Genomic DNA, 115343 nt, shown 5'->3' on the forward strand with positions numbered 1-115343 from the left:
CGCGCTGAAAGGTTTCGAATAAATAGTGCTCCCGGGAACGCTTTAAGTACATGCTGACTGGAGCGCCTACCCGGTCGGACAGCACGGCCTCCTTAATCGCGGCATAACGCGGATCGAACCGCAGCAGATGTCCTGGAAAGAGCAGCCTGCCGCTGGCGACGGCCGCTTCCTGCATCGCCTTGGCCTCGTCCGGGCGAGTCGTTACCGGTTTCTCCACGAGGACATGCTTGCCGGATTGCAAAGCTTTCAAAGTCGGCTCCAGGTGGTGGCTTTCAAAGGTCACCACGCTGATCAAATCGATATCGTCTCGCTGGACCAACTCGTCCGCACTTGAGATCAAGTTCGCGACGCCGTATTCCTTACCCGCTCGTTCCAGCCTTTCCGGCGAGCTGTCGCATATGGCTACTACTTCCGCCGTTCCAAGCGAACTGAAGGCTTCCAAATGACACATTCCCCATCGACCCAAGCCGAGAATGCCCACTCTCACTCTATTCATTCCGATCTCCCACTCCCTATCTATAAATTCGGAGGCACGTCCAGCCGTTCGAAGCAAGCTTGCGCCTTGGCAATATGCTGCCAGGCCTCGGTAAGCAGAAAAGGTCCGTGTCCGGGAAACAATCCGTCGATACGGAGTCCGTGGAGCTTGTCCACGGTGTCTGCATATTCGGATATGACGCAATCCCAGACGTTCTGAATGACAACTTTTCCTCCGGCGAATACCGAATCGCCGCCGAACAACAGCTTCCTCCCCTTCCTCTCGATCAGGAAGGAAATATGCCCGCGCGCGTGTCCCGGCGTATCGATTATCTTCAGCGAGAGATTGCCGATAACGATCTCGTCGTTTTCCCGCAGCCCTCTCGCTACCGGACAAGGCGGAAACTCGTAATCCGCGGGATACACGCCCGCTCTTACCGCCGCGGTAATGCTAACCTTGTCACGGTCCCCCGTTTCGATCCAAGGCAAAATTTCCTGCGAGGTCATGACCTGCAGCCCGTAGGTCCGGTGAAAATAAGCGGCCCCTGCCGCATGGTCGCCATGCCCGTGGGTAAGCAGCAAATATCGGATTTGCCCCGGCGATATCCCGATGCGTTCGATATTCGCCGCAATCCGCTCGGGCTCTATCCCTCCGCCGGCATCGATCAAAGCGAATTGCCCGTCTCCGCCGTCCAGCAGGTAGACGTTGCAATCCATCGGATCGCTCAGTTGAAAGCCGTACTTGCCGCTGCCGACCATATAGATGCCATCATCGATTCTGATCATGACGGGATGTAGGCGATGCATTCGATTTCCACGCGCATGCCGGGAGGAAACTTGACGATTTCAACCGTACTTCTGGCGGGCGGCTCAACGGTAAAATATTCAGCGTACGCCTCGTTGTATGCCGCAAAATCGTTCAGCTCGTCAATAAAAGAAGTGACTTTGACGACATGTTCAAGAGAGGTGCCCGCAGCCTGTAAAATTTGTTCCATATATTCGAGTACGACATGCGTTTGCCGGACAATATCTCCGGGGAACAGCACCTCTCCCGTCACAAGATCGAACGGGCACGTTCCCGCCACGTATACCATGTCGCTCAGCTTTACGGCCTGAGAATAAGAACCGCCTGGCTTCGGCGCTTTATCGGTACGGATGATTTCCTTCTTCATATCGGTCTCTCTCCTCTTAGTCGAGCTGATAATTGCAAGCCAAGCGATAATAGAACTCGGCCGCCTGAACGACCTCGGCGACCGGAACCCATTCTTCCGCGGAATGCGCCTGATCGATCGAACCCGGTCCGTACACGATGGACGGGACCCCTTGCCAAGCCTGCAGCTTGCTTGCATTGCTGCCGTAAGACACGCCGCGCAGCGACGGATTCAAACCGAGCGATCCGGCGACGCGTTGCGCCGCCTGGACAACGGCTGCGTCATGCGGCGTATTGAGCGCAGGATCCAGGAGCAGCGGTTCGACGGAAAGGTTAGCTTCGGGGAGCGATTCCCGCAATTGCCGCTCGAACCCGGCGAGAACTTGTTCGGGCGTCTCGCCGGGAACGATGCGCCGATCGATCCGGATCTCGCAAGCTTCCGGAACGATATTGATCTGGCTGCCTCCGTTAATTGTACTTACGACGATCGTCGGGCTTCCGCAAAGTTCGCTGCCAATTCGCGCCAAACCCGGTTCTACCGTATCTTTCACGTAGCGAACGACATCCATCATCGAATAGATTGCGTTGTCTCCTTTGTACGGAACCGAGCTGTGAGCGGCTAAGCCCCTTGTCCGGACGGAAAACCGGGCGCAGCCTTTATGCTCCGCCACGATGCCAAGCTCGGTCGGCTCGCCGACTACTGCTCCCGTTAGAGGGATCTGGAGTGACATAAAAGCCGTTAGCCCCTGAAAGGCATACTCTTCATCGACCGAAGCGCAGAAGACAAGATCGGCGTTCAGAAGCTCCGGATGGGAAGCGCACCGCTCCATCATATGAATCATGCCGGCCAACGCGCCTTTTGTGTCGCAGGCTCCCCTACCGTATAGCCTTCCGTCGCGGTAAGTCGGCACAAGCGCGTTCTCCATGCTTCCGATCGATACGGTATCCATATGCGCCTCGAACAGCAAAGCGGAATCCGGCTTGCCAACCCGCAATTCGGCGATAATATTGTCGCGACCATCGGTTACGGGTTGCCGAGTAACCCGCAGCCCCGCTTGGCGCATGCGCGCTTCGACGTAATCGGCAACGCCGCCCTCTCCCCGGGCGTCCTCGCCGTAATGCGGATTGACGCTTTGTATGCGTACCAAATCGTCCAATATCCGGACCGCGGGATGCTCCGCCTCTTGCGCCGCGCCTTCCCTAACCAGTAACCCCATCTTCCTCACTCCCACGACTCTGCTGCTTACTGTTTTACGAAATAGAGCTTATCTACGTAAACCGCGTACACGTTTGCCGGATTATCCGCAGGCCAGATATAGGCGTATTGATTATTCGTCTGAGAAGGAACGAACGATCCGATCTTGATCGTATGCCATAACATATTTTCCATGGCGGAAGCCTGCACGGTCGTCGTTCCGAACGGATACGAATTCGTAGTCGCATCGTATACTCCGTACGAGAACGCATTTCCAGAAGGAATAGAAAACGCGGGCTTCCCATTGGCATCGAAATACAAATCGTCGGCATATTTGATTTTCACGACCGCATACAGATCGTAAGTCGCGCCGGGAACAAGGAGGCTCTTATCCCAGGACCATTGAACGTCCCAGCCGTTCGCAGCTCCTACAAGCTTAATCGCCGTTTTTCCGTCCGAAGCCGATACGTCCGCGTTATTTTTTGTAGCTCCTCCAAACATGTTCAAATCGCTATCCTGCCCGACGTAGACAGACTGGGTCGTATCCTTCGTCAATTTGAGGATTTTCCCGTCCCCCGCCGCAAAAGCCAGACTGCTGATTTCATAGCGATCCGGATAGGTCGTATAGCTGATTGAGGCGTTGGTAAGCGAATCCCTGATTTCCGTAATATCCATGCCGAGCTTCGCCCGATCGATCTTAATCGTGACATTGGCGCTGCTTAAGCAATTATGATTCACGACGACCAAATATTTGTCCCCTGTGGCAAGATTCACGTGCGTCGTCACGTCCGCGTTCGGATGAGCCGAGCTCGTCGTATTGCCGCCCCCGATCGTTGTCGCGACGTTCGCGATTTTGGTCATGGACAGAATCGTCGGTTCCAAAGCTTTTATTTCATTAAACAAGGTTTGAACGGTGCCGAACTTAGGCCCTCTATTATAATTTTCATCCACCATGCCTTCCCATAAGCTTTCCGTCTGATAGATAAAGTAAAGGAATCCTTTGGAGCCGTGCCCGATGTTGAGATAGGTCATGGCCCTTGTTTCGGCGGGGATCGGGTCTCTTAAGCCTGTGGGTTCATGCCCGTAATTTTGCACGACGGTCCACCATGGAGCGCGATTTTGAATATCCTTCTTGGTCAGCATGTGAAGGAAATCCAAATAAGGTTTGTAATCGATATTCGCATAATAGGGATGATTCATGTAATGGGTAAAATCCCCGATCGGGTAACCGATTGCCGCGCCGTAAGGATCGGTCAATAGCGTCTGCGTCTGTTGAATCCCGTAATGGAATTCCGTATATTCCGGAGTAACGTAATCTATTAACGCTTGATGATAAGGATCGATCGATTCCGTCATTCTTTTGGCGTTTCTCAAAAAATGAGCATGATCGATATCCAGGTTCATCGGTTCGTCCTTTAGAACATAGGCATACAGGGCCGGATGATCTTTAATCGGAGCGATTCTAGCGTTGATCTGATTGTATAACGCAATTTCGTCATTCTCCAGCGTTGGATTGCTGAACGTGGCATAGGCCATCGGGAAAGCCATGACCTGAATATCGTAAGCGGCTGCCCGATCCAGAGTGTCCGTATATAGCGCGGTAGATCCGTTCCAGTTGGCGATGCTGACCATGTTCATATTCGCGTCCTTCAGATCCTGGAAGCTATTATTTAAGTAAGAGATTCTAGTGGTGGATTGGAACGGAATTTCTCCTCCCTCAAACCATGTTCCTCTTGCTACGAGAGGGGCCGGCGCAATCGGATCGTTTAAGGCGACACCGGTTATAACCTGAATATTTTTCTTATACAACTGCCCGCTCGGATTGCTGATTACTACGGTATACATCCCGTTTGGTACGATCGCGTTAGCGTTATTTTTTCCGTCCCACGAAATTTTCGCCGTGCCGCTTTGACTAACGTTGTTAACCAGTGTTTTAACCGGACTGCCGCTGCTATCGACGATTTTGGCGCTTATCGTTTGAGCCCCGGATAGCGAATACGTAATTCCGGCGGAATCGTTAAGATCGTCCTGATTGCCCGGCGAAATCTTATACGGCTTCACTTTAATTAGTTGTTCTGGATTGTCGTTGATTTGCGATTCGACTATCGATACCTGATCGACTTTGATCGAAGGAAATTGGGCGGCGTTGTCTACTTGATAAAAGCTGACATGATAAACATGAGTCGGATCGAGCGCTAAAGGCGCGGCGTTGATTTTGATTCCGATATAGAACTTAAACTTGTCTTGCGTCTCCAAGCTGGACGTACTGTAAACTTTGGGCGGCACAGGGTAGGTTCCCGTCGTCGAATCGTACACGACAACTCCGAAAATATCGCCCGCTGAAGAATTCCAGTCCGCTCGATCGATCTGCACAATCGCATGGATATCATAGGTCTCGTCGGCCCTTAGCTTCGTGCCGTCGATAGGCGCTTGAATATTCCAGTTGCTGCCCGGTCCATTGTACAGAACGGCCGCACTGTTATCGGAAGCGAGAGGGCTCGAAGTGAGAACCGAGCTGTTATGCAGAATAAAGCTGCTGTCTTCGATAACGATAGATTCGTGCGGTCTCAGAATGATTTCATCGACGTAGATTTCCGACACTTGACTCGCGTTATCGGTTCCCGCCACGAAAAATACAAGCTGGTTCACGCTTAAATTCGGCACGAACGTTCCTACCCGGTATTCCTTCCAAGTCATATCCTGCGTTTGGCTGGAAGGCACGGTTTTTAGCGGTAGGATATAATCCCCGTACGTGTTGTCCCAGACCCCGAACGCTAATGCGTTGCCCGTTGGATTTGCCGCAATGTGATCAACCTTGATGCGCATAAAGACATCGTAAGATCTTCCCGGCTGCAGGTCGCTGAAATCCGAACGAATATGAGAAATGTTCCAATCCTCGCTCGTATTCGACATTTTACCGGCAAAGCCATTGCGCGCGGTTGTATCGGTCACGGTTATGCCGTCATTGTAATATTGAAATTGATCCTCTTGGATGACGAAGTCCGTGCCGGATGCCGAGGTTTTATGGATGCCGATCATAATAGACAAGACTAGACAAATCGTTGCAAGGAGAGACGCTTTTTTGACTTTGTTCATGTTCATAGCCCCTTTGACATGAAGTAGGTATCAAGCCTCAGACAAGCCATTCATCAGACGGTCAACGTCGGCACTATCGTTAAAAGAATGAATGGAAGCGCGGAATCGGCCGTCGCCTCCCCACAGATAGATTCCTAGCTTTTGGAGATATTCGGATACCTCTTCCCCCCGGTCGGAAGCGACGCAAACGTTACCCGCCCGTCGCTGCCGTTCGCGTGGCGTAATAATCGTGAAGCCCTGCGCGTCCAGCTTTCCGATTAATTCGTCGCCTAGCTGCAAAATATGGTTTTCGATTCTGGCGATGCCGGTATCCAACAGCAACCGGGTTGAGTAATTGAGCGCATAGATCGTCGGGTAGCTGGGATATCCCGTCTCGAATCGCTTGGCGTCGTGATGGAATTCGTAGCTGCTATGACGAATCGGGCTGAACATATCGATTACGCTCCGCCATCCCACCGAGCGCGGCATGAAATCAGCCACTCTGGCCGGGTTGACGCCTAGAATGCCTAGACCGTGAATGCCGAGCAACCATTTATAGGAGCTGCACACCAGAAAATCGGTTTCGTTCATATCGACGGGGACCGCGCCCAGCGATTGCGTAGCGTCGAGCAGGAGCAGCGTATCCGTCTGTTTTAATTGCTTGTATAATTCCCGATAATCGAGCCTGGCTCCAGATAAATAACTGACATGGCTTGCGATGACGAGTCGGGTCCGATGATCGACCTTCTCCATAATATCTTCCGGCGTAACCTGCCAATTCGTATGCTCCACGAACCTTACTTCCACGCCTTTATCCCGCAGGACAAGCCAGGGCAGGACGCCTGCCGGAAATTCCAAGCGGTTGACGACGACGTTGTCGCCGGGGAGAAAGGAAATCGAGCCTGCGATCATCGAGATGATCTCCGAAGAGTTCGATAATAATCCGATATTTTCAGCCTTTCCCCCGAGCAGAAGCGCAATGTTCGATTTGCACGACGCCTCGATAGCCGCATTGTTTGCGCGACCTCCAGGGCCTACGCTGCGACGGTTCATATAGTCGGTAATCGCTTCCAAGCTCCCTCTAAGTGCCGGCGTTTCCGCACCGCTATAAAACCATGCGCAATCTTCTATGCCAATAAATAATTTCTTTGTCAGTAAGGCTTCCACAGTCTCTCACTCCTCGTATATCTTGGCTTATTTGAATTCGATCCATCTGCCTCCGGCATCGGCGGAGCTTTTCTCGGCTTCCACCAGACGAATCGACTCCGCGACGTCGTGGCCGAGCGAGACAGACGGCTTAACTCCGTTCCTTAAGCAATCGGCCAAGTAGACGATTTCTCTATAAAAGCCCGTATCGGGAGACAATTCCGGCGTTAAGGACGGACCGTCCTTCGGATACACGGTTACCGTGCCGCCCGCAAATACGACCGCCGCTTCGTCGAAACCGACGCGGAAGGACATCTCGAAGCCAAGGCTTGGCGGCAGCGACCAGTCGGCTTCGGCGGATACGACTTTGCGGTCCGGGTAACGATATTGCGCGGACAGGATATCGTAGCCGCTGCCTGGGAACACATTGCGTCCAATGGCGGTGACGGCTTCGGGGTTTCCGAACAACCACCGGATCATGTCGGCATCATGGACGTGGAAATCCACTAGCGCGCCTCCGCTTCGCGTTTCGTCGAGCAGCCAGTTTTGATTCGACCAGATCGGAGCGCTGCTGGCCCTGTAGAAACGGGCGGACCTGACCGCTCCCCATGTATTTCGGTCCACGCATTCTTTTAAGTATTCATAGGCCGGCCAGAAACGAAGACATTGCCCGATCATCAAATATTTGCCGCTTTTCCTGGAAGCCGCGAGCATTTCCTCGCATCGTTTCGAATCCAGCGCCATCGGTTTCTCGCAAAGTACGTTAAACCCCTTCTCCAGCACCTGGATCGCTACCGAGTCATGCAAAAACGTAGGAAGCGCGATATCGATATAATCAAAAGCTTCCGATGCCAGCATGTCGTTCAGATCCGTATATAAGTTGTATTTGCTAAAGTCGTAGTCGGCGTTGCCTACCCCGATGTTCCCCTCCGTAAACTCCCCTTCGAACTTCTTCGGATCCGTGTCGCAAATGGCCGTTACGCGAATCGGATAATTTTCCTGCTCAAGACGCAAATATTGATCCAGATGAGCTCTCCCGATAAAGCCTATGCCGATGAGTCCTACCTTCAACATTTCCTCGTCCCCTTTAGTCATTGTTCCGAATCTTCCGCAGCAGCCCAGCGGTTCAGATCGGCAATCGTTTGACGAATGTCCTTCTCCTGCTGCTCCCCGTGAATTTCCCGTTCAATGATCCAATCGCCCGTAAATCCCCGATCAAGCAGCTTACGTACGAGCTCTGGAAACTGTACTCTGCCAAGCCCCGGACGAACCTCCTCGCCGAGACTGTCGCCGCTTATCGGATACATCCCGTCCTTCACGTGGATGTTGCGTACGTAGTCTCCCACCGTATCCAGCGCATCGATCGGGTTTCCCTTGCCGTACATAATCAAGTTAGCCGGGTCAAAGTTAAGACCAATATTCCCCGTTCCGACGCGTTCAATCGTTCTTAATAAGACAACCGGCGTCTCTTGCCCCGTCTCGAGCCAAAATTCCAGCCCGCGATCCGCGCAATATTGAGCGACTTCGCGAATGGCGTCGACGACCGGCGAATATTCAGGGTCCGTCATATTTTCCGGTATGAAGCCGCAGTGCGTAATGATGGCAGGAGTCCCGATCCGGGCGGCAAAATCGGCCCATCTCTTAAGCGCGGCGACCCGTTCCGCTCTGAAGGCTTCAGGCACAATGCCCAAAGTCAGCGGTCCCTCAACAAAATTCCATACTTGCGGTCCCGGCACGCCCGCCCAGAATGCGGCAATGCGCACGCCGGCTTTCGCGGCAGCGGCTGCAACGGTGTCCGCAACATCGTCCGTAGCTTGACTCACGTCCCAGCTTACCAGTTGACAAACCTTCAAGCCGTACCGAACGACCGGCTCGAAGCAATCGCCGCCGTTCTCAAGCGGATTAATGATGCCGATTTTTGTTTCAAGCTCTTTCACTCTATCAACCTCCCAATAGATGGTACGCCGCAAGCTTACGCGCCTTGTCATTCCTTCACGCTGCCAAGGACGATGCCTTTCATGAAATACTTCTGCAAGAATGGATAGACGAGCAGAATAGGAAGCCCGCCAAGAAATATTTGAGCGGCCTTGACGGAACGGTTCGAGATCGATTTCAGCATTTGGAGCTCCTCCGCCGTCGTCGCCTTGAAGTCGTTATTGATAATAAGCGTCTGCAAGTAGCTTTGCAGCGGATAATTTTCCGGGCGGTTCATATAGAGCAGTCCGTCGAACCAAGCGTTCCAATGGCCCACCATGGAGAACAAAAGCAGCGTTGCGATCGCAGGCAGAGATAACGGCAGGATGATGCTGAACAAGGTGCGCAGATGATTGGCGCCGTCGATAAATGCAGCTTCCTCGAGTTCCTTCGGAAGTCCTCTATAGAAGTTAAGCAATAATACGACGCTGAACACCGGAACCGCGGACGGAATTAGGAGCGCCCAAATCGTGTCCAGCATTCCCATATCTTTAATGACCATATAGGTTGGGATTAATCCGCCGCCGAACAGAATTGTAATTAGAAAATACCAGGCATACGCTGTCCGCAAACGAAATCTAGTAACTTCCATGGACAACGGATAGGCCGTAATGACGATTAGCAGCATTTGAATGAGACTTCCTAGCACAACCCTCTGAACGGAAACGCCAACCGATCGTAGAAACTCCTCTTTTTGCAAGACGAATTCATAGGATTTGAGATTGAAACCGACCGGCCACAGCGATACCAGTCCTGCCGATGCCGCCGAATTGGAGCTGAACGATACGGCTAACACATGAATCAATGGGAACATGCATAGCAGCGCCAGCACAATCATGAACGAATAGTCGAAGCCAAGAAACAGCTTGCGGCCGAATGATGCCTTTACCAAGAGCTCGCCCCCTTCCGGCTAGAATATTCGATAATTGGCCAGCCTGTAAGCTAAGAAATACGCAATGGAGATTAAGACCAGCGATACGACCGACTTCATCAATCCGACGGCGGTGGCTGGACCGTACTGAGCGCTCAACATCCCCATTCTATAGACCATCGTGTCGATAATATCTCCGCTTTCGTATACTTGCGGACTATATAAGACGAAAATTTGCTCGAAGCCGGCATTCAACACTTGCCCAAGACTTAACGTAACCAGCAGAATAATGACCGGCCTCATCCCTGGAAGCGTAATATGCCAGGTTTGCCGCCATCTCCCGGCGCCGTCCACGACGGCCGCTTCATAGAGGGCTGGTGAAATGCCCGTCAGAGCCGCTAAGTAGACGATGGTACTAAAGCCGAATTCCTTCCATTCGTTGGAGACGACAATCGTAAACGGAAACCAGGCGTTGTCGCCAAGGAAAAAGATCGGCTTCCCGCCCAGGGCGGTCAACGCTTGATTCACGATTCCCGATGAAGGCGATAAAATATCGATCATAATGCCGCCTAATATTGTCCAGGAAAGAAAATGAGGCAAATAAATCAGCGTCTGAACGCCTCGTTTAATGAAGGCCGAGCGCATCTCGTTAAGCAAAAGAGCAATCGCGATCGGCGTAGCCTGACCGACGACAATCTTCATGCAAGCAATAAACAGGGTGTTCCATAACACGGTGTACGTATCCGGCAGAGAAAATACGTAGCTAAAGTTGTCGAAGCCCACCCACTTGGAACCCAGTATTCCTTTGGTCGGAATATAGCGCTCGAAAGCCATGACAATGCCGGCCATCGGGATGTAATTATAGATGAACACGATTGCGGTCGCCGGCAGCAGCAAGAGGTGAAGCGGCAGTTCAAGTTTCCACGATTTTCTGAACAAGGCGATCCCCCGTTTCCCGTCCCTTATGAAATGCCAGAAGAGAAAGACGATCTCCTCTGGCATTTCATCATTCTATTGATTAGCCGTATACCATTCGTTGATCGCTTCCGTAATCTCGTCTCCGCCCTGCTTCTTCCAATCGGTCACGAACTTATCGAAGGAGTCGATCGGTTGGTTGCCGGTAATGATCTTCGTGAAAGCATCCAGTTCCAGTTTGGTTAGATTGGTGCCTCGATCGACCATGATTTGAAGCGGAGCCGTGATGAATTCGTTCTGAACGTAAAGATTGTTGTTGATATAGTAGTCCGCTACGCCCATGGAGCCGCCTTCGCCGTAAATCAAATTCTGGCCCCAGAACTGATTGTCGCCCGCTTTGTATTTTTCGATCATGCCCAGAATATCTCTCACCCCGGGAGGTACCGTCGACTGATCGGTCTTGCCCGCTAACACCTCGTTGACAAGCAGATAGAAGTCGCGGTTCCTGGTCGGCATATACATTTTGGCCGGAGACTCCATCCAAATCGTATCGTTGTCCGCTCCGCTTACGAACTGCTTGTGAGCCTCGTCGCTGTTATTGAAATAGAATTTCGCCAGCCATTGCTCCAGGATTCTCAGCAACGCTTCCGGGTTCTTCGCGCCTTTCTTCACAACCCAGAAACCGTGGAAGACATCAAGCTCCGTCTGGAATTTGCCCGGTTGATCGTCATAGGCCGGCAGCGGGAACATCTTCCATTCCACGTTCGGGTCATTGTCTTTGCTTCCTTGCAGGGGATACGCTCCGGCCGTACCGGCAGAGTAGAACATGCCGACTTTGTTAGCGGTTACATCCTCGAACAGCTTCGTCGGATCTTTAACCACGAATTCTCTATCCAGAATTCCCTTCTCGTACATCTCGTTCAGCTTCATCAGAGCCTCTTTCATAGCCGGCAGCGTGCTGCTGTAAACCAATTTCCCGTCCGCGTCTTTCGTCCAGATCGATTTATAAGCATGCATCGTATTCATGAATGGAGCCGTCATCGCCAGATCCTTATCCAGTCCCAGTCCGATGGTGTCCTTCTTGTTGTTCCCGTCGGGATCTTGGTTGGCGAAGGCGTCGGCGAGCGTCATGAAGTCTTCGAACGTCTTGGGCTCGGGCAGTCCAAGCTTCTTCACCCAGTCCATGCGTACCCATAAGCCGTTAACGCTTTCACGAAGAACTCCGGTAAACGGAATTCCCATCAATTTCCCGTCGATCGTGGCGGCTTTTCTTGGGTAATCGCCTGCGGCATCCTGTACTTTGCGAACCAATTCGGGCGCATAGTTGGCGTATATGTCGGTCAAATCCTCGATCATATCGGCGTCGTACAACTGTCTGAGCTGCGTAGGGCTGGCGACGAAGAAATCCGGGATATCGCCGGAGGCGATCATCAAATCCGTTTTTTGCAGATATTGCGCGTACGGAACTTCCCAGAGATTGTTGGCAATGATACCGTATTCATCCTTCAACATTCGCGTCCAGACGTTATTGTTAACGTCGTCGCCCTTATCGTATTTCAACGTTGCGAACTGATAGCTGACATAGCTCATTTCGACCGGAGGGTCGAACTTGGCCGGCAAGCCTGACGGGGCGGTTTCGCTTGCGCTGCTGCTTGCCGTTTCGCTAGCCTGATTCGTGCCTGTAGGAGACGCTTTGCCCGTTTCATTGGACGGAGAGTTGTTGTTACTGCAAGCCGCTAGCAAGACAGATCCGATAAGACCCAATAAAAGCGCTGTCAAAATACTCCGTTTCATGCTTCATCCTCCTCATAGTAAACGCCTTTGATTTTCTTTCTTGGATAAGCCCCTTCAATCCATCTTCATTTTGTTAACAGTTTCCCGAAATACAGACCCATCCCCTGTCTATTAAATTTGAAATATAATAAATTATATATAATATTTAATGTATTTGTCAAACGGTTATTTCGACTCTTTGTCTGCCTAAAAGCAATTTAATGTAAAATGTATTTTATATTTGATTATGTATGAGTTGATCCCCTATTATTCGAATGGAAGGTCCGCAGCGGTATGCCTTAAGGCGCTACCGCTACGTTCTGGTGTCTCTTGCTACCCATGCTTCTGTATGAATCCGTCTCCATCGTTCATGCAAGTCGCATTTCCCCCATTTAGCTTATCCATTGAACCCGGCTTATTCGTTCTCTTCCGGCCACAGCTTCGATATGTCGGTACGGTCTGCTGAACCGTTATCCTGCAAAGCTTTAATGCATTCCTTGAAGGAACGGTGAATATGCCTTCTCATGACCCTCTCCGATTCGTCCGGATTCCCCTTCCGAAGCGCGTCGATCAGTTCTTTGTGCTCGTCGAATTCCTTCTGTTTCGTCGATTTCATCCCGATGATTCTATTGACAAGCTCGATCTGGAACGAAATGGAGTCGTAAATCTGCATCAATCTGGAGTGGCGGGAAAACTGGATAATGCTATGGTGCAGATACAGCGACTCTTTCAATAAGGAATCTACTTCGGGATTGTGCAGCTTTGATTCCATCTCCGCATACAGATCAACCAGAAGTTGAATCTGTTCCTTGGAGGCGTGCAAAGTCGTCAGCCTCATCGCCAAGCCTTCCAATGAGGCGCGAAGCGAGTAGATTTCAAAAATATCTCTCTCTTCAATCTCTTTCACGATCGGCCCTCTGTTCGGAACAATGTTGATGATCCCTTCTCCGGACAGCATCCGCACGGCTTCGCGCACCGGCGTTTGGCTAATCCCGAGCTCCTTGGCCACCTTGGTCTCTACGATTCTGTCTCCCGGATTAAGTTCGCCGTTAAGGATCTGTTGCTTAATCAGCGTAACTAAATCCTGACTCATGCTTTTCTTTTCCATAAAGGATTGTTTGGTTATGTTATTCATTCTCGCGCCCTGCTCTCTGAATATAATATAAATTTTACATTATATATTATATCACAACTTCTCGTCTCTACTCATCTGTCAATTTGAATTCGGTCGACGTTGGCCGTCCTATCTTTACATTCCCTTCATAATAGCTGTGCTATCGTTGTTGATGCATTCACACTATTAGGAATGAGAGGAAGTGGCGTTGTGAAAGTTTTGAAAAGATGGAGTTTTACCGTACTTGCCGTTTGTCTTGCCGTCTCTTTGTTCGCAGTCTCTGCCAGCGCAAGCAATGGAAACGGTGACAGCCAAAAGAAGAAGGAAAATGCGGCAAGAACCTTCTTCAATGTTAAGGATTACGGGGCGAAAGGAGACGGAACGATCAACGACAGAGCTGCGGTTCAAGCTGCAATTACGGCTGCGGAAGAAAAAGGCGGAACCGTATACCTCCCCGGCGGCAACTACCTTCTGCGAGGCAGCGGAACCGAGCTTCTTCTAATTAAGCGTCCCATTCATATTTTAGGAGACGGTTTCCTCAGCCGCCTAGTCGTTGCTTCCAACGTTCCGAATACGACGGACGTCATCCGAATTTCGCCCGAGCTTAGCATCGGTTGGCAGTTCGGCATCGACTCCATCAACATTATTCCGCAGGAAGGCAGCAAGCCGGCCAGACACGCGCTGAACATCGACATTTCCACTTATCCGCAATTTTTGGCAAAGCTGCTTGTACAGAATTGCTACTTCTGGCAATTGGGCGGCAACAGTGTGAAGCTGACGAATCCCAAGGGAGACCCCAGCTTATTTACTTCCTCCTTCGAGAATAACGTCTTCTACGGAGGGTTATCGCTGCTTAACGCCGGCGATTCCATTAACATCCTCGGCAATACGATTACCGGAGACAATATCGGCGTAGAGTTGAGTCAGGTTGTCGGAGCCGCGAAAGTCGTCATCGCTTTTAACAATATTACGTCTGCCGGCGGGGCGATCAGAGTCACCGAAGGCAATCAGGTCAAAATTCTGTACAACCAGATCGAACAAAACGTTCCGCACACGAGCGCGCACCAAGCCGCGATTTCTTTGGACGGCGAGATCAACCCCGTCGTGTTCAGCCAAATCGTTGGCAACAACGTTAACGGTTGGGGATATGCGGGACATGTAGATCATGCCATCAAAATCGGCAATGCCGCATATACGAAAATCAGCGGCAATACTTTGGCTACCGGTACTTTAGGAGTAATCAAAGTAGAATCGGAGGCTACGCTCACGGAAATCGGTTATGACAATTCCTTCTTAAGCAATACCGGCATCGTTCCCCGCGCGAATGCGATCGACGACAGCGGCATCATAACGCTAGGCGTCGAGAAGTCGGCGGCGCTCACGAATGGCTGGGTCGATTATGATCCATCGGCATTCGGTAAAGCTTCCTTCAGCCGCGACATGAACGGCAAAGTCAGCTTGGACGGCTTGATTAAGGACGGCAGCTTAACGGCGGGAACCGCTATCCTTACACTGCCTGAAGGCTTCCGCCCCGCAAAAGCCAAAAAATTCACGGTCAGCACGATCGAAAACGGCGTTGCGATCATAGGCGAGGTTCAAGTACTCGCTACTGGTCAAGTGCTGTTCATGAGAGGCGGCAACGATTATTTATCGCTGAACGGAATCAGTTTCCTGGCCGAATAAAAATAAAAAGGGATGTCCCCGAAGTCATTAACGATGACTGGGGACATCCCTTGTTTTTACGTTGTTCCGAGCTGTTCCGCCAAACCGATGAGAATTCCTTCTTTTCCACGAATATAGCAGAGCCGATACGAGTTCTCGTACTGAACCACCTCGCCAACGAGCTGAGCGCCATGCTTTAGAAGTCTGGATACCATTTCGTCAATGTCTTCAACGGCGAACATGACGCGTAAATAACCGAGGGCATTTACAGGAGCAGTTCGGTGATCCGATACCGTGGGCGGAGTGATAAATCGCGAAAGTTCAAGTCGGCTGTGGCCATCGGGGGTCACCATCATAGCAATCTCAACACACTGTGAACCGAGCCCGGTTACGCGACCGGCCCATTCCCCTTCGACAGTAGCTCGCCCTTCGAGCTTTAAGCCAATCTCCTCGAAGAAAGAGATTGCGTCATCAAGGGATTCTACAACGATGCCAACATTGTCCATTCTTAGCAGTTTGTTTTTTGCCATAGTTTTATCTCCTTATATGTACCAGCTTATTATCTAATTATCTTCTTAAGTTTATTCGATCAATAGTTTCTAACTCCTTCCAAACGATTACTGCGATCGCTCCTAATGAACGGCGCTTTCGCCTACCCGGTCTTTCGAGAGACCCATTTTATAGCCGCTTCCTCTCACGGTCAGCACAATTTCCGGTTCTCGCGGATTGGTTTCCAACTTTCGGCGAATGTTCTTAATATGAACGTCTATCGACCGTGTATCGACTTCAATCCTGTAACCGAGAATGTTGCGCATTAACTCAGATCGAGTCAATGTTCGGTGGGTACTCTCGCATATCGTCTTTAGGAGAGTATACTCCGTATTGGTGAGCATCACCTGCCGCCCATCGAATTGTACATCCTGATTGCGATAATCGATAACCAATCTTCCACGACCGTAACTGACTGAATGCGACACTTGATTGGTATATACCCAAGATCGCCTAAAAACCACATGCGCCTTTGCAACAAACTCTTCAGGATCAATTGGAGATACGACATAATCGTCCGCCCCATGATACAACGCATCGATTGGATTCCAGTCCGATTTCAGCGGAACTACGACAATAATTGGAACATGAGAGCGCTCTCTTATTTTTCGACACAAATACTCTGCACATACGGATTGCGTTCCCAGCTCGAGAATGGCAAGGTTTGGCGGGTCGTCTCCTAACACGCGCATAAACGATTGCCCCTCGCCCACGACTAGGGTACGCCAGCCATCCTTGCGTAAATAGGGTTCTACCAAAGAGCTCCGCAACTCATCTTCTTTAATGATCAACACCGTCTTTGTCCGTTTCACAGCATCGAATCCTTTGCTCGAAAATAGGGAAAAGCGATGAAGTCGACGGCTAGTCTCTGGAAAAGCTGCGAATCCCGAAATTCTTACTAAATAAAGTCTAATCCTATCGATAAGGCGATAGAGTTAGACTTAGCTTGTGAAAACGATTCAAGGCTTTAATACGATTTTACCGCTCGTGACCTCCCCGGCAACTAAATGGGCAAAAGCTTGGAACCCTTCCGCAAGCGGACGAATCTCCGTCCATCCCGTCTCCGTTATTTTGCCGGCGATCAATAAATCGACCGCATCCTGAAAATCCTGACGCGAGTAGCAGAAGGACCCTAATATTTCGATTTCCTGACGAATCGTATAATTGATCGGCAACAACGTTTCATCGATTCCAAGCCCGATATTCATCAACGTTCCGCCCGCATTCAGCAGCTTCACGGCAGCCTCTCTCGTAGGCTGAAAGCCCGCTGCGTCAATGACTGCGTCGACCCCTTTGGACCCAAAAGTCTCTCTCGTCCGCTCCTCCAACCGATCCTCGCGTGCATGCGCCGTATGCGTCAAGCCAATGCTCTTGCACATTTTTAGTCTTTCCGGGTTTGTATCGACGATCATAACCTTCGCGGCGCCGAGCAACTTAGCCGTCATCGCGCAGAGCAGTCCTATTCCGCCGGCACCGAAAACGACAACGTTGGCGAAAGGATGACGCTCCATCGCTCGCCGCGTCGCGCGAAGCGAACACGCAAGCGGCTCTGCAAGCGCGGCTCTGACGGAATTCAGCCCATCGGGAACCTCAACGAGCGCTTCTAAAGGCGCGACGGCCCAATCCGCGAAAGCGCCCGGTTGATGGATGCCGATAATCTTTCTTTGCTCGCATAATTGGGTCAAGCCCTTTTTGCAACGATCGCACTGTCCGCAGAAGAGCAGCGGGTTTACCACGATTTTTTTGTTCACCCACGATTCGTTCTTTACGTCCCCAACCTCTTCCACGATTCCGCAAAATTCATGACCCATGATCAACGGCGGCTTGCGCAGGCTGTTATGGCCTAAATAACCTTCGATTTCAGATCCGCATATGCCGACCGCTTCGATTCGGATAAGAGCCTCGTTGCCCTGAGGGGCAGGGCGATCCCTTTCTTCCCAGTCCATTTGTTCCGCCGCATTCCATACTAACGCTTTCATCGCACGCCTCCAAAAGACTTCTTTTTATCATCTTCAATAAAATAATTCATTAAATTTATTATATTATATATAATAATGAAGGGTCAATCGCTTTTTAGAGCATGCGAAAAAGGGGTTGCCCCTAAGCAGGATCATACAAAATGAACGATCAAGAAAAAAAAGAGTGCAGGCCTCTCCTGAAGATTGCCTCATACGGTTCGGAAATCATCTCGGGTTTTCCCGTCCGGATTTCGGATCGTATTGCAGCCTTAGGAGAGACATGCACAGCCACTGTCTCTATTGAACATTCTTTTGTACGACTCTTTTGCTATGCGGCAACTCCCTTTTTGATTGAACCTTGCTTTATTCGAAAACCGACTTTAACGTATCGAGCGAAGCCGCAACGATGAGATCCAACGCTTCCGGCACGAATTTGGACCAGTTGGCCGTCGTCGTCTCGTAACCGTCCCGAAGGAACGCTTCCTTCGGGGCGATATATCCATTGCCTAAGATGATCGATTTATAAAGTAAGGTGTATACATCTCCCGTAGACCTAATCATGACCCACAACGTTTCTAATTTATTGGATATTAAACTTTAACGACGAATCTATTTGCACACATGAGCTTACGCAGGGAAGTTAGTCGGAAATTCGTACAACGCAGCTCGAACCAGGCTTAAACGGCGGACGTTTGTTGGAAAAACCGCACAAAGCAACTCAGCTCAGACTCAAACGACGAACGTTTGTAGGGAAAATCGTATAAATCAACCATGATCGGGGATTGTACGCCACTAAAGCGTCTTCGATAATTATACGAATAACTTATAGGAATTATCTGGAAATTTCGCGGGTCAAGCGTAGCCCGTAGACTGCCTCATACGCTCCTGAAATCACATGGTAACGGGTTTACCCATTCGGATTTCAGGAGCGTACAGCATTGGAGAGAGATATATACACCTTGCACCTTGTTCATCGATTATCTTTCAGAGCAACTCGCAGTTCCTTAGAGACAGCTCTTTCGTTTATTACGCAAGCTGATATTGAGCTTGATGCAGCCGGCTGTAAATACCGCCGGACGCGAGCAGCTCTTGATGGCTGCCCTGCTCCGCAATGCCGTTCTCGTCGACAACGATGATCCGGTCCGCGTTCTTGATCGTCGCCAGTCTGTGGGCGATGACCAGCGTCGTCCGGCCGACTGCCAGCTCGGACAGCGATTGCTGGATTGCCGCCTCGGTCTCGGTGTCGAGCGCCGATGTGGCCTCATCCAGGATGAGAATAGGCGGGTTCTTCAGGAACATGCGGGCGATCGCCATTCTCTGCTTCTGACCGCCCGAAAGCTTAACGCCGCGCTCTCCGATGATCGTTTTCATGCCTTCGGGAAGCTGCTTGATCATATCCTCGAGCGAGGCCCTTCTGGCGGCCTCCCAAATCTGCTCGTCGGTCGCCTTCAAGTCGCCGTAGGCGATATTCTCGCGGATCGATCCGGAAAACAAGAAAACGTCTTGCTGTACGATCCCGATATTGCGGCGCAACGATTTCAACGTTAGGTTGCGAATGTCCATGCCATCGACCGTAATGCGCCCGCCGGAAACCTCGTAAAATCTCGGCAGCAGGCTGCAAATCGTCGTCTTTCCTGCGCCGGAAGGCCCGACAAAAGCAATCGTCTCTCCCGCCCTGATCGACAGATCCACTCCCTTAAGTACGTCGCGGCCTTCCTCGTAGCCGAACGACACGTTCTCGAAGCGGATGTCTCCGCGCAGCGTATCGACCGCGACGGCGTCCTTGGCGTCCACAATGTCCGGCTCGGTGTCGATCACTTCCGCATAGCGCTTAAACCCGGCTATCCCTTTCGGATAGCTCTCGATAACGGCGTTGATCTTCTCGATCGGACGGAAGAAAATGTTCGACAGCAGCAAGAATGCCATGAATTCTCCAAGCTCGATTCTGCCGTCGATGTAAAACCATGCCCCGCACACCATCACGAATATCGTAATCAAGCGCATCAGCATGTAAGAAACCGAGAAGCTCTTTGCCATCGTCTTGTAGGCAAGCAGCTTCGTCTCGCGGAAGTTCTGGTTGTCAACCGCAAACAGCTTCTTCTCGTGCTCTTCGTTGGCGAACGATTGCACGACGCGAATGCCGCCCACGTTCTCTTCAATGCGGGCGTTAAAGCTGCCGACGTTGCCGAACAGCCGCTGATAGGTATTCGTCATGCGGCCCCCGAAAATGATGATCAGCCAAGCCATGATCGGAATGATGATAAAGGTGATCAACGCCAGCTCCACATTGATGTATGCCATCAGCGTGAACGAGCCTGCCAACGTCATGATGGCAATAAAAATGTCTTCCGGACCGTGGTGGGCGATTTCCCCGATGTCGTTCAAATCGTTGGTTACCCGACCGACGAGATGGCCGGTTTTATGATTGTCGAAAAACCGGAACGACAGCTTCTGAATATGATCGAACATCTTCCGCCGCATGTCGGTCTCGATGTTGATGCCCAGCATATGGCCCCAGTAGGTGACGACGTAGTTCAATACGGTGTTAAGAACGTAAATCCCGAGCAGGCCGATGCTGGCCAGCACGATCATCTTCCAGTTGCCGCTTGGCAGCAGATCGTCAATAAATTGGCTAACCGCGAGCGGGAAGCCAAGCTCCAGCAGACCCGCGATCACCGCGCAAGTGAAATCGAGAATGAATAAGCCTTTATAAGGGCGGTAATACGAGAAAAACCTGCGAAGCATCGTTAATCGTTCCCCTCTCCTCCGTCAACCGGTCCTTGCGGCCCCGGCTCCTCTCCGATCTCCTGAAGATCGAACAGATGGACGTACTCATCGATGATCTGGTCCAGCGCCTTCAGCTCCCCGGACAGCGTTGGCCGAATCGCCTCGAATTCCGGCTGGACAAGCTGCTTGGCAAGCCTCGCGCGTTTCACCTGCAATTGCTCCAGAAACATAAGGACGCGGCCTCTTCTGAACGTCTGTGCGCCCCTCGGATCGCGGCCGCCTTCGCGACCTCCATGATGCTCTCGCGAACCGCGCTGAGCCTGAGGATCTCCCCTGCGGCCATGACCGTGCCCATGTCCGTGACCGCGTCCTTCCACGTCTAAATGTCCCATTCTCATGTTAGCTCCTCCTTTGTATACAATCGTATACGTATCTTCATGTATACAAATGTATACAAAGAAGGAGCCGTTGTCAACGATTTTAAAGGGCACGCCTCCCCCAAAGATGATGCCCTCGGGAGATGCATGCCCTTCCCCGCCATTCCGTCAGGGATTACTGCCCAAACTTTCCTTTTCTGACTTTGTTCACATTGTACATGTTGACTGTGGTGCTGACGACATAGTCAGGAGGGGTTTGACCTTTGCTGTCGCGATGCCCCTGAATATGCTCAGGACTCTTCTCCCAGTTTTTCCAAGCTTCCTCGGATTCCCAGCGGATGATGACGACAACCTCTTCCGTTTCCTTGCTTCGCTTGTTCGTCATCACTGTAATATCGATCAGGCCTTCGCGCTCGTCGAGAATGCCTTCCCGGCTGAATCTCTCGACGACCTTGTCGACATTGCCCTTCTGCACGACGATCGTTCTCGTCTGGATAAGCATGGACAGTCCTCCTCTGATTTAAGTTACTGTACCGCTTGAGCGGCTTCTTTAACCATTTCCAGCTCGGTGTTCAAGCCGCCGCCGGACAGGTACCAGAAGTTGGCGTTGAGATACACGATTTTGCCGTTTTTGTAGGCGTTCGTTTTCTTTACGAGATCGTTCTCGATGACTTCTTTGGCCGGAACTGTGCCTTCGCCGCTGACCACCGCGTCGCGATCGATGACGAACAGAACGTCCGGATTTTTCTCCGCAATGTACTCGTTGGAAATGCTGTTGCCGTGATTATCGATTTTGATGTTCTCGTCTACGGCGGCAAAGCCGTATACGTCATGGATGCTGCCGAAGCGCGAGCCTGGTCCGTAAGCGCTGATTTTGCCGCCTGTCGTCAGAACGATCAGCGCTTTACCTGCGCCGGACGCTTTGCCGTTCAATTCGGCAACAGCCGCATTGTACTCTTCAAGAGCGGCGTTCACTTCCGCATCTTTGCCGAAAATTTGTCCGATAATCTTGGCGTTGTTAGAGAAAGATTCCGTATACTTGCTATAATCGATCGACATTTGGATCGTCGGCGCGATTTTGTTCAGCTCTTCGTACGCCGGAGCCGTTCTGCCGCTAATGAAAATAACGTCGGGCTTAAGCTTGTTCAGCTTCTCGTAGTCCGGCTCGAACAGCGTGCCTGCGTCTTCGTATTTGGCATCGCCGTATTGGGACAGATTGCCCGGGATCGACGCTTTAGGCAGCGCCAGCACTTCGACGCCCAACTTGCTAAGCGTGTCGAGCGTACCGAAGTCGAACACGACGACCTTCTCCGGATTCGTCTTGACGGTAGCCGTGCCGAGAGCGTGCGTAATCGTGACTTCGGCTGGGGCAACGGACTCGGATGGGCTGACGGATTCCGACGGAGCCGCGGACGCGCTTGGCGATGCGGACGGGCTGGCCGAAGGACTTGCGGCGCCTTCGTTATTGTTTTTGGAGCCGCAGGCAGCGAGAATCGCGATCGCCATTACGGACATCAGAATGAGGGATAATGCCTTTTTCACAGTAGACCACTCCTAGTTATTTTTTTATATAGTCATTTGACTTCGCTCACGCGAATCAACATAACTCAAGAGAAATAGACGCATACTTTTTTCCCGTCCACGACGTGGATCGGAATGTGCATATCGTATATGTCCCGCAGCACCGCCGTATCGATCATTTCGTCCGTCGGTCCCTCCCGCACGATTTCCCCTTCCCTCATCGCGACGATAAAGTCGGAATAAGCCGAGGCGAAATTGATGTCGTGAAGCACGAGCACGATCGTCTTGCCGAGCTCGTCCGTCAAGCGGCGCAGCACCTTCATAATCTGGACCGAATGCTTCATATCCAGATTGTTAAGCGGCTCGTCGAGCAAAATATACTCGGTATCCTGCGCAAGGACCATCGCGATGAACGCTCGCTGCTTCTGGCCTCCGCTGAGCTGATCCAAGTACTTGTTCTGGAGCGCTTCGAGCTCCATGTAGCGAATCGAGGCTTCGACATGCTTGCGATCGTCGGCATTCAGCCTGCCTTTGCTATAAGGAAAACGTCCGAATTGCACCAGATCGAGCACGGTCAGCCTGACGTTGATCGAATTCGCCTGCTTCAGGATCGATATTTTTTTGGCAAGCTCCGCGCTGTCCGTCTTGCCGACGTCCAGCCCGTCGATCAGCACCTGCCCCGCGTCGGGCGCAAACAACCGGCTGATGACGGAGAGCAGCGTACTTTTACCCGCGCCATTCGGCCCGATGAAGGACGTAATTTTGCCTTTGGCAATCGCTGTCGTAACGCCGTGTATGCCGTGTTTGTCTCCGTAACGTTTCGTAATGCCTCTTGCTTCAATCACGATGACTTGCTCTCCTTCAACAACAAGTATAGGAAGTAGATTCCGCCGATGAAGTTCAGAATGACGCTAAGCGTCGTAGAGAAGGTGAACACCCTCTCGACGATCAGTTGGCCGCCCACTAATGCGACGATGCTGATCAATACGGTGCCCGCGATCACCACTTTATGGCGGAAAGTGCTCAGCAGCCGATACGCGACGTTCGAGACGAGCAGTCCGAGGAAGGTAACCGGACCGACTAGCGCCGTTGAGACCGCTACGAGCAGCGCTACCGCGATAAGCAGACGCTTCGTAATGCGCCCGTGAGGCACGCCGAGATTAACCGCATGCTCCTTGCCCAGAGCCATGACGTCCAAATACTTGAAGTCTCTGTAGAAATACAACAGCACAAGCAGCACGAGAACGATCGATAGGATCAGCACATCGGTATTCATGTTGTTGAAGCTGGCGAACATTTTATCCTGGACGATCAGGAAGTCGTTCGGGTCGAGCAGCATCTGCATAAAGCTGGAGATGCTCGAGAAGAACGTTCCGCAAATAATGCCGACGAGCAGCAGGAAGTAGAGATGATTCCCTTCCCGGTTAAAGAGAAATTTGTAGAGTATTCCTGCGAACAGGACCATCAAGCCTACCGCCAGCACGAACTGCACGTTTTTCGCCATCGACGTAAGCGTTGCTGAGCCGAACAGGAACACGATCGCCGTCTGCAGCAGCACGTACATGGAGTCGAGACCGATCAGCGTCGGCGTTAATATTTTGTTGTTCGTCAGCGTCTGAAAAACGACGGTCGAGACCGAGATCGCCGTTCCGGTCAACAGAATCGCCAGAATCTTCTTGGACCGACGAGGCAGTATGTAATCCCAGTTGCCGCTGCCGTCGATCGTCATGAACACGGCGATCAGCGCCAGCGCCAAAGCTCCCAGCGCAATCAGCTTCCAAGAGTCACGCATAGCTCTTCCTCCTTAACAGCAGGTAGAGGAAGATGCCGCTGCCGATCACGCCGACCATCAGTCCGATCGAGATTTCGTACGGATAGATGATGATGCGGCCGAGAATGTCGCAGGCCAGTACGAATACGGCTCCCAGCAATGCGGTATGCGGAAGGCTGCTTCGCAAATTGTCGCCCTTGTACAAGGAAACGATGTTCGGGATGATCAGCCCGAGAAAGGGCAGCGAGCCGACCGTCAGCAGAATGACCGCAGCTACTAGCGCGACAATGCCAAGACCGAGATTGACGACCTGCCGATATTTCAAGCCGAGATTGACTGCAAACTCCTCACCCATGCCGGCGATCGTAAACCGATTGGCATACAGATAAGCGAGCGCGATAAGCGGCAGGCTGACGTACAGCATCTCGTATTTCCCCTTCAAGATGGAAGAGAAGTCTCCGAACAGCCAGCTGTTCACGCTTTGCAGCAGATTGTACTTCAACGCAAGGAACGTCGTGATCGATCCGACGATCCCTCCGAACATCAAGCCTACGAGCGCGATCAGAATCGGATCGCGGAACTGAATGCGGTTCAGAATCCGCATAAACAGCATCGTGCCTCCAAGCGCGAACACGAATGCGACCGCGATCTTGAACAGCGGCGAAGCCGCGGGAAACAACAGAATGGCGACAAGCACGCCCAGGCTTGCGGAATCCGTCGTTCCCGCCGTCGTCGGCGAGACAAATTTATTCCGCGCCAGCTGCTGCATGATCAGACCGATCACACTCATCCCTACCCCGGCGATCAGAATGCTGATCAGTCGCGGAATTCGGCTGATCCACATAATTTCCCACTGATAATCCGTCATGCGGAACAAGTCCAGCGGGCTCAAATTGGATACGCCGACAAACAAGGAGGTGAAGGAAAATACGATAAGCGCGACCCACAAATAACCGATTTTCATTGCGACTCTCTCTTCGTGATAATGATTCTCATTTGCATAACACCTTTATCATTTTACATAAAAAAAGAGAAACCGGAATGGACATTTCGATTTCTCTCATGGACATTTCTATTTTGCGCTCTCGGAAGCAAACAAATAATCGACGATCTGGTCGACAAGCCGTTCATGCATTTCCGCGTTGTAGACGAACGGCTCGCCGAGCCGAATGAACAAGCAGCGCCTCTCCCCTCCGGCAGAGCCGGACGCATCCTTCCATTGCCGCTCAAGCGAAGCGCAGTACGCGTCACTCGCCGCAAACTCGATCAGAAACAGTACATGATCGGCACCCAGCCCGATTACGTCCGCAATAGCCGACTGGTCGAGGAATCCGATCTCGTCCGCCGCAGGCGGCGACTGGAAATGGAGCTCGTCGTAGAGCAGATCGGTGAATTTTCGCCTCAGTTTGCCATAAACGCGGAAATTTCCTTCCCGTACGCCGACGATTAGAAACGGCGTCTTCTGCAGCCGCTCCTCGACATGCTGTCTGGCGTTGTCGGTTTTGCGATCGAAGTCGGCCAACCAGCGCTGCGCCACGCTCTCTAATTCGAGCAGCTGCGAGAAGTCCGCCAAGCGCTTCTTCCATGAATGCTCGTGCCAAGCATATACGGTCAACGGCGCGATTAGGCGCAGTTCGGCAATCAAATCGTCCGGCAGCGGCCCCGTTAACATCCGATCGGGCTTAGCCTCGCGGATTTCGCGCAAATAACCGTCCCTGTTTTCCTTATCCAAATCCCAGTCTCTCGGCAGCGCGACGCATGGGACAATGCCGAGCACGGCCAGGTCGCCGCGGAAAATCGGACTAAGAGCGGCGACCGATACTTGCGCCCGCGACGCGTAGTCTGTCGGCGTCAGCCCCATCTGCTTCTTGAACAGCCTGCTGAAATAATATTCGTCCGGATAGCCGACCGAATGAGCCGCTTCCGTCACGCTTACATTCGGATCGGACAGAAGGCGCAACGATGCGTTCAGCCTTCTCGTGATCAAATACTTGAGCGGGCTTAATCCCGTCATCTTGCGAAACATTTTGTAAAAGCGGCTGGAGCCGACGCCCGAATTTCTCGCCAACTCCTCCATATCCAACGCCGCGTCGTAGTTGTCTCTGATTCTTTGTCTCGTTTGCTCCAAATAATCGTTTAGCGCGGATTCTTCGCCCGCCGGGCTGCGGCGAGCATTCGCATAGGCGGAGGCAAGAGCATACAGTCGCGCTTGAGCCAAGTAGTAGTCTGGCAAATCAAGCTCTTCCGCAGACGCCGCGGCGAATTCGGATACCCAGTTCTTCATCTGCGGGAAGCGAAAGCTCACAATGCCGGCCGAGGTCCTTTTACCGGATGACTCCCTTTGCCGTACGAGTCCGCTGAAGGCCACCAGCAGCAAAGTCGCGCGCCCGGAAGCATTCGACGCAATCGCAACTGGGCGGCCTGCGGGCAGATGGAACAGCTCCCCGGCCGGAATACGAATTGCGCGACTATGAAGGTCGTCCAACGAAGCCTGAAGATCGGAATAGAGACAGACGCCGAACCGATCGCAAGCATGAGCCGGCAGAAGGAGCTGTTCCCCTCCCGCAAGCGGAAGCTCGGCGGAGCCCTGGTATTGAAGCGGCGCGAAGCCTACCCTGTGCATGTCTGAATCTCCCCTGTACATCGGATTATGCCTTATTGTAGCCGACCGCTCTCTCCTTGAGCAATACGACGCACTGGATCGCTACGGAAACGAGAACAAGCCCGGCGGGAATGTAGAAGATGTCCGCAGAAATTCCGGGAACGACTAGCGGCAGCATGTAGCCGACAAGCGCTGCCGTCTGGGTGATAAACACGTACAGACTGGCTCCGAAGCCCGCCCGGTGAATAAACATTCTCTGCACATACCCCATCGCCACTCCGAGCAGAACGGAGACGAAGAAGGAGTAAATCGGCTGCATCGTAAAATAAACGGCCAGCGAGTCCGTCTGCGCGTAGACGATATAGGTTACGAAGGCGCCTGCGGCGGCATACAGAATCAACCGTTTGCTGCCGTACTTCGCCGCCCAGTAACCGGCCACCGTCATGAACAGCAGCTCGAATACCGCCTGAGCACTCCATAAATAAGATGCGTAACGGGGGTCTCCGAACTTCCCGCTGACGACAAGCGGCAAGTACAGTCCGCGAATCGCATCGGCGCATGACAGCAAGAGCAGCGCAATGAGCATCGCTAGAGAATAAGGCTCTCCTCCCGCCGTTCGTTTCGTTCCAGGCTCCGTCTCCACCTCCCGATACAGCAGCAGAAGCGCGAACAGCGCGGCATAGCCGAGCAGATTGCCCCATAGCACGCCTCGAAAGGACGCGAACAAATAGACATTCGCGCCGACGAGCAGACCGGTGAAAAAGCCGACGCTGAACGTCGCCCTTAGCCATAGCTGCGAGATCTCAACGATATTCGGAGCCCAGCGCGTGTAATGGTTGCGGGCCATCGCGAACATTTGCCCCATGATCATGCCCGAAGGCGCGCTGGCTAGCGCCATGCCGAGCAGCGCCGGTACAAAGCTGTCCGCGCGCATGTAGAGCAGCAGGCCGCTCGCGCATAAGGCCGCAGCGGTCATCGGAATCGCCTTGCGCCTTCTCAGCCGATCGCTGAACAAGCCTACCGCGACCGTAAGCAGCATATTCAGCAGCAGCGAGCTGCTGAACACCCAAGTAATCTGCAGCTTGGTCAGTCCTATGCCGTCCTTCATATATACGGCATTCATCGGCGCGAGCACGCCGACGCCGATGCCGTACAGAAACATGGCCGCAACAAGCGCCCATGCCCAACGGATTCTAATAAATTGCCTAAAATCGGATGCAATGCTCATTTTCTTGCGCGCTCCCCGCCCAAAATAAAAACGCTCTAACTTTTGCTCAACAAGAAACAGCCTTAAACAGCAAACAGCTTTTCCGGCTTAAGCTATAACCGGCAACCGAATTTCCACGCATGTTCCGATTCCCGGCTTGCTGCTGAAGCTCATCTTGCCTTTGTGATTCGCGATTATTCGCTGGCTGACCATCAGGCCAAGTCCGTTGCCGGAAGCTTTGCTAGTGAAGAAAGGCTCCCCGAGCCGGGTCAAATGCTCCTTCGCGATGCCCCGACCTTGATCGGCTACCCGAATGACTGCGTTCGCCCCGTCGCATGACAGATCGATGGCAATTTCTCCGCCGTTTTCCTCCATCGCTTCCAGACTGTTTTTAATCACGTTCATAAATACCTGTTTGAGCTGATTGCCGTCGCAGACGATCGGAGGCACGTTATCCGCGAAGCTAGTCCGGAAGTGAACGTTCACAAGGCTCGCCTGCGGCTCCAGCAGCGAAATCAAGTCGCAGAGCAGCTCCGACAGCTCGGTCGGTCTGAATTGGCTGATCTGCGGCTTGGAGAGCACGAGAAATTCGCTGACGATCATGTTGATCCGCTCAAGCTCGGGAAGCATGATGTCCAAATACGCGTTGGAAAGCGAGCCCTGCTTCTGCCCCAATTGAACGAAACCGCGCAGCGTCGTTAGCGGATTGCGGATTTCGTGCGCCACGCCGGCGGCCAACTGCCCGATGACCGACAGCTTCTCCGTGCGGCGGATCACTTCCTCCGTCTGCTTCCGCGCCGTTATGTTCCGCGAAATCTCCGCGATCGCCACCACCTCTCCGCGATCGTTGCGAATCGGCGATACCGTGATGCTGACGTCGATGCGGCTCCCATCCCTCGCAAGCCGAACCGTCTCGAAGCCGGTAACCGATTCCCCTGTCGCTACGCGGACGCGGATCGCCTCATTCTCCGGTTTCAGCTCGTCCGGAATGATCGACGGCTCCCGGCCGAGAACGTCCTCGGGGTTCCAGCCATAGATCGCGCCGAACGCCTGGTTCGCCTGCTTAACCGCTCCCTGCAGATCCGTGACGAGAATGGCGTCCGAGGTATGGTTGACGAACGACTCCAAGTACTCCTTCGTACTTCTGAGCTCCTCCGCCGAATCTTGCAGCTTGCCCATGTACGTCTGCAGGTTGTCCGCCATCGCATTCACCCGCAGCGACAGCGTGCCGAGCTCGTCGCGGGCGCGCGTTTCAATCTTTCTCCCGAAGCGCCCGACCGCGATCTCATTGACGTAATCGACGATATGCCGAAGCGGTCTGATCATCGCCCCGGAGATGAAATAGCTGGTCGTCCAGACCAGCACGAGCAAGCCTGCGGAAATAAACATAAGCAGAAACAGCTGGCGGTTCAAAGCTTCCTTGATCGATCCGTAATCGAAAATGACGCTGACGACGTAGTGCTTCTCGTTCTGCAGCGGAATGAAGCTTTTGATGACTTCTTTGCCGTCTATTTTGAATCTGGCCGTGGATACTTCTCCGGTCCCCGCCGCCCGCAGGACGAATTCGACGTCCTGTTCCTTGTCCGCATAGGCGTATATGCCGAATGGCACGTCCCGAACGTCAAGATTGCGTACCGGCCTGCCTTTCTTCAGCTTGACAATTTCGGGTTTGCCGAAAAACTTAGGATCGAAGCCCGTAATCGCCAAGATGCCCTCGTTGCCGGACATGACGCTGCGGATAAGCGCGTTTGTTCCGATTTTGTTCTCGTAATCGAGAAATACCTGCGCATTGACGTAGGGGTTAATAATGTAGTCGGTCGTTCCGTCGTAGTAATAGCCCCATTTATGCACCCGATCGGGATCGGAGGATGCGTACTGATACGGCCCCGACCAATAGTGATCCAGCTTCTGCCCCTGCTCGATCGTCACTTGGCGGTCGTCGAGCAGCTGGTTAAACGCCCTGTACCAGTAGTCCATCGTTTTCGAGCCCATATTCAGCTCCATCGGATCGGACGAACGGAACACTTTGATGTCGCCGTCCCCTCGTTTCCACAGCGAAATATGATCTACTCCGAGCTTGCGGCTGAGCTCCGCCAACTGCTCGTTGCCGACGTTCTCAATCCGCGGATCTAGCGCACTCTGAGCGGATATGGCGACCGTCCGCAGCTTTTCCCCGATGATGGACTCCATCAGCCTCATCGATTTCTCCGCAGCGTCCAGATTCGTTCCGATCTGTTTGGCGATCGTCAGCATCTCCTGCCTCAAACTGTTCTCCATCTCGTTCTTGGACGAGTAATAGTAAATCGATATATTTAGCGCTAAAATAATCGTTGCGATCAAAGAGATCAGCAGCGAAAGCTTGACTTTAATCGACACGAGCCTTGCCTCCGGATCCAGTTGATCCTATTACATTTAGACATCGTTCGACGGATTCCTCTTTCTGAATGTAAAAATTCGCCTTCTGACATGACATTTGTCATGTTCGAATACTGACACTTATGACTAACGTCCGGCCCGTTCTCCTTCTACAATAAGATTATAAACTTGCGTAAGGAGGATCATATGGCCACTTCAAACACAGCACAATTAAAGAAAAGCGTCTCTCCTTATGAAAAGCCGATCACGAAAGCCAGTCTACTGCAGCTGATCAATACGATTCCGCCGTTTATTCTACTCTGGGCGGCGGCCTATCTGAGCCTGTCCGTATCCTATTGGCTTTCTTTGCCTTTTATTTTGTTGGCGTCCGGTTTCTTGATCCGCATCTTCATCCTTTTTCACGACTGCTGTCATCAATCGTTCTTCAGAAGCCGCAAGGCGAACGAGATTCTCGGAACGCTCACGGGAATTATGACGCTGTTCCCTTACCATCAATGGAAGCATAGCCATTCCATCCACCATTCCACGAGCAGCAATCTCGACAAGCGCGGCATAGGAGACATGTGGCTGATGACCACTGACGAATATCTCGAAGCGTCGAGATGGACGAGATTTTACTACCGCCTGTACCGCAACCCGATCGTCATGTTCGGAATCGGCCCGTTCGCCGTCTTCCTGATCGAATATCGTTTTAATCGCAAAGGGGCGCGACGCGCCGAACGAGTGAATACATGGATCACCAACCTTGGCATTGTAGCTGTGTACGGCGTTCTCATCTGGGCGCTCGGCTGGCAAGCATTCCTTCTGGTACAGCTTCCGATCTTCTGGCTGTCCGGCGCAGCGGGTATTTGGCTGTTCTATGTGCAGCATCAATTCGAGGAGACGTATTACGAGCACGATGCGGAATGGAGCTACGTCAAAGCCGCCGTCGAGGGCAGCTCGTACTACAAGCTTCCGAAGGCGTTGCAATGGCTGACCGGCAATATCGGGTTTCATCATGTTCACCATCTAAGCCCGAGAGTGCCTAACTATTTGCTGGAAAAAGCGCACGAGTCCGTCCCTCCGTTGCAGCACGCGACGACGGTCACGCTGAAGTCAAGCTTTGCCGCAGTGAAATTCAAGCTGTGGGACGAACAAAAGAAAGATTTCGTTACGTTCGGGCAGATTAAACATCTGCTACAAGCTTCCCGGACCAGCGCCTCGGCCGCAGGACGGACGCCGAAAGCCGCGCCGGACAACGAAGTCGCATAACCGCCAACCTACGGCCTTCTTATGGTAAAATAACCGTGAGAAGGCCCTTGCCGATTAATGGAGCGTTATTGCCAATAGGAGCGTAACCACAGATGTACAGAAAACTTAGAAGATTTCAGATTTTCCCGAAAACGACCGGAATCAGCCCATACGTATGGCTGATGTTCTGCATACTGCCCTTCTATTTTATTTTCCGTTCATCGTCGAATCTGGAGATCGCCGCGGGCATTCTGATGATCGTACTGTTCTTCTTCTGCTATCGGCTGACCTTGAGTGCCAAAGGTTGGCCGGTTTACGTTGGGATAGGCGTGCAGATCGCCATCTCGATCGCGATGACGGTGCTGTTCAGCTATGCTTATTTCGCCTTCTTCCTGGCGTTCTTCATCGGCAACGTTCAGAACAAAGCCGGATTTATTACACTGTATACGATTCATATCGCCACGAGCCTGATCGCCGTTAACGTCGGTTTCATTATGCAGGACAAGTTCTTCATTACGCAGACGCCGTTTATTCTGATTAGTCTGCTCGGCGTCATTCTGCTCCCTCTCGGCAGCTACAATCGCAACAAGCAGGACGCTCTGCAGGAGCAGCTCAAAGACGCCAACCAGCGTATCGCCGAGCTGGTCAAGCTGGAGGAACGTCAGCGCATCGCTCGCGATCTGCACGATACGCTTGGGCAGAAGCTGTCTCTGATCGGTCTCAAGAGCGATCTCGCGCACAAATTGGTCTCCGCCAACCCTGAACGCGCGCGGGCTGAGATCAAGGACGTCCAGCATACGGCCAGAACCGCGCTTCAAGAAGTCCGCATGCTCGTCTCGGAGATGAGAGGCACACGTCTGGAGGACGAGTTGGAGCGAATCAAGCAAATTTTGCTCGCAGCGCAAATCGAATTTAAGCTGCAAGGCGATCCTGCGCTGCAAGGCGTTTCCTTGCTGACGGAAAATGTGCTGAGCATGTGCCTGAAGGAAGCGGTCAACAATGTTGTCAAACACAGCGGAGCGACAGAGTGCGCGGTCGGCTTCCGTCAGAGCGACACCGTAGTCGTTATGGAGGTTCGCGATAACGGCGCCAGTCGGCCGGAACGGCTCAATTTCAGACAAGGCCACGGCCTTCAAGGCATGAAAGAAAGACTGGAATTCGTCAACGGAACATTGGAGATCGTGATCGGTGAAGGCACGGCCATCGTTGCGACGATCCCGCAAATTGTGCAGCGAACCATCAAGGAGGAATTGCCATGATTCGAATCGTTATCGCCGAAGACCAACGCATGCTGCTTGGAGCCCTCGGCTCCCTGCTCGACTTGGAGGACGACATGGAAGTCGTCGGCAAGGCGTCGAGCGGCGCGGCAGCGGTAGAGCTCGTGCGCCAGCTCCGGCCGGACGTCTGCATTATGGACATCGAGATGCCCGGTCTCAGCGGTCTGGAAGCCGCCGAGCAGCTAAAAGAATCGAACTGCAAAGTCATTATTCTGACGACGTTCGCCCGCACCGGCTATTTCGAACGCGCCATTAAAGCCGGAGTCGTAGGTTATCTGCTTAAGGACAGCCCCAGCGAGGAGCTTGCCAGCACGATCCGCAGCGTGCTAGCCGGCCGCCGCGTCTATGCGCCGGAGCTAGTCGACGAAGCTTACCGGGAACATCAGGGCAACCCGCTCACCGACCGCGAGAAGGAAGTGCTCGGACTGATCGCCGACGGTAAAAACACGAAGGAAATCGCGACTGAGCTGTTCCTGACGACGGGCACGATAAGAAACTATATTTCCGTCATCCTCGACAAGCTAGCCGTCAGCAACCGGGTCGAGGCGATCAAAAAATTCACCGAGAAAGGCTGGTTCAAATGATGTTGAGCTTCTTGTAGTCCTTCTTCATAATCGTTTTGACCAGACTCGGCCATTTGGAGTTCGCCGGGCAGTACTTAGTCGCGATTTTCTCGATCGTCGTATAGCCTTTGTCGACATACTTGTCGGCTAACAGCTGTCCGAATTTTTTGACGCTGTCTCCCTTCGTTTCGAAGGCGAACGCCTTGCGATGAGGATCGGGACCCGTCGCGTTTAATCCGAACAGATTGTTTTTATTTTTGGCCAATCGGCTGCTGCCGTTGCCGCTCTCCAGTTTCATGACGGCAATCGTGAACAAAGCGTTGATCCCGTACATCTTCTCCACCTCTAATATTGCTTCCTCCAGCCCTTGCTCCGCCAGATCCGTACCTTTAAAAATCCGCGCAATATCCTCTTCCGACAGTCCGGATTCCGTCTCTACTTTGGAGGTCGGCACCACAGGGACTTTGTTCTGCTCCTCCGCCTCTTCCTCTGTCTGAACAGGTTCCGTCGCTGGCGCTGCTAGCGCTGCCGGCTCCGTCGGGATCGTCTCCGTCCCCGCCTCCACCGCCTTCGGTTTGTCTTCAGAAACGGCCGCATCCTCTACGAGGTTCGCATAATCTCCATGCACGTAACCCCCGCCCTTAATTCTAAGCCAGCCTTCCGGCGTCTTGCCGACGATTTCCAGCCGCGTTCCTTTCGCCACTACCGATTTGATTTTCGATTTCGGATAAGCATTCGTTCTGACGTTAAGAAAATAAGCCGTCACTTCGTAAACCTGCGTTTGCGGCTTTGCGGAGGCCGCGATATGTACTTCCTTGTCGGGATTTTTGGCGATGTCGGCTACGGTCGCGGAGACGACTGCGGACTGGAACCGATCCGGAGGGTTTGGCGCTTCGTATTCGAACGAAAGCTCCTCGGTAGCGGCCTGAGACTCGATAGCCGTCGCGGCGGGCAATGCGAAATCGGCTTTCCAGTCCGCTTCGGATAAGCTAGATGCCGCCGGCGAGGCGGGATCTACCGGCGCTGTTGCCGTTAGACAGCTGATTCCTACAATCGTCGTTAATGCCGCTCCTATGATGTATGCGACCCATTTACGAATAGTTTCCCTAACCATCCGGATACACCTCTTCCGTTAATTTGGTGATGGCAGCCGTTAGTTATCGGTTTGATTGTACATATATGCGGATGAAAAGCTTGTCATTCTTTCAGTGAAGATTAATTGTTAATTTGTCGATTAGAAAATTTTCATATTCCAGGCTGTCAGGGGCTGATATTGGGAGCGGGCTGAAAGCTCTGACATAGAAAAGGGTGGTATCGCGCATAATAGCTTTGTTGCAAACATTACCAACTGTTTAGGTGGTCTCGACTTGAAGAGTTCGAACGGATCGATCAACTTTTTCCAAGCTTGCACGATTCTCATGCTGACGAACGGTTTAACCAACCACGTCATCGTAAATCCGATGCTTCTGGATGCATCCGGGCGCGACTCTTGGATCGCGGTTATCGCCGCTGGCGTGCTGTTCATCCCCTGGTGCCTGCTGCTGGCTCTATTTATGAGAAGGTCGGGAAATATGGCGCTGCATCCGTGGCTCGCAGAAAAAACGAATCCGATCCTCGCATGGGCTTTTACACTTCCGCTCTGCATCCAGCTCTATATGATCGGTGCGATGACGGTCATCCATTCGGCGACTTGGACGATCACCAACTATCTTCCCGGCACGCCGAAAGTGATCCTGGCTTTGATTCTCACCGGATTTTGCGCACTCTATGCAAGCTGGGGCTTGCGCGTAATTGCCATCATGTCCGGCATTCTGCTGCCGCTCGTGATCATTCTCGGCTCGTTCGCAGGAATATCGAATTATCCGCAAAAGGATTTCAACCTGCTCAAGCCGTATTTGGAGTTCGGCGTCAACCCGGTTCTGCAAGGCATGATCTATGCGGGCGGCGGTTTTGTCGAGATTATAACGTTGATAGCCATGCAGCAGCATCTGCAAAAAAAAGTAAAGCCGTGGGCCTTGATGCTGTACGGAGCGGTTATGGTGTATATCATGATGGGTCCCTTGATCGGAGGCATTACAGAGTTCGGGCCGAGCGAAGCGGCAAAGCAGACGGTATCGCCTTACGAGCAGTGGAGACTCGTCAAGCTCGGCTCTTACGTGGAGCATGTCGACTTTTTCTCAATCTATCAATGGCTGGCCGGCGCATGCGTAAGGATCAGCTTGTCCATCTTCCTCGTGCTCGATCTGCTGAGAATTCGCCGAAACGAGCTGCGGAACCGATTCATTATGCTGATTGCGCTCAGCTATGTCGCGCTGTCCGTTTTTCCGATTAACGAGTACGCCTTCTATTTGTGGATGTATCGGTATTACTTTCCGATTTCTCTGATCGTAGCCCTGTCCGCTTCGTTTTGTTGGATGTCCATATCGTGGTTCGCCAAACCGGCCAAAGGAGGAGCAGCATGAGACGGCAATCTTCAAAAAAAGATTCCGAATGGGACGAAAAGAAGCTGCGTGATTTGTTCGCGAATTCTGCGGACGTGCAGATTATGCCTTGCAAGCTGACCGATCAGACAGCCTCCGAAGTTGTGATGGTATATGCGGAAGGTCTATGCGATACCTCTCAATTCGGCCAAGTTCTCCTTCCCGAACTGAAACAATTTTATGTAGGAGAGGGCTCCTTCGCGATGAAGACGAAGGGCTATTCGGGAGGGCTGCCGCTCATCGCCGTGGAACCAGATGAGACAGACGACGTTGTAGTCGAGTATTTGTTCCAAGGAGACGTGCTGCTCCTGTTCACGGATTGCGGACGCATGTACAAAATGAACATCTGCAATCGTCCGCAACGGACGCCGGAAGAATCCAACACGGAAATCTCGATCAAAGGGCCTAAGGACGGATTTACCGAAGATCTTGTCGTCAACGTGGCGCTTATTCGCAAACGGATACGCAGCTCAAGCTTGAATTACGAAACGTTTACGCTAGGCAGAAGAACGAAAACGAAAGTCGGGTTAATCTATTTCAAGGATATTCTGTCTCCGGAAATTTTGCGGGAAGTGCACAAGAGGATCAGCCAAATCGATATCGACGGGCTGTACAGTATTAACCAGTTGGAGGAAAAGATGGCCGACTCCAAATATTCGGTCTTCCCCACGTTCGCGTTAACGGGAAGGCCGGATTATGTCGTCAGCAGTCTATTGGCCGGACGGTTCATTCTGATCGTAGACGGCATTCCGATGGTGCTGATCGGTCCGGCGGGCTTATCTTTGCTGATGAAGTCCCCGGAGGACGTACACTTCAACTATACCTACATCTCGTTCGCGCGCATCGTCCGGCATATCAGCCTGTTCCTCTCCATCTCGTTGCCCGGTTTATGGGTGGCTCTCGTCGCGTTCCATCAGGACCAGATTCCGTTTCGGATGATGGCTACGATTGCCGGTGCGCGGCTTGGATTGCCCATGTCCGCGCAGATCGAAATGTTCATTCTGCTCACGCTGATGGAAATTTTTCGGGAGGCGGGCGTGCGACTTCCGAGCTCGATCGGTCAGACGTTGACAGTTGTCGGGGGGCTTATTATCGGAGACGCCTCGATTCGTGCCGGTCTCGTGTCCCCCTCGGTCGTCGTCGTTGGCGCGATCACTGCAGTCACCTCGGTCACGCTCGTCAACCAGTCCCTCAGTACGATCGTCAGCGTCATTCGTTTCGGTATTTTTCTCGTCTCGTCATTGATCGGCATGTACGGCTTGATCCTGTGTCTGATTTTGTTCGTTGCCTACCTTTCGCGGCTGCATTCGTTCGGCGTACCTTACTTGGCGCCGCTGTCGCCGCTTAATGTCAAGGATTTGGCCGATTCTTACTTGCGCTTGCCCTGGAGCCGAATGAGGAAGCGGCCGGGCGCGCTACATCCGGTCGATCCAGATCATCACGGTGATGAGAAATGATTCACAGATTGGGCAAAGCCGTAATCGCTGCGATCGTCCTTCTATCGCTGACTGCTTGCTGGAACTCCAAAGACATTCAGACGATGGACTACGCGACTGCGATCGGACTCGACTACGAGGACGGAAAGTACATTACTTACGTTCAATTTCTGAACTTCACCAACGTCGGGCGCAACGAGTCGATGCAAATCGGCAAACCGCTGCCGGTATGGATTGCAAAAGGTATAGGAGCAACGCTGAGCGAATCGCTTTCCTCTATCTATGCGACCTCGCAAATGCGCATTTTCTGGGGGCATGTCAAAACGATTGTGTGCTCGGAAAGATTGCTGCGCCACGGTGTCGAGGAAGCATACAATGCGGCCAACCGTTTTGGAGAAATCCGCTACAACATTCTTGTTTTCGGTACGCGCGAGAAGCTGCCGGACCTGTTCGTACAGAAATCGATCTTCCACCTGTCTCCGCTCGATACGATCATGTTCACGCCGGAGCAAACATTCGCGCAGCGTTCCTTCATCGTGCCGAAGACAAGCAACCGCATCATCGCGGAAATTACCGAACCGGCCGAGGCGGTCATGCTGCCGTCGATAGCGATTAACCGGGACGTTTGGCAGCAGGACCAGAAGCCTGAGACGATGCTGACGATCGAGGGAGCATTTTTCTTCCGCAACAAGAAAGCGATCGCCTGGCTGTCAGAGGACGAGCTTGCCGGTACGCGTTGGACGCAGAAGGAACTGAAGCGCTCTTTGATCCGAGTTCCTGCCGAGGGCAAGCCGAAAGCGTCGCTTGTGCTCATCAATCCGACTTATCACGTCGCATCCAAAGTAATAAACGGACAGCCGGTGTTCGACCTGAGTCTGAGGCTGGACGCGACGTTGGACGAATTGAATGAGAACATCAGCATCGAAAAGCTGGAGCGGCTCGGAGAGGAAACCGTACGCGATGAAATTATGCGGAGCTTTCGCAACGGTCTTGCCAAGCAGGTCGATGTTCTCAAATTACAAGAGACGCTTTATCGCAACCACCCCAAGCAATGGCACGAGCTGCGTAAAAACAATAAACTGCTGCTTAGCCAGGATAGCATTCGCAAAATCGTGATCAAAATCGACATTCGCAACACCGGTAAGTACAAGGGCAGATTTGATTGAGCGTAGCGAAAGGATTTGCGCGGCTTAACGCGACGCAATCGAATGAGAACGTCGCGCCCGGATTTCTTCGTCTTGCGCAGGTTGCTCCGCACTCCGCCAGCTTGTATAATAGACAAGCAAACATATGTTTGCTTGAGCCTATTTGCGAGCGTGACGGCATAGGCTTACAACATGATCTGCCTGCGGAGGAATGAATGAAGGGCACGACACATCTGGCCATCGGCTGCGCGATCGGCGCGGTGGCATGCGCTTATTATCCGTTTAGTCCAAACAACGCCGCACTGTTCTTCTCCGTCGCCGGACTATCCGCCTTAAGCGCCGATCTCGACGGACCAAGCATACTCAGCCGTAAAATTACGAAGCTCTCGCAATGGCTGAGAAATGCGATGCTGGTCGCGGGACTGCTGCTTATGGCGGGGCTGACGTATGTAATTGTCGTTCCCGGTCGCTTCGATCCCGTGTATGCCGCCTGCGCGATTTCCGCGTTCCTACTCGGCCTGGTCGCCAAGAAAGGGGTCATCCGCAATGCGATCGTCAGTCTGATCGGCGGCGTCCTGTTTGCTTGCGGCTGGGTGTACGGGTACGCCTGGCTCAGCGGTTTAGGCGTATTCGTCGCCTGGGCTCCATGGCTGAAGCATCGGGGAATGACGCATACGATATGGGCTTTGATCGGGTGGGGAGCGATCGGCTGGGGGTTGGAGCAGCAATCGGGAGTCGAGGGCGTGACCGCCGTCGCGATCGCCGGATATGCCTCGCATCTGCTAACGGATACGATGACCCCAAGCGGCGTCAAGTGGCTGTATCCGCTCTACAAGAAGCCGATTAAGCTTCGTTGAGAGCTGCAGAGGCTGACCTGAATCAGCGACAGAATGCAAGAGGGGCTGCGCCCGATCATCGATCGCGATGATCTCGGCGCAGCCCCTTCCCGGTTTACTGCACTTGGATTTCCGTAAGCTCCTGAGCCCTGAATTTCAACCGCGCGGTCTCGGCGGCCTGCCCCAGCAAGTCCGATACGGTGACGCTGTCCCGTATATTGCGAAGCAAGTAGCTTGGCGAGGTCGTATCGGTGGAGAGGACGGTAATATCCCCGATTTTCAGCATTCTTTCAAGCAAATTGCGCTTCAAGGTAATATCCCTGATGCGGTACAACTGGATTTCTTCCCGGCGCTTCGTGAAAATCCCCTTCTCCACAACGATTCTGCGCTCGGTAATCCGGTAATGCGTAAAGCTAGGGAATCCGAAGTTGAAGGGCTTCCCTTCCCAAAGCACGGTCTCGTTCTGCAAGGCCATCTCTCCCATGAAATCGGATGAACTCTCCCCCTCATTGTACACGATGCGCGGCTTCTTGGCTTCCCTTATTTCGACCAGAATACGAGCGAACGCATGTCCTTCTCGCCGCCAAGGCCGACCAGTCGGCGTCCCTGTCCCGTCTCCAGAATCGGCAGGCCGTTCCAGCTATCGACCTTAATCTTAACCAGCTTGCGGCTGCGAATGATTGCATGGAGCGCATAGAGCAGCATCGCAGCCTGCCTATCCTCGGCCTGTTCAGTCTGCAATCCGTCCGCTCCCGGCGCTTCGAACACCCGCTTCCCGTTGTTTTCGATCCAGAACAGCCAGCGGTCTCCCTGCATAACTAAAAAGTTGCCCGGCTTGCGCGCATAGCTCGCCCCGCCCTTCCCTTGCGGCCAATCCATCAGCAGGCCGAATGGTATGGCGGGGTCCGCCGAGGACAGCACCGATAAGGCGGGCTCTGCGGCATCCGGCAGCGGCTGGCGAATCGATTCGCTCTGTTCGCGCGTCGTGAATTGCAGCGTCGAAGCGCCTTTGACGAACGCTCCGCGCGTCAATACGCCCCATTCCTCCAGCCTTTTGAGCGTCGGGTAAAAGAGATCCCAAGAATAAGGGGCCGTTTTCGCCACCAGCTCTTTGTTAATCAGTCCATAGACGTTGAGGAGATGATGCGTCCATACGAGCACGGGCGATTGCTGCTCCGCACCGGACTTGTCCGGGTCAGGGGATCGCGCTTCGTCTGGGTTGAGCAGGGAGCTTGTCGCATACCATCTTCCCTGCCCCGATCCCGCCCGTTCCCATTGCTTCGGCTTGACCGTGCCGACCTGCAGCCGCAGGGGAGCGAACTGATCGTTGGACACGACGCCTTCCCACGCCAGATCCAGCAGATCGGCCAGCAGCTCCGATGGCGTCTTGTCCAGTTCGCGACTAAGACGCGTCAGGAAGCTGGCTCCGTCCGCTTCAATACGCTTCAGCAGCTCCGGGTGCTTGGACGGCTTCGCCTCCTCGAGGAAGGCGGAATAGAGCGGCTTCGATTCCGTCAGGAAGAAGGCCACTTTGCCTTCCTTGTCTCCTTCTTCCTTGCGGCCGATCCAGATCAACTCCCCCGATGCGCACAGCAGATCGAGATGCTCCTTGCGATAGCCGGTCAAGCGCGTCGGCAGCACAATCGTCTCCCAATGAGAGAGCGGAAGAAATAAGCCCTGCAGCCGCTTCATCACCTCGAGCAGCCCCTCGCTGCCCTGAAGCTGCGTTCCGTTCCAGGCGTGCTGGCGCAGCGCGATCTGCCCGCACCAGCGAGCCGGCTCAATCGGCTCGGCTTTGCTGCGCGCATGACGAATGGATAGCCGTACGAGCCGGGAAGCGACCTTCGCGCTCGTCCACAGCCGCTCGTCGGCGCTTGCCGCGTGCGGGGCTCGCTCAATCAGACCTTTGTCCAGCAGCTCTTCGACTGCTTCCTTGGCGTTAGCCAGCGTAAGCGCAGGATAGCGCTCGCACAGCTCCGCGTCCGTAAAGGAAACGACGTTATCCGCGTACCTGCCCAGCACGAACATAACCGATTCCGGCGTCTCCGGAAAAGCCGCATAAGTCTCCGTCTCGTCGGAGGAAATCCAGCGGCTTTCCCCGTCTCCGGACAGGTCGACCGCCGATACGCGGCCCTGCTCCTGCAGCCGGCCGAGCCAGCGCAGTCCCGCTTCCCCCGTTATTCGCACGATCTCCGCGGAAGTCAAATCCCCTCTTTGCTTAAGCAGCGCTGCGAGTCCGGGCGCATCCGCCGGCGTCTGCTCCGGATCGCTCAGCCTTGCCCTCTCCGCTTCGATAACATCCGGGCTGACGGTCTGGCCAAGCGCGTTCTCGTCGAAAATTTGCGCCGCCATCTCCTTGCTGATGCTCAGCAGTTGCAGTCGTGTCGTCTCGTCGAGTCCATCCCCTTCATATACCTGCATGTTTACGTAATCGGCGATGAACTGCGCTGCGAGCGGCGACGGATAGGCCGTCTCCTTGACGACGATTCCGATCTCGCCCGATACGAGCTTCGTCAGCAGTTCCTTAAGCTGATCGATGCGCAAGTAGTCGCGTAGACACTCGGACATCGCTTCGCGCAAATACGGAAACCCTTCCGCATAAGGAAGCGCGCTCCTCAGCAGTTCTTCGCTGCGAAGACGCTTCTGCCACAGCGGCGTGCGGGTAAAGCTGCGCGACAGCAGCAGGCTGTTCTCGGCGATGCGGCGAAAAGCGATACCCAGCAGCGGAGAATCGCTGACGGCTTCCGTCAGCAGCAGCTCGACGTTGCCCGGCGTCACCTGCCGGATCGCCTGCAGCCAGGACGCATCCCATTCCGGCAGCACGAATTCGATTCCGTTATCTTTGGCGTTACCGTACAATCGATAGGGCAGCAACTGCTCGAACTGTCGTTTGATCGCAAGCAGCCATGCCCGGTTAACCGTTCTTCCGCACAGATTGTGAACGATGACATGCGTCTGGTTCATCACATCGCGATAATGCTCGATTACGATCTGCCGATCGGTCGGCAGCGCGCAGAAACGGTGCTGCGAGGAAACGAGCTCGATCAGCTGTTCGGCCGAAGTGCGATCCATACAATAATGCTCGCCGAGCCAGGCGCAAGCGTTCTCCTTACGTTCCTGGCTGCGCTCGTCGACCTCGTCCGGCTGGGCAAGCACCTCGGCCAATTCTCGCAGAAAAGCGCCGACCTTCTGTCCAAGCTCGTAGGGACGGCTGCCCGCCTCGTTGCGCCAAAACGGAATTTCGCTGAAACGGTTGCCGGCTTCGGCAACGTACACGCGGTCGTTGCGAATTTCGCGAATCATCCAGGAGCTCGTCCCGAGCTGGAAGACGTCCCCGACCTGGCTTTCCTGGATAAACTCCTCGTCCAGCTCGCCGAGGTGGGCGCGACTCTCCAGATGGTGCACCGGATAGTTGCCGCTCTGCGGAATCGTCCCGACACCGGTTATCGCCGCCATCGCCGTATTGCTTCTCTTCGTTAACCGATTTGCGGCGCGATCCCAATCGATCAACGGCTTGGCGAACGGGTAGTAGCCCGATAGAACCTGCAATGCGCTTTCCAGTCGATGCAGCGAATACCCGCGATAGCTGTCGCTCCCGCGAATAACGGCAAGCAGATCGCGAAGCTGCCAATCCTCTGAGGCGACCATCGCAACGATATGCTGGGTGAGGACGTCCAGCGGCGCTTCGGGAATGCGGATTTCCTCGATCTCGCGGCGTGCGATGAGCCGACCGAGTACGGCCAGCTCGGGCAGCGAGGCCTTCTGCCTCGCCAGCAGCAAGCCGCGGCTCGTCTCCCCGACGCCATGGCCGGCCCGGCCGATGCGCTGTATGCCCCTGGCCGCTTCCAGCGGCGAATCGAGCTGAATGACCAGGTCGATATGACCGACGTCGATGCCCAGCTCCAGCGAAGACGTAGCGACGATACAGCGCAGGCTGCCTTCCTTGAGCAGTCGCTCCACTTCAAGCCGCCGCTCCCGCGAGATGCTGCCGTGATGCGATCGGGCCATCTCGTAGCCGACATGGTCGTTCAGCCGCAAACAGAGCCGTTCGCACAGTCTGCGGCTGTTCACGAACAGCAGCACAGAGCGGCAGCCCTCCATCGCCTTCATGATGCGGTCGAGCAGCGGCAGCCAAACCGCCTCGCGTGTCGCGGCAGGCAGGCTCTGGTCCGGCATCGTAATCGATACGCCCATGCTCTTGCGCATCCGGCTCTCTATGATCGCAACTGGACGAGGCGCCCTCTCCTCCTGGCGTTCCGCTGCATAACCCGACTGTCCGTCGTTCGGGACGGTTGACGCCCCATTTTCCTCCCAACCGCCCAGAAACGCAGCGACCCGCTCCAGCGGATTCTGCGTCGCGGATACGCCGATCCGTTGGACCGGCCGACCTCCGCGGAGATGGACGAGCCGCTCCAGCGACAACGAGAGGTGAGCGCCGCGCTTGTCCGCAGCGACATCGTGGATCTCATCGACGATCACCTGCTCCACGGTGCCCAGAATGGCCCTACCTTTGTCGGACGTCAGCAGCAAATAGAGAGATTCGGGCGTCGTCACGAGCAAATCCGGCGGCCGCTTCAGGATGGCCGCCCTTTTGCTTGCGCTCGTATCGCCCGTGCGCACTTCGCTGCGAATTCCCGGCCACTGCGCCCCGCATGCTTCCGCCCGTACCTGCAGCTGTTCAACAAAGCCTAGCGCATGATGATGAATGTCGTTGTTCAGCGCTTTAAGCGGTGTGATATACAGCACTCGCACGCCTGATGCGGAGTTTCTCGGCGACGGGGCGGATTTCGCGCTGACGATTCGATCCAGACAGGGAAGCAACGCGGCTAGCGTCTTACCCGAGCCGGTCGGCGCCGCGATCAGAGTATGGCGGCCTTCCATAATAGCCTGCCAAGCTTGTTTCTGCACGTCGGTCGGCTCTCCGAACGTCTCGGTAAACCACTCAGACAACAAAGGGTGAAACGGTATAACATTCGCCTCCCTTCTCGGAGCTGGGCTGGACTGATTATATTTTGCGACTCCACTCCCGATGCGGGGAATTTTAACGCGGGTTTTCCACTCTATTCGGCGTTTCCGCCACTTTCTGGCGAATTTAAAGCGGGTTTCCCGCTCTATCGGCGTTTGCCGCCACTTCTGGGCCTGTTAAAGTCCGCTATAAATTTTGCAACGTTAAAAAACAACCCGCCGCATCTTACAGACGCGGTCGGGATTCTGCTCACCTATAGTTTTTTCTCGTACATGCTGTAGGTTCCCGAGGAATTGACGCCCTCTCCTACAAAATCATAATTCAGGTTACGGTAAAACTCGTTAAGCGCCGGGATGCTGGACAAGCAATCCAAGCGAATAATCCCTTTATGTAGCTGCTCCGGGACAAAGCTCTCGGTCCACTGCATAATCTGCTTGCCGACGTCCCTTCCCGCATATTTACGGTTAACAGCGAGACGATGCAAATAGATGGCGGCCCCATCCTCCGCTTTACCGGCCCACAGATGGCGATCCCATGAGTTAGGCTGCTCCATCAGAATGACCATGCCCGCGATTTTGCCATCGTCCCTGAAAATGTAAACCTCTCCGCGATTAACCGCTTCAGGCGTATTGTGCGAGTCTTCGCCCCTCAATAGAGCGTTCCATTGCGTAGAGCCTTTGCGAAGCAGCCATTCCGCCGTGTTCGCCAGCAAACGCATAATTTCCGTCGTATCTTCCGGTTCCGCCCGTTCAACGCTTGTGAAAATGGACATATAACGCCTCCCGTTCCTCTAGAACTAGAATAAGATTAGAATTCCCGTGCAGCTGAAGAATTAACCCGTGCAAGCCTATTCAACGTCGAAATCGAAATATTTCTTCGGGTATGGCTCGTCCTTCAGCGTGTAATGCCACCACTCTTTATTATAAGGCTTAAAGCCGTGTCGCACCATAGCATTCTTAAGCAGTTCGCGATTGGCGGTCTGCTCGGCCGAAATCTTCTTCGTGCCATGACTGGAAATATCGCCGAAAAAATCGTACGGTCCGCCCATATCCAGCGGAACGCCAGTGTCCGCGTCCGCAACCGTCAAGTCGATGGTGCTTCCTCGCGAATGCCCCGATTTGGAGGCCACGTAGCCGAGCTTAAACACTTGCGATTTGTCCACGTCCGGGTAGAAAACGTCCTTCATCGCCGTGTCCTCCACGTCCGCCGCCCAGCGGATAAAATGAGCTACAGCCTTCGTAGGACGGTAGGCGTCGTAGATAAGGAGCGCATACCCGGACTGCTTAAGCTCCTCGTTCGCCCCCAGCAGCGCCTGAGCCGCCTCCTCTGTCGCGATCGCGACAGGCGCTTTATAGCCGTCGACTACCGCACCGACAAAATTGTAATCCGACGCGTAGCGAATCTCGAACAAAGCATCCGGTATGTACTCGTCAAGATAGACGAACCCATCAGGCAATGCCCCTCTTACAAGGGAAGAAACCGGGGTCGGCGAAGGCTGCTGTTGCGATTCCAAGCTCGGTTCCGTCTTCAGGCTAGGTTGCTTCCCTAACTCCGCTTCCTTCCCTAACGCCTGTTGCGATTCCGCCTCCGAATCCATCCCGCTATCTGTCGTCGAGCCGCTATCTGTCGCCGAGCCGCTTTCTCCCGTCTCTTCGATGGAAGCGCCCTCTTCAACTCCCTGAGCCTCGGGGATATTGCTAGAAGCGGTAGGGATCGACACGGGAGAAGTCGAAGCGTCCGTCCCCGCCCCTTCCGCGTCATTGCCGCAAGCGGAGAGCGCCAACGCCAGAAGCAGCGCCGACAACTGAAGTTTTTTTCCTCGCTTGCGAAATTTCATCGCTCGTCCTCCTCTCTCGACCGTCGGCCGCCATACAGTTATAATTGTAATAGATGAGTGAAAACGGAGGGAGAACGATGTCCGAAACCCGAAGCGTCGACTGCGTGAAATGCCGCCACTACTATATTACCTGGGATCCGAACTTCCCGAAGGGCTGCCGCTCGTTCGGCTTCAAATCCGCCACGTTGCCCAGCCTGACGGTGTTATCCTCCTCGGGCCAGCCCTGCATGAGCTTCGAGCCGAAGCCGGCCAGTAATCACGCCTAGCCTTTGTTACTTGAACTTCTTCCAATCGAGCGAAGACTCGTTCAGCAAATATCCGAAATCCTGCTCCCGCTTCTTCTGCTCGGCCTCCTTGGCCGCTTGGGCTTCCAGCCTTTTCGCCTCCTTAAGCTTAGCTTCATCCTGCTTAAGCGTCTCGGCCTGCAGCTTCAGTTTGGCCAATGTGTCCGCGCCCAGCCTATCCTTCAGCGTCGCGCCCTGCTGCTCGCTCCGCTCCCAAGAAGCGCCCGAATCTTTCGCAGCAGCGGGGCTTGGACGCCTTTTGTTTCCTTTCGCCATCTGATATTCCTCCTTCGCGATGTCGATGTCGGGATCCGCTCGTCTTTCCTCTAAGCTCGTTATGCCTCGGGATCGTCCAACTCCTCGATCACTTCAAGCAAACGGTCGGGAAAGTCCGTATGGACGCCGTCGACTCCCCATTTTACCGCATTCTCCATATTGACTTGGTAGTTGACCGTATAGGGGTAGATCAGCAAGCCGGACTGTTTGACTTTATCCACGTAATCCTCGTTGATCCGCAAGTAGTTCGCTCCGATCCCGTTCGCATATTCTCCAATTTCGCTTAACGTGCGCTCCGAAATCCGCGCCGGGCGATTGTACCATAGCAGTTGGAACAGCGGTACGTCCTTGTCCCACGTTCTAATCTTCAACAAGCTGGCCGGACTGAACGACTGGACCGCGACATATTTTCGCAAATCGTATTCTTCGACGAGAGCCCACATTTTCTCCTCCATGCCTGGGGAGTCCTCCGGGTCCTTCGTCTCCAGCATGTAACGGGTATCCTTGCCGAACGCCTCGAATATTTCTCTAAGCGTCGGAACTTTCTCGTTCGCATAGTCGTCCCTCGCATAAATCGGATGCTTCTCGTTGAACCACGAGCCGGCGTCGAGCGCCTTGATTTCCGCCAGCGTCATGTCCTTCACGGCGCCCTTGCCGTTTGTCGTGCGATTCACCGACGTATCATGCATAGCGACTAGCTCTCCGTCCGCCGTCATCTGAACGTCAATCTCGATATAATCGGCCCCCATCTTGACCCCCAGACGATAGGAGGAGAGTGTGCTTTCCGGCGCGTATCCGGAAGCTCCGCGATGGGCGATCGTTACGATTTTCTTATCGGACAGAAACAGGCTCGGAAAATCGAGGAACGACGCGGACAAGGAATAGATCAGACCGACAAGAGCGGTAAGCAGCATCAAATGCAGCGCATACAAATACCCTCTGGAAATATTCACTGGCTCCTGCAGCTTCTTGAACATGTATGCCTCCCTGCGATGTCCGATTTCTTGATACTACCATGTTTGGACGTCGGCTGAAAAGGATATGCCAAAAAAGCGCATGTCCCCGCAAGATCGTCTCAAACGATCCATAGCGGGGACGTACGCTTTAGCAGATGCCGGCAAACCGCAACCCGAGAGGGCGGGCTGGAGCAAGAAACCAATGGCTGAATTGCAGCCCGATTGTTCCGACTATAGCGGGCAAAAGGCGGCGTTGGCTAGGCGGCAGCCCGACTTATCGGGCTGCTGCGGAGTGCGCGGGTCCGCGCTATGCTGTTAGTTCGTTTGTTTGCCGAGCTGCACGGAGGCGATCGGCTCTTGATGCGGCTTGACTTTGCGGATGAAGAAAGCAAGTACAAGCGCCGCGACCGTCATCCAAGTCGAGATAGCAAACGAATGGTTGATACCGTAGATCGTACCTTGTTGCGTCACCTCGAGCATAGCCGCTTGGTTCGCGGGATCGATGTTGTTCTGAACGACCAGTTCCTTAACGCGGCTAGTGGCTGCGTTCGTCATAAGCGTAACGAGGAACGCCGTTCCAAGCGCTCCGGCAACGTTCCGCAGCGTCTGGGACATCGCCGAGCCGTGCGCGTTCAGGCGCTGCGGCAGCTGGTTCATGCCCGCAGTCTGAATCGGCATCATGAGCATCGACATGCCGAACATGCGCAGCGAATACATAATAATGAGGTGCGTGTAGGTCGTGTCCACCGTCAGCTGGCTGAACTCGTAAGTCGTATACGTCGTGATGATCAGACCGACGACGGAAAGCCAGCGAGCTCCGACTTTATCGAAAATGATACCGGTAATCGGGGACATAATGCCCATTAGAATGGCTCCGGGCAGCAGCAACAGTCCGGCATCCATCGGCGAGAAGCCGCGAATGCTCTGTAGATAAATCGGAAGCAGGATCATGCCGGAAAACATCGCCATCGTAATAATGACGTTAATAACGGTAGTCAGGGAGTACATATCGTACTTGAACACGCGGAATTCGAGAATCGGCTTGTCGATCGTCCACTCTCTCCAGAAGAACAATGCAAGCGCGACGATGCCAACGACCAAACTGACGATGACGCGCGTGCTGTCCCATCCGTCATGGCCCGCATCGCTGAATCCGTATAGAAGACCTCCGAAGCCAAGCGTCGAGAACACGATACCGAGGGAGTCGAGCTTGGGCATCGTATTTTTGGTGACGTTCTTCATCGATACTGCGCCGAAAATAAGCGAGAACACCGAGATCGGCAGCACGATGTAGAACAGCACCCGCCAGTCGTAATGCTCGACGACCCATCCGGACAGCGTCGGACCTACGGCCGGAGCGAAGATCATCGCCAAGCCCATCATGCCCATCGCTTTGCCGCGTTCTTCAATCGGGAAGATCGTCAGGAAGATGACCGACATCAGCGGCATTAGAATGCCCGCTCCCGCAGCTTGAATCAAGCGGCCGGTCAGTAGGAGCTCGAAATTAGGCGCTACCGCACAAATCACCGTACCGAACGTAAACAAACCGACGGCGGCCATGAACAGCTGCCTGGTCGTAAAACGATCGATCAAAAATGCGCTGACGGGGACGAGCACGCCGTTGACCAGCATGTAGCCTGTCGACAGCCATTGGATCGTATTCGCGTTAATGCCGAGATCCTCCATCATGACCGGCAAAGCCACGTTCAGCAGCGTCTGCGACAGAATCGCGACGAACGCGGCGATAATAAGCGCGGCGACGATCGGACCTCTTCTAAGATTACTTGTACTCATGGTTCTCTTCCTCTCTCTGTCTCTGTATGATGTTCACAATTTGCTTGTGTATGCGTTGCAGCTCCGCAACGTCTTCCGTTGAAATCTGGGAAATAATTGCTGTCAGCTGCGATTGCCGCAGCGCTTTGACTCGGCCCGCCAAGTCTCGACCCTCAGACGTAAGCGTTAGCGAGATCGACCTGCGGTTCGTCGGCGGACGTTCGCGAGATAGCCAGCCTGCCCGCACCATTCTGTCCACAATGCCGCTGGCCGTGCTGGTGACGGAAAAAATTTTGTCGGACAGTTCGTTAAGGCCGATGCCCGGATTCTCGCTGACGATCTTCAGTACGAAATATTGAATCGCGGTAATGCCCAAACGCTGAGTCGTCTGCGTCATCGACTGATGAAACGCTTGATTGACCTCGCGAAACGACTGAAAAATCATTTGGATGTCTTCATTCTCCTGCAGCGGGAATTCCCCCTTTCTCCTTTCCTCTGTACAGTTATCGTTCGCAAAGGAACATTTCGCATACGAAATAACATACGCTCTTTTCGTTCGTATGTCAATGTTTACATATGTAAAAATGATCATAAAGATTCTGGAGAAATAGTACAGATGATCGATCAAAAAAAGTGCATGTATCTCCTGGAGCATGCCTCATACGGTCCTGAAATCACCTCTTAACGGGTTTACCCATTCAGATTTCGGGATCGTATAGCATCGGAAGGAGATACATGCACGACAACATTTTCTATCGATCATCTTTTTGTACGGCTTTTTTACTTATGAGACAACCCCCTTGCCCGCTGTCACCTTATTGCTTGGCAAATTCGATAAATTTGTCTACGACGCGATCGATATGGCGCACCGTCGACTCGTCGACCAGTCGGCTCGTCGTTTCGTCGAACTTGAGCGCGGCAGAGCTGATGATGATCTCGTTGCCTGCTGGCGGCAGCAGCCTCGCCTGGATGCCGGGGCTTGCCAGGATTTCACGCAGATGAAGCTGGGCGCGGATCGTTCCCATCACTCCGGGGGATACTCCCGCCGTCATAACCGGCTTGCCGATCAGCACCTTGTCGACGCGCGATAGCCAATCGATCGCGTTCTTCAGCACCCCTGGAACGGACCAGTTGTATTCCGGCGTCACGATCAGCACACCGTCCGCGGCGGCGATTTTGCGCAGCAGCGCATGAACCTCCCGAGGAGGATTCAGCTCGATGTCTTGGTCGAAGAACGGAAGAGATCGAATGTCCGCGATTTCCAGATCCATTTTGTTAATATAGCGTTCCTTCATCGTGAGCGCCAACTGCATGTTGTAGGAACCCTGTCTCAGACTTCCGATTAGTACGGCGATTTTCAACATTCGATCGCAACCCCCTTTAATTGGATTTCTCTTTCCTTATATTAACACCGCTGTAACAAAAGACAAACCTTATTTTACACACGTCCTCAGCCGAAACGCAGCTCGACGCCCTCGGGCAACAGTCCGCTCACGAGCTCTGTCAGTTCCGGGTTTTCCTGCAGCTCCGACGCCACAAACGCAACCAGACCCGAATCGTCCCTGGAGCGGATCAGCCTGCCGATGCCCTGTTTGAGACGCAGCAGCATGTACGGCAAATCCACCTCATGATACGGAGATGCGGCGTCAAGACGCTTGGCGGCGAATACCGGGTCGTTCGGGGGAAAAGGCAGAGACCAGACGATAACGTTGGATAAGGACGGTCCGGGAACGTCCAGTCCTTCCCATAACGTGACGGCGCACAGCACCATCGTCTCGTTCGCTTCGAATTCGGCGATCAGGCGGCTGATCTCGCCCTCTCCTTCGAAAACGAAATCGAGATGCGATAGCTCTTCGCAGCCGGAAACGGCCGCCTGGAACTCAGCAAGCTCCTCGCGGGACGGAAATAGCATCAGCGCCCTGCCTCCGGTCCGAAGCAGCATACGAGCAGCCGCCTTCAGTTTGCCGGAAAAGCCGGATTCGCCTTCCCTCAGCGGACAAAGCGCCTCCATTCTCCCTGCGTATTCATAAGGAGAAGCCACGCTGAACGACAAATACCGATCAATTCCGAGCGTGTCGGCCAAATAGTCAAAGCTGCCGTTGACGGACAGCGTCGCCGATGAGAAGATGATCGGCATCGAACGGGAGAATACGCCTTCGCGCAGCACCTCTTTGACCGCCTTCGGCATAATGACCAGCGTCAGTCCGGTGGGGCTGTCAGTGGCCCAGCATATGAGCGAACCGGAGCTTTGGAACAGCCCTAGCGCCTTCTGCATCATCTCCAGATGCTCCTCGACGATTCGCAGCTGGTATCCGTCCAAGGTGTACAATTCGCTCTCGAACACCAGCTCTTCTTCTATCGCGTCAAGCGTCCCGCGCAGACGGGCAACCGCCCCGTACAACTCGCCGTTCAACCGAACCTCTCGCCTGTCCGAACCGGGAACGACGCGGCTATGACGATCCAGCAGCACGAACAGCTCTTCGCTTCTGTCGATCGCTTCGTCGATGAGCACGGCGAGTATCTCGCGAATATCGTTCTTCAGCAGCCGAGTGACAAGCTGCTCGAAGCTCTCGTGCTTGATGCGGTACGTCAGCGCCTTCTGCGCCGCCGATTCCAGCAGATGGCCTTCGTCGAACACGACGGCGCAATGCTCGGGAAGCAGCGGAAGCTGTCCTTCTCTTCTTCTGCCCTCATAAGTCCAGATATGCTCCATATAAAAATCGTGAGAGCAAATGATCAGATCCGCCGATTGGCGGTAAAACTCGCGTGACAGCGTCTGTCCGCAGCGATGTCGCTTGTCGCACACGAAGCAGTCCTGGAACGGGTCCCAATTGACTTTGTCCCATTGGCGATCGTTCAGATGCGGGTACATTTTGCGATCCCCGTAAGCGTGAAACGACTGCATCCCCTCGCTCTTGTGCACGAACGCCGGAAGCTGCTCGTACAACTCGCGGTACAACTCCGGATCCTCATACTCTGTTCTGGCGCGATCAAGCTTGTTCAGACACAGATAGCGGTCCTGAGACTTGGCTAGCCTGGCGTCGATCGAAAGCCCCAGATGCTTCGTCAGCTTGGCGATGTCGCCTTCCGGCTTGACTAGCTGCTCAATGAGCGATTCGTCGGCGCAGGCGATGATCGCAGGCTTGCGATGATAGCGGGCATAGCTGACCGCATACAGCAAATAGGCTAGCGTCTTGCCCGTTCCTACGCCAGCCTCCGCGAAAATCGTCCGTTTGTCCGCGAACGCTTTTTCCAATTGAAACGCCATGTAAATCTGTTCGTCGCGAACTTCGAAGCCGGCCTCGGGCAGCGCGTCGTAGAAGACGTCAGCGACCCATTCTCCGACCTGCTGCACATAAGGTTTACCCGGCTCTACTGCAAAAGGATACCGATTCAAAGAATAATGCCTCCACAACCAGATTATCGAGTCATTATCACACTTTCAGATCGGAAATGCAAAGGTTGAATCGAGGTTTCGCTACCGATGATGCAGCCCGCTTGCTCGTCTTGTCGTCATCCTCCTCTGTCCCCCGTTTGTCAAGCGCCTCCGGATGTGAAAAATCTCATCGTATTCTAAGAATGGGGCCGAGCCCCTTGGAAGACGCATTTTTCGCTTATTAGTAGAAAATGATGGGTCAAAATGATGTGGTAAAGTGGGTTGCAGAGGAAAGACGAAGGAAAAAACAAAAGGAGGCATTTCAATATGAAATATCCGATTGCTAAATATAAATTCAACAAAGTCGTACTGGGCGCGACGCTCGGTCTGACGATCGCTTTCTCCGCAGGAACGATGTTCGCGGATGGCCATGCCGCCCACGCCGCGGCAGCCGCCGTTCAGACGACAGCCGCTAACAGCGCGGCGCATTCGATCGCGGACGACGTCATCGCCGTAGGAAAGAAGTTTATGGGCGTCCGTTATTTATACGGAGCCGAGTCGGATCGTACCGATGCGTTTGACTGCTCTTCGTTTACCCAGTACGTCTTCAACCAGAACGGAATTAGCATTCCCCGTTCTTCGCGACAACAAGCGCAAGTCGGCGTATACGTTCCGAAGAGCCAGCTTCAGGCGGGCGACCTGATCTTCTCCGACACGAACCGCGACGGCGTCATTAATCACGTCAGCCTCTATATCGGAGACGGCAAAATTCTTCACACGTACAGAGTCGGCATCGGCGTCACGATTTCTGAATTCGAGGGCAGCACTTGGGACAAAACTTATGTGACGGCACGCCGTGTCATTCCCGCCGATGCGTCGTCCGACAACGGACAGTCGCAGACGGATCAAGCTACGACGACGGACGACAAGGAATCGACGGATATGAATGACAGCGGCCTCTTCTTCTTCTATTAGTAGCTATAAACCTCCAGTTCGTTCACCCGGGCGTAGCTGCTTGCGGCGTCGCCCTGGGTGCTATATACGCGAATTTTGGAGCCGGTCACGGCAGCGAACATATGTGTCCGGTGCGCGGATGAATTGCCGGTCACAGCCGGGAAAGCGTTTACCCAGGATGAACCGTTCCACACCTGGATCTGGTACCCTCTGAGCTCGTACCCGCTTGTCGTATACAGCTCCACCCGGCCGAAGGTTTTATTTGAGCCAAAGTCGATCTCAATCCATTGCGGCATTGCGGGCGATGCGCTTGCCCAACCGTTAAAATCGGTCGAAGCAATGCCGTCGTTGACTTTGGAAGCCGCATACCCGTTGGCGGTATCCGTACCGGATGCCGCTGCCGTGCCGCTCCTGGCTATATTCGTTAACGTATACAAGAGCGTCACCGGACCATACGCGCGATTGCCGGCAATCCCGCTGCTCCATCCGCCGCCATTGTTATAGATAGATCCGTTCACCGTCCCTGTCCCAAGCGCGATCGTCGTATCGTCGCTATGCCAGTAATCTCCGCCGTAATCTTCGGTGCTGGTTAGCAAATATGACGTGGCTGGCTGCAGACTGACGTTTGCAGCCAGCTTGCAGTATTGATAACCTTGCGAATCCGGAACAGCGGTCGAAGTGCTGACACTGCACGCTCCGACCAACGACTTGTCGCTGTCCTTTCGCAGCTTGAGCGTATGTGTCTTGTAATTTCCGGCCACCGCCTTCCTGCCCAATCCTTGCAGGGTAATCTCCGTAGCACCCGTCGTAAATTTGAAGCCGACTTCCCCGTTGCTGTCATTGCGGAGCGTTCCCGGCACTTGCGACGTCACCAGCTCGGTACCCGCAGGAACTCCAATGACCAATGGAGGCACCGGCACGAAGCTTGGGCTTACCGTGTTCGCCGTATTTTTCGCAAACACAAATTCTCCGTAACTTCCCCCATACGTACTGCGAGCAAAACTGTTGTTGAACACGTTGTTCGTTACGATGCCGCTGCCTCCGGCAAAATAAATCCCTTCGCTGCTGTTGCCGGGATTGTTGCCATAGTGACTCACAATGTTGTTGTCGATGACGGTATCGATGTCCGGCAGACCCGAATTGTTATAGTGGAAAATACCTGCTCCTGCCGTGTTGCGAATGTTCATGTTGCGGAGCGATATGTTCTTCCCGACGCCCTCGAAGTCGAAGCCTACGCCGTCATAATTCTGGTCGGGATGTCGGCTCACATTGACGATTTCGCCGCCGATCACTTCTACGTTCTTCGAGTAGGCGATAACAAAACCAGCGGACCCAAACGGATTGGACACCCCTCCGATATTTTTCGCAACCAGATTCGTAAAGACGCCTCCATCAACAAACAAAGCGTTAAATCCCCACATGCCTCCTCCATCGATCGTTAAATCCTGCATGATGACTTTCTTCACCCACAGGTGCTCGGAAGGATTAAAGCCGGTAACCGGCGCACCGAACCATGTCGCCGTATCGCAATTGTAGAAATTGACATTCTTGATCGTCAGATTGGTGAGAGCAGTTAATCTCCCGGGCGCATTAACCTTGTCCGAATAGGGCGGCGAGACCGCATCTGCCATCGTCTTGACGCTGATCCCGGCAGAGGTGTGATTATAAGACGTTGGCGCACTGTTGTATGCCGAAGTCATATTGCGGATCGTCAAATTCTCGATCCAAATATAATCCTTATTATAAACATGATCATATTGAAGCCTAATCCTTTCCCATGCGTTAGACAATTCGAGATTGGCGATTTTCCACCCCCCCTTACCATTTAAGAGAACGGCAATTGAATCTATCGTTCCGGGAGCAATGATCGGCTTGTTCCCCGTACTGTAGGAGGACAACAGAATAGGCTGGCTTGCCGTACCTTCCCCTTGAAGATTCAATGTCTGACCGGTCCAAGCTGCACCGCTCTTGAGTAGAACTTGGTCGCCGGCGGAAAAGGTCTTGGCGTTAACCGGCGTAAAATCGCACCAAGGAGCAGCCGTTGACGTTCCGGCCCCGGCATTGTTGCAGCCGGAACCGCTCTGATTGTTGACGTAATACACGGCCGCGCTGGCCTCCCCAGGTTTCACCAACAGTAAAACGGCAACGAATGCGGCAGCGAAAAACAACATCCCCAGCATTTGACGCTTGCTCGACATAGTAGAGCCTCCCTTTGTCAGTCGGATAGATGTATCAGCGCCGAAGTTCGTCTACTCCTGCAGCTGGTAAAGCCGATAAATGAATACGGCCGCTTCCGCTCTGCTCGTAAGCGAGCCTGGTCTGAACCTGTTCCCGTCCCCTTGGATAAGCCCTTGGGCAGTCAACGCAGCGACGCCTTCCTTGGCATATTCGGCAAGGTTGGCCGCATCCTCGTAACCGTCCAGCATGTCCCTTTCGGACGGGAGAATGACATTCGCGGCCGCAAGCGCGCGGTACGCCAGAACGGCCATTTCCTGTCTCGTGATTGGAGCATCAGGCTTGAAACGGTTACCGGCATCCCCCTTGGCAATGCCAAGCTCTCTAGCCGTCTGCACCGCTGACGCATAATAAGCAAAGGACGGAACATCGGAGAACTGGCTCCGGGCTCCCTCTCCATCTGCGAGCTCCAGCGTCTTCATTAGCAACACGAGGAAGTCCGCTCTCTTCACCGGCAAGTCCGGTCCGTAACGGCTCGCAGACAGGCCGTTCACGATTCCTTTGCCGGCAAGCGCCTCCACGGATTTCCTGGCCCAAGGCACTCCGGTCAAATCGGCGAAGCTTTTGGCGCTATAGGCGATAGCGAAGGAACTGAAATGCTTCGTCCGGAAGGTCAGGCCTGACCGCGACGCATCGTATCGTCCGTTAGGGACGACAACTGCTTTCCCGGTCTCGTCGATGTACCAGACGACAAGCTTCTCCGGACTGAGCGACTCGTGCGAAGAAGGCGTATAAGGAATCGTCACGCGGGCGGGCGACCGGTTATTCCGCCAATGAACCCGCTGGCCGTTGACGCTCATATTCAATTCCAGCACAGGCCTGTCGCCGATCCCCTCCGTCAAGACGCTGTCCCGATCCTTCCATTCCTGCAAGGAAAAAGAGAATTCCACGACATCGGCGGCCTTGAGCTTCAAGTCATGAAGCATATCCCCGGATACAACCAAGTTTCCGTGAGGTGTGGACAACGTCCAGCTCACCCCTCTGTCCTCCGCGCTCAGCGCTTCGGAAGGCAGTTTGATCCGATACGCCTGCGCGCCAGGAGCCGTCTGCATGCGCACGATCAAATGCCTGACTCCCTGGTCGTCCGGCTTGGCCAGTTGTACCGCTTGACGGAACAGTGTCGCCGCGATGGAAAGCTGCGACGACCGACCCGCTTCGTCATAAACGGCGGGAGGCTTCAAGATAACCCCGCCTGAGGAAGTCAACTCAAGAAGCGCTTCCGTAACCGCTCCTGGTTGTGCCGGGGGCTGAACCGGAGGCCCCCCGGGAACGACGGAGGATTCAGTGTACGTGTAGAGCGTCTCCAGTCGGGGAGCATTGGGGCCGGAAGAATAACCGATCGCGCTAATCCTGTACGAACCCGCCTCCAAGGCTTGGGACTGATAGACAAACTGGAAGCTTCCCTGCGCATCACTCTTCGTTTGATTGAAATAAGCCAGCTTGCCGTCCGGATCGATAACCGTAATCAGGACATCCTGGTTAGCCGCGGCGGCTAAACGTCCCTTAATGGTAACTGACAAGTCGGAAGAACGAATGGAAACGGCCAATCCATCCTCTTCCGCCGCTGCTGCGAATCCCGGGGCGGTAAACAAGAGCAATGCCGCCAATATGGCTAGTATCCTTTTTCTCATCGGGCATTCTCTCCTTTATTCTGAAGTCAGGACTGCCGCTTCGCTAAGCACCGCCGACGGGGCCATTAGATCGCTGCCGCCGATCACGAAGATTTTGGCCTTGTAGCCGGCAATCGCTTCCGGCAGCTTAAAGCCGGCGGACAAGGAGCCGGTTTCGCCCGGCGCCAGAGTTCTCGTATTGTACGAGAAGCTGACCAATGCTCCGTCCGTTCCTGTATGATCGTATAGCCCAACGACCATCGTGATCGTACGGCTGGCATTCGACAGATTGGTAAATTGGGCGTTGCCGGTCAGCAATTGACCTCCTTCAAGCACAGCCGGATTCGTCACGCTCCCGACTTTGAAGGAAGAATCGATCGAATATTCCGCATTCGTCTTCACAGTGTAAACGACGGCGCCGAGACCTTCCGTCGACGTGAGCACGAGCTTCATTCCGTTCTCCAGCTTGCCGCTGGTAACAAGAGTTGACCCATCCGCCTTGTACAGAGCGAACGTTGCGTTCACGACAGCCAGCTTACTCTTAAACGTATCGACCGCTTCTCCGGTCGGTACGCCGGACACGGTCATTCGCTTGTCATCGATCTCGTAAGCCGATGACGTGAGAATCGCTTCATTCGTATAGACTTTGAACTCCTTGGCCGTAGCCCAGTTACCCCAGCCTTCAATCATTGTGAGCTTTACATAGCGGTAAGTTCACTCGACCGCATGCGTGAATGACGGCCCCTGTTCGGTATTCGCCGTTTGATCTACGATCGTCGTCCAGTCTTCTCCATTAAGAGAGCCTTGAACGGTATATTTCCAGGGATCGTTCGTCAGGAACAGCTGATCGATTCCGCTCAAGCTGTAGGCTCTGCCCAAGTCCACCTCCAGCCATTGCGGCAAGTCTCCGTTGGCGGCTACCCAGGAAGTCGCTTCATTGCCGTCGATTGCCATCAAAGGCGAGGAACTGGGCGCATTGTTGCTAGAAGCCGTAATGATTTTGCCGCGGGAGACGACCGCATCGGCCTCCTGTTTCTCCGCGAAGATTACGGTGCGATAAGCGGAAGCGTCTCCAATCGCATTTTCGCCTTGTCCGAAGTTGGTCAGAATGCCCTTCAATTGACCGTTAGCCTTGAAATCTCCGATCATTAGACCTATGCCCATTTTCATGCCCGGGACGACTTGGAAAGACTCTCCGTTTTTCTTCAATGCGTCCCAGGGGATGAAGGCTTCCAATGCATAACCGTCTCCTGTCAGCTTACCCGCAACCTTCACGCCTGCCCGGTAATCGGAACTTCCCCATTTCCAATGCTCGAACCATGTTCCGGCCCCTGAATGATCGGCTCCCGAGGTTGGAACGAAATCGAAAATGTAAGCGTCGGCCGTACCGCTGGTCTTCTTGTTAAGCGGATCAAGCGTCACCTGAATCACATCGTTGTTATTCAACGGATCTCCCGTCCCGTAGGGATTGAAGTACTCGCTATCCTTTACTTCTCCCGCCAAATACAGACCAAACCGATCCCAGATCAGTCTGAGCTCGCCGGTCAAATCCGTGTGCGCGCCTCCTCCGATCAGGCTGCCGTCGCCATTGGCGACCTGCTTCTCGTAGCTCATCTCAATGATGTCGGCAGAGCTCCATTCTTCCGAACCCACGTTGCCGTCAAGCTTCGGCGCAGCGCTGGTCTTGTTAACGGTCATGGGCGCCGTCGCCTTGCTTGCACCGAAGAAAACGCCGCTGATCACCGCGCGCTCTCCTTCCACAACTGTGGTTTTCACCTTCACCGGACCAGCCGCATTGAACACATAGTACTTGCCTTCGCCGAAATCGGAAATTTCCTTCTCCGCGATCAAGACCTCTTCGCCGGCACCTTCAACCCAAACTTTCTGTTTCAGACCCGATCTGTTCCAGTCCACCATATACAGCGCAATTTGATGGACAAGACCGTCCTTCAGGTTGAGATCGTAAACCAGTTCCGCTCCTCGGTCGGCATATACGGCTGCAGCCCTCCTGTGCTCGCCTTTCGCATCGGTAAGAGCCCGATAGTCCGCACTGTCGGTTTCCCATACGACGCTGTCCGTTTGCCCGCTTACGGCGAATTCCACATAATCCGGCAGCTTGTCCTCCCCTTGCTCTATCCGGTAGCCTTCCTTGCCGAATCGGTCTCTCCAATTGCCTGCCAGAACGTCTTCCATCCGGATGAAATCCGCCCGATTGACGTCGGGAATATAGGTCATGTTCTCGAGCGTAAATCCAGTCGTCGGCCCTTCGATAAACGGGCTGTTCGAGCTTCCCCGATCGATCGTCGCGTTCTTGATCGTCCCCGTTCCGCTATCGGGGAAGAACTTGATGCCGCCGCTGGAATTGCCCGGGCTTCTGCCAAAATTCGTTATCGTCACTGTGTCGGCGTGCGCACCTGCCGTTCCGCCGACGCCGCCGTTATTGAAGATCATGAGACCTGCGCCGTCCGTGCCGTCGATGACGGCGTTCCTCAGCATAATATTCGAAGCCTCCAGACCGCCCTCGAAATCGAATCCTACGCCGTCGTATCCCTGCGCACCTTTGCTGACATTGTGGATGTTCACGCCGTCGAAGACCATGTCTCTGGAATACGCGACGACGATCCCTCCGATCCCGTAAGGATTTACTCCGTCGCTGTCCGCACTGACAATTCCCACATTCGCAGTGCTGATGTCGGTTACCGTCGCGTTGACCATAAAGTTGAAATTATAGCCCCACTGCTTGGAATTGGTCGAAGTGAGATCTTGAATCGTAATGTCGCCGAATCGGGCGTTAATCCCGAATCCTGCGGAATTGGTATGGCGGGATATGGCTCCCTGCCATAACGGCGAATTGATGCGATCAAAAACAATAGATTTCATCGTTATATTTTTCAGGTGAAAAGTCGAGGCGGCCTGATTGCCCATCCAGGCAATTCCTACGGAGAAATGATTGTACTTGTTGGGATTGCTATTATACGTATCGTCCATATCATGGATGAACAGATCTTCCAGCCAGATGAATTCCATGTTGTACACATTGTCGTATTCCAGATTAATTCCCATCATCGCCTTCTCCAGTTCAAGCCCCGTCACTTTCCAGCCTGCTTCGTTATGAAGAGTAATCGCCGAGGAATCGACGATCTGCGGGGAAATTACCGGTTTGCTTCCGATACCGTATGCGGACAAGGTGATCGGATTCGTCGCCGTACCGCTGCCATGGAGGACTAATGTTTCATTCGTCCACCTCTCCCCCGCCTTCAACAAAATCCGGTCTCCGGGTTCAAATGTCATTCCCGACACTTTCGCAAGCGTTTGCCATGGCGTATCTTCCGTCAGACCGTCGTTGGCATCGTCTCCCCCGGACTGGCTGACATAATAGACGGTTCCCGGATCTTCGGCATGGGCGGCAGGAACATGACCGGATAAAATTAGGTTAAAACTCAACAAACCGGCGAGAAAAAAAGAAAGCAATGAAATTCGTTTCATAGGTTTCGACCTCCACAGAGTAAGATAACGCTTTCAATTCGTACTGAAGGGATACGGCATACTGCCGACTATCCCCCTAAATTTAACACCTAGCCTTTGACCGAACCGACAACCATCCCTTTGAGCAAGTAGCGTTGAGTCAACAGAAAGAAAAGGATCATTGGGATCGCAGAAACGAAACATAAGGCATATACCGGTCCCCAGTCTACCGTATTGTTAGACCCCATGAACGAATAGATGGACATCATAAGCGGTGCGACCTTCGTTGAATTCAAGTAGATCAACGGGCCCTGGAAATCGTTCCAGTACCAGTAGATTGTCGTCGTAACGATCGTCGCCGTCGCAGGCATCAGCAGCGGAAAAATGATGCGGAAGAACGTCTCATACCGTCCGCAGCCGTCAATGAAAGCCGACTCCTCCAGCGCGTAAGGGATGGTCTTCGTAAATGCGGCGAAAAACAGCGACGCAAACGCCGTACCGCCTGCGACGTAAATGATAATCAGATAGGGCACCGTGTTGATCATTTGCGTGGCGACCCCCAGCTTGTAGAGCGGCAGCATGCTGGTCTGCGCAGGGATGATCTGGCCGGCCGCGAACAGAACATATAGCATTTTGATCATCTTCCGATTGGATCGGCTAATCATATACCCGGCCAACGAAGAGAACAGGACGATGAAAAACAGCGTAGCGACGCAAATGAAAATCGTCAGCAGCAAGGAGGCCGTAAAATCTGTGTTTTTGAACATTTTCGTATAGTTGTCGAAATTCGTCAGATCCGGCATATGGAACGCGTCGAAAATATGATCTTTGTCTTTGAACGTATTCAGGAAAAATAAGAGAAACGGGGCAAGAAACACGAGCGCCAACAAATACGAAGCGGCTTGCGCAGCCGTGCTTCCCGTTCTCCGTCTCTTATTCGCCGCAGCAGCGGAAGAGTTCATCAGAGCTGTACCTCCCTGCTCGTCGTCATCTTCAGCTGCACGATGGAAACGATAGCAACGAACAGGAACAAGAGCACTCCTCCTGCCGTCGCGTATCCATAGTTACTATAGCTGAACGCCTGCTTGTAGATAATCATGGCGATCGTGTTGGAGGCGTCGCCCGGACCGCCGTTGGTCATAATAAACGGAAGATCGAACAACTTGAGCGTCGTTGTCAGTCCCAGAAAGGTTACGATCGTAATCGACGGCATCAGCAATGGGAACGTAATCGCCTTAAACCTGGCCCATGCTCCTGCCCCGTCCAATTCAGAGGCTTCATAGAGTTCGGCCGGGATGGAGTTTAGCCCGGCCAGAAATACGATAACCCCGAAGCCGACGCCGCCCCAGACCATGATTACGATCAACGCGGGAACGACGGTATCATAATTGCCAAGCCATTCTCTCGCAAGCGACGGTAGGCCCAGCGATCGCAGCAGCTGATTAATCGCCCCGTCGTTATGATAGATTAGCGTCCATACGATCGACATCGTCACAAAGCTGACGACTCCCGGCAAGTAAAAAATCGTGCGCAGCGCGGACTGCATTTTCCCCGCGCGATTTAACGCCAGAGCGAGCAGCAGACTTAGAACATTACTGATCAGCAGACCCGCCAGGGCGAACACGAACGTATTCTTAAGCGCGATTGTGAAGCTCTCTTCCTTGAACAGGTTGACGAAGTTGTCGAATCCGATAAATACCGGGTTCGTAATCCCATCCCATTGCGTGAAAGAATAGTAGAGCGAGCTGACGAACGGCCATACTACAATGATAAGGAACAAGATCAGAGCAGGTCCGATGAACGAAAGCTCGATCAACCCGTTTTTCTTACCGGAATTCATAAGGCATCCCCGCTTTCGGCTTGACGCTACTGGTTGTGTTATTGCAAAGGGAGACAGCATCCCGCCGCCTCCCTCTCTCTTCTCCGCTTATTCCGGCGCCGCTACCAGCCCTTTGTCCCGCTGGAACGCCGTATCGGCTTCATCGAGCCAGGAAGGTTCAAATACTCTGCCCGACAGCATTTTGGTGAAGATTTTACCGTAAATATCACCGATCGAAGTCGGCATGAATTGTCCCGGAATGATGCTCTTGGTCGTACCGATGACATTCAGGAAATCCTTGTTTCCAATCTCGGCGTAGTCAATATCGATACCCTTAATCGCCGGGAAGACACCCGCATCCTTGTCGCGAATAATGATCGCTTCCGGATCGTGCATGGCGATGACCAGGTCCTTCGCCCGCTGAACATTGCTCGCCTTGGCGTTAACGCCGGTCAGCACCCCGGCCGTCACGCCCAACACCGGTTCGCCCTTGTCGCTTGGCAGCGCGAAGAATCCGGTTTCCATCCCGCCCTTGTCTTTCATCTCGCTGTTGACCAATCCGCCGATGTAAGCCCCGTGGATAATCATAGCCGCTTTGCCTTCCTCGAAGTCCTTGCGCTGCAAATCCCAACCGTTGCTGAGAGCGCCCTTGCCGAAGTATTCATTGTCTACAAGCAGCTGAAGCTTGGCGAAGGCCGCCTGGAGCTCCGGCCCGTTCAGCTTCTTCGTGCCTTGATAGACCTCCGTCTCGAACGTCTCGCTGCCATACTCGTTTGGCAAGAAAACACCGACGGTCATGTTCGCCACCCAGGCGTCTTTGAAGCCGCTTGCGAACGGCGCGATTCCTTTGGTTTTCAAGTCCGCCGCCACTTGCAGCAGCTCGTCCCACGTCTTCGGCACGGAAATGCCGTTCTCCTCGAACATTTTGCGGTTATACCAGACGCCGTTGCTGTTCAGATCGAACGGGACCGCATAGACCTTGCCGTCGTATGAGCTCTGGATCTTCGCCGCGCCGTCGATCTTCGTCACGAAATCCATGTCGGACAGATCGGCAATATATCCAGCCTTGGCGAACAAGGGGAGCTGAGCCGGCTGGAATTGAATGACGTCCGCGCCGGAGTGCGACGCCATCTGCGCCTTCAGCAGATCGAAATACTTCTCGCCGGGCGAGTTTCTGTATTCGATCGTCGCATTGGGATATTTGACTTTGTAGGCTTTCTCGAAAGCCTCTCGGTAGGCTTGGACGATCCCGAGCGGCTCGTCGGCCAGATTCCAGCTGGCTACGGAGATCGTGAATGCTTCCGCGTCCTGAACGGATTCCGATCCCTCCTGCGTCTGGCCCCCGCTTGCTCCCGAAGTCTCGCTAGATCCAGTCGGACTGGCTGCCGGCGTATTCCCGGCATCGTTGTTCGACCCGCAGCCTGCGATAACTCCGATCGCTAGCGTAGCCGTCAAAATCGAGATGAATGGTTTTTTCATTTGCAAAGCCCCTCCTCTGTCGTCGTGAATCCTCTCTGTTCGCGTCTTGCTTCTCTATTGTAAGCATGGCTATCGTCTGAAAGTAGAATCAAATATTTGATAATAGGAGTATTTTTTTGACCCGTTTCCCCCTGCTCTCCCACGGCAGAATCAAGTCATGGTATGATGTCAGCACAAGCTCAAGAGGACTACATGACAGGAGACAGCATCTATGCGCAATTGGCGGTTTCTCCTCAAGAACACCATCGCCTTCCGTTTGTTCGTTATCTATTTTGTTGTAATCTCGGTGCCTTTATTTCTCTACGGATTCCTGTCCTACAGCCTGTCGGCGCGCAACGCGGAAGCCGACTATATCCGCAACAAAGTCAACATCTCCTCTCAAATCATGCGCAATATCGACGAAAATGTCCTAGTGCTGCAGAAGCAATCCGCTTCTCTATTTCTGATCAACAAAGAGATCAACTACCTCTTAAACGCCGATCCGACGGACAGAAGCGATACGTTCTTCGAGGTTAAAGAACGCCTTGACAACTTTTTCCTTGCGGTGCTCCAGATGAACGACAAGCTGAACGGCATTAGTCTGTTGGACGCCGAAGGCGAAGTCAAATACGCGATCAACATTCAGGGGAAAAATTCAATCTCCGGCTCCGAGAAAGAGGAGATTTGGTTCAAGGAGACGCTGGCGCTGAACGGCGCTCCCTATTTCATCGATCCGCACACGAATGATTTCATCCTGTATTTGACGAATGAAACGAAGCCGACCGTTATCTCGGTTGCCCAATCCATCATGGATTATTATGCCAACAGGACCATCGGCGTGCTGCTCGTCGATCAGAATACGCAGCAGTTCTTCGATGATATCGCAACCGTCAATTTGCAGCAGGGCGAACAAGTCGCCATCATCAGCCGGACGGGTAAGTTGATTTATTCCAACATTCCCTTGGACGAGCCCGAGAAGCAGGCCATTTTGGATGCCGTGCAGTCCGAAGGACAAACCCCGGCAAGAATTAATCTGGACGGCCGGCAGGAACTGCTGATCGCCAGCAAACCTTCGCAATACGGGTTTCAGGTAATTTCCCTGCTTCCGGTTGCCGAGCTGCAGAAGAAGAGCGCCTATCTCAAAAACATGAATTTAATCATGCTGCCGATCGTTACCGGGATCGTCTTTTTTATCTCCATAGCCGTCTCCTATATGTTCGTTAAGCCGCTGCGCAGAATGATGCCGTCGTTCAAGAAGCTGGAGATGGGAATCTTCTCTACGCGGGTCCCGGTGAAGGGAACTCACGAGCTTGCCCAGATCAGCAGCGCCTTTAATCATATGGTGCAAAACATCGAAAACCTGATCAACCAGAAGTACGAGGCCAACCTGCTCCGCAAGCAGGCCGAATTCAGCGCATTGCAGAGCCAGATCAACCCGCATTTCCTTTACAATACTCTGTACGCGACGAAATCCGTCATCGACCGGAACGAGTATGATAAAGCCTCCGCGATGATTCAGAATCTGTCGGAAATATTCCGCTACAGCCTGAATCAGGGAAGCAGCTCCGTAAGCCTGCGCGAGGAAATCGATCATATCCGCAAGTATTTATACTTGCATGAGATCCGTTTCGCCGACAAATACACCGTACATTACGACATAGACGAATCGTTGTGGAACTGTCGTTTGCTTCGGCTCACCCTACAGCCGATCGTGGAGAACGCCATCGAGCACGGGCTGAAAGAGAAATCGTTCGGCGGCGAGATCCGCATCTCTGCCAAAGCATCCGGAGACAAGTGGCTGATCTATATTTACGATAACGGCCGGGGATTCTCGGAGCAAGCGCTCAGCCACTTCAATACGCTGCTGAAGCAACCTTACGATGAGCCCCTTTATTCCATGGAGCATATCGGCATCCGAAACGTCAATTCCCGCATTCAGCTTCAATACGGTCAGGAATTCGGACTAAAGATCGGCAGCAAGTCCGGTCTGCATACGACCATTAAAATCACGCTGCCTCTGCAGCGTACTCAGGAGGCGGATATGTAAGATGAATATTCTTATTGTCGAAGATGAGAGCCAGATCCGCTCGACTCTTCATGACTCTCTGCAAAGAATCGGCTTCACGGACATCTGGATGGCCCATGACGGCACGCAGGCGCTGGAAATGATCAAGAGCCGCAAATTCGATCTTATCCTCTCCGACATCCGCATGCCGGGAATGGACGGAATCGCGTTGCTGGAAACCGTACGAAGAGAATACAGCGACATTCTTTTTATCGTGCTTAGCGGATACGATTTATTCGAATACGCGCAGAAGGCGATCCGTCACAGCGCTTTCTCCTATTTGCTCAAACCTCTAAGCGACGAGGACTTGGAAACGGTCATGCGAGAAGCGCTCCGAGTGCTGAATCTGAAGCGCGAACTGTTCGAGGACGAGCTGAAAATCAAAATCAAGTTGAAACAAGGAACGACAGCGCTGCGCAGGCAGCTGCTGACAGAGGCGCTGAACGGACATGCGGATGAAAGCCAATTGGCTAGAAAATGCCAGGAATACGACCTTGAATTCACACATCCGCATTACTGCGTCTGGCTTGCGGGCATCGACAACTTAGACGAGCTTGCCCTCGCGATGTCCAATCCGGACCTCGAACTGCTGAAATACGGGCTGGAAAATATGTGTTCCGAGGTGTTCCGCGAGCGGGGATTCACGGCGGAGCCGTTCAAGTGGGAGGAAGGGGGCGGCTTCTTGCTAAACAGCGGCTCTCTCGACGAGAAAGGGGGATTTCCCGATATCGTCGGCCAGTCCTTGGCCCTTCGACAAATGGCACATACCTATTTGAAGCTGGATATTGCGGCAGCCATCGGTTCTGTAGAGTGCAGCTTGCCTGCCGCGGGAAATTCCTTCGATACGGCAAGAAGAGCTTACGCGCAGACGATCGCCGAGCCCCATGTCGACGGCGTATATGCCTATAGACCGGAAGAACCGATCCAACCGCTGCTTCTGGCTCTTGACCTCAAGCTGGAACAGGAACTGCTCGCCGTCTTCGACTCCTGTCAGTTTGAGGCGGGAATGCAGTTCATCGCAGATCGCTATCGGATCTTCGCGAAACCTTGCTCCTTCGAGATCAAAGATGTTCAGCAATTAAACTATCACCTGCTCATCCTCATCCATAAGATCATGAGCCAGCTTGGCTTCGATCCGGAAGCTGTGATGGGGGAGGAATACTATCTTTATACGAAGGTCAATCGCCTTAAGAGCATAGCCGCAATCATCGAATGGTTTCAGACATTGCTGCAAAGTTGCTTTGACTACATCTCCGAGAGATCTACCAGAAGCACAAAGAAGCTGGTGGACAAGGCCAAAGAATTTATGAGCGCCCATTTCCATGAAGAAATCGGCCTCGAGCTCGTCTCCGAACAGCTGCACATCAGTCCCGAGTATCTCAGTCGCGAATTCAAGAAGGAAAGCGGCGAGAACTTTATCGATTTCCTGCTCCGGCTAAGAATAAACAAGGCTAAAGAATATATGAGACAAGGAAACTATAAGACCTACGAGATCGCCAGACTTGTCGGATACCACGACGAAAAATACTTCTCTAAAGTCTTCAAGAAAACAACGGGTTTCACCCCAAGCGAGTACAGGTTCAGGAACACTTGATTTCTGAAGGTGAAAGGCGACAAGTCGCATGCTATAATCGATGAAACTCCGAGGAAAAGAGGTTAAACGGATGACAACCGGGATTTCCCCCTCCTATCGTTTCGCATATATCGTATCTTTCCTGCTTCATCCATTTGTGCTCATCGTTCCGTTATTCATGATCATTTCGATCCGCTTTGCGCCTACCTTCTACGAAGGAGTACTGTGCGGCATCGTCATTATTCTCGGATCGGCCGCCGCCCCGTTCGCGTTTATTCGCCGCGGCGTATCGCGCGGGCGCTGGAGCGACCATGATATCAGCCGCCGCGAGCAGCGCCTCGTTCCGTTCCTGTATACGATCGGCTGCATGGTTTGCGCCTTCGCATTTCTGCTCTTATTGGAAGCGCCGCTTGAGCTGCTGGCGACTTTCGCCGGTATGGTCTGCGCCGTCGCCTCCGCTCTGCTCGTCACACAGCTGGCACGCTGGAAAATCAGCCTGCATCTGATCGGAGTGACCGGAACCGTCTTGACGCTAGCGCTGCTCCTAACACCGCTAGCTTACTGGCTTGCTCCGCTCATCGTCCTCGTCGGCTGGGCAAGGTGGCGCGTCGGTGCACATACACTCTCACAAGCGCTCGCGGGAGTTGCATTGGCAGCGACCGTCACCTTCCTCGTCTATCAGGCGTTCGGTCTATAATCCTCTCGCGACGTACGGCTTCTACCGCTACCCAGCAGCGGGATGAGCGCGGCCGAGCCTGCCATAAACAAAATCGCGGAAATCGAATAGACGATTTGCAGCGACAGCGTCGCTTTTAAACCGCCCCCGAGCGACATTCCGACAACCATCATGCCCATAAACAGCGGAGTCATCACGCCCCCTACTCTGCCGATATAAGCCCCTTCCGTATTTCGCATAATCATCGTTTGGATTCCGATCATAATCAGCGGGTAGCACAGCCCGCTCGCGATTTGTAACGCGATAATGACCGCCAGGCTGTGCGACCAACCGATACCGACCGTTCCGGCCGCGCTAACCAGCAAGCCGAATGCCAGCAGCTGCTGCGGTTTGGCTTTCTTGACGGCGGTCATCACCAGCGCACCGCCAACCAGCGTCGCCGCTCCGTTGGTCATAAGCAGCCATTGGACAAAGGTCCGATCCTGTCCCAGATTTTCAATGGCGACAAACAGCAGCAGCGGCTGGATCAGACCGACGGCAAGTCCCGCCGCTACGAATGTGCCGCCAAGCGTACGAAGGGTCCGATTCGCAGCCACGTATCGCAGGCCATCCTTCAGCTCCTGTAGAAAATGCGTCTTGCCTCTCCCCGCAGTCGGCTCCTCGTCGTCCTTCGGAAGTCTCAGCAGAAGAAGTCCGGAGCCGACGATCAAGATTCCCATTGCGGTCAAAGAAGTCTCTATCCCGAACGTGGAATAGACAAACGCTCCGGCGACCGGGCCGATTACCATAAAGAGTGAAGAAAGCGACTGATGAGCGGCCATCACGCCCTGAAGCTGCTTGTCCGGAACGTGCCGCTTAAACAGCTTCATCGCCGACGGCTGTGAAAATTGCGACAGCACCGAAGAAACGAACGCCGCGAAAAACAGCGCGTGCCAGCTTCCGTATATAAGCGCCAGCAGTACGGCAAATACGGACGCCGCGGTAAGAAGATCGCTCCAAACCATCGTGCGGCGCGGCTTCCAGCGATCCGCCAGCGTTCCCCCGATCATGGAAAAAATGAAAATCGGCGCAAACTCGGCCACCGAGATCAACGAAACGTAATAAGTGTCGTTATCGGTCATTTCGCTCACATACAGCAAAACGGCAAAGTTTCTGATCCAGACGCCCAAATTGAGCAAAATTCTGGACGATAAGATGACGCGGACGTAACGATTGTTCCACATGCCATAATTCCCTCTCTTTAAAACAAACAAATTTAATTTATGTTTATTAATATACAAACAAATTATATTTTTGTCTATGTTTATATTCAGGAATGGAAGTTCATTGCTCTTTCGCCGATTCGGCCTTACAATGGTAAGGTTGCTTCAAGATAAGGAAAGGATCTCAACCATGAATCACAAATCGTCATCTGCGCCTATTCCGGTTCTCCTTCCGTTAATCGTGGGAATGATCGCCATTTCCTTCGCTCCGATTCTCGTCCGTTACTCCGATGCTCCGGTATCTGTCCAAGGCATGTACCGCATGCTGTTCACAGTGCTGCTGATGCTGCCGTTCGGCCATCGCCAACTGCGATCGGTATCTTCGATTTCGCGCAAGGATTGGGGCTTGCTCGGGCTGGCCGGATTTTTTCTGGCGCTGCACTTCTTGCTCTGGATGGCTTCGCTTAATTACACGTCGATTGCAAGCTCCACGATTATTCTCACGCTGGAACCCGTCTTCGTTATGATCGGCGCCTACTTTGCGTTCAAGGATAAAATCGGCAAGCTGCCGCTGCTCGGACTCGCCCTCGCTTTGGCAGGGGCCTTCGTTGTCGGCTCCGGGGATTTCCGCATCTCTGGCGAAGCGTTTAAGGGCGATATGCTAAGCTTCACGGGCATGCTCGCGGTCGTCGTGAACATGCTGGTGGCCAAAGTCATTCTCAGGCGAGTTTCTTCTTATTTGTACAGTCTGATCGTGTTCGCCATCGCTTTCGTCTGCTTTGCGATTTATAATGCCGTTCTTGGAATTAACGTCATCGATTATGTGCCGACGGAATGGCTCATTTTCATCCTGCTCGCCATCGTTCCAACTGTGCTCGGCCATATGATTTTTAATTGGCTGCTGCAATTTATTAGCCCGACGACCATTTCGATGACCGTACTTGCAGAGCCGGTGGGGGCCAGTCTGTTGGGGCTGATGTTGTTCGGAGAAATGTTGACGACGTCCCAGCTTATCGGCGGCGTTTTGGTCATCGTTGGCCTGCTGCTCTATATGCGGACGGAATCGCTCGGCATTCCTGCTGCCTCCACTTCCGCAGAAGCCGCCTGAACTCCCTAAAAGGGCTGTACCATAAGCAAAAAGTCGTACAAAAAAAGATCGATAGAGAGTGTTCGTGCATGTGCACCTTCTCTTTATCGATCATCTTGTACGACCCTGCTTATGGTGCGGCCCCTTACTATCTGCGCTTACAGATTGTATTCCGTTTATTTAGCAGCTTCTCAGTAGCGGCTTTGGCGCCATCTGCGGGTTGGCGGCGCTAACCTACAACTCCACCATCGCTTTAATGACCCCCGACGTCGGATCCATCCAGTCCGAGAAAGACTCGATCATGTCGCCGATCGGCGCTCTATGCGTAATGTATCGCTCTACGTCGATGGAGCCGCTTCTCACCGCTTCGTACACCGTCTCGAAATCCTCTCTCGTCGCATTGCGGCTGCCCATTAGCGTCAGTTCGCGGCTATGAAAAAGCGGATCGTGAAAAGCGATGTCGGTTTTGACGAGACCGACGTAGACCAGCGTTCCGCCATGCGCGGTCAGGCCGAAGGCGGCAGCCATCGAAGCCGCGTTCCCGGTCGCATCGAACACGACCGTCGGCAGTTCTCCGTTCGTCAACCTCGTCAGTTCGTCGAGCGCGTCCCCTCTCGCGTTCACCGTCTCGTCAACGCGCGCCCACGATCGGCAGAAAGCAAGCCGAGCTTCGTTCACATCCATAGCGACGACCCTGGCTCCGGCATGACGAGCAAACGCCATTACGCCGAGCCCGATCGGCCCGCCCCCGATCACAAGCGCCGTCTCTCCCGCCTGAAGCCCCGATCTTCTCACCGCATGCGCTCCGATACTGAGCGGCTCCAGCACGGCCGCTTGGTCAAGCGTCAGATCGTTCGCCCGAACGAGATGCGAGATCGGCACGGCGATGCGCTCTCTCATGCCCCCGTCGATATGGACCCCCAGCACCTTCATAGAAACGCAGCAATTCGTTTTGCCGCGGCGACAGGCGCCGCATTTCCCGCAATGCATATACGGAATAATGCCGACCCGGTCGCCGACGGCCAAACCCGCTTTGTTCTCCCCTATGCGCTCAATAATTCCCGCAAGCTCGTGGCCAAGCACCCGCGGATAGGTAAAGAACGGCTGATTGCCGCCAAAAGCATGAATGTCGGTGCCGCAAATGCCGACTCTCTTGATGCCGACAATCGCTTCGTCCTCCCCCAACACAGGCTCGGGCAGCTCAATCGGCTCAAAGCGCCCCACCTCCGCGCATACAATTCCGAACATCGTCCCGCCTCCTTATCCTGTAATGCCTTCGTTATATTCCGGTCGGCCGCTTGTCCAGGTCAGATCGCGCACGGGCGCCAAAATGTCCTTTACCTCCTGCAGCAGCGCCGCATCTATAGGTTCCTCCGCCCATTGAGCATTGTCGCGAATGTTGTCCGGGCTGGCCGTGCTGACAAGCGTCGTCGGAATGCGCTCGTCGGCCGTCGAGAACTGCACCGCCAGCTTGGCGATGTTCTCCCCCTGGTTCGCGCAATGCTCTGCCGCACGCAGGCAAACGGCTTTCAGCTCGGGGCTCGCAGGATGCCAGTCCGGCGTTCCGCGCAGGCTAAGCAAGCCCATGGACAACGGCGAGGCGTTGACAAGACCGACGTCCCGGCTCTCCAGCAGCGGGAGCAGGCGAAGCAGAGAAGTATCGTTAAGCGAATAATGGCAGTACGAGATGATGGCATCCGCGTCGATCTGCGGGATCAGTTGTTCAAACAGCGAAAGCGGCAATCCGCAAATGCCATAGTTGCGGATTTTGCCTTCCTGCTTTAGCTTGTGCAGCGTCGGCACGGCTTCCTCCAAAATGATGTCCGCCGGGACAAACTCGATGTCGTGCAAAAACAAGATATCGACGTAGTCGGTATGGAGTCTGGCGAAGCTCTCTTCCAGGCTCGCCCGGATGCGGCCGCCGCTGAAATCGAAGCTGTCCGGACCGTATCTGCCCGCTTTCGTGGACAGCAAATAGCGGTCGCGCGGAACGTCCTTAAGCGCCTTGCCCAGCACGGACTCGGCTTTCGTCAGCCCGTAATACGGCGAGACGTCGATATAATTGATGCCGCTGTCCAGCGCGGCGTGAACGGCGCGGATCGCCTCGGCGTCGTCGGTCTCCCGGAAGACGGAGCCGAGCGAGGACGCCCCGAAGCTTAGCACCGATACGTCCAATCCCGTTCTGCCCAGCTTGCGTTTTTTCATCAGAGAATCACTCCATCTTTGAAAATCGCGATTTCGCGAAAACCGTTCTCTTCGTTCAGCGTGCGCGCCTCTCCGGAAGCGATGGCGAGCGTCCGCTCCCACAGCTCGTCGGTCAATTCCTCCATACTTTCATCCTTTAACAGGCGGCCGGCGTCGAAATCGATCCAGTTTTTTTTGCGCTGGGCCAGTTCGCTGTTGGTCGATAGCTTCACGGTAGGCGCGGGTCCGCCGAACGGCGTTCCTCTCCCCGTCGTGAAGAAGACGATGTGAGCGCCTCCCGCGGTCAGCGCAGTGACGGATACGAGGTCGTTGCCGGGCGCTTCCAGCAGATTCAACCCGGCGCTGCGCACCCGTTCGCCGTACGGCACGACATCGGTTACGATCGAGTTGCCGCCCTTCTGCGTGCAGCCAAGAGATTTCTCCTCCAGCGTCGTAATGCCGCCGGCCTTGTTGCCCGGGGACGGATTCTCGTAAATTTCCTGATTGTGCCGGATAAAATATTGCTTAAAGTCATTGATCAGCGATACGATCCGCCCGAACACGCCTTCGTCCGCAGCGCGATTCATCAGAATCGTCTCCGCGCCGAACATTTCAGGAACCTCGGTCAAGATCGCCGTGCCTCCGAATTCGATCAGCCGATCCGACAGCGAGCCGACAAGCGGGTTGGCCGTGAGGCCGGAGAAGCCGTCCGAACCGCCGCACTTCAGGCCGATTTTCAGTTTGGAAACCGGTACCGGCTCCCGCTCGAACGTCTCCGCGTATTCCACCAATTGTTCGACCAGCGCCAGTCCCTCTTCCAGCTCGTCCTCCAACTCCTGCGACTTCATAAATTTGATTCTGCGCGAGTCCGATTCTCCGATCGCTTGCCTGAACTGCTCGATCTGATTGTTCTCGCAGCCGAGTCCGACGACGAGCACGCCTGCCGCGTTGGGATGGTTGGCTAACGACGCCAACAGCTTCTGAGTAAAGCGCAGATCGTCGCCCAGCTGCGAGCAGCCGAACGGATGGGAGAAATGATAGACGCCGTCCACGCGCCCGCGATACATCGCGTTCGCGCGATTGGCAATGATTTCGCACGTTTTGTTGATACAGCCGACGGTATTGATCACCCAGATTTCGTTGCGAATGCCGACTTCTCCATTTGCTCTAACATAGCCTTGGAAGGTTTGCCTCGGCGCAGCTTTGGCGCTTGCCGTCCGGGCGGAGGGCTCGTACTTATAGTCGAGCAGCCCCTTTAGCCCCGTTCGCAAATTGTGCGTGTGCACCCAAGCTCCCGGCCGCAGGTCGGCCTTCGCCTTCCCGATCGAATAGCCGAACTTGAGCACATCGTCGCCTTCCGCGACGGGTCTCGTCAATATTTTGTGCCCTGCGGGCACGTCCTCGGTTAACGTCAGCTGCGTTCCGTCCTCCAGAACGATTGTCTCTCCCGCCGCCATAGCTCTTAGCGCAATTACGACCTGGTCGCGCTCCGATACGCGAAGCCATTCCCTCATGCCTGCTCCTCCTTCGTCCATTCCGCCCACGCCTGCTCCACTTTTTCCGTCAAGCCCGGCCACTGCGCCAAATTCGTTCCCCACAGCTTCTCACAAGCGAGCAGCCGTTCCGCCGTCCGTCTCGGCGCTTCTCCCGTTCGCTGCGCCTCTTCCCATTCTGCTGCCATAACTTCCAATACCGCCGCATCGTCTCGCACCGTATATGCGCGTCCGTCAAACGCCGCCCCTCTATACTCGTTCCCCTCGCGCCGAACGCGATAATAGCGAAGCAGCGCGGCCAATCCTTTGGCTAACCCGCTTGGTATCGACTGTCCGCTCTGTACATAATGCTCAAGCGAGGGAAGCAGACGCGCCTTGAACTTGCTGACGCTGTTCATCGCAATATCGGCCAATCTGTGGCGGACGTACGGGTTCATATAGCGGTCGAACACCACCTCGGCGTACGCGTTCATCTCTTCCTGCGGATAAGGCAAAGACGGAATAATCTCTTCGCGCACGGTCGATCTGACGAATGCTCCAAGCTTCTCGTGTTCCATCAGCTCGCGAACATGCTCCGTTCCGCTGAGAATGCCTAGCGGCGTCATCAGCGTATGGGCTCCGTTCAGAATTCGCACCTTGCGCTCCCGATAGGGCTGTAAACTGTCCGTCCATACGACGTTCAGACCCGCACTGGCAAAGGGCAGCAGCTCGTCAAGCTCGGGCTCGCCCTCTATCGCCCATAGATGGTACGGCTCCGCTACGCAAAGAAGCTCGTCGCGATACCCCCACTCGGCGAACCAGGCTTCGGCCTGTTCCTCATCCGGATAGCCGGCCACGATTCGATCCACGAGCGAATTCAGAAAACGGTTAGCCGTTCGCACCCATTCCCGGAACGCTTCAGGCAATCCCCAATCGGCCGCATATTGCAGCACGCTTTCCTTAAGCGCGTCTCCGTTGCGCTCCAGCAGCTCGCAAGGAAGAAACAGCAGACCGCGATCGGCCGCCCCTTCGTACTCCAAGTATCTGCGATAGAGAAGGTAGGCGATTTTCCCCGGGAAGGACACGATCGGTTCGCCCTCCGTCAGCGTCTCCGGTCGATAGACAAGCCCCGCCTCCGTCGTATTGGAGACGACAAGCTTCAGCTCCGGACTGACCGCCAGCCGGATCATCCGCTGCCAATCGTCGTACGGATCGAACGCTTCCGCGAACACGGAGACGATCTCCCTGCGCTCTACCGGCTTCCCCTGCTCGATTCCTCGAATCATCAGCGTATACAGCCGATCCTGGGCGTTTAACGCGTCGATTTTCGGCTTGCCCGACGGTCTCGGCTGCGTCACCGCCACCGCTCCCTCAAACAAACCTTGCTGGCGGCTCGTCTGCACCATCCAATCGAAGAAACCGCGCAAAAAGTTGCCTTCTCCAATTTGCAGCACCGTCACCGGCGCATTATCGGTTATCCGACCTGCCGCCATAGCGTCCACAATCTGCAATTGTTGTCGATTCAGCTTGTTCATCGTTTATAAAACTCCTTTGCGTTAAGTCCATACAGACGGGCGCGCTCCGCCGCTCCCCAACGTTCGGGCAAGCTCCGCTCGATCACTTCGAACACTTCATCGTATTCTGCGGCAAGCAGGCACACCGGCCAATCGCTTCCGAAGAGAACGCGCTCTGGACCAAAAAGCTCCAGCGTATGGCGCACATATGGCCGGAACTGCTCATACTGCCATTCCGCGTGATCGGCCTCCGTCACCATGCCCGATAGCTTGCAATAGATGCCGGGATGTCCGGCAATCTCGCTCATCTGCGACAGCCACGGCTCCAGTCGTCCCTCGGCGATGGCGGGCTTGGCGATATGGTCGACCACTCCGCGCAAGTTCGGGACGAGGTGCAGCAGTCGGATCAAGGGCCCCAGTTGATCCGAGCGGAGGAGCAGATCGACCGGGACGTCCTCCTCGGCATAAGAGCTAAGCGCTTCCACGAACGCTGGCTCCAAAATGCGGGAAGCGTCCGGCATCTCCTGAATCATCACGCGGAAGCCGACGAATTTCGGATGGGCCGCCATCCGCCGATAATGCTCCCGATGGTTCGGATCGTGCAGGTCGAGCCATCCGACTACCCCTAATATGGAAGGCTCCCGCGCTGCAAGCCCCAGCAAATATTCCGTCTCCTCCACTGTCGGCGCTGCCTGTACCGCAATCGTTCCATCTATGCGATGCCTGGAAAGGGACGGCCGAAGGTGCTCCGGCAACAGGTCGCGGTACAGCGTAGGCAGCTCCGGAGTAATCCAGCCGTAGTCGCCTCGTTCGATTTTCCAATAGTGCTGATGCGCGTCGATTCTCATGTAACCTCTCCCTTGCATGCCTAAACCGCTCCCGATTCCGGGAGTTGTCGTCGTCCTATTGCTTTTATTTTATCAGCTATAATCGTTGTAAAAAGGTTTAATCCTTGCGAAAATATACTCAATTTTGATATGTTCTAAGCATAACGCATGTCAGGGAGACGCATCCGATGAAAATTTACCGCAAACCGTTCGCGAGCGAGCCATTGTTTCCGTTCCAATTCGTCTATAGAGATAAGAAAAGCCCGGAGCGAGAGCTGCCGGACCATTTGCACGATCAATATGAGTTTTTTTACGTCTACACAGGCAAAGCGACGTTCTTCATCGATCAGAAGCTGTACGACATTAAAGCCGGCGATCTGCTGCTTGTGCCGGGCAATTCGATCCATCGCTCGTTTCAGGACGCTCAAGATCCGGTGACCTCGACTGCCGTTTTTTTCGCCCCGAACTTCGTCTCCGTCGACGATATCGGCGAGTCGTACAGCAGCCTACGCTGCTTCGACCTCGCTCGCAAGCGCAAGCGTTATCGATTGGAGCTCGACAAGCCGCTCCGTTTGGCTACGGAGGAAGCGATGGAGCGCATGCGCGAAGAGCTTGAGAACAAAGCGGTCGGCTATCGCCATGCCGTCAACTTGCTGCTGCAGCAGTGGCTGCTGTTGATCAACCGCCATATGAACAGCCTATTGGAAGACGATGGCGACGAATCCGGCATCGGCCCACAATGGATGAAGGACGTGCTCCACTATATCGCGGCGCACCCTGCATCCGATCTCGGCCTCGCCGCTCTGGCGAAGCAAGCGTCCGTCACGGGTGCGCATTTCTCGCGGGTGTTCAAGCAGATTACCGGCATGAATGTGACCGATTACGTCAACGCCAAACGCGTCGTGCTGGCCAAGGAGCAGTTGCTTGCCAGCGACGACAACGTCAGCCTGATCGCCGAGCGTTGCGGCTTCGAGAGTCTGCCCCATTTTCACCGCGTCTTCAAGAAGCTTACGGGTACGACTCCGGCGAGTTATCGGCGGGGCTGAGTCACTTTCGATCGCCTTCGCCTGGATAGCCCCCCTTATTCCCTCGCAAGCCCCTCGTTGGCCGAAGGCTTAGCCGAAGCTCTGCCTTTAACGAACAGCAGCACCGGGACTATCGCTGCGCTCAGCGCGATAATGAGCCAGAACGGCAGGCTCTTGTCCGCTTGGTAGAGCGTGGTGGTGACGATCGGCGTTACGATGGCGGTTATGCCCTGGACGGATGCGATCAGGCCGGCCACGCCGCCCTGCTGTTCCTTCGATACGGAGAGCGAGGCCGCCGCCATAAACCCCGGCATAGACATGCCCGCACCTACCCCGAACAGGAAAAACGCCAAATAGTAGTAAGCTTTGCTTTCCGAATAGAGAAAGATCAGCATACCGAGCAAAATAAACAACGACCCGACCAACATCATCGTTTTGGGTTGAAGCTTCATCCACTTCATCTGAACGACCTGTACAAGCAGCATGGCGACTCCCGCCAGCATCAGTCCGACGGACAGCATACGTGCCGTTTCCTGTCCGGTCAGATGCAGCATGTCCTGAAAATAAAATCCGCCGACGACCTGAATGCCGATCACCGCGGTCATTGTCACGAAACCCGCCAGCAAATAAAGTCGCAGTCCGGATTGGAACGGGTTAACCTTTGGCGGCTTCTCTTGCATGATCGGCTTCGCCGGAGGAATGAACAGCAGCGCTGCGACGAACGCCACGAACGACAGCGCCGTGCCGAAATAAAGCGGCCACAGCAGCCCGATTCCGGTGAAAGCCCCCGCGATGGCCGGACCGAACACCAGTCCCATGCCGTTCGCCGCGCTAATGATCGCCATGCCGGCCGTACGCTCCTGTCCTTCGGTGACATCGCCCATATAGGCCTGCGCCGAAGACAGTACTGCGGGGATAAACAGACCGATCATGCTGCGCGTGACGATAAGCAGCGCGACCAGCATACCGCCGGCGATCCAGCCCTTAAGACCGGAGTACAGCGCCAGCGCGAACAACAGGCAGCTTACGCCCATTCCGATAAATCCCGTTAAAATGATCGGCTTCCGCCCTCTCGTATCGCTCCGACGGCCCCAGATCGGAGCCATGATCGCCATCCATACGGAGCCAAGCGAAATGATCCATCCGGAATGGCTTTCGCTTAAGCCAAGCTCGCGAATAAGCGGCGGCATGATCGGCGAGATCAGCATCAGGCTGAGCATGGCTACGAATACGCTGAAAAAAATACTGGCTTTGATTCTGAACATCTTATGCTTCTCCTCTCCTTCTCTCGTCTGGACTAAACGATACAGGAGAGGTCGGCCTTTCGCCGCCTCTGTACGGATTTTCTTGCCGCTCCACGGATTATTCGTGCGCGCCGTCCCCGCGCTAATAGATCCGTTTGACCGCCGAAGGCTTGATGCCGAACGTTTTGCCGAATTGCTCGGAGAAGGCGCTGATATTGCTGTAGCCGGTCTCGATCCCCGCCTGCGTGACGTTGCAATGTCCGCTGCGCAGCAGCTTCATCGCATGGTCCATCCGGATTTGCCGCAAGTAATCGAACACGGTGGATTGGAAAATGGCCTTAAACCCTTTTTTTAGCTTAAAATCGTTGATGCCCACCCGCTTCGCCAGCGCAAGCAGCGACGGCGGGTGCCGCATCTCCGCTTCGAGAATTTCAGCCGCCCGGCGCACCCGACGCAGATCTTCCCTCGACAGTCCCTCGCAGACGGGCACCGGATCGAACAGCTGCATAAAGTACAAGTTCAGCAGCTCGTAAGCGGCCGCTTCCATCAACAGCGGAGATCGTCCGGTCCCTCGCAGCTCGCCGATCAGCTGATTCGCCAGATTCAAGCCGCGCTCGTCGGGCACGAAGTCAAGCTGCTTAAAGACGGCTCCCTCCGTCAGCCGCTCGAAATGCCGGTTGACCGGACGCGTAAGCGCGGACATCGCATATTCGAACAGCTCGACCGGAATGCCGAGCGCGAACGAACAGATCGGCTCCTCGCAGCCGAAATCGAATTTGACGTCGAAATCCTGCATCAGCAGCAAAGCCCCCTTGCCGCTCTCCAACGTAAAATCCAACCCGGATATGCTTGCGGAGCGTCGTCCCGACATGGCGAACTGCAGCTCGACCATCCGCTCCCGCGTCGCAAAGCGGTTCGTCTGCCGCGAATGCAGCCGATACTCCGAATACACGATTTCAATCCCGCTGTAGGTGCTTAATCGATGGATCGTCCCTTCCCCTACGGACGGCGAGAGGGAATAAGTCGTCGGGCCGATGCGGGAAAAAGGAGCGGTATCGAAATAAAGCTGATAGATGGTATCCAAGGAGGCGTTCATTCCTGCTCCCTCCCTAATTAATTAATGAGAATTATTCTCAATTAAGTGTAGCCGACATTTTGATTATTTTCCACTATAAAAATGTATATCGGGATTAGCGATTTGCGGATTACCGTTAATTTCTGTCCGTCATGTTGAAAAATTCTTGAGCAGAAAGACGAAACCTAATTGAGGCGGGGCAAGGTCTGAGAGGTAGGAGAAAATAAAGTGAAATGTTCGATATCAACCCTAGGGCGTGTATGCAGACTCCGAGGATAGCAGATTTTGCCGAATTTTCGTTCCATGCGAGAAACTTTTGTGAAGACGTACCGGGGGTACGTCAAGCAAAAGTGACGAAGCAGGGGAGAAAAGGCGGTGAAAGACGCCCCTGAGCAGGTTTGCATACACGCCCTAGTTTCGGACGGGGGGAGAGTCGGTTGCGCAGCATGCGATAAAGCGGAAAAGCAGGCTTATATATGGGGAAATAGCCATTTTGCGGGAAATAGAGCGGTTTCTCCGTCTTAAATTCGAGAAAAGTGGATTTATTGAAATTTAAAGCGGGAAAACCGCTTTATTCATGCCGAATCCGCCCGGTAGCCGGAAATAAAGCGGGAAAACCGCCTTATCTCCAACTATAGAATCGGGGCTTGAGGGCTGCGCCGCTTAACTCCATTCAACTCAACAACTGAATGCCGGATAACACTAAGCCGATCAGGAAGCCGCACAGAGCGCCGTTGACGCGAATCCATTGGAGATCGCCGCCGATTTTCTCTTCCAGCATCTCGACGAGCTGCTTGTCGTTCATCTTGTCGATGTTGTCTTTAATCAGCAGCCCGATGCGATAATGGTTCGCTTCCACGGCGTCGGCGACGAAGCCGAGCACTTTGCGTTCCGCCTCTTCCACGGTCTCGGGTTCGGCCTGAAGCCTGCGCACGACATAGCGGAGCGCGGAGACGACTTTGCGCCCGCCCCGTTCCATCTCCTGCTCCAGCGCCGAAAGTATCGATTGGCGCAGCGACTCCAGACGGTCCAGCAAAAACTGACCGCTGTCCGGATGCTCGATTTTGTCCAAGACCCAAGATTTGCCCTGCGATAGTAGTGCCCCGTTGTCTGCAGCCTCTCTCAACTGACGGCGAATTTCCGTCAACAGCTTGTCCCTGTTCGCGTTTCCGGGCATGAGCAAATCCCGGATGCTCGACAGCAGTAGCTGCTGAATCATCCCACCCAGCTTGTCCTCGCTCATAAATCCGGCGAAAGCCTGCACCGCAAAGCCCATAAACCCGCCGACCTTCGCTTCGGACACTTTCTGCATGGCGATCGAGCCGAGCATGTACGCCGTCTCCGGCTTGCTTACCCACAGTCCACCCTGTCTAAGCGCGTAATCGAGCGCGCGCTCGTCCATCCGCTCCCGAATGACGGCTTCTACCGCCTTGTCCGCCATAGGCTTCACGTCGATCCGACTAACCGCCTCCGCAATTGCGCGCTGCATGTAAGGCGCGAACGTCTCCAAGGGCAGCCGGGCGAAGAAAGCGTGCGCCAGCTTCAGGACGCCGACCCGATTGCTGCGTTTGGCGACCAGTCGAACGAGCCCCGTGCCCGCCGTTTTCATCAATTGAAACTGCTTCAGCTTTTCCTTAATGCTTTCTTTGTTCAACAGCTCGTTTTCCAGCGCGGATATGAGCGATCGGGAAATTTTGTCCCGGTTTTTGAGCAGCAGCGACGTGTGCGGGATCGGAATGCCGAGCGGATGACGAAACAGCGCCGTTACCGCGAACCAATCCGCGAACCCTCCGACGAGCCCCGCTTCGAAGCCGCCCTTCAGCAGCTCCGTCACCGGATGATAGGGCAGCAGCAGCGTGACGACAAAACCGACTCCCATCGCAACTAACGACAGAGCGGCGATGTACCTTGTTCTCATTGTTTTCATGGATGATGACCTCGTATGGAAAGATTAGGCGTCAATCTCTAGTATAACCTATACGGGTCCTCAATCCGAAATGGAAAAGGCAGCATAGCGGCTTAACGATAGGGCAGTCGAACTGTAAACGCGCTTCCTTCGCCCGGATTGCTGCTTACCGAGACGCTTCCTCCGTGAAGCTCGACGATTCGGCGCACGATGGCCAGCCCCAGTCCGCTGCCGGAACGGGCCGGAGTCCTTGACTTGTCCGCCTTGTAAAAACGCTCGAAAATATGGGGAAGCTCCTCCTCCCCGATCCCGATGCCGGTGTCGGTTACAGTTACTGCGACCTCCCGTTCAACCGCCGTTTCGATTCGAATCGTCCCGCCGGGACGGGAAAACTTAATGGCATTAACAATCAAATTAAACCACACCTGGTACAGAAGCTGCGGATCGGCGGACACGACGATTTCGGCCAGCTCCGGTTCGACGTTTAATCGCTTCTCGCTCCACTGCCATTCCGTTACGATCAGCGCCTGGCGAATTTGCTCATCCAAGCGGAACGAGGTTTTGCGAATTAACCCGGCTTCCTTGTCCAACGCCGCCAGCGTCAAAAGCTGCTTGCTTAAGGAGGATAGTCGGTTGCTTTCCTTGACGATAATGGTCAGATAGCGCTCCGCTTCCTCCGGCGTCGCTTCCCGATCCAGTATCGTCTGCGCAAAGCCCTGAATGGAGGTCAGCGGAGACTGAATTTCGTGAGAGACGTTGGCGACGAACTCCTGCCTCATCTCGTCAAGCTGCTTCAGCGATTGCGCCATTGCCGTAAAGTCGCGGGCCAGGTTGCCGATCTCGTCCCGCCGCGATACGTTCAAAGCGACATCGTAATGGCCGCCGACGATTTGATGCGTTGCCCGCGTCAAATGCTTGACGGGTCTGACGATGGATCGGGAGAAAATGACGATCAGCGCCACGCTGCTCATAAAAGCGACTCCCATCAATACGGCCATAAATAGGCGAATTTCGCCGATCTGCTGCTCCAGGTCCGGCCGGATGAACAGAGCGTAGCTCTGTTCTCCGACCTGGATCGGCAATCCGACGCTATTGCGCAGACTGTTCTCGAAAAAGCCGAGCAGAAGTCCGCGCTCCTTCCGAATGCCGTCGTAGGTCCCCCCTGCCAGCACGTTTCGAATTTGTTCGGGCTCAAGCTTCTCGTGCTTGAAGGGCCTGCCGTAATAAGCGCCCTCAAGCCGCTCGTTCACCGCATAAATTTGGAACCCCATATTGGCGATATGCTTGAGGTAGACGTCAAAGTCCAGCCCCGAAGTCTGCCCGTATAAAGCTCGGATCTCTTCGCCGATACGCGTCACTTTCCGCTCGTTCTCGTCCTTTAATTGAGATTGATAATAAAAACCCGCGATCCATAACGCAAACAAGCTGCTGACCAAGGAGATAAGCACAAATGTAACGACGATCCGCAAATACAGTGTTTTCATTCCGCCTTAACCTCGACTTTATAGCCGATGCCGCGTACCGTCGTAATGACGAAATCGTCCGCTTGCTCGGCAAACCGCTCTCGCAGCCGTTTGATATGCACGTCGACCGTTCGGCTATCTCCTTCGTAATCGGCTCCCCAGATCAACTGAACCAGCTGCTCTCTCGTAAAAATCCGTCCTGGATGGCTTGCCAGCTGAGCCAGCAGCTCAAACTCCTTTAGCGGAATAGCGACGACTTCGCCGCCTATCTTGACCTCATAGCTGTTGCGGTCGATGACTGTACGGTTTAAGCGAATCAGCTCGGCGGACACGACCTGGTATCGGCGCAGCAGAGCTTTGACGCGAAAGAGCAGCTCCTTCGGCTCGAACGGCTTCACGAGATAGTCGTCGGTTCCGGACAAGTAGCCCTTTTCCTTGTCGTCGAGCCCGCCCTTGGCCGTCAACAGCAGCACCGGAATATCGTAGTCTCTGCGGATCTCCTCGCACAGCTCCCAGCCGTTTTTGACCGGCATCATAATGTCGACGATTGCTGCGTGAATCGTTTCTTTATCCAGAATAGCGGAAGCTTGCTCGCCGTTCTCGGCCTCGTGAACCGTATAGCCCTCTTTTCTGAACAGCAGCCTTAACAGTTCCCGAATGTACGGGTCGTCGTCGGCAACCAGCAGTTGCACTCTCATCTTCCCGCCCTCCTCCTGATGTAAATTCGCTTGCTTCTAAGCCCCTATATCGCCTTTGGACATAGCGTTTGCAGTTTGTTTCGTTTTTCTTCCGATCCAAGCCAGAATCGAGGGAAGCAAAATTCCGCGCACGACGAACGTATCCAGCACAATGCCCATCGCCATCGTAATGCCGAACAGGAACAACTCCTGCATCGGTTGCGTGATTAATACCGCGAATGTCGCGGCCAGGATAATGCCTGCCGAGGAAATAACGCTCCCCGTATGCGCAACCCCGTGACGGATGGCCTCCCTCCATTCTCTCTTTGCCGCCTCCTCGCGAATTCTGGATACGAGCATAATGTTGTAATCTACGCCTAGCGCGACCAGAAACACAAACGTATACATCGGAATCCGATAGCTGATCGCCTCGTACCCGAGCGCTCCGCTAAAGATCATCCAGCCCAGTCCGAGAGAGGCAGCATAAGACAGCAATATCGTGCCGAGCATCAGCAGCGCCATCCATAGCGAGCGGGTTTGAAGTAGCAGCATGATCAAGATCAAAACGGCGATTAGCGAAAACACGACAACGGTATCCCGTTTGTTCAGGAGGCTGACATCAAGCTGCTCGGCCGTTTGTCCCGCAAAATGAATACTATACTTCCCGTTGCCCAGTCCATTCTCCTGCAACAGCCGTGCGGAATTTTGCCGCAGGCCGTCCATGACGCGGAGCGCTTCAGCATCGTAGGGATTATCCGCCAACGTGACTTCCCATTTGATCGCCCGCTTGTCCTCCGACAGGAAATTCCGAGGGAGCCCGGAATCCGGACCGGCCATCTCCGACGTTACCTCCGGCGTTAAAGTATCGATGCCGACGGTCTGTCGCATCGCATTCGTTAATGCCATTAATCTTTGGAATAATTCTTCGTTAAGCGCTAGCTCTTCGGTCGATTCCAATACGACGGAAACCGGAGCCAGCTTGCCTTTCGGAAAATGTCGTTCCAACAGCTCGAAGCCTTGGCGCGACGATAGCTCCTCCGGAAACGACTTTAGCAAATTGTACGAATAGTGCAAGCTTCCGACGTTAGCGGAGGCGAGCAGCAACAGGACAAGCAGTCCCCCGGCATAGGCAGCGGGGCGCTTGACGACAGAGGCTGCGATTCTCGCCCACAGCCCTTGGCGCCCAATCTTCTCCCCGGCCTTCAAACGCGGCGCGAACGGCCAAAACGCTCTGCGTCCAAGCAAGGAGAAAACGGCGGGAATCAGCGTCAGCCCACCAAGCAGAATGACCGCCATCGCAATGGCGAACAAAGGGGCGAAGTTGTGATACGGCTTAAACAATGCTGCAAGCAGAGCCAGCATCGCAACCAGCACGGTACCGCCGCTGAACAGGATCGGCTCGCCTACGCGGGACATCGCCAGCTTCATCGCTTCAAACTGGCTGCCAACCTTGCGCAGCTCCTCTCTGTATCGAGAAAATACAAATAAACAATAATCCGTAAGAACGGCAAACAGCAAAATAAGCATAATGGATAACGCCTGACTGTCGATGACAAACCAACCGTTCTTGCCGCCCAGACCGATTAAACGATCTGCCGCTTGATAGACGACACCTGCAATGACAAGCGGCATCAGAGCCAGCAGCGGAGAACGATAAATAACGATCAGCAGCACCAGAATCAAGCCAATCGTGGCGAAGAGCAGCACCAAGTCGGTGTTTCTGAACAGGGCCAACGTATCGGCAGCGATTCCGGCAGGCCCGGTAATTTCCGCTCGCAGACCCGGAAGAGAATGCCCATCCAGCCATTCCCGCACTTGACCGAGCGCTTCGTAGACTTGATCGGAGGCTAGTCCCTGCTTGAAAGAAAAGCTATACACCATCGTCGTGCCATCCTGGGAAAACATCCGCTCTTGAACTTCGGCAGACAGCTCATGGAAAGGAAGCGCGCTAGTCATATCGGCCGGCTTGTCGCCCGATGCAAGCCAGCGACTAAACTCGCCGATGCGGGATCGGCCGTCCGCGTCGATTCCGTCAGGCTGGTGAAAAACGACCAGCGCCGGCAGCCCGTCCTCGGAAGGAAAACGTTCCTCCATAACCCGCTTAGCCTCTGCGGACAGCGTATCGTCCCTCACGCTGCCTTCCCCCGCGCTTACGGAATACATTTTTGCCGAAGGGGCCGCCCCCGTAAGCGCGACAATTGCGATCAGCCATGCCAGCAAAACCGTTATCGCTCCTTTGCGACTGCTTGCCCAACCTGTCACTCGATTCAATACGTTCAACATTAGGTTCATCTTCCTTCCTGTTTCGCCAGTCGATATGCCGAAATTGTAGGAAAGCAATATGAACATCGGGTGAACGCAGCTTTACAAGTTGCTTCAATCGTGCAGCACAAGAAAAAACTGTACCCCCGAATCCGGGAGTACAGCTCCTTCAATCGTATTCGCTTAACCTTTGCTCGGGTTCAAAGCGGCCTTCTGCTGAACTTCCGCTTCAGGCGCTTTCGTCTTCTTGATGAACAGTGAGAGAACGACCGCAACGACTGCGAACACCATGCCGATCTTAAACGCGTTGTGAATACCCGCGTTAAGCGCAAGCGTTGGCAATTGCTCCAAGTTGACATCGACAGGCGGGTTGGTGATATAATCCTTAGTTCCGTTGGTCATAATGCTAATGAAGAACGCAACGCCAATCGCGCCGGATACCTGCTGCAGCGTATTAAGAATCGCCGTTCCGTGCGGGTAATAAGCCCGTGGCAGCTGGTTCAGACCGTTCGTCTGCACCGGCATCATAATCATCGAGATGGCAACCATCATGATGCAGTGGTAAAGGATAAGCGTTCCCTTCGTTGTCTCCAGATCGATCGTCGTGAACAGATACATGACGCCGACAAGAATGAGCGCGCCCGGAATGGCCAGCACGCGCGGGCCGAACTTGTCGAACAGCTTGCCGGTTACAGGCGACAGGAAGCCGTTCAGAATACCGCCCGGAAGCAAGATGATTCCCGCCGCGAAGGCAGTCATCAACAATCCTTGCTGCAGGAAAATAGGCAGCAGCATCAACGTCGAGAACAACGACATCATGACGATGATGAGAAGCACGGTGCTGAGCGAGAACATCGGCGACAGGAAGGCGCGAAGGTTAAGCATCGGCTGCTTCGACACCAGCTGTCTCCATATGAACAAGATAAGAGCAATACCGCCAACGATCAAGGTCCAATACACTTTAGGCTCGGACCAACCCGCTCCTTCGGGATCGCCCACATTGCTGAAGCCGTAGACGATGCCGCCGAAACCGACCGTGGACAGAATAATCGACAGAACGTCGACTTTGGGCTTGGTCACATCGGACACGTTCTTCAGGTAGACGGTAGCGATAAGAACGGACAAAATGGCGAACGGCAGCACCAGGTAGAACAGCCAACGCCAGTTAAGCGACTCGAGAATAAGGCCGGACAGCGTAGGTCCGATCGCCGGGGCGAACATAATGACAAGACCCATGCTTCCCATCGCCGCGCCGCGTTTCTCAGGCGGATACAGCACGAGAATCGTGTTCATCATAACCGGCAGCATCAGGCCGGTGCCGAACGCTTGAATGATTCGGCCGACGAGCAGTACCGGAAAACCCGGCGCAATCGCGCACACCAGCGTTCCGATGGAGAAGAGCACCATCGCGCCAATGAACATTTGCCTAGTCGTAAACCATTGTACCAACAATGCGGATACCGGAATTAGGATGCCTACAACGAGCATATAACTAGTGGACAGCCATTGAATCGTCGTATAGGGTACTTCAAGATCTTTCACCAAGTCTACAAATGCGATATTGAGCAGAGTTTCATTCAAGATCGAGAAGAACGCGCCAATGATCAACGTGATCAATATCGGCAATCGTTTGACGTTCTCCAGCTCCTTAAACTGTGGCCCCGCTGCGTTGTCTGCGGTGTTCACTTTAGTTGTTTCCTCCATCCAAAAATGAGTTTGTATGTCCAGCCTACATACTATACCATCCGGTTAATAAATCTTCAAACGTTGATATCAGGCTTTTTTTGACTTGACAAGGAAAATAAAGGCTGATTATAATAGCACCATATTACACGCAAGGAGGCTGAGGAATATGCGGAACATCATTCACACATGGGTTGCCACGTCGGTTGTTCGCGAGCATAGCTCTCGGTCTCTACGGAATGTTGCGCTGTAATGCCATTCGCTTAGGCAGACGGATTTTAACGTATGCTTAACCGCATTGCAGATGCAGGCCGTTCGGAGACCATCCGGTTTCCGAGCGGTTTTTTTGTGCGCCGATTCGTTCGTCGCGCAGACCAGCCGCAGGGATTCCCTGCGGTTATTTTGCTTCGTTAAGGCGTGTCTGAATACTCCGAGGGCGGCGAAAGGTGCCCCTGAGCGGGTTTTCAGACACGCCCCAGGCCAAATTTAAATCACAAGGAGAAATTTACAATATGAACGTTACAAGCAATGATCAACTGACAGCTTACGGCTGGAACGAGGAATGGCAGCAAACGCTGGCGGCGCAGGAGAAGCCGCCTCGCGAATGTTCGCCCGCGAGAGTTGTCGCCCAGTTCTCGCACTCGTACAACATTATGACCCCAAGCGGGATTCACAGCGCCGCCGTCACCGGGAAGTTCGAGTTTCTTGCGGCCAAACGGGGCGATTACCCTGCCGTTGGCGATTGGGTGCTCGCCGAGCCGCTGCCCGGCGAGAATCGCTCGGTCATCCATGCAGTGCTTCCGCGACGCTCGGCGATGGTTCGCAAAGTTGCCGGAGCCGTAATCGAAGACCAGATCGTGGGAGCCAACCTCGATTACCTGTTTATCGTGACCGCGCTGAATCAAGATTTTAACCTGAGGAAAATTGAGCGCTATATGATCGCCGCCTGGGAAAGCGGAGCCTCCCCCGTCGTGTTGCTCACCAAGTCGGATCTATGTCCGGAACGGGACGATTTCGCCGCGCAAGTCGAAGATGCCGCTCCTGGCGTGCCGGTTCACTGTGTCAGCGCATTAACCGGCTTAGGCAAAGAAGCACTTGAAGCTTATATGCGGCCCGGTGTCACGATCGCAGTCACCGGCTCGTCCGGCGTCGGCAAATCTACGCTTCTGAACTGGCTTGCCGGCCACAGCTTGCAGCTTACGCAAGGAATCCGCGAAGACGATGCGCGCGGCCGTCATACGACGACTCACCGCGAGCTGTTTCTGCTCGACAACGGCGCGCTTGTCATGGACACGCCGGGTATGCGGGAGCTACAGCTGTGGGACGCCCAAGAAGGCTGGCAGCAAGCTTTCTCGGACATCGAGCAGCTTGCCGAAAGCTGCCGTTTCAGGGACTGCCGACATGAGGGCGAGGCCGGCTGCGCTGTGCTTGAAGCGCTGAACAGCGGCGAGCTTGACGCCAAGCGGTTCGCCAATTACCGCAAGACGGAGAAGGAGCTGGCCCATCTGGCTCGCAAAGAACGGTCGTCCGCCGCCAAAGCCGGCTCCAAAGGAAAACGGCCGCGCTCCGCAGGCAAGGCGGAACGGCGGCCGATCAAGTTGCTGGACGATATGGATTACGAATGAAGAGCCGATTGGACGACGGATAGCGATAGAGCCGGAAATAACACGGATTATCCGTCTAAAATTTGAGGCTACGACCATTCCTAGGAAAATAAAGCGGATTACCCGTCTTAAATTCCGGAAAAGCAGCTTTTTGGGAAAATAAGCCGGAGAACCCGCTTTATTCGTGCCGAATTAGTCCGGTAGCCGGAAATAAAGCGGAAAATCCGCTTTAAGCCAAATATTTGTCCTTCACGATCTGAATATGATGGATTCCGTGACCGGCAATGACATACGCAAGCGCCTTGACGCTCATGACGCTATTGCTGGCCGTTCCTTTCCTGCCCCATGCTTCGTCCGCCAGCGAATGAACGAGCGTTAACGTCGCTTTGCGAACAGCGATGTAATCCGCGATCAGATCGGCCAAGGAGCTGGCATTGAAGTTGACATGCTTCATGTACTCGTCCTGATCGAAGCCTGGAAGCGGCGTACTGTCTCCGCGTGCAATGCGAAGCAGGCGGTAGCTCATAATTCGCTCGGTGTCGGCGATGTGTCCGATGACTTCTTTAATAGTCCATTTGTCCGCGGCGTAACGGTACTCCGCCTTTTCCAGCGGAAGATCCGACAGAAATTCGGAGGTCGATTTCAAATCCTCCGCCAGAATATCGACGATATTTCCTTGGGGGACGGCGTCGATATACGTGCCGAAATGTTCACCGTATTCTTCCTTAGACGGTCGTTCAGTCAGGTTGCTCATCTGTCATCTTCTCCTTTGTCCATTATATAGGCAATCAGCAGTGCGGCGGTGTTCGCTACGGCGTCCGCATGCGTTCGCTCCATTCCGTGCGAAGCATGCACGCCGGGGCCGATCAACGCCGCGCGAATGTTGCTGCCTCCGCGCAAAGCGGCGGAGGCGTCGGATCCGTAGAAGGGATAGATATCTACGGCGTGCGGAAGCTTCTCGCGGCGGGCCAGCTCAATCAGCCTGGACGTCATCCCGTAATCGTACGGGCCTGATGAATCCTTGGCGCAGATCGAGACGTCCCGCTCCGTCGTCGACAGATCGTCGCCGATTGCGCCCATATCGACGGCGATCAGCTCCGTAATGTCCGGCGGGATGTAGGAGCTGCCATGTCCGACCTCCTCATAGGTCGATAGAACGATTTTGACGGTTCTGGCCGGTTAAACGCCTTCGCGCTTCAGCCATTCCATCAACCCGAACAGAGCGGCGACGCTCGCCTTGTCGTCCAGATGCCGAGATTTGATCCACCCGTTCGGCAAAATCCTGGTCCGAGGATCCCAGGAAACGAAGTCTCCCGGAGCGATACCGAGCTTCTCCGTCTCTTCCTTCGTGCCGACCAGCTCGTCGATTCGGATCTCCATGTTCGCTTCTTCCCGCTTCTGGTCCCGCACGTCGGCATAAACGTGAACGGAAGGCTGCGTCGACAGCACCGTACCTTCGTAAGTTCGCCCGTCGCGGGTATGCACGAGGCAATACTCGCCTTCTACCGTCTGCATCGCGTAGCCGCCTACAGATGTAAATCGCAGCATCCCGTTCGGCTTGATCGAACGCACCATCGCTCCGAGCGTGTCGACATGCGCAGTCAACGCAAGCGTGCCGCCGGCTTCGAGGTCCGCTCCAGGCAACGTAATGACGACATTGCCTTTGGGCGTCGTCTCCAGCGCAAAGCCTAGCTTCTCCGTCTCGGCTCGCACCCGTTTTACGATCTCCATACAAAACCCGCTTGGGCTCGGCGTCGCCAATAAGGCTTCGAGTATTTTCATTATATATGTCCTGTCGAGCGCAGGCTGTAGTGCTTTTGTCATGTTTTCCCACTCCTTCTATATGTAAAAAGCCGCGGCTTCCGCGACTTTTGGTTTAGCTGCTGAATCTTTGGCGATACCCGCATTTGCGGCACAGCTCCTCGACAACCTCTCTGCGCGAGAAGCCGTCATGCAACCGAGTGGCGCGTTCGCCTTCAATAATTTCCGCAAAAGGCTTGGCATGGAGGTTGCCCAGATTGATCACGCCCTCGCCGTCGAGACAGCAAGGAATCACCGTGCCGTCCACCAAAACGCCCGCCTGATTGCGAAGCGCGTGGCAGAAGCCTTTTCCCTCGTCCTCTTTTTCTTTCAAGTCGGGCCACTTAAACTCTTCCTCATGGTTTAAGTACACACGATCGGCGATTTTGATGCCCTGTCCTCTTACGAAACGTTCCTCGATTCGGAAATCCAAATTAAACGCTTGCTGAATCTGCTCCAAAATTTCGCGATTGCGGTCGTTCTTCAAATTCGTATCATTGTCAGACGTCAAGTTCCACAGCCGCAAAGACACGATCATGTTGGACGTAGCGACCGCTTCCTTGGCAAAATCGAGCACGCTTCCGACATAGCCTTCCTTATCGACCGAGCCTTCATGCCCGTCGAAGCTATGCAGCGAGAAATTCATCTGCCGAAGCGCCGGCTTGCCAAGCAGCTTATGCTTGTTTTTGCCGAGCAGCGTTCCGTTCGTCGTCAGATTAACCTTGAACCCTTTCTCGTGGCTGATGTCGAGCAGCTCGTCGATTTTCGGATGCAGCAGCGGCTCGCCCTTCACGTGAAAATAAATATATTCGGCGTGCCCTTGGATCTGGTCGAGCGTATGCTTAAAAGCATCGACTTTAATAAAATTCGCTTGCCGCTTCGTCGGAGGACAGAAGCTGCAGGCCAAATTGCAGATGCTCGTAATTTCAATGTAGAATTTTTTAAATTTCTTCAAGTCCGGTGCTCCAATCTGGTTTGTCCATTCGATCATCCCTATTATAGCATACGACGGCTATCGCTTTTATCCTTATATGCGTTCAGGCTTTATCTTCATAGAAGATATGCCTCGCCCTTAGCTCGCTGCCGGCAATGTCGAACAGACCGAACGAATATAGAGGCTGTCTCCTTTTATCCGTGGGAGAACCGGGATTAAACACAAGCATTCCCGCTTCCATTCTGCGAACAGGAATATGCGAATGTCCGTAGACAAGCGCATCCAGCTTCGTCCGCTTAAACGCTTCAATCGCATGCGCCTCCGTCGACGAGCGCTTGACCGCGCCGTGGCCGTGCACGACTCCGATCCGACAGTCTTCAAGCTTGAGCAGCTTCCTTAGCCCAAATTTAGCCTGGAGCTCGGCGCCATCGTTATTGCCCGTCACTCCGTAGGTCGGCGCAAACTCAGCAAGCTGCTCATACACCGATTGCTTCGTCCAGTCTCCAGCGTGAATAATCGCGTCTGCCTTCTCCAGCTCCTCCAGCAATCTGCCTGGCAGCTTCTTCGCCATTCTCGGCATATGCGTATCGGCTACGACGACAACCCTCATCCGCTCCGACCTCTCTTCTCGCTTATTACTTCTATTATATAGTGTACCCTCGAGAAAAAAGCAAAGCCCGCAATAAGCGGGCAGAATTATTTGCAGGCATATATACTGCTCGATTGTTTGTCGGCTGTCGGACAAAACAGCAGATTCGGCTTTTCCTTTTTGATGATGCGGTAGGCCTGATACAGCCCTTAGACCACTCTAAAGGGGGCTTTGACATTTTGCCAATCCAGGTATCTGCGCAGCTTTCCCGTGGCAATCGAATAATAGCGAACATCGTCTAGCTGGCTGACAAGCTGATTTTCTATGCCCTGCTGAGCCGCCGCCGGTAAACATGATTTTTTTCATTCGTCACCTTGGAATAGAGTTTTTTACCGGAATGCCTGTGGTCCCATTAGAGCCGCTTATCGGTCGTGAGTCGCTAGGAACCCTTCCAACCTCGCTTTAACGGTCGGCCATTCCTCGTTGACGATGGCGTAGACGAAGTAGTCGAGTCCGTAATACTTTTTGCGCAGAAGGCCTTCCCGGACGGCTCCCAATCTTTCGATCGCCCGCTGCGAGCGAAGGTTGTCCGTACTTGTAACGATTTCCACGCGAATAACCTCCGCCTGCTCGAACGCATGGCGAAGAAGCAAATACTTCGTCTCGGTATTCACTCTCGTGCGCCACACCTCTGAGCTATACCAAGTGGAGCCGATATTGAGGTTGCGATGCTCTTTGGCAATACGAAGAAACCTCGTCGATCCCACATACGCGTCAAGCGCCTTATCGTATACCGCATACGGATACTGTTCGCCACGGTCCCGTCCGTCCAGCGCCTTCCGCACGAATTGCTCCATCTCTTCGACGCGCTCGATCCGAATGGGGTATGCGGCCCAAATCGCCGGATCGCGGGAGCAATCAAACAAAGGCTGAACATGCTCCAGCGTTAGCGGCGCCAATTTTACCCGTTCGCCCTCCAAGGCTTCAAACGCTTCTATATTAATCCCTCCCGTTCAAATAAACTTCAATCTGAGCGCGATGATTTCGATTGTGCCAAACGAACCGCTGCAAAGCTACGTCCAGCGTTACGCTGCCCAGCACTTGCGTGCGAAGCTTGCGCCGGAAAGCCGCAGGCTCCAAATCAGCCAGCAACGTAGCGAATCGGGCATGAAGTATCTCCAATAGCAACAGCGAATGCTCGGGCGGAAGCTTCCTGTAATCCGGCAGTTCCGCCCACAGATCCTCGCGATAGGAGCTGGCCAGCGGCTCTTCCTCCGTCAATGCCCGCTTGAAGCGAAGATAGGCGTTCATGTCGTTGTCCGCGAGATGATGAACGATTTGGGCGATCGTCCATCCGCAACTTCCTCTCTTAAATCCACTTCACTACAACGCCGATAAAGTAAGCGGCCGGAATCAGCACAAGCTGCGCCAGCATCGTGCCGAAAAAGCGGGTGGTCATCATCAGCACGTAAATTTTGCCGAGCTGATCCCGCTGACGCGTATCGTTTAACGCCTTGTCCGTAATCAAACCAAGCTGCGGATCGATAAATACAGTGAGCAATATGGTCGCAATCCCGTTTATGATGCCCGAAGCCTGCGAAGCGGTCGTGCTGAACTGCGGCAACAAATGGGCGGCATAAAGCGATGCGAGTACGCCAACCGTATAAAAAGCGGTAACGACGATATTCAGCAAAATAAACTTCTTCGATATGCCCAAATACCGATACTGGCTGATTTTCAGCCGCGGAACCCGCAAATAACGCTTCGTGTTGCGCAGCTGGCCAAGCGTCACACTGGAAATCAGCTTCGGAATCGAGCCGGTCACTTCCAAGCGTCTGATGACTCTCGCGAACAAGCCGACAAAGCTGGGAAAAAGAACGATAGCGACTAGCGTTCCCACCGACGAGGCCAGCAAAATAAAGCGCAAGTAACGAAGCAGATCAAACGAAGCATGCTCCCTCGCGAAGTCGACAAACTTGGCGGTCAACGGCGCTTGAATCAGATTGGCCGTTCGGGATACAAGCACGATAATGCCGGTGAGGGACAGCGCGACTGCGATTTTATTCAATCTCACGCCCGCCAATCTGACGGAGTAAGATAATGTCTCGGCGGCGTGAATAATCATCGTCATCGCAAACACGATCAGCAGCTGTTGTTCCATGCGCTTAGTCAACTCCGAATCGAGGATCTCTTTCTGCGCTCGCCAGTTGTCAACCAGGGGTTTACAAGCAGCTACGACACATTACAATGGCTTCACCATATACAGCAGCAAATCGTCGTCCACCGTCACCGTCTGCCCCGGGCGAACGGCTTCGTTCGCATACATCAAGCCCCTGCCGTCCATAACGTAGCCGCGTTTGCCGTAAAGGCGCTGCGCGTTCCCATAATCCGCATACAGACCTACGCCAAGACCGACCGTATCCGAAGTGCGCGCGGCAATCCCCTCTAACTCGTCCATCAACGCTCCGGCGACCCCCTTGCCCCGGTAAACGGGAAATACGTTCAGATCGTTAATTTCGGGAATGCCTTTGCTCTGAAAATAGGGATAATAGGAACGCTGCAGCAGATGACAGCAGCCTGCCAGTTCCTCTCCGTATAACGCAAGCAGCGTTACCCTGCCGCCTTCCCGATTCTCTTCGAGGCATTGAGCATAGTAATTTCCGGGCTTGTACCACGCATAGTGTTGAGCAAACTGCTCGTCCAGCCATTTTGTTTCTTCTATAGTAGATAGCCTTCTTACTGTAATCTCTCTCGACAAAGGGCTACATCCTTCCAAACATTGGTATTACTATGATTATATCAAAACCGTTATCTGTCTAGTACTCAAAAAAACACTTACCTGCCCGCCGACGACGGTGTCGTATTGCCGCGGAAGCTGCATGATAAAGTCGTGACAGCCCGCTTTCACCGCTTGCAGCTTGCTCCAGAAGCCGCTCTGCTCCAATATGTTGTCGCTGCCGTCGGCGAGCAGAATGAGGTGATCGGGATCGAAATCGATAAAGCCTTCCAACGAAGTCACTTTGCCTCCCCAAGCGTCCGGCTCGGGAATTTCGTGGGCCTGCGGCAGCTTAAGATCGTATTATTCTCGATGCATTTTAGCTATTTGATAATGATTATCATTTTTATCTTATCATATTTCCGCCTCTCTGTTCGCAGCGCAAAAAGAGCGACCCGCAGTGGTGCGTCGGCCGCTCTTTATGTTTCTTAACCAGCTTAGCGATGAGCCAGAATGTTGACCAGCTTGTTAAATGGATCGCGCACGTAGAACCGACGCACGCCCCATGGTTCGTCGGCCGGCCCGTACTCGATCGGAAAACCGGCTCTCCGCATTCGTTCTAACGCCTCGTCCACGTCATCGACCTCGATCGACAGATCGGGCGTCTCCGTCTGCGATCCGCCCTCTGACGCAAAGCTGATCTGCACAGCCATGTTCTCTTCCGAGCCGTACGTCGCGATCCAGCCATGATCCATCAGCATTTCCAAACCAAGCGCTTCTTCATAGAAGCTTCGCGCCGCCTCTATCCGCTGCGTGTTAATATTTGCTACGATTCGTTTAACCTTCATTGTTGCTCCTCTACCTCCGTTTCTCGCGATATTCCGAAGGAATCTCGCCCGTATACTTCTGAAAAACCTTCGTAAAATAGCGCCGATTCACGTAGCCGACGGCCGCTCCGATTTCAGTGATGCTTTTGTCGCTGGTAAGCAACATGGACTGGGCCGTTTCGATTCGCTGCTTCGACAAATATTCGATGAAGGTTTCCCCGTAATGCTGCTTGAACAGCAAGCTGAAATAGCTGCAGCTGATCTCCAAATGGCCCGAGATCTCCTCAACTCCAAAGCAAGAGCCTAGATTGCGGGAAATATAGTCCTGTGCGGCCTGCATCAGCACTTCGCTGTTCTTTTTCTTCAGCGCCGAGTTAATGCTGCTCTCGATGAGCTCTTGAATAAGCGCAATAATGCCCTGAACGCCCAGCTTCCTATCCATCCTTTTCCATACCGCTTCCTCTTGATGGATCGTGATCATATATATTTCCCGCATCTCCCGCAGCAGGTGCAGGACGACGAAATGCAAGATCTGTTCGGCAGGCATGAACGCTTGCTCCGAGACGGCGGCCAGCTGTGCGGTCAATTTATGAAAGGCGTCTTCCGTTGCCGTTTTATCCAACATCTTGAGTCCCACGATCATCTTCTCAATCGAATTCCACAAGGAGTCGTTCTGATTGGCTACAGGATTATAGATGAGCAGCGCTTCTTCTTCCTTGCCGGGACTGAGCTGGAGCGTATGCTGCAGCTTCTTGTACACCCGCGAAAGCTCGCTTACAGCCACAGAGTTCGGATAAACCACGATGCTGACCTTTAGATGAAGATGGTTGCTCACTTCGGTTTGCATCGATTCGGTCCATTTTCTCGCCTCGACGATGTCGATTCCGGGCTTGCGTTTGTCCTGCTCGATGATCGCGCACCATTCGCCTTCGCGCAGCTGCAGGACGACATATTTTAGGCCGTAAGCGGCCAGCGCGTCCTGGAGCACGTTGCGAATGGCGAAGTTCCACAGCTTGCGCTCCTGTTCGTTCCAGCTTAACGATTTCTGTGAATAATTGTCCGAATCGATCAGCATGAAGGTATACGCATACTCTTCTAAGTCGAGCGCCTCTTCCAATAGCTGATACTTGGTGTTCACCGCCGTGTAATCCATGATGAGATCATATAAAATTTTCTCGTAAGCGAGCGTGACCACTTTGCCCCATTGTTTCTTCTGCATCATTTGCTCAAGTTTTTTGGCGCGGATTTTCAGAGCGATTTTTTCCGTCTGCTTGATCAGCTCTTTGTAGTTAACGGGTTTGATAATGTAGTCGCTGACGCCGAACTTTAACAAGGAACGCGCATATTCGAAATCCTGGTACCCGGTGATGACCATCACTTCGGCATAGGCGTTAAACTCGCGAAGGTGCTCAAGGAAGGTGATCCCGTCCATCATCGGCATACGAATGTCGCTAAAAACAATATCCGGACTTAGCTGTCTCGCGATGTCCAAAGCTTGCTGTCCATTTTTCGCCAGACGAATCTGGTTGATCCCCATCGATTCCCAAGGAATGATATTTTTCAAGTTGCGCAAAATATTCGGTTCATCATCCACCAGCAGCGCGGTTAAATGCACCCCACTCACCCCTATATTTAGGAATCACACATTTAATGGTCGTCCCGGAATCGGGATGGCTGCAAATATAGACGCCGTAATCTTTGCCGTAGCCGATGCGAATGCGATCCGCCACGTTACCCAACCCCAGCCCCCTTCTTTCTCCGCGGATCGCGTCGCGGCTGTCGAAGGAGCGGTCGGTTTCCAGGCTGTAGTGAAACCGGGCAAGCTGCTCGTTCGATAGGCCGATCCCGTTGTCCGCGATGTAGAAAGCGATACCGTCTCGTTCCTCCTCCGCGTAAATGCGAATCAAGCCGATATACTCTATTCCCTCGAAGCCGTGCTGAATGCAGTTTTCGACGAACGGCTGCAGCGTCAGCTTCTGAATGGAGTATTCCAAGAGATGCTCAGGGACGTCGATCTCATACCGGAAGCTGTCCTCGAAACGGAATTCCTGAATTTCCAAATAGCTCTGCAAGTGCTCCAGTTCGTCTCTGATTCGAATTTCCTCTTTGTCGTACATGCTAATCCGCAGCATATTTCCAAGCTGATACACCATTTGACTGATTTTGTCGCCCTGATTCTGAACGGCAAGAACGTTGATCGACTCCAGCGTGTTGAACAGAAAATGCGGCTTGATTTGCGCCTGAAGCAGCATAAGCTCCGCTTTGTTTTTACGATTCTGCTGCAGCTTGACCTCTTCGAGCAAATCCGTAATGCGCCCGACCAGACTGTTGAAGCCGCGTGCCAGAATCGTCGTTTCATCCTTGCCTTTCACGTGAACGCGAGTGCTCAACTCCCCGCGCTCAACGCGCTTCATCGAGTTGACGACCCGCAGCAGGAAATGAATGATTCGATTGACGAACACAAAATTGAAAATCAAAGCGAGACTGAGAATTAAGCTTAACAAGGCCGCGATCCAGATCATTATCGTCTGCATTTGTCCCGCCACATACCGCCAAGGCGTAATGGAGACAAGAATCCAATCGCTTGCTCCCAAATCCTTAAGCTGCAACGGATAGAAACTCACCATATTCTTCTCGTCCTGGAAGATGACCGATTCGCTGGAAAACGGCCGATTCAGCTCCACTTGTTCGGAGAGTTCGGTAAGAAATTGATGGCCGAGCAACTCCTGATTGCGATTGTCGAAAATAACAAGGCCGTTCTTGTTCATGATCATTAATCGATGGTTTTGCAGCCGGTTAGGAGTATCCAACTGAAAGGTATTTTCCAATTCCTTCAATTGCAGCTGGGCAATCGAGATTCCGATTTCCTCCGTACTGTACAGCTCGCGAATGACCCGAATTTGATAAAAGTAGTTGTCGTTCAGTTGCAGCTCTTGGTGCTCCTTGGGTCCGATCCATTTCGGAATGCCGTTGAGCTCTTTCACTTCCTGGAAAACGGAGCTGCCCATTAATTGTTCATAAGAGATAAACGTGCTGCTGCTATTCGTCGCGGTAGCTACAATGCCCGACTTCGCATACAGCGCCGCCGATACGATCGGAGAATAGGAAAGCAGGCTGCTGCGTATTTCCGACTCGTAATCCGGCATTTTTTTACCATTGTCGCGATACGTGTTCAGTTCTTTGAATACCCGACTAATTTCGGGCTTCATAATCGAGTAATAATCGGAGAAATAGTTCGCCTCGCTGATGATATTGCGAATATTTCTCGCGACCGATTTCATCGTTAGCTCTGTTTGCTCATTAAATTTGGATTCGATTAAGTTTTGCGACAGCGTATAACTGATCCAGCCTAAAATTAATAAAGGAAATATGATGAGAATTAAAAATGCGACGAGAATCTTCTTGTATAGGCTCATTCACCATACTCCCCCGTGACTATCCTTTAACGCTGCCGGCCATTACCCCTTCGATAATTTTCTTCTGAAGCACGCTGTAGATCAGAATAATCGGCGTAATGCTAATCATGACGGACGAGCATAGCGCGCCGTAATTCGTATTGTATTTGTTAAAGAAGGAGACGACCGCCACCGGCAGCGTACGTAAATTATCGTTGGACAAAAACAGGTTGGCAAGCACGTATTCGTTCCAGTTCCCTAAATAATTCAGGATGAATACGGTTACAAGCGTAGGAAGCGTCAGCGGCAAAATAATTCTGCCCAGCAGCCCGTAAACGGACAGCCCCTCCAACACTCCCGCCTCTTCCAGCTCCTTTGGGACCGATTTCAGAAAAGCGGAAATGACGAATACCGTGAGCGGTATTCCGAACGTCGTGTACGGAATAATCAAGCCTAACGGCGTATTGTAGATGCCCAGCCAGTTCACCATTCGATAGAGTGGAATCAACAAAGACGGCGAAGGAATCAGTAGGGATAACAAGAGTATAGCATAGACATACTTGCTAAGAAATGGATACTTCATGCGCGTGATCGCATATGCGATACAGATGGACAGCCCCAATGTCGCGAGTGTAGATACGATACTGATAAATAAACTGTTGGAGAAGTAGATTCCGATTTTGCTATTGGATAGTGAGTAGGTGTAGTTGTTAAGCGTAAACGGCTCAGGCAGCCCCCATGGATCGCTATCGATCTGTAGATTCTTTTTGAATGAAGTGTTTAGCAGGAAAAATAGCGGATACAAAACGATAAAAACATAAGCGAACAGAAACAGATGAGGGATTCCTTTGCTCAGCTTGACGTTCATCTTATTGCTCTACCTCCTCTGTCCGTTTCGCGATCTGCTGAAAAATGAGCGTGACTAATACGGTAAATACGAAAATGATAATGGAAATGGCACTGGCGTAGCCAAATTCGTTAAACTTGTAAGCTTGTTTGTATAAATAGGTTCCCATAACCTCGGAGCTTCCGAACGGTTCCCCATACGTCATAATCAAGACGATGTCGAGCGCATTCATCGCGCCGGTAATCGAGAGCAGCAAAATGACCAGAATAACGGGCCGAATCATCGGAATGGTAATGTACCAGGACTTCTTGAAGCCGACAGCTCCGTCCATTTCGGCCGATTCGAGCAGCTCGCGCGGCACGGCGAAAATCGCAGACAGCAAAAGCACGATATAAAATCCGAACCACTGCCACGAGTTGGTGATCAAAATCGCCAGAAACGCCGTTCCTTCCTCACCAAGCCAGGCATGCGTCCAGCTTTCCAAACCGACCGCGCGGAGAAGCTGGTTGATCAATCCGACGTCCGGATGATAGATGAACTGCCATAACGTCCCGATCACGGCCGTCGAAAGAATGCTGGGCAGAAATACGGTCGTCTTGTAGAAATTCAAAAACTTCCTGACGCCGCTAATGACAATCGAGATGAAGATGATAATCGGCACCTGCACGAAGGAGGAGAACAATACAAACGTAATGTTATTCTTAAATGCGATCCAAAACCGCTCGTCCGAAAACGCCGTTCTGAAATTGTCCAAGCCGTTAAAGGTTGCTTCGTTAATGCCATTCCAGCTTGTAAAAGAGTTCCTCAAGGAACTGAACAGCGGCAAAATGTAAATGGCAATATACATAATAAGCGCGGGCAGTATGAACAGGGCATAAGCCAGCGGGTTTCTGAGTACTTTGTTCATAAAGTTTACCTCCATCTAGGTGAAAATCGGGCACCCGCGAATGCGAGGTGCCCGACCTCTTCTCCGGTCAGCTTTATTTTTCCGCGTTAGCTTCGTCCTGTACCTTTTGCATTTTCTCCGCTGCCTTCTCCGGAGTCGTTTTGCCGCCGATCAGCTCTTGCATCGTCGTTTCCAGCGTCACTTTAACTTTCGGCTGAACGATGGAATCGAATGCCGGGAATATGCCTTTTGCGTCCTTGGAGACGGACAGAACCTCGTTAATAACGCCCGTCGTGCCGCTCGTATCCGCGATTTTCATGGCTGGGAAATCGTTGGAGGTCAACAAGGCTTCTTTTTGCAACGCTTCCGTGTAAAATTGTTTGATGAACTCTTTAACTCCCTTTAACTCGTCCTCGTTCACATGACTGGAAAATCCGTAGCCGTTAGAGAATCCGCCGTTGATGTAGCCGTCGCCCGGTCCGCCCACTTGCGGGAAGTTAAAGAACCCGACATTTCCGGCAATTTTGGATTTCTCCGCATCCTCGAAAGCGTTGATGGCCCAGCTGCCGTCCATGAGCATCGCGGCTCCGCCTTGGTAAAACTTCGCTTGTCCCTCTGCGTATTTCAACGCCAATGCGCTCGAATCGAGATAGCCCTTCGTTTTCAGATCTTCAAGCTTCTTGAAGGCGTTCACGACCGCGGCGTCCGTCCATTTGTGCGAGCCTTTGACGAAGCCTTCTTGAACTTCCATGCCCGCTTCGCGCACGAACAGCGAGTTGGCGATCATGTTCACGACCCATCCGTCCGGTCCGCCCGTACCCGCCGCAACCGGCACCATACCCTTCGCTTTCAAAGCTTCGCACACCGCCATGAATTCATCCCACGTCGTCGGTGGCGTAACGCCCGCATCGGCGAACATCGTTTTGTTATAGAAAACGCCTTCGATATAGCCGGATCTTGGAAGTCCGTATACTTTTCCGTCAATCGTAAACTCGCCCAGATCAAGGAACTTATCCGACAAGCCCAATTCGGCGAGAATCGGGGTCAAATCCAGCAAGTGGCCGGCTTTGGAGTAATTTTGCGTATCGGCTCCACCGAAGAGATCGAAGATTTTCGGCGGGTTGCCGGCAGCCATCTCGGCTTTCAGCTTCGTATCGCGGTTAACCGTATCCTCTACTCCGTCCAGCTCAAACTTCAGTCCGGGAATCGCCGTTTCCGCCGCTTTGACCGCTTTGAGCAGAATATCCTGCGTAGCCTTGGACGTATCCCTTACGTTCGTATGACGGAGGGACAATTTTACATCCTTGCCTTTCGAATCGCCCGACCCCGACCCCTTGTCTGAGCCACAGCCTGCCGCAACTGCCGTCATCGCCATAATCGCAGCGAGTGATAGCGCTTTAACATTCTTCATCAGATAACCTCCCATGGAAATTTTTATCTACAAGCTCATTATACGGAGGAATGAAATTGGCTCATAGACATCCATTTCACGTATATGGGGGCTAAATTTCTCTTATTTGGGTCATCGGGGATGATTCATCGGATCCGCTGTCTCATCGATATAACCGCCGCACGTGCTTAATGGTCACTCTCTTCTCGATTTGCGCATCTTATATTCACTAACCGCTTCTATTAATAATTCCTCGGTGAAATCAGGCCATAAGGTTGCCTTGATCTTGGTTGATTTATACGGTTTTTCCTACAAATGTTCGTCGTTGGAGCTTGAACCGAGTCGCTTTGTACGATTCCTCGAACAAAAGTCCATCGTTTAAGCCTGATTCGAGCCGAGTTGTACGATTTTCCGACTAAAGCCCCTCAAACCCCCTGATATTTCAAATAATACTTAATCCCGGCCCGATCGACATCCGAAAAATCCAAGGGGTTCCTACTAAACCGTTCATTCAACGTTTTTATACTCATCCATTGAATATCCGCTGTATCGTCTCCTGCTTCCAATAGCTCCCCGCTTGCTTTGCATCGAAAATAATAAACGTCTAATCCGGTTTCTTCTTTAACTTCTTAACGCCTTGATCAACGATTCAAAAAGCTCAATCCTTCCTCCCGGAAGTTCGAACTTTAATATTCATTGCAGACGTTATCCGAATTACGATTTGTCAGGCTCTTCTAATTTGCCAAATTCGATTTTGTTCGGAAGAGTGTCTACGCTCATAGTACGATAGGCATCCGCGATGTCCGGTACATTGTTTAATGTCAGTTTTATGCCTTGTTGTACCTTAGGATCTAATTCCTCAATTTCTAATATCTCGCTGGATTTCACAATATGAATTCCTGTGTTTTTCTTAAGGTCTCTATTCTTTTCAGTAAGTTTCCCTAAACGCATATTTCTGTCTTTACTAGAAGAAATGATATTAAACTCAAATTCAATATTATTGTCGTTACCATGCGGTGCAGCTGTAAGCAGTTCGCCGACAAACCATTCCTGATCTTGGGTGACGACTCTTATGTATTGTCCAATATAAGGATTAAGATTCATTATCTCTGCCTCCTGAATTCCTACTCACAGCAAACCCTTTAGGAAAGTATGGGAAAAGCGTGCAAAAAGCTCTTTCCTTTTGTCTTTATCCGCCTTAAAGGTGAATAGTATGAGGCCCGTTACTGTGGCTGCCGCAATTTGGCTCGTTGTTTCGATATCCTCAAGATTCCACTCGCCCGCTTCATTCCCGGCTTTAAATATTTCGTAATATTGGTTAATATAGCGCTGGTCCAATTCATCAATTTTCTCTTGAACGAGCTTAGACTCATGGTCTTTGGAATAAAACTCGATCATGGCCATTTGCAACGGATAGTAGAAATCGGTTATTGCCGATAGTTCGTTGAAACGGTGAAACTTTTCCGTGTTGTTCGAACATTTCTTTTCTTCGTCTCTCCATACTTGCAGCCATCCATCTTCTTCTCTATTAAGAATCTCCAGGAATAAGTTCTCTTTCGTTTCAAAGTGATAATATAGCGTGCCTTTACTGCTGCCCGAACGTTTAACAATGTCTGCAGTCGTCGTGGCGTTATATCCATTTTTAACAAATAGATCTCTCGCCACCTCCAGCATACGTTCTCTCACTTTTCCACCTCCTGCTCTTTCGCATTTATCGCAAGTATACTACAAGTTTATTAGGGGTTCATAGTGAGTAACAATACTGGAAATATGTAAATTCTTATGTTAGAATTCCAATAGACCGTACGGTCGGTCTATGAAATGGCAACTTGTGCAAGCTTCGTCTGACCATGAGCAACTTAGATAAAAAGGAGAGAAACTATGCTTAAATCATCATTCGCTATTTCGGCGGAAAACATGACAACCAAGCAACGCTGGACGGCCTTAACCGTGCTATCCGTTAGTTTGCTCGTAGTCATGATGGATATGACGATTTTGATTATGGCCCTGCCCGACCTGGTGAAGGATCTAGGCACGACATCGGTTCAGCAGCTGTGGATTGTCGATATTTATTCGCTGATTTTGGCGGGCATGCTTATTCCCATGAGTGCTCTAGCCGATCGGTGGGGACGAAAAAAGGTTTTGTTAACCGGTTTTGCCCTATTCGGTCTGATTTCTATGCTGGTCACTATGGTTGATAGCTCCGAACAGGTTATTGCACTTCGCGCAGTTCTTGGAGCCGCCGGAGCCATGATCATGCCGACTACGCTTTCGATGATTCGAACCATTTTCCAGGATCCCAAAGAACGGGCAACAGCGCTTGCCGTATGGTCCGCCGTTTCGGCGGCCGGTGCGATCATCGGACCCATCGTCGGAGGCGCGCTGCTCGAATACTTTTCTTGGCAATCCACGTTTTTAATTAATGTGCCGTTTGCATTGTTAGCTGTCCTCGCCGGAGTGTTCCTATTGCCCGAAGCACGCAATGCAAACGCGGCGCGCTGGGATATATTCGCTACCGGATTATCAATGGCGGGTATGGTTGCGTTGGTTTGGAGCATTAAGGAGTTTGCTAAGGAGGGATTGGATGACGTCGCTTCTTGGATGGTTTTCGCTTTCGCTATCCTCATGCTCGTAGGGTTTGTGATCCGTTGCCTCAGGAGCTCCGATCCGTTGCTTGACGTTCGGCTTTTCCAAAATAACGCGTTCACGGCAGGAACGATCGCAGCGCTGATCTCCATGTTTGCTATGAATGCCCTGTTGCTATTGGTCGTTCAGTGGCTTCAGGTTGTCGAGGGACTTTCGCCGTTTAAGGCTGGCGTTTATCTGCTTCCCATGGCTCTTGGCTCGTTGTTCATTGCTCCGCTTGCTCCGATGCTAGCGGCTCGAATCGGCGCCCGAACGGTTCTTGCCGGAGGATTGGCGATTGCAGGAGTCGGATTCCTGATTATGTTTTTCTTCGGACACCCGCTCGGCTACCCGGCATTAGCAGCATCTTTGCTTTTGATCGGCGCCGGTTCGAGTTCACTAGCCATTGCTTCGGCAATTATCATGTTAAGCGCACCCCAAGAAAAATCCGGCAATGCCGCTGCCATTGAGGAATCCATGTACGATCTCGGAGGCGTATTGGGCATCGCTATTTTAGGCAGCATAGCTGCGCAGCTTTATCGTAATCACTTGAACATCGAGACATTTATTAACCAAGGCATTGCAGGACCATTGGCGGAATTGGCCAAGGAATCGGTGGTAGGCGCGCTTGAGGTTTCGACTCAGCTTGGCGTTGCTGAGCTTGCTGCAGCAGCTGTCTCCGCCTTCAATGACTCCCTGGCGATGGCCGGTTTGATCGGCGGCATCATTATGATGGCTGTAGCTGTCGTAGTGTACGTGCTGGTGCCCAAAACTCTTGATATTACAAAATCTCAGTCTCACTGAGCATTCAATGTTAATATCTTTTTGTAAATCTGCCAATCATTTATCAATAGTGTAAGAAGGAGGGAAGCGCCCTGCGGCGACTTCTCCTCCTTTTGCGATCTTCTCGAACTACCGGTCCAGTCACTTATTGGTCATATACTTGATTACCGGATGCGAGATGAGATTTCGGTCTCTGTACGTTGCTGTTATGACATCCTGATATTTGCTTAATATTCCATTCTGCAAAATCACAGTGTTGAATCCTCTTTCACGAGCTCCGTTATAGGTAAACAAGACGCAATGTTCCGCAGCGTTGCCGGCAATGATTAATAATTCCACTCCGCGATCTTTTAATATTTGTTCCAGCTCGGTCTTCCAAAAGGAATTTGAATACTCTTTAGTCAGCATCAAATCCGTATCCTTGATTTGAATTTCCGATATCGTATCGAATTCCCCTCTATTCGCTTCTGTGATTCCTTCAATATCTTGTACTTGTATGACGGGATGGTCGTTTGAGCGAAGCAGATCCGCTACATAATTGATATGTTCGCATGCATTATTTATCATTTGCGCTTCTACGCCCTGCAAGTGAACAGCTTGCATATCAATCACCAGAAAACCGATTTTCATCTTAGCCGCTCCCTTAGTCATGAAGTTACTTTTTCCAGGCTAAGGTCATTGTACCATAAGAGATAATCCGCTTCCTATGCCGCTACGTGGTGAGTTTAGCCGTCTATCGTAACGCAATTCATCTCCATCAGCTCTCCGACTTTGGCGAACAATGAGCCGTTATGCCCGATAGACATCGCGCAATGATGCGTCGGCGCTTCCGCGAACCACTTGGCCATATAGTCGTCCGGATGCATCTTGAACTTCACCGGTGTCTGCGTGTTGCCGATGCGCATAATCGGACCGTCGGTCGATTCCGCTTCGCTGATGATCAGCTTTAGCTTCCCGTCCCCGGTCTGCGTAACGTTCAGCGTTGTAATCGGTCCCGTTTTCACCTTCGCCTCGACGGATACGCCCGTACCTTGCTTGCCGTGATAGAGCCCCATGCCCCTAAGCACCGGCTTGCCCGCAGAAATAGCAATATGGAACGGCCCGTCATGCCCCAGCAATATCGTTCCATCGACGTAATCCGTAACGACGACTTCGCAAAAGCTGCCTCCAGTACCGAGAATGTCGCATATTTTCATCGCGAGCGCCGTCTTCAGATCGCCTTCGCCCGAGCAAGGGATGCCCCGAGCCGTGAGCAAGGAATGTCCGACGATAAAGCCGCCCTGCAGTTTCTCGTATTCCCCGCCGGGCGCGCCATGGTAATAATAGCTGAGCGCGTCCAAATCGTACTCGCGAACGAGCCTTTCTTGCGCTGCGGCCACTCTGCACGACCATTCGAGCTGCTCATCGGTGGGCTTGCGCGCGATCGGGTCTGAAGGGGAGTCCCCGCTAATCTGGAACATACCGCGAACCTCTTCGAGCTTCTGCTTGACCTCCTGAGGGGTCACGTCCTTCATCATCCGGTCAAGATCGCACATTTCCACAACTTCGACGTGCAGTCCGGTCTGCGCTTGTATCATCGTAAAATCGCTATACATATCCAGCATGCCGCTGTACGTGTTGCCAAGGAAACCGAATCGGCTCGTTTTTAGCGTGCGAGGTACGGAAGCGGCACGAATCCATTCTTCGATTTCCCGCCATGCCTGGATCGCTTCCGGTCTGTCGTTCGTCTTCTCGTTCGTCAAAGAAATCGCCGGGGTGTAGTCCAATCCCAGCAGGCCGTTCAAGACTCGGAACGGCATTCGGGCGCGATTGAACACGTTCGCGAATTCCGGCACCGGGCACGCGCCGCAGTGGGCAAGCCATTCTCCCGTTGTTGTCCGCTCATAATCAATCCGTTCGGTCGGCTGCAGGTTAAGAAACACAACCGGCGCTTTGCACGCCTGATGGACCGGTAACACCGTTGAACTCGTCGAATAAGTCGCCGCATGACAGAACACCAAGTCGACGTTGCTCGCGTTCAGCCACTCGCCCGCTTTCCGACCTTCCGCCTCCGTATCGACGAGACCGTAATTGAACACCTCCGCCCATTGCGCCATTTTTTTCTCGATAAAAACGCCGTATTCGATCAGCCGTTCTCTTAGACCCGGAAACTGCTCCCAATAAGCTTGAAGCCCAACGCTGTATAATCCGATCCTTGCTTTGCGAGCAGGCTTAATCGGGGTATGCATCGTCATTTTACCACCTCGTCGATTGTATGGATTAGGAATGCTATACTTCGATTGTAATTACTTTTCATGTCGAAGGCATCCAACAATCTTGGTAGAAAATCATAGATTCTTGCACAACGAGCAAAGAGGACTGTCCCATAAGCCAACCAAGTTGCTCTGAAAGATAATCATGCAACCCTGCTTATGAGACAGCCCCCTACTTTCGGGATTGCTGCTATTCAACATTTCTATGCAACTTAAATCCCTGCGAAATACTCCCTGACTTCCAGCCAGTTGTTCACCCGAACGAACCCGGTTTCATGCACGTTGTGCGAAGCGGTGTACAGAAGACCCTGCCCCTTGAAGCGCTTGAAGTGACGGCTGTTGTCGTCGATCAAATAATCGGCGTCGATGATGCTTTTGTCGCCGCAAAATACGAAGTTCATTTCGTTCAGGAACGGGAAATGCTCTTTGAGCCAGTTGTACTTGGCGGCGAAGGAGGCGGGAACCTCCATAGCGGCCGTTGTAATGAAGATTTCGTAACGCTCGCTCAGCTCGCGAACGACTTCCTGGCTGTTCGGCATAACGGGCAAATCCCCGAAAAACGAAGGATCGTCCAAACACTTCCGAAGATGGCTCTCCAGTTCCGGGTTCAGCTGTCTGAGATGCATTCCATGCAGCCGTTCGTGTGTGACATTGTCGTTAAAGTCCCTATTGTAATGAAGCAGATACTTCGCGATGAAGTCCGCCATCACTTCGTCCATATCGATTGCAATTCTTTTCATTGAAAGGCCTCCGCTATATATCTGTAGGAGCGCACTCGCTTCTCAAAATCGTGAATGTGCGAGACGATCATCAATTCGTCTAGATGCAGGCGGTCCGCGTAGCGCTTGAGCGCTTCTTTTACTTGTCCGGGCGTGCCGATAAAACGGCGAGTCCGCATCTGGTCGAGCATTTGCTGCTCGGCAAGCGAATAAGGGTAGTCCGAAGCCGTCTTAACGGAAGGCATGGAGCGAAGCTCCTGTCCCGCAAACAACTTAAGGAAGAACAGCTCGTTGCTCCGCGCAAGCTGCCGCGCTTCCTCTTCCGTGTCGGCGCACACCGCCATGACAGCGGCCAGCGCCTTAGGCTGAGCGCAGTAGGACGAGGGCTGAAAATACGAATTGTAGTGCTGAAGCGGCTCGTCTCCGGCAGCGCCGAAAAACTGAGCAAACGCATACGGCGTGCCGAGCTGCGCCGCGATTTTGGCGGTGCCGTCGCTGGAGCCGAGCAGCCACAGCTCGGGCATGCCCTCCGTCTCCGGGAACGCCCGCAGCCCGGAAAACCGGTGATTGGCCGGATTGTCGTCCCGCAAATAGTGGTACAGATCGACGATCTGCTGCGGATACGGGTCAACTTCGTACCTTTTGTGCTCCTGGAGCGCTCTAGTTGCGATCGGCGTTCCTCCGGGAGCGCGCCCCAAGCCCATATCAATCCGGCCCGGATACAAAGCCTCCAGCAGTCTGAAGTTCTCCGCCACCTTGTAGGCGCTGTAGTGCGGCAGCATAATGCCGCCCGAGCCAATCCGAATCGTCTTCGTATGCGATGCGATGTGCGCCATCAGAATTTCCGGGCTCGAAGAGGCCAACGCCGCGCTTCCGTGATGCTCGGACACCCAGAAGCGATAATATCCGAGCTTCTCCGTCTCCCTCGCCAGCGCTACCGTCTCGTCCAACGCATCTCTCACGGATCTGCCTTCATTCACGTGAGAATGTTCGAGTACGCTAAGTTTCATGATGTTTCGAAGCCTCCATGCTTCTATGTTGGACATCCAACCTAAGCGGCCCCGCCATCCTTGGCAGAGAACCTCTAGGCGTATTGCATACATCCCGGATGAGAAATTGTAAGCCAATCAAGTTGATTATCGAACATAATGGTTAAAGGGGGTATGTACCTCCATCCAGGAGATACATACCCCTACTATGATCGATAATCCGGATTCGCTCTGTTATGGGACAGCTCCCTTAAGCAACCGTTAGCGCTTGTTAAAAATATCGGTCAGTACGGGAACGATCTGCGATTTGCGGGAAACGACGCCCTTCAAAAATGCGCGATTGTTCTCGATCTTGACACTATAAGCCTCTTCAACCGCGTCAGCCGCTTTGCCGAGGGCAAGGCCAACGGAATCGTTGTTCAGAATATCGGTGACAACGAACAAGAACAGGTCGAGCCCCTTCTCGTTGATGATGCCTGTCAGCGCGTCCTCCAGCTCGGCTTGCTTGGACAGAACGTCGTTAACGTCAACCGCGTTCACTTGGGCGATTTCGACTTTTGCTTGGCCCATCTGGAATTCTTTGGCATCCAGAGAAATAAGCTGTGCGATTGTCTTGTCGCTCAGATCGGCTCCGGCTTTCAGCATATCAAGGCCGTAGCTGTCCGCGTCTACGCCGGCAATCGCGGCCAATTCCTTGGCGGCGGCAACGTCCTGCGCGGTGCAGGTCGGAGATTTGAACAACAAGGAATCGGAGATGATTGCAGACAGCATCAGGCCGGCTATGTTGGCGGGAACGGTTTTGCCGTTCTCCTTGTACAGCTTGAGCAGAATCGTCGCGGTGCAGCCTACCGGCTCTGCGCGGTAGTAAAGAGGAGCACTCGTCTCGAAATTGGCGATCCGGTGGTGGTCGATGACCTCAAGGACGGTCACTTGATCGATGTCGGCGGCGCTTTGCTGACGTTCGTTATGGTCGACGAGAATAACGCCTTTGGCTTCGCCCGCAACCGTCTCAACAAGCCGCGGCGCCTCAAAGCCGAATTTGTCCAGCGCATATTGGGTTTCCCCGCTGACGGCGCCCAGACGAACCGCTTCGACCTCTTCGCCGAGCTGGGTTTTCAAATCCGCATAAGCAATGGCAGAACAAATCGTATCCGTATCCGGATTTTTGTGACCGAAAATCAATACTTTGCTCATTTTCTTGCTCCTCATCTATGATATTGGCGAGAAAAGTATACCGCAAAAGCAGCATCGGAATCAAGATAAACCCCGCTCTATTCCGATAGAATTACCTTTCATTGCTTTAATATAACCGCAACATATCGTAAGCCGCGGAGGTCCGTTTTATGGTACAACTAAATTACTCAACTTTCGCAGCATGAAATTGGCAAACAAGCCTTGATGTAGCTGGGCAGACTGGCAATCCATTGCTGAAGTTGACGCTGAATCAAAACTGAAAGCCTCTTTCCTGCTTTCGTGGCGATTTCGCTGACAAGATCGAGCAATTGTTGTAAGGCGACTGTCCAATCCAGTGTGCCGACTTCGTCGCATAGCACATAAAACAAACCGCCGAACGTACGTGCATCAGTGCTTTGCCGATGCTGCCAGGCTAGTAGAAGGTAGCGTGAGAAGACAATTGTCGTATGGCTGATCAGCAAATCATAAGAGCGGCCTTGAAACTCCTTTTGCAAACGAAGCAGCGACTTGGTGCATTTGAAGAAAACCTCAATGTCCCAGCGAATGGCGTAAATTCGGATGACGTCCTCTACACAGAGCGTCAAATCGGTCGTCAAAACGGCGAGCCAATCATTTTTCTTCGAGCGGTTGCGAACAAACACCACATGCACCGGCGTACCGCAAGCCAGCTCCGTTCGGATCGAGCGGAGAATACTGCGCTTCTGGCTCGCTACAGGTGCGGCTGCTAAGTAAAGCTCTTTAAGCGACAGCTTCTGGCCTTGCACAAGGAATCGTTTATTGTCGTTCTTGACCATGCCGATCACATCGAGTCCGCGGGAGACGACTTCGCGAATGAGCGGCGCGTGCGTGAACCAACTGTCCATCAAGACATAAGAGGCGGTTGCTCCGGCTGCCAAGGCGCGATCCAGCATGGACGCAACGACTTGAGGAGCCGACAGAAGTGCTTCCTTCCGGCGCTTGTAACCATGTGTTCGTTTGTCGATGGATTCGCTCATGCCGGTGATTGCCGACTTGCTAGAGCTTAGCAGCGCAAAGTCCATGGGTAAGAACGTATGACCATCCGACCACCCCATCGTCAGCATGCGGAAACCTTTGTAATACGCACCCGTGGCATGATCTTTGAACCTGGCGAGCAACTCAACGGCTTTACTGCGATTGCGTTCGAACATCGAATCGTCGACGATGAAGACGACATCCCGATCCGCAGACGTCAGCGCATCCACTTTCTTCACGGTAGCCACGCTAAGCGAAGTCAGAAATCGGCGCCATGCAAAGCCGGCATGATTGAGAAAGCGATAAACCGCATCTTTGCCAGGCATGGAATCGTCCTTGCGGCTCTCAAGCAGGCGAAACCAGTTTTTCTGATGGAACAACAAAACGAAAACAAGTTGGAATAGTCGGGCACAGCTAAAGCCAAAGCGTTTACGAAATCCAGCTTGTTGCAGATGCTGCATGACTTTCAGTTCTTGGAACGCTGGTTTTAGTTCGTTAGGCAGTTGATTCAATTCGGATGGTTGGGCTATCATTAGGGTAGACACCTCTTCGGTTGAAGTGATTGCTCGACACTCTCACTTTAGCAAACGAAGCGGTGTTTTTCTATTTACAAGCCCAATACCTGATCACCTTGAAAGACTACAACGACATGCTCTCAAGATGATTTGTGCTCTGCGAAAGTTGAGTAAATTACTTGAATTTTTAGAGTCAGGAGAACCGCCTATGAACCAAATAAATGGCCCGATTCGCATCCCCGTTCCCGCCGAGTTCGACTTTTCCGTTAATCTCGATTACTTGTCCCGCTCTCCCGACGAGAGCTTGTATCGCATCCGCGACGGCAGGCTGTACAAGGCGATTCCCGCCGGCTCTCGAGCCGTTTTCTTCGAGGTCGACGCGGAGCCCGGCTGCCTGCTTCTTCGTCCGCTGGACGAGGAGCCGTGGAACGACGAAATCGCACAAGAGGTCGTCGCCTATGCGAGAGAATGGTTTGATCTCGACAACGATCTATCCGCTTTTTACGCGATGTCGAGCCGCGATCCGATTTTGCGCGACGTCGTCCCCAGGCTGTACGGCCTGCGCAACATGGGCATTCCCGACCTGTTCGAGGCCCTCTGCTGGGGCATTATCGGGCAGCAGATCAATTTGGCATTCGCATACACGCTCAAGCGTCGGTTCGTCGAGACATTCGGGCGGCAGGAGAGGCGCGGGGACGTCGACTGCTGGTTGTTTCCGGAGCCTCGGGATATTGCCGAACTGAACGTCAATGATATTACGGAGTTAAAAATGACAACAAAGAAAGCAGAGTATCTGATCGGAGTCGCGCGTCTCATAGCCAGCGGAGAGCTCGGCAGAGCCATACTGCTGGAAAGCGATATCCGCTCCGCGGAAAAAAGATTGGTCGCGATTCGCGGGATCGGTCCCTGGACGGCCAACTATGTGCTGATGAGATGCTTGCGCTACCCGTCCGCTTTTCCGATTGACGACGTCGGTCTGCACAATGCAATCAAATCGGTACTGCAGATGGAACAAAAGCCGACCGTCGCCCGGATTAAAGAGCTGGCGGTCGGCTGGCAGGGCTGGGAAGCCTATACGACGTTCTATTTATGGCGAGTGCTCTACTAATGCGGCACGACGTCGGCTGCCCGGCGCGGCTTACAGCTCCGACAAGTAGCTACCGTAGCCTTCTTCCTCCATCCGCTCCTTCGGAATAAAACGCAAGGAAGCGGAGTTGATGCAGTAGCGCTGTCCGCCCGGCATCGGTCCGTCGTCGAACAGATGGCCGAGATGAGAATCGGCTTCCCGGCTGCGCACCTCGATGCGGTACATGCCGTGGGTAAAGTCCTGACGTTCCTGAATGCTGCCTCCGTGCAGCGGCCTGGAGAAGCTCGGCCAGCCGCAGCCTGCGTCAAACTGATCGCGAGAGCTAAACAGCGGCTCCCCGGACACGATGTCGACGTAAATCCCCTGCTCCGCATTATTGTAGTACTCGTTGCGAAACGGCGGCTCGGTTGCACTGTTCTGGGTCACCTCGAACTGCATTGGCGTAAGCCGTTGACGCAATTCCTTGTGCAGCTCCTCCTTATCCTTCGCCGTATTCCAGTGCTGCTCAAGAAACGCGTCGCGGCCCGATCCGTGGCGATAGTACTTGTATCTGAGCGGATTCTTCGTATGGTAATCCTGATGGTACTCCTCCGCTGCATAGAATTCGACCGCCGGTTCGATGGAGACCGCGATCGGCTTGTCGAAGCGCCCGCTGCGCCGCAGCTCCTCTTTGGACGCTTCGGCCTCCTCCCGCTGCTGCTCGTCGTGATAGAAAATTGCCGGACGGTAGGACGAGCCCCGGTCATGAAACTGCCCTTCCGCATCGGTCGGATCGACCGAACGCCAATAGATGTCGAGAAGTTTACGATACGGGAACAGGCCCGGGTCGAATGTAATTTGCACCGCCTCG

98 protein-coding genes and 1 pseudogene (2 of these 99 only partly in view) are annotated in these 115343 nt (G+C 53.4%); 18 read left to right on the plus strand and 81 right to left on the minus strand.

The genetic code is table 11. The features are described 5' to 3' along the window. The 12 genes from J4772_RS15160 to J4772_RS15215 all read right to left on the minus strand — a co-directional run. Window positions 1-496, minus strand: the 5' portion of a protein-coding gene (locus J4772_RS15160) for a Gfo/Idh/MocA family protein (RefSeq protein ID WP_209075881.1). 530 nt of this gene lie to the left of the window's left edge; only the first 496 of its 1026 coding nucleotides appear in the window; it begins with the start codon at window positions 494-496; the stop codon falls past the left edge of the window. A 20-nt stretch (window positions 497-516) separates the two neighbouring features. Beyond that, a complete protein-coding gene (locus J4772_RS15165) occupies window positions 517-1281 on the minus strand; it encodes an MBL fold metallo-hydrolase (RefSeq protein WP_116063156.1) in 765 nt (254 codons plus the stop codon). After that, the gene (locus tag J4772_RS15170) at window positions 1257-1646 is read right to left on the minus strand and encodes a RidA family protein (protein WP_209075884.1); all 390 of its coding nucleotides are present in this window, start codon (window positions 1644-1646) and stop codon (window positions 1257-1259) included. Before J4772_RS15170 ends, J4772_RS15165 begins: the two co-directional genes overlap by 25 nt. 16 nt (window positions 1647-1662) lie before the next feature. Next, entirely contained in the window at window positions 1663-2841 is a 1179-nt protein-coding gene (locus tag J4772_RS15175; RefSeq protein ID WP_209075886.1) for a M20 family metallopeptidase, read from the minus strand. Window positions 2842-2867: 26 nt separating this feature from the next. Next, window positions 2868-5915: a FlgD immunoglobulin-like domain containing protein gene (locus J4772_RS15180; protein ID WP_209075887.1), complete on the minus strand. Its 3048-nt coding sequence runs from the start codon at window positions 5913-5915 to the stop codon at window positions 2868-2870. Between the two features lie 30 nt (window positions 5916-5945). Then, a complete protein-coding gene (locus J4772_RS15185) occupies window positions 5946-7061 on the minus strand; it encodes an aminotransferase class V-fold PLP-dependent enzyme (RefSeq protein WP_116063152.1) in 1116 nt (371 codons plus the stop codon). A 27-nt stretch (window positions 7062-7088) separates the two neighbouring features. Further along, entirely contained in the window at window positions 7089-8114 is a 1026-nt protein-coding gene (locus J4772_RS15190; RefSeq protein ID WP_209075889.1) for a Gfo/Idh/MocA family protein, read from the minus strand. A 17-nt stretch (window positions 8115-8131) separates the two neighbouring features. After that, on the minus strand, window positions 8132-8977 hold the full coding sequence (locus tag J4772_RS15195) for a sugar phosphate isomerase/epimerase family protein (protein WP_209075891.1): 846 nt from the start codon (window positions 8975-8977) through the stop codon (window positions 8132-8134). A 47-nt stretch (window positions 8978-9024) separates the two neighbouring features. Continuing rightward, window positions 9025-9852: a carbohydrate ABC transporter permease gene (locus J4772_RS15200; protein WP_209077186.1), complete on the minus strand. Its 828-nt coding sequence runs from the start codon at window positions 9850-9852 to the stop codon at window positions 9025-9027. A 72-nt stretch (window positions 9853-9924) separates the two neighbouring features. Further along, window positions 9925-10824 (minus strand): ABC transporter permease, encoded by a 900-nt coding sequence (locus J4772_RS15205; protein WP_247741107.1) that lies wholly within the window; start codon window positions 10822-10824, stop codon window positions 9925-9927. 72 nt (window positions 10825-10896) lie between these two features. Continuing rightward, a complete protein-coding gene (locus tag J4772_RS15210; protein ID WP_209075895.1) occupies window positions 10897-12594 on the minus strand; it encodes an extracellular solute-binding protein in 1698 nt (565 codons plus the stop codon). A 394-nt stretch (window positions 12595-12988) separates the two neighbouring features. Continuing rightward, window positions 12989-13666, minus strand: coding sequence for a GntR family transcriptional regulator (locus tag J4772_RS15215; RefSeq protein ID WP_209075897.1), 678 nt, complete (start codon window positions 13664-13666; stop codon window positions 12989-12991). A gap of 231 nt (window positions 13667-13897) precedes the next feature. Between J4772_RS15215 and J4772_RS15220 the strand changes: the two genes are divergently transcribed. After that, window positions 13898-15370 (plus strand): glycosyl hydrolase family 28-related protein, encoded by a 1473-nt coding sequence (locus J4772_RS15220; RefSeq protein WP_209075898.1) that lies wholly within the window; start codon window positions 13898-13900, stop codon window positions 15368-15370. A 56-nt stretch (window positions 15371-15426) separates the two neighbouring features. Here the strand turns inward: J4772_RS15220 and J4772_RS15225 are convergent, their stop codons facing one another. The 14 genes from J4772_RS15225 to J4772_RS15290 all read right to left on the minus strand — a co-directional run bounded on the left by J4772_RS15225 (window position 15427) and on the right by J4772_RS15290 (window position 30437). Then, window positions 15427-15879, minus strand: a complete 453-nt coding sequence (locus J4772_RS15225; protein ID WP_209075900.1) for a VOC family protein — start codon at window positions 15877-15879, stop codon at window positions 15427-15429. Between the two features lie 102 nt (window positions 15880-15981). Then, a complete protein-coding gene (locus J4772_RS15230) occupies window positions 15982-16710 on the minus strand; it encodes a response regulator transcription factor (RefSeq protein ID WP_209075902.1) in 729 nt (242 codons plus the stop codon). Window positions 16711-16857: 147 nt separating this feature from the next. Then, window positions 16858-17877, minus strand: a complete 1020-nt coding sequence (locus J4772_RS15235; RefSeq protein WP_209075903.1) for a zinc-dependent alcohol dehydrogenase — start codon at window positions 17875-17877, stop codon at window positions 16858-16860. A gap of 342 nt (window positions 17878-18219) precedes the next feature. Continuing rightward, window positions 18220-18417, minus strand: coding sequence for a hypothetical protein (locus J4772_RS15240; protein ID WP_209075905.1), 198 nt, complete (start codon window positions 18415-18417; stop codon window positions 18220-18222). Window positions 18418-18882: 465 nt separating this feature from the next. Then, window positions 18883-20601, minus strand: coding sequence for an ABC transporter ATP-binding protein (locus J4772_RS15245; RefSeq protein ID WP_209075907.1), 1719 nt, complete (start codon window positions 20599-20601; stop codon window positions 18883-18885). 2 nt (window positions 20602-20603) lie between these two features. Next, window positions 20604-20981 (minus strand): hypothetical protein, encoded by a 378-nt coding sequence (locus J4772_RS15250; RefSeq protein WP_209075909.1) that lies wholly within the window; start codon window positions 20979-20981, stop codon window positions 20604-20606. A gap of 154 nt (window positions 20982-21135) precedes the next feature. Continuing rightward, window positions 21136-21462, minus strand: coding sequence for an antibiotic biosynthesis monooxygenase (locus tag J4772_RS15255; RefSeq protein ID WP_209075911.1), 327 nt, complete (start codon window positions 21460-21462; stop codon window positions 21136-21138). A gap of 23 nt (window positions 21463-21485) precedes the next feature. Beyond that, a complete protein-coding gene (locus J4772_RS15260; protein ID WP_247741108.1) occupies window positions 21486-22502 on the minus strand; it encodes a siderophore ABC transporter substrate-binding protein in 1017 nt (338 codons plus the stop codon). A gap of 65 nt (window positions 22503-22567) precedes the next feature. Then, window positions 22568-23326, minus strand: coding sequence for an iron ABC transporter ATP-binding protein (locus J4772_RS15265; protein WP_209075913.1), 759 nt, complete (start codon window positions 23324-23326; stop codon window positions 22568-22570). Continuing rightward, window positions 23323-24273 (minus strand): iron chelate uptake ABC transporter family permease subunit, encoded by a 951-nt coding sequence (locus J4772_RS15270; RefSeq protein ID WP_209075914.1) that lies wholly within the window; start codon window positions 24271-24273, stop codon window positions 23323-23325. Before J4772_RS15270 ends, J4772_RS15265 begins: the two co-directional genes overlap by 4 nt. Continuing rightward, window positions 24266-25216 (minus strand): ABC transporter permease, encoded by a 951-nt coding sequence (locus J4772_RS15275; RefSeq protein ID WP_209075916.1) that lies wholly within the window; start codon window positions 25214-25216, stop codon window positions 24266-24268. Before J4772_RS15275 ends, J4772_RS15270 begins: the two co-directional genes overlap by 8 nt. A 108-nt stretch (window positions 25217-25324) precedes the next feature. After that, window positions 25325-26875 carry an AraC family transcriptional regulator gene (locus tag J4772_RS15280; RefSeq protein WP_209075918.1) on the minus strand — a complete coding sequence of 517 codons (1551 nt, stop codon included), beginning with the start codon at window positions 26873-26875 and terminating at the stop codon, window positions 25325-25327. 25 nt (window positions 26876-26900) lie between these two features. Continuing rightward, window positions 26901-28082, minus strand: coding sequence for an MFS transporter (locus J4772_RS15285; protein WP_209075920.1), 1182 nt, complete (start codon window positions 28080-28082; stop codon window positions 26901-26903). A gap of 87 nt (window positions 28083-28169) precedes the next feature. Then, window positions 28170-30437, minus strand: a complete 2268-nt coding sequence (locus J4772_RS15290; protein ID WP_247741109.1) for an ATP-binding protein — start codon at window positions 30435-30437, stop codon at window positions 28170-28172. Window positions 30438-30623: 186 nt separating this feature from the next. Here J4772_RS15290 and J4772_RS15295 point away from each other — a divergent pair, with 186 nt between their 5' ends. The 3 genes from J4772_RS15295 (at window position 30624) to J4772_RS15305 (ending at window position 33528) form a co-directional block, all read left to right on the plus strand. Next, window positions 30624-31688 (plus strand): Delta(5) desaturase DesA, encoded by a 1065-nt coding sequence (locus tag J4772_RS15295; RefSeq protein ID WP_116063118.1) that lies wholly within the window; start codon window positions 30624-30626, stop codon window positions 31686-31688. A gap of 92 nt (window positions 31689-31780) precedes the next feature. Continuing rightward, the gene (locus J4772_RS15300; protein ID WP_116063117.1) at window positions 31781-32926 is read left to right on the plus strand and encodes a sensor histidine kinase; all 1146 of its coding nucleotides are present in this window, start codon (window positions 31781-31783) and stop codon (window positions 32924-32926) included. Next, window positions 32923-33528 carry a response regulator transcription factor gene (locus J4772_RS15305; protein ID WP_209075923.1) on the plus strand — a complete coding sequence of 202 codons (606 nt, stop codon included), beginning with the start codon at window positions 32923-32925 and terminating at the stop codon, window positions 33526-33528. Before J4772_RS15300 ends, J4772_RS15305 begins: the two co-directional genes overlap by 4 nt. On the opposite strand, the gene J4772_RS15310 is transcribed toward J4772_RS15305, so the two are convergent. Next, window positions 33521-34621 carry a glucosaminidase domain-containing protein gene (locus tag J4772_RS15310; RefSeq protein ID WP_209075925.1) on the minus strand — a complete coding sequence of 367 codons (1101 nt, stop codon included), beginning with the start codon at window positions 34619-34621 and terminating at the stop codon, window positions 33521-33523. The two genes, J4772_RS15305 and J4772_RS15310, sit on opposite strands and share 8 nt — an antisense overlap. Before the next feature lie 253 nt (window positions 34622-34874). On the opposite strand from J4772_RS15310, the gene J4772_RS15315 reads away from it, so the two are divergent. From J4772_RS15315 to J4772_RS15330, 4 genes are all read left to right on the plus strand, one after another. Then, complete coding sequence (locus J4772_RS15315) at window positions 34875-35969, plus strand: endospore germination permease (protein WP_209075926.1); 1095 nt, start codon at window positions 34875-34877, stop codon at window positions 35967-35969. Beyond that, complete coding sequence (locus J4772_RS15320; RefSeq protein WP_209075929.1) at window positions 35966-37444, plus strand: spore germination protein; 1479 nt, start codon at window positions 35966-35968, stop codon at window positions 37442-37444. Before J4772_RS15315 ends, J4772_RS15320 begins: the two co-directional genes overlap by 4 nt. Continuing rightward, window positions 37441-38589: a Ger(x)C family spore germination protein gene (locus J4772_RS15325; RefSeq protein ID WP_209075931.1), complete on the plus strand. Its 1149-nt coding sequence runs from the start codon at window positions 37441-37443 to the stop codon at window positions 38587-38589. Before J4772_RS15320 ends, J4772_RS15325 begins: the two co-directional genes overlap by 4 nt. A gap of 194 nt (window positions 38590-38783) precedes the next feature. Beyond that, window positions 38784-39425, plus strand: coding sequence for a metal-dependent hydrolase (locus tag J4772_RS15330; protein ID WP_209075932.1), 642 nt, complete (start codon window positions 38784-38786; stop codon window positions 39423-39425). 94 nt (window positions 39426-39519) lie between these two features. Here the strand turns inward: J4772_RS15330 and J4772_RS15335 are convergent, their stop codons facing one another. The 4 genes from J4772_RS15335 to J4772_RS15350 form a co-directional block, all read right to left on the minus strand. Next, the gene (locus J4772_RS15335) at window positions 39520-39873 is read right to left on the minus strand and encodes a PH domain-containing protein (RefSeq protein ID WP_209075934.1); all 354 of its coding nucleotides are present in this window, start codon (window positions 39871-39873) and stop codon (window positions 39520-39522) included. 71 nt (window positions 39874-39944) lie between these two features. Further along, window positions 39945-44312: a DEAD/DEAH box helicase gene (locus tag J4772_RS15340; protein WP_247741110.1), complete on the minus strand. Its 4368-nt coding sequence runs from the start codon at window positions 44310-44312 to the stop codon at window positions 39945-39947. A gap of 311 nt (window positions 44313-44623) precedes the next feature. Continuing rightward, entirely contained in the window at window positions 44624-45142 is a 519-nt protein-coding gene (locus J4772_RS15345; RefSeq protein WP_116063108.1) for a GNAT family N-acetyltransferase, read from the minus strand. A 75-nt stretch (window positions 45143-45217) separates the two neighbouring features. After that, window positions 45218-46207, minus strand: coding sequence for a M15 family metallopeptidase (locus J4772_RS15350; RefSeq protein WP_209075936.1), 990 nt, complete (start codon window positions 46205-46207; stop codon window positions 45218-45220). Window positions 46208-46284: 77 nt separating this feature from the next. Here J4772_RS15350 and J4772_RS15355 point away from each other — a divergent pair, with 77 nt between their 5' ends. Continuing rightward, window positions 46285-46473: a uracil-DNA glycosylase gene (locus J4772_RS15355; protein WP_209075938.1), complete on the plus strand. Its 189-nt coding sequence runs from the start codon at window positions 46285-46287 to the stop codon at window positions 46471-46473. A gap of 6 nt (window positions 46474-46479) precedes the next feature. On the opposite strand, the gene J4772_RS15360 is transcribed toward J4772_RS15355, so the two are convergent. The 6 genes from J4772_RS15360 to J4772_RS15385 all read right to left on the minus strand — a co-directional run bounded on the left by J4772_RS15360 (window position 46480) and on the right by J4772_RS15385 (window position 52893). Further along, window positions 46480-46767, minus strand: coding sequence for a YqkE family protein (locus J4772_RS15360; RefSeq protein ID WP_116063179.1), 288 nt, complete (start codon window positions 46765-46767; stop codon window positions 46480-46482). A gap of 59 nt (window positions 46768-46826) precedes the next feature. Further along, on the minus strand, window positions 46827-47744 hold the full coding sequence (locus J4772_RS15365; protein WP_209075940.1) for a glycerophosphodiester phosphodiesterase: 918 nt from the start codon (window positions 47742-47744) through the stop codon (window positions 46827-46829). A 294-nt stretch (window positions 47745-48038) separates the two neighbouring features. Further along, window positions 48039-49517: a DHA2 family efflux MFS transporter permease subunit gene (locus J4772_RS15370; RefSeq protein WP_116063105.1), complete on the minus strand. Its 1479-nt coding sequence runs from the start codon at window positions 49515-49517 to the stop codon at window positions 48039-48041. Beyond that, window positions 49504-49941, minus strand: a complete 438-nt coding sequence (locus J4772_RS15375; protein ID WP_181917902.1) for a MarR family winged helix-turn-helix transcriptional regulator — start codon at window positions 49939-49941, stop codon at window positions 49504-49506. Before J4772_RS15375 ends, J4772_RS15370 begins: the two co-directional genes overlap by 14 nt. Window positions 49942-50311: 370 nt before the next feature. Then, window positions 50312-50857, minus strand: a complete 546-nt coding sequence (locus J4772_RS15380; protein WP_116063178.1) for an NADPH-dependent FMN reductase — start codon at window positions 50855-50857, stop codon at window positions 50312-50314. An 89-nt stretch (window positions 50858-50946) separates the two neighbouring features. Beyond that, window positions 50947-52893 (minus strand): ATP-dependent DNA helicase, encoded by a 1947-nt coding sequence (locus J4772_RS15385; protein ID WP_209075942.1) that lies wholly within the window; start codon window positions 52891-52893, stop codon window positions 50947-50949. Window positions 52894-53199: 306 nt separating this feature from the next. On the opposite strand from J4772_RS15385, the gene J4772_RS15390 reads away from it, so the two are divergent. Beyond that, window positions 53200-53847 carry a C40 family peptidase gene (locus J4772_RS15390; protein ID WP_209075944.1) on the plus strand — a complete coding sequence of 216 codons (648 nt, stop codon included), beginning with the start codon at window positions 53200-53202 and terminating at the stop codon, window positions 53845-53847. Here the strand turns inward: J4772_RS15390 and J4772_RS15395 are convergent. From J4772_RS15395 to J4772_RS15425, 7 genes are all read right to left on the minus strand, one after another. Further along, on the minus strand, window positions 53844-56024 hold the full coding sequence (locus J4772_RS15395; RefSeq protein WP_209075946.1) for a discoidin domain-containing protein: 2181 nt from the start codon (window positions 56022-56024) through the stop codon (window positions 53844-53846). The two genes, J4772_RS15390 and J4772_RS15395, sit on opposite strands and share 4 nt — an antisense overlap. Before the next feature lie 51 nt (window positions 56025-56075). Next, window positions 56076-57692 carry an S-layer homology domain-containing protein gene (locus tag J4772_RS15400; protein ID WP_209075947.1) on the minus strand — a complete coding sequence of 539 codons (1617 nt, stop codon included), beginning with the start codon at window positions 57690-57692 and terminating at the stop codon, window positions 56076-56078. A 15-nt stretch (window positions 57693-57707) separates the two neighbouring features. After that, window positions 57708-58361, minus strand: a complete 654-nt coding sequence (locus J4772_RS15405; RefSeq protein ID WP_209075949.1) for a hypothetical protein — start codon at window positions 58359-58361, stop codon at window positions 57708-57710. A 24-nt stretch (window positions 58362-58385) separates the two neighbouring features. Continuing rightward, complete coding sequence (locus J4772_RS15410; RefSeq protein ID WP_209075951.1) at window positions 58386-61157, minus strand: discoidin domain-containing protein; 2772 nt, start codon at window positions 61155-61157, stop codon at window positions 58386-58388. Between the two features lie 89 nt (window positions 61158-61246). Then, the gene (locus J4772_RS15415) at window positions 61247-62098 is read right to left on the minus strand and encodes a carbohydrate ABC transporter permease (RefSeq protein WP_116063098.1); all 852 of its coding nucleotides are present in this window, start codon (window positions 62096-62098) and stop codon (window positions 61247-61249) included. Continuing rightward, window positions 62098-62976 (minus strand): carbohydrate ABC transporter permease, encoded by an 879-nt coding sequence (locus J4772_RS15420; RefSeq protein ID WP_209075953.1) that lies wholly within the window; start codon window positions 62974-62976, stop codon window positions 62098-62100. The genes J4772_RS15415 and J4772_RS15420 overlap by 1 nt, the downstream gene beginning before the upstream one ends. Before the next feature lie 87 nt (window positions 62977-63063). Further along, window positions 63064-64434: an ABC transporter substrate-binding protein gene (locus J4772_RS15425; RefSeq protein WP_209075955.1), complete on the minus strand. Its 1371-nt coding sequence runs from the start codon at window positions 64432-64434 to the stop codon at window positions 63064-63066. A 211-nt stretch (window positions 64435-64645) separates the two neighbouring features. Here J4772_RS15425 and J4772_RS15430 point away from each other — a divergent pair, with 211 nt between their 5' ends. The 3 genes from J4772_RS15430 to J4772_RS15440 all read left to right on the plus strand — a co-directional run bounded on the left by J4772_RS15430 (window position 64646) and on the right by J4772_RS15440 (window position 68748). Continuing rightward, window positions 64646-66460, plus strand: a complete 1815-nt coding sequence (locus tag J4772_RS15430; RefSeq protein WP_209075957.1) for a cache domain-containing sensor histidine kinase — start codon at window positions 64646-64648, stop codon at window positions 66458-66460. Between the two features lies 1 nt (window position 66461). Continuing rightward, window positions 66462-68072, plus strand: coding sequence for a response regulator (locus J4772_RS15435; protein ID WP_209075959.1), 1611 nt, complete (start codon window positions 66462-66464; stop codon window positions 68070-68072). Window positions 68073-68142: 70 nt separating this feature from the next. Beyond that, a complete protein-coding gene (locus J4772_RS15440; protein WP_209075961.1) occupies window positions 68143-68748 on the plus strand; it encodes a hypothetical protein in 606 nt (201 codons plus the stop codon). Here J4772_RS15440 and J4772_RS15445 read toward each other — a convergent pair. Further along, complete coding sequence (locus J4772_RS15445) at window positions 68730-69950, minus strand: MFS transporter (RefSeq protein WP_209075963.1); 1221 nt, start codon at window positions 69948-69950, stop codon at window positions 68730-68732. The two genes, J4772_RS15440 and J4772_RS15445, sit on opposite strands and share 19 nt — an antisense overlap. A gap of 169 nt (window positions 69951-70119) precedes the next feature. Between J4772_RS15445 and J4772_RS15450 the strand changes: the two genes are divergently transcribed. After that, window positions 70120-71037 (plus strand): DMT family transporter, encoded by a 918-nt coding sequence (locus J4772_RS15450; RefSeq protein ID WP_209075965.1) that lies wholly within the window; start codon window positions 70120-70122, stop codon window positions 71035-71037. A 213-nt stretch (window positions 71038-71250) separates the two neighbouring features. Here the strand turns inward: J4772_RS15450 and J4772_RS15455 are convergent, their stop codons facing one another. The 5 genes from J4772_RS15455 to J4772_RS15475 are packed head-to-tail and all read right to left on the minus strand — an operon-like array spanning window position 71251 to window position 77034. After that, window positions 71251-72264 (minus strand): zinc-binding alcohol dehydrogenase family protein, encoded by a 1014-nt coding sequence (locus tag J4772_RS15455; RefSeq protein WP_209075967.1) that lies wholly within the window; start codon window positions 72262-72264, stop codon window positions 71251-71253. A gap of 12 nt (window positions 72265-72276) precedes the next feature. Continuing rightward, window positions 72277-73221, minus strand: coding sequence for an aldo/keto reductase (locus J4772_RS15460; protein ID WP_209075969.1), 945 nt, complete (start codon window positions 73219-73221; stop codon window positions 72277-72279). Then, window positions 73221-74714: a UxaA family hydrolase gene (locus J4772_RS15465; protein WP_209075971.1), complete on the minus strand. Its 1494-nt coding sequence runs from the start codon at window positions 74712-74714 to the stop codon at window positions 73221-73223. Before J4772_RS15465 ends, J4772_RS15460 begins: the two co-directional genes overlap by 1 nt. Then, window positions 74711-76207 carry a tagaturonate reductase gene (locus J4772_RS15470; RefSeq protein WP_209075973.1) on the minus strand — a complete coding sequence of 499 codons (1497 nt, stop codon included), beginning with the start codon at window positions 76205-76207 and terminating at the stop codon, window positions 74711-74713. Before J4772_RS15470 ends, J4772_RS15465 begins: the two co-directional genes overlap by 4 nt. After that, a complete protein-coding gene (locus J4772_RS15475) occupies window positions 76204-77034 on the minus strand; it encodes an amidohydrolase family protein (RefSeq protein WP_209075975.1) in 831 nt (276 codons plus the stop codon). The genes J4772_RS15470 and J4772_RS15475 overlap by 4 nt, the downstream gene beginning before the upstream one ends. 167 nt (window positions 77035-77201) lie before the next feature. Here J4772_RS15475 and J4772_RS15480 point away from each other — a divergent pair, with 167 nt between their 5' ends. Continuing rightward, window positions 77202-78059: an AraC family transcriptional regulator gene (locus J4772_RS15480; protein ID WP_209075977.1), complete on the plus strand. Its 858-nt coding sequence runs from the start codon at window positions 77202-77204 to the stop codon at window positions 78057-78059. Between the two features lie 35 nt (window positions 78060-78094). On the opposite strand, the gene J4772_RS15485 is transcribed toward J4772_RS15480, so the two are convergent. From J4772_RS15485 to J4772_RS15515, 7 genes are all read right to left on the minus strand, one after another. Beyond that, window positions 78095-79303, minus strand: a complete 1209-nt coding sequence (locus J4772_RS15485) for an MFS transporter (RefSeq protein ID WP_209075979.1) — start codon at window positions 79301-79303, stop codon at window positions 78095-78097. A 121-nt stretch (window positions 79304-79424) separates the two neighbouring features. Continuing rightward, the gene (locus J4772_RS15490; protein ID WP_209075981.1) at window positions 79425-80378 is read right to left on the minus strand and encodes a helix-turn-helix transcriptional regulator; all 954 of its coding nucleotides are present in this window, start codon (window positions 80376-80378) and stop codon (window positions 79425-79427) included. 652 nt (window positions 80379-81030) lie between these two features. Further along, window positions 81031-82284: a DUF445 domain-containing protein gene (locus J4772_RS15495; RefSeq protein WP_209075982.1), complete on the minus strand. Its 1254-nt coding sequence runs from the start codon at window positions 82282-82284 to the stop codon at window positions 81031-81033. A 92-nt stretch (window positions 82285-82376) separates the two neighbouring features. Then, a complete protein-coding gene (locus tag J4772_RS15500) occupies window positions 82377-83747 on the minus strand; it encodes a sensor histidine kinase (RefSeq protein ID WP_209075984.1) in 1371 nt (456 codons plus the stop codon). Continuing rightward, the gene (locus J4772_RS15505; protein ID WP_116063079.1) at window positions 83744-84424 is read right to left on the minus strand and encodes a response regulator transcription factor; all 681 of its coding nucleotides are present in this window, start codon (window positions 84422-84424) and stop codon (window positions 83744-83746) included. The genes J4772_RS15500 and J4772_RS15505 overlap by 4 nt, the downstream gene beginning before the upstream one ends. Window positions 84425-84460: 36 nt before the next feature. Continuing rightward, window positions 84461-86686, minus strand: coding sequence for an MMPL family transporter (locus J4772_RS15510; RefSeq protein ID WP_209075986.1), 2226 nt, complete (start codon window positions 86684-86686; stop codon window positions 84461-84463). 162 nt (window positions 86687-86848) lie between these two features. Beyond that, complete coding sequence (locus J4772_RS15515; protein WP_246016667.1) at window positions 86849-88351, minus strand: MDR family MFS transporter; 1503 nt, start codon at window positions 88349-88351, stop codon at window positions 86849-86851. Window positions 88352-88860: 509 nt separating this feature from the next. Between J4772_RS15515 and rsgA the strand changes: the two genes are divergently transcribed. Further along, window positions 88861-89973, plus strand: coding sequence for a ribosome small subunit-dependent GTPase A (gene rsgA / locus J4772_RS15520; RefSeq protein ID WP_209075988.1), 1113 nt, complete (start codon window positions 88861-88863; stop codon window positions 89971-89973). A 208-nt stretch (window positions 89974-90181) separates the two neighbouring features. Here rsgA and J4772_RS15525 read toward each other — a convergent pair whose 3' ends face one another. The 17 genes and pseudogenes from J4772_RS15525 to J4772_RS15605 all read right to left on the minus strand — a co-directional run bounded on the left by J4772_RS15525 (window position 90182) and on the right by J4772_RS15605 (window position 105022). Continuing rightward, the gene (locus tag J4772_RS15525; protein WP_209077194.1) at window positions 90182-90697 is read right to left on the minus strand and encodes a DinB family protein; all 516 of its coding nucleotides are present in this window, start codon (window positions 90695-90697) and stop codon (window positions 90182-90184) included. A 5-nt stretch (window positions 90698-90702) separates the two neighbouring features. Next, window positions 90703-91776 (minus strand): annotated as a pseudogene (locus tag J4772_RS15530) (M42 family metallopeptidase). A 52-nt stretch (window positions 91777-91828) separates the two neighbouring features. After that, the gene (locus tag J4772_RS15535; RefSeq protein ID WP_209075990.1) at window positions 91829-92707 is read right to left on the minus strand and encodes a radical SAM/SPASM domain-containing protein; all 879 of its coding nucleotides are present in this window, start codon (window positions 92705-92707) and stop codon (window positions 91829-91831) included. An 82-nt stretch (window positions 92708-92789) separates the two neighbouring features. Beyond that, window positions 92790-93296 carry a metallophosphoesterase family protein gene (locus tag J4772_RS15540; protein WP_209075991.1) on the minus strand — a complete coding sequence of 169 codons (507 nt, stop codon included), beginning with the start codon at window positions 93294-93296 and terminating at the stop codon, window positions 92790-92792. A 401-nt stretch (window positions 93297-93697) separates the two neighbouring features. After that, on the minus strand, window positions 93698-94234 hold the full coding sequence (locus J4772_RS15545; RefSeq protein WP_209075993.1) for a GNAT family N-acetyltransferase: 537 nt from the start codon (window positions 94232-94234) through the stop codon (window positions 93698-93700). 40 nt (window positions 94235-94274) lie between these two features. Continuing rightward, entirely contained in the window at window positions 94275-94586 is a 312-nt protein-coding gene (locus tag J4772_RS15550; RefSeq protein ID WP_371822867.1) for a DinB family protein, read from the minus strand. Window positions 94587-94644: 58 nt separating this feature from the next. After that, the gene (locus tag J4772_RS15555; protein ID WP_116063070.1) at window positions 94645-95436 is read right to left on the minus strand and encodes a lipid II flippase Amj family protein; all 792 of its coding nucleotides are present in this window, start codon (window positions 95434-95436) and stop codon (window positions 94645-94647) included. A gap of 81 nt (window positions 95437-95517) precedes the next feature. Then, on the minus strand, window positions 95518-96033 hold the full coding sequence (locus J4772_RS15560) for a GNAT family N-acetyltransferase (RefSeq protein ID WP_209075995.1): 516 nt from the start codon (window positions 96031-96033) through the stop codon (window positions 95518-95520). 36 nt (window positions 96034-96069) lie between these two features. Continuing rightward, window positions 96070-96294 carry a hypothetical protein gene (locus J4772_RS15565; protein WP_209075997.1) on the minus strand — a complete coding sequence of 75 codons (225 nt, stop codon included), beginning with the start codon at window positions 96292-96294 and terminating at the stop codon, window positions 96070-96072. A 194-nt stretch (window positions 96295-96488) separates the two neighbouring features. Continuing rightward, window positions 96489-96839 (minus strand): VOC family protein, encoded by a 351-nt coding sequence (locus tag J4772_RS15570; protein ID WP_209075999.1) that lies wholly within the window; start codon window positions 96837-96839, stop codon window positions 96489-96491. Between the two features lie 10 nt (window positions 96840-96849). After that, on the minus strand, window positions 96850-98433 hold the full coding sequence (locus tag J4772_RS15575; protein WP_116063058.1) for a response regulator: 1584 nt from the start codon (window positions 98431-98433) through the stop codon (window positions 96850-96852). Next, window positions 98405-100234, minus strand: coding sequence for a cache domain-containing sensor histidine kinase (locus J4772_RS15580; RefSeq protein WP_209076001.1), 1830 nt, complete (start codon window positions 100232-100234; stop codon window positions 98405-98407). Before J4772_RS15580 ends, J4772_RS15575 begins: the two co-directional genes overlap by 29 nt. 19 nt (window positions 100235-100253) lie before the next feature. Next, the gene (locus tag J4772_RS15585; RefSeq protein ID WP_209076003.1) at window positions 100254-101081 is read right to left on the minus strand and encodes a carbohydrate ABC transporter permease; all 828 of its coding nucleotides are present in this window, start codon (window positions 101079-101081) and stop codon (window positions 100254-100256) included. Between the two features lies 1 nt (window position 101082). Beyond that, complete coding sequence (locus tag J4772_RS15590; RefSeq protein WP_116063055.1) at window positions 101083-101967, minus strand: carbohydrate ABC transporter permease; 885 nt, start codon at window positions 101965-101967, stop codon at window positions 101083-101085. 73 nt (window positions 101968-102040) lie between these two features. Next, on the minus strand, window positions 102041-103357 hold the full coding sequence (locus J4772_RS15595) for an extracellular solute-binding protein (protein WP_116063054.1): 1317 nt from the start codon (window positions 103355-103357) through the stop codon (window positions 102041-102043). Between the two features lie 693 nt (window positions 103358-104050). Beyond that, on the minus strand, window positions 104051-104440 hold the full coding sequence (locus J4772_RS15600; protein WP_209076004.1) for an LSm family protein: 390 nt from the start codon (window positions 104438-104440) through the stop codon (window positions 104051-104053). Window positions 104441-104464: 24 nt separating this feature from the next. Then, window positions 104465-105022, minus strand: a complete 558-nt coding sequence (locus J4772_RS15605) for a TetR/AcrR family transcriptional regulator (protein ID WP_247741111.1) — start codon at window positions 105020-105022, stop codon at window positions 104465-104467. 195 nt (window positions 105023-105217) lie between these two features. On the opposite strand from J4772_RS15605, the gene J4772_RS15610 reads away from it, so the two are divergent. Continuing rightward, the gene (locus tag J4772_RS15610; RefSeq protein ID WP_247741112.1) at window positions 105218-106765 is read left to right on the plus strand and encodes an MFS transporter; all 1548 of its coding nucleotides are present in this window, start codon (window positions 105218-105220) and stop codon (window positions 106763-106765) included. A 120-nt stretch (window positions 106766-106885) separates the two neighbouring features. Here J4772_RS15610 and J4772_RS15615 read toward each other — a convergent pair whose 3' ends face one another. From J4772_RS15615 to J4772_RS15640, 6 genes are all read right to left on the minus strand, one after another. After that, the gene (locus J4772_RS15615) at window positions 106886-107374 is read right to left on the minus strand and encodes a cysteine hydrolase family protein (RefSeq protein ID WP_209076006.1); all 489 of its coding nucleotides are present in this window, start codon (window positions 107372-107374) and stop codon (window positions 106886-106888) included. Window positions 107375-107469: 95 nt separating this feature from the next. Next, window positions 107470-108978: an L-fucose/L-arabinose isomerase family protein gene (locus J4772_RS15620; RefSeq protein WP_209076008.1), complete on the minus strand. Its 1509-nt coding sequence runs from the start codon at window positions 108976-108978 to the stop codon at window positions 107470-107472. 230 nt (window positions 108979-109208) lie between these two features. After that, window positions 109209-109736 carry a 5' nucleotidase, NT5C type gene (locus J4772_RS15625; protein WP_116063049.1) on the minus strand — a complete coding sequence of 176 codons (528 nt, stop codon included), beginning with the start codon at window positions 109734-109736 and terminating at the stop codon, window positions 109209-109211. Beyond that, window positions 109733-110728 (minus strand): LLM class flavin-dependent oxidoreductase, encoded by a 996-nt coding sequence (locus J4772_RS15630; RefSeq protein WP_116063172.1) that lies wholly within the window; start codon window positions 110726-110728, stop codon window positions 109733-109735. The genes J4772_RS15625 and J4772_RS15630 overlap by 4 nt, the downstream gene beginning before the upstream one ends. Window positions 110729-110965: 237 nt before the next feature. Further along, complete coding sequence (locus J4772_RS15635; RefSeq protein WP_209076009.1) at window positions 110966-111898, minus strand: manganese-dependent inorganic pyrophosphatase; 933 nt, start codon at window positions 111896-111898, stop codon at window positions 110966-110968. Between the two features lie 167 nt (window positions 111899-112065). Next, a complete protein-coding gene (locus tag J4772_RS15640) occupies window positions 112066-113424 on the minus strand; it encodes an IS4 family transposase (protein ID WP_209071836.1) in 1359 nt (452 codons plus the stop codon). Window positions 113425-113614: 190 nt separating this feature from the next. On the opposite strand from J4772_RS15640, the gene J4772_RS15645 reads away from it, so the two are divergent. After that, window positions 113615-114514 carry a DNA-3-methyladenine glycosylase family protein gene (locus tag J4772_RS15645; protein ID WP_209076011.1) on the plus strand — a complete coding sequence of 300 codons (900 nt, stop codon included), beginning with the start codon at window positions 113615-113617 and terminating at the stop codon, window positions 114512-114514. 30 nt (window positions 114515-114544) lie between these two features. On the opposite strand, the gene msrA is transcribed toward J4772_RS15645, so the two are convergent. Beyond that, window positions 114545-115343: the 3' portion of a peptide-methionine (S)-S-oxide reductase MsrA gene (gene msrA, locus J4772_RS15650; protein WP_209076013.1), read on the minus strand. It continues 179 nt past the right edge of the window; the window shows 799 of its 978 coding nt (coding positions 180-978); the start codon falls outside the window, past its right edge — the gene reads right to left on this strand; it ends in the stop codon at window positions 114545-114547.

The sequence above is a fragment of the Cohnella sp. LGH genome (assembly GCF_017671885.1).
Classification (GTDB): Bacteria; Bacillota; Bacilli; order Paenibacillales; family Paenibacillaceae; genus Cohnella; species Cohnella phaseoli.

Bases quoted from the DNA above. Each gene is read 5' to 3' on its own strand.
- J4772_RS15245 (WP_209075907.1), bottom strand. From the start codon at position 20,601: ATGCTTCGCAGGTTTTTCTCGTATTACCGCCCTTATAAAGGCTTATTC.
- J4772_RS15300 (WP_116063117.1), top strand. From the start codon at position 31,781: ATGTACAGAAAACTTAGAAGATTTCAGATTTTCCCGAAAACGACCGGA.
- J4772_RS15600 (WP_209076004.1), bottom strand. From the start codon at position 104,440: ATGAATCTTAATCCTTATATTGGACAATACATAAGAGTCGTCACCCAA.
- J4772_RS15210 (WP_209075895.1), bottom strand. From the start codon at position 12,594: ATGAAACGGAGTATTTTGACAGCGCTTTTATTGGGTCTTATCGGATCT.
- J4772_RS15270 (WP_209075914.1), bottom strand. From the start codon at position 24,273: ATGCGTGACTCTTGGAAGCTGATTGCGCTGGGAGCTTTGGCGCTGGCG.
- J4772_RS15420 (WP_209075953.1), bottom strand. From the start codon at position 62,976: ATGAATTCCGGTAAGAAAAACGGGTTGATCGAGCTTTCGTTCATCGGA.
- J4772_RS15570 (WP_209075999.1), bottom strand. From the start codon at position 96,839: ATGAAGGTTAAACGAATCGTAGCAAATATTAACACGCAGCGGATAGAG.
- J4772_RS15480 (WP_209075977.1), top strand. From the start codon at position 77,202: ATGAAAATTTACCGCAAACCGTTCGCGAGCGAGCCATTGTTTCCGTTC.
- J4772_RS15595 (WP_116063054.1), bottom strand. From the start codon at position 103,357: ATGAAGAATGTTAAAGCGCTATCACTCGCTGCGATTATGGCGATGACG.
- J4772_RS15375 (WP_181917902.1), bottom strand. From the start codon at position 49,941: ATGATTTTTCAGTCGTTTCGCGAGGTCAATCAAGCGTTTCATCAGTCG.
- J4772_RS15445 (WP_209075963.1), bottom strand. From the start codon at position 69,950: ATGTGGAACAATCGTTACGTCCGCGTCATCTTATCGTCCAGAATTTTG.
- J4772_RS15590 (WP_116063055.1), bottom strand. From the start codon at position 101,967: ATGAACAAAGTACTCAGAAACCCGCTGGCTTATGCCCTGTTCATACTG.
- J4772_RS15415 (WP_116063098.1), bottom strand. From the start codon at position 62,098: ATGAACTCTTCCGCTGCTGCGGCGAATAAGAGACGGAGAACGGGAAGC.
- J4772_RS15345 (WP_116063108.1), bottom strand. From the start codon at position 45,142: ATGTCCATTTTCACAAGCGTTGAACGGGCGGAACCGGAAGATACGACG.
- J4772_RS15425 (WP_209075955.1), bottom strand. From the start codon at position 64,434: ATGAAAAAACCATTCATCTCGATTTTGACGGCTACGCTAGCGATCGGA.
- J4772_RS15615 (WP_209076006.1), bottom strand. From the start codon at position 107,374: ATGAAAATCGGTTTTCTGGTGATTGATATGCAAGCTGTTCACTTGCAG.
- J4772_RS15555 (WP_116063070.1), bottom strand. From the start codon at position 95,436: ATGGAACAACAGCTGCTGATCGTGTTTGCGATGACGATGATTATTCAC.
- J4772_RS15280 (WP_209075918.1), bottom strand. From the start codon at position 26,875: ATGCACAGGGTAGGCTTCGCGCCGCTTCAATACCAGGGCTCCGCCGAG.
- J4772_RS15365 (WP_209075940.1), bottom strand. From the start codon at position 47,744: ATGTTCAAGAAGCTGCAGGAGCCAGTGAATATTTCCAGAGGGTATTTG.
- J4772_RS15255 (WP_209075911.1), bottom strand. From the start codon at position 21,462: ATGCTTATCCAGACGAGAACGATCGTCGTGCAGAAGGGCAATGTCGAC.
- J4772_RS15645 (WP_209076011.1), top strand. From the start codon at position 113,615: ATGAACCAAATAAATGGCCCGATTCGCATCCCCGTTCCCGCCGAGTTC.
- J4772_RS15640 (WP_209071836.1), bottom strand. From the start codon at position 113,424: ATGATAGCCCAACCATCCGAATTGAATCAACTGCCTAACGAACTAAAA.
- J4772_RS15305 (WP_209075923.1), top strand. From the start codon at position 32,923: ATGATTCGAATCGTTATCGCCGAAGACCAACGCATGCTGCTTGGAGCC.
- J4772_RS15165 (WP_116063156.1), bottom strand. From the start codon at position 1,281: ATGCATCGCCTACATCCCGTCATGATCAGAATCGATGATGGCATCTAT.
- J4772_RS15540 (WP_209075991.1), bottom strand. From the start codon at position 93,296: ATGAGGGTTGTCGTCGTAGCCGATACGCATATGCCGAGAATGGCGAAG.
- J4772_RS15285 (WP_209075920.1), bottom strand. From the start codon at position 28,082: ATGAGCATTGCATCCGATTTTAGGCAATTTATTAGAATCCGTTGGGCA.
- J4772_RS15485 (WP_209075979.1), bottom strand. From the start codon at position 79,303: ATGTTCAGAATCAAAGCCAGTATTTTTTTCAGCGTATTCGTAGCCATG.
- J4772_RS15320 (WP_209075929.1), top strand. From the start codon at position 35,966: ATGAGACGGCAATCTTCAAAAAAAGATTCCGAATGGGACGAAAAGAAG.
- J4772_RS15390 (WP_209075944.1), top strand. From the start codon at position 53,200: ATGAAATATCCGATTGCTAAATATAAATTCAACAAAGTCGTACTGGGC.
- J4772_RS15275 (WP_209075916.1), bottom strand. From the start codon at position 25,216: ATGAAAATCGGTTATTTGTGGGTCGCGCTTATCGTATTTTCCTTCACC.
- J4772_RS15250 (WP_209075909.1), bottom strand. From the start codon at position 20,981: ATGAGAATGGGACATTTAGACGTGGAAGGACGCGGTCACGGACATGGG.
- J4772_RS15625 (WP_116063049.1), bottom strand. From the start codon at position 109,736: ATGAAAAGAATTGCAATCGATATGGACGAAGTGATGGCGGACTTCATC.
- J4772_RS15470 (WP_209075973.1), bottom strand. From the start codon at position 76,207: ATGAACAAGCTGAATCGACAACAATTGCAGATTGTGGACGCTATGGCG.
- J4772_RS15240 (WP_209075905.1), bottom strand. From the start codon at position 18,417: ATGATTAGGTCTACGGGAGATGTATACACCTTACTTTATAAATCGATC.
- J4772_RS15235 (WP_209075903.1), bottom strand. From the start codon at position 17,877: ATGAAAGCGTTAGTATGGAATGCGGCGGAACAAATGGACTGGGAAGAA.
- J4772_RS15395 (WP_209075946.1), bottom strand. From the start codon at position 56,024: ATGTCGAGCAAGCGTCAAATGCTGGGGATGTTGTTTTTCGCTGCCGCA.
- J4772_RS15430 (WP_209075957.1), top strand. From the start codon at position 64,646: ATGCGCAATTGGCGGTTTCTCCTCAAGAACACCATCGCCTTCCGTTTG.
- J4772_RS15330 (WP_209075932.1), top strand. From the start codon at position 38,784: ATGAAGGGCACGACACATCTGGCCATCGGCTGCGCGATCGGCGCGGTG.
- J4772_RS15495 (WP_209075982.1), bottom strand. From the start codon at position 82,284: ATGAAAACAATGAGAACAAGGTACATCGCCGCTCTGTCGTTAGTTGCG.
- J4772_RS15585 (WP_209076003.1), bottom strand. From the start codon at position 101,081: ATGAACGTCAAGCTGAGCAAAGGAATCCCTCATCTGTTTCTGTTCGCT.
- J4772_RS15490 (WP_209075981.1), bottom strand. From the start codon at position 80,378: ATGAACGCCTCCTTGGATACCATCTATCAGCTTTATTTCGATACCGCT.
- J4772_RS15620 (WP_209076008.1), bottom strand. From the start codon at position 108,978: ATGACGATGCATACCCCGATTAAGCCTGCTCGCAAAGCAAGGATCGGA.
- J4772_RS15190 (WP_209075889.1), bottom strand. From the start codon at position 8,114: ATGTTGAAGGTAGGACTCATCGGCATAGGCTTTATCGGGAGAGCTCAT.
- rsgA (WP_209075988.1), top strand. From the start codon at position 88,861: ATGAACGTTACAAGCAATGATCAACTGACAGCTTACGGCTGGAACGAG.
- J4772_RS15310 (WP_209075925.1), bottom strand. From the start codon at position 34,621: ATGGTTAGGGAAACTATTCGTAAATGGGTCGCATACATCATAGGAGCG.
- J4772_RS15355 (WP_209075938.1), top strand. From the start codon at position 46,285: ATGTCCGAAACCCGAAGCGTCGACTGCGTGAAATGCCGCCACTACTAT.
- J4772_RS15410 (WP_209075951.1), bottom strand. From the start codon at position 61,157: ATGAAACGAATTTCATTGCTTTCTTTTTTTCTCGCCGGTTTGTTGAGT.
- J4772_RS15455 (WP_209075967.1), bottom strand. From the start codon at position 72,264: ATGTTCGGAATTGTATGCGCGGAGGTGGGGCGCTTTGAGCCGATTGAG.
- J4772_RS15635 (WP_209076009.1), bottom strand. From the start codon at position 111,898: ATGAGCAAAGTATTGATTTTCGGTCACAAAAATCCGGATACGGATACG.
- J4772_RS15510 (WP_209075986.1), bottom strand. From the start codon at position 86,686: ATGTTGAACGTATTGAATCGAGTGACAGGTTGGGCAAGCAGTCGCAAA.
- J4772_RS15350 (WP_209075936.1), bottom strand. From the start codon at position 46,207: ATGAAATTTCGCAAGCGAGGAAAAAAACTTCAGTTGTCGGCGCTGCTT.
- J4772_RS15550 (WP_371822867.1), bottom strand. From the start codon at position 94,586: ATGAACGCCTATCTTCGCTTCAAGCGGGCATTGACGGAGGAAGAGCCG.
- J4772_RS15460 (WP_209075969.1), bottom strand. From the start codon at position 73,221: ATGAAAAAACGCAAGCTGGGCAGAACGGGATTGGACGTATCGGTGCTA.
- J4772_RS15215 (WP_209075897.1), bottom strand. From the start codon at position 13,666: ATGAGTCAGGATTTAGTTACGCTGATTAAGCAACAGATCCTTAACGGC.
- J4772_RS15405 (WP_209075949.1), bottom strand. From the start codon at position 58,361: ATGATTGAAGGCTGGGGTAACTGGGCTACGGCCAAGGAGTTCAAAGTC.
- J4772_RS15325 (WP_209075931.1), top strand. From the start codon at position 37,441: ATGATTCACAGATTGGGCAAAGCCGTAATCGCTGCGATCGTCCTTCTA.
- J4772_RS15295 (WP_116063118.1), top strand. From the start codon at position 30,624: ATGGCCACTTCAAACACAGCACAATTAAAGAAAAGCGTCTCTCCTTAT.
- J4772_RS15400 (WP_209075947.1), bottom strand. From the start codon at position 57,692: ATGAGAAAAAGGATACTAGCCATATTGGCGGCATTGCTCTTGTTTACC.
- J4772_RS15225 (WP_209075900.1), bottom strand. From the start codon at position 15,879: ATGGCAAAAAACAAACTGCTAAGAATGGACAATGTTGGCATCGTTGTA.
- J4772_RS15505 (WP_116063079.1), bottom strand. From the start codon at position 84,424: ATGAGAGTGCAACTGCTGGTTGCCGACGACGACCCGTACATTCGGGAA.
- J4772_RS15580 (WP_209076001.1), bottom strand. From the start codon at position 100,234: ATGAGCCTATACAAGAAGATTCTCGTCGCATTTTTAATTCTCATCATA.
- J4772_RS15465 (WP_209075971.1), bottom strand. From the start codon at position 74,714: ATGAGGGAATGGCTTCGCGTATCGGAGCGCGACCAGGTCGTAATTGCG.
- J4772_RS15610 (WP_247741112.1), top strand. From the start codon at position 105,218: ATGCTTAAATCATCATTCGCTATTTCGGCGGAAAACATGACAACCAAG.
- J4772_RS15440 (WP_209075961.1), top strand. From the start codon at position 68,143: ATGACAACCGGGATTTCCCCCTCCTATCGTTTCGCATATATCGTATCT.
- J4772_RS15175 (WP_209075886.1), bottom strand. From the start codon at position 2,841: ATGGGGTTACTGGTTAGGGAAGGCGCGGCGCAAGAGGCGGAGCATCCC.
- J4772_RS15200 (WP_209077186.1), bottom strand. From the start codon at position 9,852: ATGATTGTGCTGGCGCTGCTATGCATGTTCCCATTGATTCATGTGTTA.
- J4772_RS15370 (WP_116063105.1), bottom strand. From the start codon at position 49,517: ATGAGTACAAGTAATCTTAGAAGAGGTCCGATCGTCGCCGCGCTTATT.
- J4772_RS15500 (WP_209075984.1), bottom strand. From the start codon at position 83,747: ATGAAAACACTGTATTTGCGGATCGTCGTTACATTTGTGCTTATCTCC.
- J4772_RS15170 (WP_209075884.1), bottom strand. From the start codon at position 1,646: ATGAAGAAGGAAATCATCCGTACCGATAAAGCGCCGAAGCCAGGCGGT.
- J4772_RS15435 (WP_209075959.1), top strand. From the start codon at position 66,462: ATGAATATTCTTATTGTCGAAGATGAGAGCCAGATCCGCTCGACTCTT.
- J4772_RS15180 (WP_209075887.1), bottom strand. From the start codon at position 5,915: ATGAACAAAGTCAAAAAAGCGTCTCTCCTTGCAACGATTTGTCTAGTC.
- J4772_RS15450 (WP_209075965.1), top strand. From the start codon at position 70,120: ATGAATCACAAATCGTCATCTGCGCCTATTCCGGTTCTCCTTCCGTTA.
- J4772_RS15360 (WP_116063179.1), bottom strand. From the start codon at position 46,767: ATGGCGAAAGGAAACAAAAGGCGTCCAAGCCCCGCTGCTGCGAAAGAT.
- J4772_RS15475 (WP_209075975.1), bottom strand. From the start codon at position 77,034: ATGAGAATCGACGCGCATCAGCACTATTGGAAAATCGAACGAGGCGAC.